Source organism: Caballeronia sp. SL1002 (assembly GCF_057814995.1).
This window is the reverse complement of the sequence record NZ_JBYMUW010000002.1, coordinates 2529443-2642397: the sequence shown is the minus strand read 5'-3', so window position 1 is coordinate 2642397 and position 112955 is coordinate 2529443. Positions and strand designations below refer to the sequence as shown.

Sequence of the window (112955 nt, the reverse complement as noted above, 5' to 3'; positions counted from 1 at the left end):
CATCAGCGTGCCGCGCCCGGCGAGCGTGGTGAGCGTGGCGAGGTTCGCCATGTAGCCGGTGCTGAAATAGAGCGCGCGCGGGGCATCGACGAAACCGCCCGAGAACGCCGCGAGGTCGTCTTCGAGTTGCGCGTGGGCGCGCGAATGGCCGCCCAGCAGATGCGAGCCGCCGCTGCCCGCGCCATAGAGCCGCGCGCCTTCGGCCATTGCCGCGCGGAGTTTTTCATGCGCGGCGAGGCCGAGATAGTCGTTGCTCGCGAAGCCCACCATCTCGCGGCCGTCGACAGTCATGTGCGCGGCGCACGCGGTGTCGGCGATACGTCGGCGGCGGCGCAGGCCGCGTGCGTCGATATCCGCGAGACCTTGTTTCAGCGCGTCGAAAAGTGCGTCCGATGTCGTGCTCATCGCGCCTCCGCAAGCGTCGCTTCGAAGGTCGCGCGCGTGCGCTCGGCGAGCAGCGCGAGTTCTTCGTCGGAGAGGATGTAGGGCGGCATGAGATACACCGCCGTGCCGATCGGGCGCAACAATAGCGCTTGTTTCAAGGCATTTTCGAAGAAACGCCGCGAGAACGTGCGCGCCTTTTCAGCATCTGCGATTACTGCGTCGAACGCGAAGATCGTGCCGCGCTCGCGCAAGTTGCGCACGTTCGGATGCGCCGCGAGCGGCTGCAGCGCAGCGCGCAATAGCGCCGATTTCCGACGGTTTTCGTTCAGCACGCCGGCGCGCTCGAACAGGTCAAGTGTGGCGAGCGCGGCGCGGCACGCAAGCGGGTTGCCGGTGTACGAATGCGAGTGGAGGAAACCGCGCGTCATGTCGTCGTCGTAGAAGGCGGCGTAGATTTCATCGCGCGTCATCACGATGGAAAGCGGCAGATAACCGCCGCTAATGCCCTTCGACAAACACACGAAATCCGGCCAGATTCCAGCCTGTTCGCATGCGAAGAACGTGCCGGTGCGGCCGCAGCCGACCGCGATTTCATCCGCAATCAGATGCACGCCGAACTCGTTGCAAAGCGCACGAAGTCCCTTCAAATACGAGGGATCGTGCATCGCCATGCCGGCTGCGCACTGCACGAGCGGCTCGACGATCACCGCCGCAAGATGTGCCGAACGCGCTTCGAACAGCGAGCGCATCGCGGCGAGCGCGGCGGCGGCGGCGTGGTCGCCCTGCCGCGAATCGGGCGAAGCGACGACATGCGCGTGGCGGATCAGCGGGTCGTAGGCGTCTTTGAACAAGGCGACGTCGGTGACGCCGAGCGCGCCGATCGTCTCGCCGTGATAGCTGTTCGCGAGGCAGACGAATTCGCTTTTCTGCGGCTGGCCGCTGTTGCGCCAGAAGTGAAAGCTCATCTTCAACGCGATTTCCACCGCCGATGCGCCGTCGGACGCGAAGAACGCGTGGCCGAGCGTGTGCTGCGTGAGCGCGGCGAGACGCTCCGCGAGCAGCACGGCCGGTTCGTGCGTGCAGCCCGCGAGCATCGCGTGTTCGAGCGTGTCGAGCTGGTCTTTCAGCGCGGCGTTGATGTCCGCGTTCGCGTGGCCGAACAGATTGACCCACCATGAACTGATGGCGTCGAGATAGCGACGGCCTTCATGGTCGTAGAGCCATGCGCCCTTGCCGCGCGCGATCGGTACGAGCGGCATGCGCTCGTGGTGTTTCATCTGGGTGCAGGGGTGCCACACGGCGGCGAGCGATCGCGCGACCCAGTTTTCGTTAGCTTCTGTATTCAAGACGACTCCATGGCATGCGCACGGGGCGCATGCCAGTTACTTCACGCAAGCCAGGACGGCTTGCGCTTTTCCAGAAAACTGCTCACGCCCTCGCGTCCCTGATCGGACGAGCGGATTCGCGCGATGCGTTCGGCGGTATCCGCGATCAGCGTTTCGTCGATGGCCTTGTCCGCGAGATCGAGCACCAGTTGCTTGCACTCGCCCACCGCGTTCGGGCTATTCGCGACGATCGCGGCGGTCAGCGCATCGACGCTCGCGTCCAGTTCGTCCGGGCCGCAAACGTGATGCACGAGGCCGATCCGCAAAGCCTCGGCGGCGTCGAAACGCTCGGCGGTCACGAAATAGCGATGCGCCGCGCGCGCGCCCATCGCGCGAATCACGTAGGGCGCGATGGTCGCGGGCATCAGGCCGATCTTGGCTTCCGAAAGACAGAAATGCGCGCCATCGACCGCCACCGCGATATCGCACGCGGCGACGAGTCCCATCCCGCCCGCGTACGCATCGCCCTGAATGCGCGCGACCACGGGCTTGCGGCACGTGTGGATCGTGCTCAGCATGGTGGCGAGCGAGAGGGCGTCGGCGCGGTTCTCGGCGTCCGAATAGCCCGCCATGCGCTTCATCCAGTTGAGGTCCGCGCCCGCGCAGAACGCGAGGCCGTTCGCCGCGAGCACGATGGCGCGCACCGAGGCGTCGTCGTCGAGCGCACGGAACGCGGCGGTCAGTTCCACGATCGTCGCTTCGTCGAATGCGTTGCGCACGTCCGGCCGGTCGAGCGTCACGCGCGCGACGTGGTTGTCGAGCGTGAGCGTGATGCGCTGGAGATTCATTGCGTCGGTCATGGAGGTTTTGCTCGAAGTAGGCGACGAGAAGCCGATTATCTCTAAATTCGAGGCGTTATTCGATTCCGGCGCGCCCTGAGCGCTTTCGCTGTCTTTCCAGCGGGAAGGGCGCAGCGTCGAACCGTGTCTAACTTCGTGCTATCGACGCGCTAAACACCCTTTCCGGACGACAAAAAGCAAAACGCCGGCATGGAAGCCGGCGTTCGAAGCGATGCTGAAAGGACTAGCGCGAGGCGGTTTGCGTCGTCGCGCTTCCGCCGTCGCGCCAGACCACGGCTTGATCGACTGCGTAGAGATGGCACGGGTCGTTGCTTTGTTTCTGGCAGCCTGCGATCGCGACCGACATCGGATCGTCGCCGCCTTCCGCCCACGACCACGCGCCGGAATCCGACACCGCGAACGCGCGGCTCGAATACTGGCTCAGGAAATTGCGATACCCGGCGCGCCCGTTTTCATCGACGAACGGCACGGCCTGCACAGCATCGAGGCTCGCGAAACCGCTCGGCTTCGGCGCTTGCGGGTCCGCGACCTGGTATTGCACGGCGGTGGGCATGCCCACGCGCGTGAGGAACGCCTTCACGCGCGGCCACCAGATCGGCACGCCGTCGCGATCGCCCACCAACCGGTGCGCGTCGTTCTTGTACGCGCCGAAATCGACCATTTGCGTTTGCGCGCCGTGGCTCTTGAAGGCGTCGAACATCTGCGTGGCGAGATCGCCTTCCCACACGGAATCGTTCGTGCCGTAGAGCCAGAGCGACGGCAGGCTCACGTGCTGGCCGTAATCGCCGAACGCATTCGTCAGGTTTTTCTGCCAGCCGGCGCACTCGTCCTGACGCAGGCCGCCAGAGAAATTGATGAGCCCGCGCACGCCCGGCTCGGTTCCCGCGTCACGCGCGCCATAGGCGATGGTCGTGAGGCCGCCGTGCGATGCGCCGCCGACGACGATATGCGTCTTGTCCACATACGACTGCTCGCGCGTCCACGCGACCGCCGCCGCGACGTCGTCCGCTTGCGCGAAGCCGTTCGCTTCGACATCGCAGCCGTGGCCCGCGTACTCGCCGCCCGATCCGGCGAAACCACGCCGGTTCGGCACGACGACCACATAACCGTGGCGCACGAATTCACGCGCAAGGGCGAGCGGCCGGTTGCGCGGTTGTTCGCGCGCGGGGCCGGGCAACTTGCCGTGATTGAAGACGATTGTCGGGAACGGACCCGCGCCATCGGGTTTGAACACCGTGGTTTCGAGCGTGATATCGCCAGCGGGAATTTGTACGACGGTTTCGTTCAGCGAATTGGCGACCGGCGGCAGCAAGTCATTCGATGAAGTGCGAACGGCGCCGAATGCCGGTGCGTCGAGGCTGGCGGAATGGTGTGCCCGATTCAGGGGATCCGCGTGCGCGACGGTTTGCAGCGTCGCGAGCGCGCACAGCAAATTAATTCCAACCAACCAGTGTTTAATCACCATCCCCGAACTCCACCTGCTCTCTGACTGAGTCGCTAAACGCGTTGGCCCGATCGGAAGTCACAAAAAGACACCCCTGCTCAACGTAAAAGCAGTATGACCGAGGCGTTCTTGGAGTCATGCCCTGAAAAGACATGACAAATGGCTTCATTACAGGCGTCTGAAATGTCATATTCCGACACTTCGCGTAGCCTGAGATTACCCGTTCAAAAAGAAGGTACGCAATTGGAAATCGCCCGGAAAATGACGTTTTTTAGCGTCGAAAGCTTTAGTTAAGGGAATTTGTACCGTTTCGAACGCATGACGGCGTTAATGATTATTCAGGGATTATTTACATCACCATCGAGATACTGCCAGCGGCCTTTTGCATCGCGCGAAAAGCGGCTGATTTCATGCAGGCGATGCGCGCGGCCGCCCACTTTATAACGTGCGACGAATTCCACTTCCGCACTGTTTTCGTCGATTAACGCATACCGTCTGATTTGAAGGCCGAGCCATTTCGTGGTGTCGGCGGAGACATCCAGATCTGGCGGACACGTCGATTCCGCCCAGGTCTCGCGCAGATAATCGGTCGCGCCGAGCACGTAGGCCGTGTAGCGCGAGCGCATCAGTTCCAGCGCGGTGTCGGGCGCCGCGCCGCTTTCGATAAAACGCCCGCAGCAGTCCGCGTAACGCGGTGCGCGCGGGTTCGCTCGTTGCTCGGGCGACGCGCCGCCGCAAGGGCAATCGAGCATCACCATTCCAGCTTCGTGCCGTCGTATTGCACGAAGGTGCCGTTGAACTGATCGCGCATCGCGCCCGCTTCCGCGATCACGGCGCGCATCCCCGCAACGCTTTTCGCCACGTCGATCGCCGCCGATGCGCCGCCCATGTCCGTCTGAACCCAGCCGGGATGCAACGCGACGCACGCCGAGCGCCGCGTCTCCAGCGACGCCGCCTTGAGCGCCGAGTTCAGCGCAGCCTTGCTCGCGCGATACAGCCAGCCCGTCGTGCCGCTCGCCCCGCCGATACTGCCCATCTTGCTCGACAGCACCGCGAGCACGCCGCCGGCTGCGTCGGTGAGCGGCAACAGCACGGGGATGAGCTGCATCGGGCCGCGCACGTTGGTCCGCATGACCGCGTCGAAATCTTCCGCGTCGACCGCTTCGATGCTCTCCGTGCGCGGACCGTACAGACCCGACACGATAATCGCGACATCGAGGTTTTCGCCTTCGAGTTGCCACGCGAGCGCGGCGATCTGCTCAGGCTGCGTGACGTCGAGCGAAAAGGTTTGTGCGCCCATGGCGTCGAGCGACGAGAGCGCGTCGCGATCGCGCGCGGTGGCGAGCACGCGCCAGCCGTCGCGACAATATTCGCGCGCGAACTCATGGCCGATACCGCGCGACGCCCCGACGATCAATGCCGTTTTCATGCGCTGCTCCTAGACTATTTCGATAGCCATCGCCGTCGCCTCGCCGCCGCCGATACACAAGCTCGCGATGCCGCGCCGAAGGCCGCGATGCCGCAGCGCGCCGATCAGCGTGACGAGAATGCGCGCGCCGGATGCGCCGATAGGATGGCCGAGCGCGCACGCGCCGCCGTTCACGTTGACCTTGTCGTGCGGCAGGTCGTGTTCGCGCATCGCGGCCATCGTCACGACGGCGAACGCCTCGTTGATCTCGTACAGATCGACTTCGTTCGCGCGCCAGCCGGTTTTGTCGAAGAGCTTGCGGATCGCGCCCACCGGCGCCGTCGTGAAGAGTGCGGGCTCCTGCGCGAACGTGCTGTGACCGGCGACGCGCGCAAGCGGCATGAGGCCGAGCCGCTTCGCCGTGGATTCGCGCATCATCACGAGCGCGGCGGCGCCGTCCGAAATCGACGATGCGTTCGCCGCCGTCACCGTGCCGTCCTTCGCGAAGGCGGGCTTGAGCGTCGAAATTTTTTCGATGTTCGCCTTGAACGGCTGCTCGTCGCGTTCGATCAGCGTGTCGCCCTTGCGGCCCGCCACCGTGACCGGCGCGATTTCCCACGCGAACGAACCGTCCTCGTTTGCGCGTTTCGCGCGGCGCAGCGATTCGATCGCGAAGGCGTCCTGCGACTCGCGCGAAAATTCATACGATGCCGCGCACTGCTCCGCGAACGTGCCCATCAGACGGCCCTTTTCGTAGGCATCTTCCAGTCCGTCGAGGAACATGTGGTCGAGCACCTGGCCGTGGCCCATGCGCATTCCGCCGCGCGCCTTCGGCAACAGGTACGGCGCGTTCGTCATGCTCTCCATGCCGCCCGCCACGACCACTTCCGCCGATCCCGCGAGCAGCATGTCGTGCGCGAACATCGCCGCGCGCATGCCCGAGCCGCACATCTTGTTGATCGTCGTGCTGCCGGTGGCGAGCGGCAGTCCCGCGCCGAGTGCCGCCTGCCGCGCGGGCGCTTGCCCGAGGCCGGCGGGCAGCACGCAGCCCATCACCACTTCGCCGATCTCTTCGGGCGCGACGCCCGAGCGTTCGCGCGCAGCCGCGATGGCGGCCGCGCCGAGTTGCGGCGCGGTGAGCGAGGCGAAGTCGCCCTGAAACGCGGCCATCGGCGTGCGCGCAGCCGAGACGATGACCACCGGGTCATGCGCTATTTCACTCATGTTTCAACTCCCTGATGACACCTTCGACCACCGCCGGCACATCGCCGAGGCGTGCGGCGTCCGACGCCAGCACGTCGTTCTCCGACGAATGCGCGCCGCTGCGTTCGAGCGCCGCGATGCCAGCGTGGTATCGCTCGTCCACTTCGTCCGGGCCACGGATGATCATGCCGAGATTGCGCACGCGGCCGTCGTGAACGCCGTAGGTCCAGCCGTGAACGGTCAGTTCCTGACCGCGCGCCCACGCGTCGTTGACGATGGTCGTGCGGCACACGTTGATGGTCTGTTCGATCGTGTTCAGTTCGACCAGGCGCCGGTGACGCGCTTCGCCCATCGGCCATTGATCGAGCAGCGTGCCGTGCTTTTCGCGCACGTCCTCGACGTGGCGCAGCCAGTTGTCCGCGAGTCCCACGCGGCGGCCGACCAGCGCCGCGCCGACGCCCGAGCAGCCGTAATGGCCGACCACCATGATGTGCTTGACCTTCAGCAGATCGACGGCGAACTGGATCACGGACAGACAGTTCAGGTCCGAGTGCACCACCACGTTGGCGATATTTCTGTGCACGAACACTTCGCCCGGCGGCAAGCCGATGATCTGGTTAGCCGGCACGCGCGAGTCCGAGCAGCCGATCCACAGATACTCCGGCGCCTGCTGATGCGCGAGGCGCGAGAAATACTCGGGGTCTTCGGAGAGCTTGCGCTCGACCCACGACAGGTTGTTCTCGAACAGATGCGAGAGCGGGTTTTGCTGGGCGTCGTGAGCGTTGTTGTCGATCGTGTTCATGGTCATATGTCAGTCAGTGCTGCCGCGTTCAAGCGGCGCGTGCGGCGGGTGAAACCGCCTCACTCGGCGCGGGTGCGAAGCGTTCTGGATACCGGACGCAAAAGCGCACGCTGCGGTCGTAGGGAAAGATGTCGGCGAGTTCGCCGCGCTGGATCTGGTCCTTGTGCCTTTGCCAGAGCGCCGGGTCGAAGAAGTCTGCGTGATGGCGCATGAAGGCTTCGCGAACGCGCGGGTCGCCGAGCAAAAAGGTGTCGTAGGTTTCCGGGAAGATATCGTGCGGTCCGACGGAATACCAGACTTCGCCCGACATCTCGTCTTCTTCGTTGCGCGCCGCGGGCACGCGGCGCACGATGCAATCGGTGAGATATTCGATCTCGTCGTAATCGTAGAACACCACGCGGCCGTGGCGGGTCACGCCGAAATTCTTGTACAGCATGTCGCCCGGAAAGATGTTCGCCTGAATCAGTTCCTTGATCGCGTCGCCGTACTCGCGGATGCCGTGATCGATATCCGATTCCGACCCGTTTTGCAGGAACAGATTGAGCGGCACCATGCGCCGCTCGATATACAGATGCTTGATGACGAGATTGTCGCCCTCGTATTCGAGCATCGACGGCACTTCCTTTTCGAGCTCACGGATCAGCGCGTCGTCGAGACGCGCGAGCGGCAGCGCGACGCTCGAATATTCGAGCGTATCGGCCATGCGCCCGAGCCGGTCGTGGCGCTTGACGAGCTGGTACTTGTCCTGAATCTTGCGCCGCGTGGTTTCCTTCGGCGGCGGAAAGTAATCCTTGATGAGCTTGAACACATACGGAAACGACGGCAGCGTGAACACGAGCATCACGAGACCCTTGATGCCGGGCGCGACGATGAACTGATCGCTCGAATGCGACAGATGGTGCAACAGGTCGCGATAGAACAGGTTCTTGCCCTGCTTCTGCAAACCGACCGACGTGTAGATTTCCGCCTTCGGCTTGCCGGGCATGATCGAGCGCAGGAACTGCACATACGCCGACGGCACTTCCATGTCCACGAGGAAGTACGAATGCGAGAAGCTGAAGATGATGAGCAATTGCTCGCGTTGTAGCAGCACGGTGTCGAGCGCGAGCAGGCCGTTTTGCGCGTGGCGCACGGGCACCGCGAAGGGCAGCACCATGTCGCCGTTGATGATCCGCCCGACGAGATACGCCGCCTTGTTGCGAAAGAACGGCGACGCGAGGACGTGAATCTGGAAGTTCGGCGCTTCCTTGAACTCGCCGAATGCTTCGGTGATCGCTTGCTTCAGGCACTGCACGTCGCGCGCGAGATCTTCGAAGGGCGGCTCGAACTGGAAGTTCGTCACGACGCGTTCGAGCGTCGCCTCGAGGCCGTCGCGGCCCGGGTAGTACGCGCGATACGTCGGTTTCGCGGCGGGCTCGTCGTTCTCGATGTATTCGGTCGAGATGGCGGGCCGCACGAAGATGAAGTCGTTGTTGAAGTACGAGCGGTGCAGGATTTTGCAGCAGACGGAGTTGAAGAAGGTTTCCGCGCATTCCGGTTGCCGGTGCGACGTGAGCAAGCCGATGTAGTGGAGCTTGATTTGTTGCCAGACGTCGTCGTCGATATTTTCGGCGTCGTATTCGTCTTCGAGCAGGGTCACGCATTCCTCGACGCGTTCGTCGTAGGACGTGATGCGTTCCCGCGCGAGTCGTTGCAGCGCGAGCCAGTCGGCGTTTTCGAACAGACGCTTCGCAGCGATCGCCGCGTCACGGAACACGCGATAGTGACGGTCGAACCCTTCGAGCATCGTCTGAGCGACGTCGAAGCCGATTTGCGACGAGAGCAATTTGGGGAAATGGTTCATGTCGACCCTGCACGTCCGTTGAGTGTCGCGTGATTTGTCCGCTCGGTATTGTATCGCTGGCGCTTGGTTTGGTGTCGTGGGGACCCTGGCGGGTTTGGTTTTGTTTGCGTGTGCTTCTTGTGAACTTGTACCGTTGGGGCTTGCTTGCGCTTTTGCTTTTGTTTGCCTGCGCTTCCTGGAAACTTGCTTTCGTGTGCGTTTATTAGCGATGCCCCTGTCCGGGGCGGGACTTACTTTCTTTGCTGCTGCAAAGAAAGTAAGCAAAGAAAGCAGCGTGACCGTCTAAGTGTCGCCCCCACATAACTACCCGGATAGGCGCGCAAGCTGATTCGGCCACCACGCGTTCATTCGGATTGGCACAGCGCCTGTCAGTTCCATCCTCGCTACGCGAGGACGACGGGTACATCAAAAACCGACTTTTTAACTACTGTCACTTGCATCTCGTGTCATGCATCTCGCGGTTCACGCTTGGCGGTCGGTTTGTTTCGTTCGGTTATGCCGTTCCGGCAGGCACTTCGTGCCTGTCGGGATGAATGAGCGGCTCCACTCTGGTTTGTGGTGCGATGGCCGAATCAGCTTGCGCACCACTCCGGGTTACGGTTCGAGGTGGACACTTAGACGGACTAGCTGCTTTCTTTGGTTACTTTCTTTGCAGCAGCAAAGAAAGTGACTGCTGCCGCGCACAGCGGCGTGCTAATGAACCTACACGAAAGCAAGTTTCCAGGAAGCGCGAGCCAACCAAGCGGTGTACCTAACCCACCCCCGCCCCCACCCCCGCCCCATCCCCAGCCGCCTACGCGGCCTTCCTCTTCCGCGTGCGCTTTTCAGCATTCGCCGACAACGCCGCGCGGCCCTGCCGCTCATAAACCTCAAGCTCCCCGAGCGTCGCGTCCAAGTCCTCCCGCTGCTGCAACAACACCGCACGATGCCTCGCGATCGTGTCGAGAAACGCGTGCAACTGCGCCTGCGTCCCGGTTGGGGAATCGTAGAGGTCAAGCAAATTGCCGATCTCCGACAGCGTGAAACCAAGCCGCTTTCCCCGCAGCGTCAGACGCAACCGCGTGCGGTCACGCGCCGAATACACGCGACGCAACCCGCTCGATCCCGCGCGCGTCGGGGCGAGCAGGCCCTGATCCTCGTAGAAACGGATCGCGCGCGGCGTCACTTCGAATTCCCGCGCCAGTTCGGTGATCGTGTACTGAGTCGGCTGATCCATCGTCTCGTGCGCGCGCAATGCGCTGACGTTAATATAGGTGGAATGTACGTTTACGTTATCGTCAACCTGGCGAATTTGCAACGGCCCCGCACGAGGCCGCCCACGGAGACCGCGCTTCATGAACGAACTGGAACATCAACTCGACTACGTATTCGGCGACACGCTGCCGCAACCCGGCGGCGTGATCGAAGCCGCGCCCGGCGTGTTCTGGGTGCGCATGCCGCTGCCGTTCGCGCTCGATCACATCAACCTCTGGCTGATGCGCGACGAAATCGACGGCGTCGCGGGCTGGACCGTCGTCGATTGCGGTATCGCGAGCGATACCGTGCGCGACAACTGGGAGCGCATTTTCGACACCGCGCTCGACGGCCTGCCGGTACTGCGCGTGATCGTTACGCACTGTCATCCGGATCATCTCGGGCTCGCGGGCTGGATCTGCGAAGGCGGGGCGCGTACTCGATGGAACGTTAGGCTCTGGATTTCGCACGGCGAGTACATGCTCGGCCGCGTGATGGCCGCGGGCGATGGATCGAATGCGGGCGGCGAGCGTGCCGCGAATCACTTCGCGCTGCACGGACTCAATGACGAAGCCTCGCTCGATGCGCTCAGGAAGCGCGACAGCTATTACCCGTCGCTCGTGCCGACCGTGCCGCCGCAGTTCCGCCGCATGCGCGAGGGCGATGTGCTGATTATCGGCGGAAGCGCGTGGAATGTCGTGACGGGTTTCGGTCATTCGCCGGAACATTGCGCGCTTTATTGCGCGGAATCGAAGGTGCTGATTTCCGGCGACATGGTGTTGCCGCGCATTTCCACGAACGTGTCCGTGTTCGATATCGAGCCGGAAGGCAATCCGCTCGCGCTGTATCTGGAGTCGCTCGGGCGCTATGAGCCGATGCCCGCCGATACGCTCGTGCTGCCGTCGCACGGAAAGCCGTTTCGCGGCATGCACGCGCGCATCGGCCAGTTACGTGACCACCACGCGGCGCGGCTCGCGGAAGTGCGCGAGGCGTGCGCGGAAAAGCCGCAAAGCGCCGCCGATATCGTGCCGATGATGTTCAAGCGCAAGCTCGACATTCATCAGATGACGTTTGCGCTCGGTGAAGCGCTCGCGCATCTGAACTTGCTGTGGCTCGACGGCGAACTGGTGCGCCATACGGGCGAGGACGGCGTGATCCGCTTCGAGACAAAGCGTTGAAATGGCCGCGCACGAAGGTGTCAGTGCGCGGCGTGAAGCATTACTGCACCGAGACGGTCGCGAAATTCTGGCGGCCGAACGGACTCACGCGATAGCCGCTCACGTTCGCGCGCGTGAGCGCGGCGGCGGTCGGATAGCCGAGCGGAATCCACAGCGCCTGATCGTGGATGATCTTTTGCGCATCAACGTAAGCTTTCGCGCGCTTGGCCTGATCGGGCGTGGATTTGCCATCGGCGATCAGCTTGTCGAGCGCCGGGTCGCAATAGCGCGCGAAATTGATGCCCGATTTCACCGCGTTGCAGCTAAAGAGCGGCGAAAGGTAGTTGTCCGGGTCGCCGTTGTCGCCCGCCCAGCCCATGAACAGCATGTCGTGCTGACCCTGCTTCGCTTCCTTGATCAACTCGCCCCATTCGATCACCTTGACCTGCGCCTTCACGCCGATCTTCGCCAGATCCGCCTGCAGCAATTCCGCGCCCGCCTTCGGATTCGGATTCAGCACGCTGCCGTTCGGACGCACCCAGATCGTGGTCTCGAAGCCGTCCGGGAAGCCCGCGTCGGCGAGCAGTTTCTTCGCCTTCTCCGGCGAGTACGCATAGGGCGTCACGGCCTTGTCGTAGCTCCAGGTGTTCGGCGGGAACGGATTCACCGCGGGCGTCGCCGTGTTCTCGAATACCGTTTTCAGGTAAGTCGTGCGGTCGAACGCCTCGTTGATGGCCTGACGCACCTTCGGGTTGTCGAGCGGCTTTTTCTGTGTGTTCAACGCGACGAACGCCGTCATGAACGCGGGCGTTTCGACCACTTTCAGTGCGTTGTCCTTCTTCGCGTCGATGACATCCTGCGGCTTCGGCGACAACGCGATCTGGCATTCGCCCGCCTTGATTTTCTGCGCGCGCACGGCGGCATCGGGCGTGATCGCGTAGATCAGCCGGTCGATCTTCGGCTTCGTGCCCCAGTAGGTCGGGTTCACTTCGTAGCGGATCACGGCGTCTTTCGTATAGCTCTTGAGCACGAACGGACCGGTGCCGATGGGCTTTGCATTGAGGTCGGTTTCCTTGCCGGCCCGGTGCAACTGATCGGCGTATTCGGCCGAATAGATCGACGCGAAACCCATGGTCAGGATCGGCGCGAAGGTCGCGTTCGGCTCGTTGAGTTCGAACTTGACGGTGTTGTCATCGACCTTGCTCACCGACTTGATGAGCTTCACGAGACCCATCGATTGCGCGTGCGGAAAGCCGCTCGCGCCCGCCACCTTGTGCCACGGATTGCTGTCCGAGAGCATGCGGTCGAACGAGAACACGACGTCGTCGGCGGTGAGCTTGCGGCTCGGCTTGAAGTAATCGGTGCTCTGGAACTGCACGTTCGGACGCAGATGGAACGTGTAGACGAGGCCGTCGCTCGAGACATCCCACTTCTCGGCGAGCGCGGGCGTGAGCTTCTTCGTGGCTTCGTCGTAGGTCACGAGCGTATTGAACACGACGTCGGCGGACGCGTTGGTCGTCACCAGCGAATTGAACTGAACGACGTCGAAGCCATCCGGGCTCGACTCCGTGCAAACGGTGAGCGGCTTCGCCATCGCGAGCGCCGGAGCGGCGAGCAGCACGGCGGCCGCGAACATGTTGAAACGCATAAGTTCTCCCATAACGATTACGGTCGTTCAGCTTCGGTTCTTGTTCTTGCCGATTCATTGTAAGGCGCGCGCCGCTACGTGCAAGGCGCGCCGGTGCGCCGATGCGCCGATGCGCCGATGCGCCGATGCGCCGATGCGCCGATGCGCCGATGCGCCGATGCGCCGATGCGCCGATGCGCCGATGCGCCGATGCGCCGATGCGCCGATGCGCCGATGCGCCGATGCGCCGATGCGCCGATGCGCCGATGCGCCGGTGCGCCGATGCGCCCGAAAGCTTATTCAACGCAAATTCACACGACAACGACGCAATCCGCATATTCATATGCGATGCGCGCCAATCTGCGCTTTCTTGCCGAATGGCCGTGCGCGCGCTAAAATCACGTCCGTCTTTGGGGAGTAGCCTTCCTTCCGCAATGGAAGGAGAACGCGTCAACATCCTCGGCCATCAGTTCGCTGATCCGCCGTGGCGCGTTCGACCAGTCCGGTTTGGCGAGACCATCGGTGCATCGTGTCGTTCCTGGTCGGACGTCGCCTGATCGCATCGTGGTTCGCTACGTCCGACCGTGGATTCATCGTGTTCCCCACTCAAATAAAAAAACGTATCGCTTGTCATGTCACGTCCGTTTCGACGCGAGGTGCCGCATGACCATGCTTTTCATCGAACTCGCGCTGATGCTGGCCGTCATATTGGCGGCGTCGGAACTCTTCACGAACGCGCTCGAACATCTCGGTGAAAGGCTCGGCATTTCCGAAGGCGTCACCGGCTCGCTGTTCGCCGCCATCGGCACGGCGTTGCCCGAAACCACCGTGCCGATCATCGCGCTGCTCGCCGGCACGTCGAGCCGCGCGGTCAACGAGGAAATCGGCGTCGGCGCGATTCTCGGTGCGCCGCTGATGCTCGCGACGCTATCGACCTGCCTGATGACGCTCGCCGTGATCAAATCGCGCGGCGTGAAGGGCTTCATGGCGCCTGAGCGGACCGGTTTCACGCGCGATCTCAACTTCTTCCTGTGCGCGTTCACGATCGCGGCCGGCGCGATGTTCGTGCCGCATCACGCGTGGGGCGTTCGCGCGATGTTCGCGGCGGGTTTGGTCTGCGTGTATATCGTGTACGTCATTTCGACGTTCCGGGCGTCGGCGGGACTGGTCGAGAGCGGCCACGGCACGGAAGCGCCCGAGCGGCTGATGGTCGCGCGGCTCGGGCTGCCCACCACGTTGCCGAGCATCGGACTTCAATTCGCGATCGGCATTGCGTTGCTGATCGGCGGCGCGAAAGGGTTCATCTACGGCGTCGAGGGCGTGTCTCATGTGCTCGGCGTGTCGGCGCTGTTGATTTCGCTGATCGTCATTCCAATCGCGACCGAACTACCAGAGAAGGTGAACAGCATTATCTGGGCGCGGCGCGGCAAGGACACGCTCGCGTTCGGCAACATCACGGGCGCGATGGTGTTTCAGGGCACGTTGCTGCCCGCGATCGGCATCATGCTGACGCCGTGGGAACCGCGTATCGAAGTGCTGACCGGCGTGCTGATTACGCTCGCGGCGGCCGCGTGGCTGCGGATCAACGCGCGGCCGAAAGGCGTGGTGTTGTGGGCGCTGCTCGGCAATGGCGTGCTTTACGGCGCGTATCTGGGGCTGACGCTGAGTCGCTGAGTTTTTATCGTGGACAAAAAAAGGCCGCTCGATGAGCGGCCTTTTTGCATGCGACGCGCGATGCGCAATGCTCTTAACGCGGCTGACGCGAGTTCGCGTCGAGCACCGACTGGATCTGCGCCGCCTGCTGATACTGACTCGCGGCGTTCGCCTGATCCATCGACTGGCGATGCCGCGACACCAGCGCATGCTGCGCGGCTTCGGCCTGCTGGCGCACGGCGTCCATGCTCGCCTGAATCTTGCGGATGGTCGCGAGCGCGTCCGCGGACTGCTCGCCGCCAAGCGCCATGAGCAACGGCGAGCGCGTTTCCGTGAGTTCCGCCGCGCGGGCCCAGTCGTTCGAGGCGGCGGCCGATTCGATGGCTTCCGTCAGATTCCACGCTTCGGAAATCAGGTCTTGCTGAGTCATCGCATTTTCGCTGGTTGGAGTGCGGGCGGTCTTGCGCGCATTGCTGACAAGACTATTACGGCGGCGGCCACACGCGTGAAAAATCGTAAGCCTCGATTATACGGCGCGTTCGGGCGGCGTCCGGCGAGCCGCGCGTATCGCGCGTATCCTTTTCTGTCCGTGATTTCATTCGATTCCACTCGACAGGAGCGCACATGCAACACCGGCAAATCGGCACATCGGAACTTCAGGTCGCGCCGCTCGTATTCGGCGGCAACGTGTTCGGCTGGACCGCCGACGAACGCACGTCGTTCTCGATCCTCGACGCATTCGTCGACCACGGCCTGAACTTCATCGATACTGCGGACGTCTACTCAGCCTGGGTCGACGGACATCAAGGCGGCGAATCGGAAAGCATCATCGGCAAGTGGTTCAAGGAGAGCGGCAAGCGCGACAAAATCGTACTCGCGACCAAGGTCGGCATGCTGAGCACGCGCCCCGGGCTGTCGGCGGCGAACATCGAAGCGGCCGTGAACGATTCGCTGCGCCGCCTGAAGACGGACTACATCGACGTGTATTTTTCGCACCTGGACGACGACAAAACCCCGTTCGACGAGACGCTCGGCGCGTATCAAAAGCTTGTCCAGGCGGGCAAGGTGCGGGTGATCGGCGCGTCGAACTACAGCGGCGAGCGGCTCGAAGCGGCGCTGAAAGTGTCCAAAGAAAGCGGTTTGCCCGCCTATCAGATTCTCCAACCGGAATACAACCTCTACGATCGCGAAGGCTACGAGTCCGACCAGGAACCGGTCGCGGCGGCCAACAAAATTGCGGTGGTCACGTATTTCAGCCTCGCGAGCGGGTTTTTGAGCGGCAAATACCGCTCGAAAGAAGATACGCAGCAGGGCGCGCGCGGCTCGCGGGTCGAGAAATACATGAACGAACGTGGAATGCGGATCGTCGATACGTTGGTCGAAGTGGCAAAGCGCCACGACACGGCGCCGGCGACCGTCGCGCTGGCGTGGCTGATCGCCCGGCCGAGCGTCACGGCGCCGATTGCGAGCGCGACATCGGTCGCGCAACTCGAAAGCCTGGCTGCCGCAACACGGCTTCGACTTGAGCCGGAAGACCTCCAGACACTCGACGAAGCCAGCGCCCCGGCGAAATAAGCGAGTTGCATCAGAGGGTTGGCGAGAAAGCTGCGATCTGGTAACATCGCGCCCGAATCGAGATTTTTGCCCGACGGCGTGGCGTTTCAGGCCGCGCCCGGCGGCCCAAAAGTGCGTCATTTCAGTTTTTGCTTGAGTGCGCATGCCGTTTTCGGCGGTGAATCCCAACTCTCTCTTTTCCGGCCTCCGTGGCCGCTTTGCTCGTGTCCGCCGTGTTGGGCGGACGATCGGAGTGCCGGCGTGAGGTGAAATGTTCTGCGTTTCGCCGCACAGTCAGAAAAACGTTTAGCGATTTAGGAATTCCATGACCACTATTGTTCTGAAAGAAAACGAGCCGTTCGACGTGGCGATTCGCCGTTTCCGTCGCACGATCGAAAAGAATGGCCTCATCGCCGAGTTGCGTGAGCGTCAGTCGTATGAAAAGCCGACCACCGCGCGCAAGCGGAAGAAGGCTGCAGCGGTGAGCCGTCTGCGCAAGCGTCTGCGTAGCCAGATGCTGCCGAAGAAGATGCACTAAATGTGTCTTCGGTCCGTTCTTAACGATCGGACATGACGGGCTGCAAAGCAAAACGGCGGTGCGACCTTTCGGGTCGCACCGCCGTTTTGCTTATGGCTAGTGACTTGAATTATCAGACAAAGGCGTAGCGTTTGCCGACTTGTTCCAGCAGATGCGGCCATTCGTCGACATTCGCGTCGTCGTGGACTTCTTCCAGATCCATCAGCAATTCGATGATGGTCGGGTCGTAGGCGTTCACATTCGATGCATACAGCGCGCGCAACAGCGTTCCATCTGCGGCGTGGCGGTAATACGAAATGCCGACGCCTTCGATTTCCGGCCGATACACGTCGTCGCTGACGAGTGAACCGATCGCGCATTTTCTGCCGTCGCCGCTACGCAGCCGGCAGGAGCCGTTTTCGTCTTCCGATACGGCTCGCTGGGTCAGCAAGTGAGTGCTGACCCGCTCGTAAATATCTCTGGCGCTCAACATCGCGACACTCACGCGGCAGATTTGAGTTGTTCGGCCGACAAGCCGAATTGACGCGCGATCGACGTGAAACGCTCGCGCCATTCCCATTTCCCAAACACATCGTGAACGTTCTGCAGGCAGCTCAGCAATTCGACGGTATTCGGATCGAACACGTTGATATGCGCTCGCAGCAGCGCGCGTTTGAGCGCCGCGACGCCGACATCCATATACGGCGGAATCGCTTCGGGCAGCTTGGCGAGGTAGCGGACCGGCACACCTTCCATCGCCGTCACGTAGTCACGTGGCTTGATGAAGCTCCCGACCGGGCAGCCGCCGCAATAACCGCGATACGCGCCGCCGCCGCGAGGCAGCAACGCCGCTTGTCCCTGGCCGAAAAGGTGGTGGACTGCGTTGTCGTAGATTTCCTGATGCGTCAGAAATTGGTGGCTTTTCATGTTGATCTCCCCTGCGTTTCGCCGCAGCGGCCATTCGTTGCAATCGTTGATTTTCGAGCGAAGCGCACTTGCAGTATCGGCCGGCATGGCTGTCGCGAAAGAGCGATCAGCAACACAAAAAGACGTCAATTCCCGGCGTTCGCTACTTTGAGCACTATCGTTTTCCCGACCCGTCGCGGTAACGCGTACGCCGCGTTCCGATACTCGCGCCGCACTTCACGCTCAATGAAGATTCGACGTTCATGAGAGTTATAACGGCTGAGCCCGGTAAAAACGTAGCAGGCACTACCCGAGTAGCCGCAATTTTGACACGCTCCGAACGATCGTGCAGCGCCGCAAAAGCGCCACCAAACGTGCTGCCACAAGCGATCGAGCATGACTCACTGCAAAAAAACCTTGGCGAGTCAGGATTTTCCCTAGGTGCGTCGAAAATGTGCCGAAATGTTGCGAAAAGACAATGCGCTCGGAAATTTCGGAAAAACTTTCTTGGATGTCAGGTCTGTCCCTTCGAGCCCTTGCGCGCCGCCGGTGCGTTTTTCCTGGCAGTGGTTTTTTTCAATGTGTTCGCGGAAAGAGTTGCTCGCGCCGGACAACTGGCCTCGTGGTCGTTGACCATGCCCGTCGCCTGCATGAACGCGTAACAAATGGTCGTACCAATGAATTTGCAGCCGTATTTCTTGAGCGCGCGGCTGAGCGCGTCGGATTGTTCGGTCGATGCGGGTGCGTTTTGATATTTCTCGCGCGGTGTGTCGACGGGCGCGTTGTCAACGAACGACCACACGAACGCCGCGAACGAGCCGTGTTCTAACTGGATTTGCTGCACGGCCCGGGCGTTCAGGATCGCCGACTGGATTTTGGCGCGATTGCGGACGATGCGCGCATCGCCCATCAGGCGTTCGACGTCCGCTTCGGTGAAGCGCGCGACCTTATCGACGTCGAAGCCCGCGAAAAGCTCCCGATAACCATCCCGCTTGTTAAGAATCGTCGACCACGACAACCCTGCCTGCGCGCCCTCCAGCACGAGGAACTCGAACAGGTGCTGGTCGTCGTGCGAGGGCACGCCCCATTCTGTGTCGTGATAGTGAATCATCGCTTCCGTGCTCGCCCAACTGCACCGTTTTGCCGCTGTTTCCATGGACCGCGTCCTCGCCTGATCGAATAGCCGCCAAGCTTAGCCGATGCGCGGCGCGCTGAGACCATCGTCCGTTCGGCTAGTTGGCGGCGCGCGGCGGGCCGGTTAAGCTCGCGGCATGACACTTCATTCCCCACATTCAGACGGCTATCTGCTCGGCGTAGATGGCGGCGGCACCGGCACCCGCGTCGTGCTGGCCGATTCAAACGGCGCGGAAATCGCGCGCGCGACGGGCGGCCCATCCGGCCTTGGATTAGGCGTCGAGCGCGCGTGGCGGGAGATCGAAGCGGCGTGCAGCCGCGCGTTCGAGGCGGCTCGCCTGCCGTTCGACTGGCAAACGTGTTCGCTCGGCTGCGGACTGGCGGGCGTGAACCACGCTGGCTGGCTCGCCGAATTCATCGCGCGCGCGCCGTCGGTGCGCGCGCTCGCGGTCGAAAGCGACGCTTACACGACCCTGCTCGGCGCGCACGGCGGCGCGGCCGGGGTGATCGTGGCGCTTGGCACGGGGAGCATCGCGGCCGTGCTGGACCCGGACGGCGGGAGCCGGATCGCGGGCGGCTACGGTTTTCCGAGCGGCGACGAAGCGGGCGGCGCTTGGCTCGGCCTGCGCGCCGCCGTCCATCTGCAGCAAGTGCTCGACGGCCGCGCGACGCCCGACGCGTGGTCGCACGCCTTGCTCGCGGCGACCGGCGCGACCGATCGCGACAGCTTGGTCGTGTGGCTTTGCGCGGCAAACCAGACCGGTTACGCGACGCTCGCGCCCACACTTTTCGCGCACGCCGATCACCCGGTCGCCGCCGCGCTGCTGGTCGCGGCGGGCCGCGAAATCGAAAAACTCGTGGCGGCGCTCGATCCGGCGAACGCGTTGCCGCTCGCGCTGTGCGGCGGTTTGGCCGGGCCGCTCGAACCGTTCGTGCCGGCGGCGTTGCGTCCGCGATTGCGCGCGCCGCTTGCCGATTCAGCGACGGGAGCGCTGCGTCTCGCGCGCACGGCGGGAGTGTCGTCGGCGCGGGCAGGCTAAAATGCCGGGCTGCCCGCCAACTTATCCGAAGCCCGCCATGTACTCAGTCATCGCCACCGATCTCGACGGCACGCTCCTCAACAGCAATCACCAGGTCGATCCGTTCACCATCGAAACGGTTCGCCGTCTGAACGCTCAAGGCGTGCAATTCGTGATTGCGACGGGACGGCATTATCGGGATGTCGCGGGAATTCGCGACGTGCTCGGCATCGACCCTTACCTGATTACGTCGAACGGCGCGCGGGTCCACGCGCCCGGCGATGAGCGCGTCTACGCGCGCAATCTCGATCCCGCCGCGGTCCGCCGGCTCGTCCAACCGGAACTGACGGGTGGCGAGGGGCGCGTGATCGTGAATTTGTTCGCCGACGACGCGTGGTTGATCGACCGTCACGCGCCCGAATTGCTCGTCTTCCACCAGGATTCGGGCTTCAAGTACGAAGTGATGGACTTGCGCGAGCACGACGGCCGGGACATCGCAAAGGTGCTCTATATCGGCGAACCGAAGGACCTCGCCGAAACCGCCGCGAACCTGGAGCGCGAATTCGGCGATGCGCTTTATGTGACGTATTCGCTGCCGGATTGCCTCGAAGTGATGACGTCGGATGTATCGAAGGGTCGTGCGCTGCGCTACGTGCTGGACCAGCTCGACGTCGATCCGTCGCATTGCGCCGCATTCGGCGACAACATGAACGATATCGACATGCTGGAAACCGCCGGCCATCCTTTCATGATGAACAACGCGAACCCGAATCTGATCACGCGGCTGCCGCAGGTGCCGCGTATCGGCAATAACTTCGAGGCAGGCGTCGCGCATCATCTGCGTAAGCTTTTCGGGATAGTCGACGAACTGGCTTCGCCCGGTCACGCGCCTTCCTGAACGGCGCAAAGATGTTGAAAAAGGCCGTTCCGCGATGCGCGGAACGGCCTTTTTCATGCAGCGGGCGCTTCGGATGTCGCGAACGAGCGCTTATCCGCGACGCCCCCAGTCGCGCCCGTGGTCCCAGCCTTGATGATAGCCACCGCGATCCCACGCGGCGCGGTCCCAGCGGGCGCGATCATGGTCGCCCCGGCGCGGCCCGTCGCGATGCCATTGCGGCGCGCGATACACCGGCGCGGGCTGCACGTAGACCGGCGCCGGGCGGTAAGCAGGCCCGTAGGCGGGCGCGCCGAGCGACACGCCGATATGCACATCCGCAGCCTGCGCCGCGCCTGCAGCGCCAAGTACGAGGCCGGTCGCAACGAGCAATTGGGTAACGATGCGCTTCATTTGTACTCTCCTTTAAAGCGACGACTGTCGCGTGAGTCCAGCGTATGAGTACCAATTTACGCAGCGTCCCTCTTACAAGCTTCGACGAGTTGTTACCGTATGCAAGTTCGAAGTAAGGGCCGGATTTGTCGGTCGCTCGGTCTCCGCGCCCGTCTGCCCGGGCTTTGCGCCTATCCAGCCTGGTCAGGCGCATCGCGGTTGTAAACACCCATTACATTTGTCGCGCATTTTTCATGATGGATCGCGCGCCCGACTGGCGCGCGGAAACGAAAAAGGGCGCTTTCGCGCCCGTTTTCCGGATGTTCGCCGGCGTTATCCACACCGGTGCTGCTTATTTTTCGCGCGACAGGCACGGATAAATCAACCCGGCCAAAATCGCCCCGACAATCGGCGCGGCCCAGAAAAGCCACAGTTGATCGATTGCCGCGCCGCCTGCGATTAGCGCCGGACCGGTCGAACGCGCCGGGTTCACCGACGTGTTCGTCACCGGAATCGAGATCAGATGGATGAGCGTCAGGCAAAGGCCGATCGCGATAGGCGCAAAACCGGACGGCGCGCGCTTGTCCGTGGCGCCGAGAATCACGAACACGAAGAAGAACGTCATTACGACTTCGCAGACGAACGCTGCGAGCATCGTGTAGTTGCCGGGCGAACGTGCGCCGAAACCGTTCGACGCGAAGCCGCTCGTCGCCAGATCGAAGTCGGGCGAGCCGCTCGCGATGCTCAGCAGCACGAGTGCGCCGAGCGACGCGCCGATCACCTGCGCGACGATGTACGGTCCGAGGTCGCGCGCCGGAAAGCGCCGCGCGACCGTCAGGCCGACGCTGACCGCCGGGTTCAGGTGGCAACCCGAAATATGGCCGATCGCATAAGCCATGGTGAGAACGGTCAATCCGAACGCGAGCGAAACGCCCACGAATCCGATGCCGAGTTCCGGGAATTTAGCCGCGAGCACCGCGCTGCCGCAGCCGCCCAGCACCAGCCAGAACGTTCCGAACGCTTCCGCGCCGAGGCGTTTTGCCAATTGCATGATTTGTAATCCTAAAAAAATTAATTAAAGCCAAACATCGAAGCCGACCAATATCGACACGAATCCCAAGCGCTTACTCGCGTCGAAGTTTAATCGCGCTCATGACGGTGGGTTGTCAAAAATGGTCGATCGGTTCGGATGTCAGAAGTCTTTTCAGTCGGCCTATCTCTTATCCGAATAGGCGTTCTTTTCGGATGAATCTATCTTGTGAAAGATCATCTGATGGACATTGCATCTTTTAATCGTGGCGACTACGCTTGGGTTTAATCGAGGAGTTCGCGCAATCCAATAAAAGGAGATAAATAAATTGTCACAGTACACAGACCTCAAGGCGCAAATTGCGCGTCTGCAGGCTCAGGCGGAGGAGGTGCGCCGCAATGAACTCGAAGCGGTCGTCGCGGATATCCGCAAAAAGATCGACGAGTACGGGCTGACCGCACAGGATCTCGGGCTTACGCTTGTCCGGCGCGGGCGACCGCCGAAGAAAGAACCGTTGCCGCCGATGTACCGCGACCCGAAAAGCGGCAATACATGGAGCGGCCGCGGTAAGCCGCCGAATTGGATCGCCGGAAAAAATCGCGAACGATTCCTAATTGCGCACGAATGATCCTTACTGTTTCCTATTTGTTCTTGATTTTGTCTTGGTTCTAGATCGTGCAATAAAAAAGCCGCCCCAAAAAGGGGCGGCTAATTCTTGTATGCGGGCTAAATAGTGCCGCCAAATTCGTATAGCATTGAGCGACACGCCGGTCCATCTGTCACCGTCCGGCGATTCGAACCTATTTCAAATCGCCGGCCAGCGCAATTAACCGACCGCGACCTGACGCAATACCGGACGCTTTTGCGCCTGCAGCAGCGCCGTATAGCTGTCGACGTAATTCTGCGCCATCGTCTTCGCGCTAAAGCGTCGTTCGAATTGCGCACGAATTTCCGTGCGCGACAGTTCGTCCAGGCGTTGCAGCGCGCCGACCGCGCCTTGCACGTCTTCGCAGATGAAACCCGTCACGCCGTGGTCGATCACTTCCGGCACCGAGCCGCGATTAAACGCGATCACCGGCGTGCCGCACGCCATCGCCTCGATCATCACGAGGCCAAACGGCTCCGACCAGTCGATCGGAAACAGCAGCGCCTTCGCGCCCGACAGGAACTCGGGCTTCTGCGCCTCGTTGATCTCGCCGACAAACTCGACGTGCGCCTGCGACAACAGCGGTTCGATGGTCGATTTGAAGTATTCCTGGTCGACCTTGTCCACCTTGGCGGCGATCTTCAACGGCAAACCGCTTTGAGCAGCGATCTTGATGGCGAGATCGGCGCGCTTTTCCGGACAGATACGACCGAGAAACGCGAGATATTCCGGCTTTTTGTGAGCTTGCGGCGTGAGCAACTGATCCGGCAAACCGTGGTAAATCGTGTTCAGCCAGTTTGCCTGCGGCAGCGGCAGGCGCTGCGAATCCGAGATCGAGACGACCGACGCCTTCGTGAACGTATCGAATACGGGTTGCAGTTCCGGCAGATCGAGACGGCCGTGCAGCGTCGTGACAAACGGCGTGTCGAGCGTCGAGAACAACGAAAACGGCATGTAGTCGAGGTGGAAGTGCAGCACGTCGAATTCATGCGCGCGACGGCGCACGTTTTCTAGCAGCAGCATGTGCGGCGCAAGCGCATCGCGAATCGACGGATCGAGGCGCAGCGCGCGCGGCCACGCCGCTTCGAGCGTTGCGCGAGTTTCCGAGTCGCCGCTCGCGAAGAGCGTCACGTCGTGTCCGAGATCGACGAGTGCGTCGGTCAGATAGGACACCACGCGCTCGGTGCCGCCGTAGAATTTCGGGGGGACGGCTTCGTGCAGCGGGGCAATTTGTGCGATACGCATAACGGTGACTCTCCTGTTCGTGAGGGCATCGCACAGTTGCGCTCCGGTCGAGCGCCAGCGAATGCCTGCGGGCGGACAGCGTTCTGATTGCCGCCCGAAGATGGACCCGGCGATATGGCCGGGTTATCCCTTACGTCTCATTATCGACATCGAGCCACGCATTTCGAGTGATTTTTCAAACGCTTAACCTTGTTACAGGCGGAAACACCGGCTGTAACCAAGGTCGTTTTATTCGCGAAACGCAATGCCCACGGCCGACTCCGGCTTTTCACCCGGATTAGGCGCGGCATCATTCAGCAGTTTTCGGGCCACGCCCGAAAGCGGGATTACGCGCCCTGAAACGGGGCGAATAAAAACAGCTAATCCGTACGGAAGGGTGCTTGCGTCAACACGCGGGCGGCGGCGCGCCAGACAAGGCGCTGCGGGAATTTGCATACAAATGCGCATTCAGCGTTCAGTTATCGGGATTCGTGCCGTTATTCACGGGACCGGCAAAAATAATTCAATATGACGTGTAGGAAATATTCCTACACGCTTTTACCTGCTCCTCCGGCGCGAGATCGGAACGTTTGTCCGATATTTGAGCACGCGCCATTCAGAGACAATCGCCTCGACGTTAATGCGGTAGTGAATTCGGATTTTGAACGCGCCGATTCCGGCAAACGTTTCCGCATGGCCTGACCAGCCAGATAATCGACTCGGGGCAAATGATGACTGACGGCAATACCACCACGCTCGCGGAGATCCGGGAAGTTAATCTGTCCTACCTCCTGCTCGCTCAGCGCCTTTTACAGGAAGACCGCGATTCCGCGATGTACCGGATGGGCGTTTCGTCCGAACTCGCCGACGTCCTCGTCACGCTGAGCCTGCCTCAGGTCGTGCGCGTGGCTTCGTCGAGCCATTTGCTGTGCCGGTTCCGCTTCGACGATCACGCGATCCTTTCGTCGCTCGCCGACAAAGGCAAGAGCGCTGCGCTCTCGCATACGCATTCGGCCATCCTGCTTGCCGGCCAGCCGGCCGAGCAGATCGGCTGAGAGGGTCTCGCCATGGCAACGAAAAGCGTCATCGCGGAAGTCCGCGAGATCACGCTGGCGATCGAGTTGATCGAACTCGGCGCCCGGCTTCAACTGCTGGAAGCCGAGACGAGCCTGTCGCGCGACCGCCTGATCAAGCTCTACAAGGAACTGAAGGGCGTTTCGCCGCCGAAGGGCATGCTGCCGTTTTCAACCGACTGGTTCATGACGTGGCAGCCGAATATTCACTCGTCGCTGTTCTACAACATCTACCGGTTCATGAACGAGCACAGCGGCGGCGTGCAGATCCAGTCGATCATCAAGAGCTATCGGCTCTATCTCGAACATGTCGAAATGCACGGCGACGAACCCACGCTGAGTCTCACGCGCGCGTGGACGCTGGTGCGTTTCTTCGATTCCGGCATGTTGCAGACCAATACCTGCACGCGCTGCAACGGCCATTTCGTGGCGCACGCCTACGATTTGCGCAACGGTTTCGTGTGCGGCCTGTGCCAGCCGCCGTCGCGCGCGGGCAAGACCCGAAAGGCGAGCGCCGCCGCCGCGCTGGACGAGGAACTCGCCGCTTAACGCCGGCTTCTTGCTGGCGTCCCGCGCCGGTCAGCGCGGCATTTGCGCGTCCTGTTCCAGCGCGTAAATCGCAATCTGCACGCGGCTCGTCATCTTCAGCTTGCGCAGCACGTTGCGCACGTGAATCTTCACGGTGCTTTCAGCGAGGTCGAGCGATCGTGCGATGTCCTTGTTGCTCGCGCCGCGCGACAGGCTGCGCACAATGTCGCGCTCGCGCGGCGTGAGCGCTGGCGTGTCGCCGGCGATGTCGGCATTGGCGCTGACGTCGTCGCTTCGTGCGGTGACTGCCCGCGATGGACCGCGCAGTTGCGCGACGAGCTTCGCCGTCATGTCGTCGGCGACTACGGCTTCGCCGTTCGTCGCGCGCCGGATTGCGGAGGAAAGCGTCTCCGCCTCGATATTTTTCAGCAGATACCCGCACGCGCCCTTGCCGAGCGCGGCCGTCAGTTCGTCCACGTCTTCGGAAACGGTCAGCATGATGACCGCCGCGTCGGGCACATCCTGTTGCAGCAATTCGAGCGTCTCGATCCCGGACAATCCCGGCATATTGAGATCGAGCAGCACGACATCCGGCCGATGCTGCTTCGCGCGCTTGATCCCCTCGATACCGTCAGCGGCGTCGTCCACCACTTCGAAATCGGGCTGACGCTGCAAGAGCGCGCGCACGCCGGAGCGGAACAGCGTGTGATCGTCGATTAGAAGAATGCGAATGGTCATGGCTTGAGATTTTCTCGATAACTCCGCGTCACGCTGGCGCTCGCTCGCTCGCGGGCAACAGCAGCACGACGCGCGCGCCGTGGCCCGCCTCGCCTTCGAGCCGAAGCTGCGCGTTGAGGCGCGCGGCGCGCTCGCGCATGATGTGAAAGCCGACGTGCGCCTCGCCGCGTTCGGCAATCCCGGCCGGATCGTAGCCTTGGCCGTCGTCTTCTATCCGCATGCGGAAATCGCGCGCATTTTCGATGACAACGGCGACCTTCGACGCCAGCGCGTGCTTGCGTATGTTCGAGAGCGCTTCCTGGAGAATGAACAGAACCTGCAGTTGTTGATCCGGCGGGAGCGGCGGACCGCCCGCCTCGTCGAAACGCCAATCGACGCTTGCGTCGGACTGGCGCTGGAAGCGCGTGATCGTGTCCTCGGCGGCGCGCTTCAGATCGCCGCGACCCAGCCGCGTACGGAAATTCACGAGCAACTCGCGGACGTCGTCGTAGCTTTCTTCCAGACCGCCGCGCAAGAGCGGCACGATTTCGCGAACGTCGGCGAGGTCGCCGGCGTTTGACGCTGTGTCGAGCATATGCACCTGAATTTTCAGAAAATTCAGACTTTGCGCGATGCTGTCGTGCAAGCCCTGCGCGACCAGATGCCGCTCTTCCGCCACTGCGAGCTGGCGCGCAGCCGTTGCGAGCCGATGATTTTGCAGCGCGGTTCCGAGATGCTTGCCGAGCGTTTCGAGCAATTGCACTTCAGACGCGGGGATTGCGCGTTCGCGCCGGAAGTGGAGCGAGAACGAGCCGAGCGAGATTTCCGGCGACACGATGCCGAACGCGGCGACGCCCGCGAAGCCGGCTCTTTCGCAGCGCGTGGCAAACGCGGCCTCGGAGACGCGTTCTTGAGCGTGGCCCGTAGTCCGCGTGTCGTGAATGACCGCCACGCGCTGGGCCGCCGCGCCGCCACAGAGACATTCGTGCGCGGACATGCAGCGCTCCGCATCGACCAGTTCTTCCGACAATCCTTCCGACGCGATCAGGTGCAGCGTGTCGTCGTTGTTGCCGAGCGCGCGAACGGAACCGGCGTCCGCGTCGAACTGACGGATCACGCGGGTGAGAAAGCCGCGGCATAGCGTCTCGACGTCGTGTGGTTCGTGCAGAAACGCCGTCATCTCGTAAAGCGCGGTCAACTCGCGATTTTGCGCTGCGAGTTGCGCGGTTTTGTCGATCACGCGTTGCTCGAGGTTGCGATAGATGTGCTGCAATTCGGCGGCCATTCGGTTGAAACCCTGCGCGAGATGGCCGAATTCGTCGCGCGTATCGACCGGCAGCCGCGCGCCGAAATCGCGCCGCTTGATGCGCGCGAGGCCGTCTTCCAGGCGGAGAACCGGAACGATGAACCACAGAAACATCAGATAGACGATAGCGACCGTCCCGACGCACGCCATCGCGGCGAGCGCCATTTGCGAGCGTCGCAGCCACGCGGTTTTGCTCGCGTTGTCCTGCTCGATCAAGCGCACGAGCGTATCGGCATCGTCGACGAAGCCAGGCAGATAATCGAGATAGATCGCGCGTTCGTTGGCGGGGCGTGACTGGTCGTAGGCGATTGTAGGTTCCAGCAGCGCGCGCCAGGTGAACGACACGAAATCGAATTGCGTGCGGATCGCGCTCGTATCGGGCAAAAAGAGCGGGCGGGCGGGGTCGCCGCGTTGCAGATTCGCAAGCGTCTGATCGAGCAGCGCGACTTGCGGCGCGATATCGGCCGGACGTCCCGCGCGCGCTTCGTCGAGCGCGATCGCGACATTGCTCGCGCGCATGCGCAGGCTGCCCGCGTCGTTGATGGCCGCCCCCGCGCCTTCGAGTTGCCACGATAGCCACAGCGTACCGACAATCATCGTCAGCACGAATGCCAGTGCAACGCCGGAGAGCGCGAGGATCCGCGTGGTCAGGCGTCGGTTGAAATAGTTGCCGCGCGCTTCGTGGGAGGACATGGACGGCTTGCGGCCGCTGGAATGCGGTCCGCCGATGAGTGAAACCACAATTATCCGGGGCGGCGTTCATCTTGAAATTAAACCCGACTGTTTAACGCTGAGACGCCGCACCGCACCGCACCGCACCGCACCGCACCGCACCGCACCTCGCCTCGCCGCACCGCGCCGCGCCGCGCCGACTGCCGATCAAGCACCGCCTCTTTTGAGGACTCGGACTTAGGCTCGGCTGACATCGCGCGCAGGTTGCTATTGCTTCGCCAGCCCGGAACGACGGCCCTCTCGCCGCGCTTCTTAGCGCGGCGAGTACGCCTGCGGACAGACCTGTTCGGGAATGCAGCGGGATGTCATGGCGGGCGGTGTCGATCGGGCGCGTTTATCCCGAGACTCACGCCAGCGCGGTCTCCTTCCACCCTTGAATATCCGATCGCGCAACGAGACCGATCAGATACTCTCGCCGGGCACGGTCGGCCGCTGCTCGCGACATGGCGCTCCGGATCTGCGCGTGCGCGCGTTCGAACGGCAAGATTTCGCCCGCGCTTTTTCCAAGAACGCGGATGACGTGAAACCCAAATCGCGTTTCGACGAGCGCCGGGCAGACGCTGTTCGCGGGCGCGGCGAACACGGCGTGCTCGAACTCGGGAACGGTATCGCCCCGGCCGACCTCGTCCAGATCGCCACCTTGCGCACCCGACGGACAGTTCGACAGCGTTCGTGCATCGAGCGCGAAGCGGGCGTCGGGATCGTCGGCGCGCAGGATTTCGTCGAGCGTCTTTTGTGCCTTCGCACGCAGGCGTTCGAGGTCGACGCGTTCGGTCACCTGAAACAGAATGTGGCGCACGCGGACCCGCTCGCCGATGCGCCAGCGCTCCGGATTCGCAAGATATTGACGCTCGCATTCCGCGTCGGTCGGCTCGGATGAAACGACCTCGCGCGCGAGCAACGCTTCGATCGCGGCGTCGGGTAGCGCTCCTGCGCCGATATCCAAACGCGCGGCTTCGTCGAGTAGCACGCGGCGCAGCACCGCTGCATCGAGCGCGAGTTGCGCGGTTTGTTCCGGCTCGTCCTGCCCGGACAATTCGCGCTCGACGTCGCCATCGGTCAGTTCTGTTCCGTTCACGATGACTGGCATGGGTTCGCTCCGTTGAGGGTTGATAGGCGTGCAATTCGCGAACGCTTGGTCAGCGCGGGCGCACGAGTTGCCAGGCGCGGCCGAGATAGGTCACCGAGGCGAAGCCGCTCCACACATGCACGAGACGTGTGAACGGGAAAATCACGAACAGGGTGAGACCCATGAAAAGGTGCAGCTTGAAGATCAGCGGCGCTTCGGCGATAAAGCCCGCCGCGTCGCCCTGGAACGTCACGATGTGCTGCGCCCACGTCATCAACTGCACCATCATGTGTCCGTCCAGATGTTCCGTGGATACGCCGATGGTCGTCAGGCCGAGCAGTAACGTGGTGAGAATCCAGACGAGCAGGAGCTTGTCGCCGCGACGGGTCACCGCGCTGATACGCGCGTTGGTCATGCGGCGATGGACCAGAATGAGCAGGCCTGCGAGGCAGACCGTACCCATCGCGCCGCCCGCGATCATCGCGGCCAGTTGCTTCGTGCGATGCGCGACCCCGAGGTAATCCCAAACGGCGACCGGCGTCAGCAAGCCGGCCAGATGCCCGAAGAAGAGCCCGAGAATGCCAATGTGAAACAGGATGTTGCCGACGCGCAATTCGCCCCGGTGGAGCATTTGCGAACTGTCGGTCTTCCAGGTGTACTGCTCGCGCTCGAAACGCGCGAGACTTCCGAACAGGAAGATCGCCGCCGCGATGTACGGGTAGATTCCGAAAACAAATTGATTGAGCATGACGACGCCTTTGTCCTTGTCAGTTGCCGGCCGACGACGCGGCGCGCGGATGGAAATGCACGGGTTGCACGAGCGGCTTCGCGACGGGTGTTGCAAGGAGCGGTTCGACACCATCCGAGCCCGGGCCGAACATTTCAAGCGCTTCGTCCATGTCGCGGATTGGCGCTTCGACAGGCGCTTGCGGCACCACGTCGGTCATCGTGCGCAGCACCGTGAATATCGACGCATAAGGGCTCTTGCCGCGAGCGAGCCGCTCGCCGAGCGCCGCAAGCACGTGAATCGCTTCGTCGAGCAGCGCGCGGGCATGCTCGGGATCGATCATGCCGAGTACTTCCAGAAAGAGCGGTACGTAATCCGGTAATTCGTTGGTCGCCATTTCGAGGCCGTGGCTGCGATATTCTTCGAGCAGATCGACCATTGCCTGCCCACGGTCACGGCTCTCGCCATGCACGTGCTCGAACAGATGCAGCGAGTGCGACGGATTACGGTCGAATGTCGCGACGTAACGCTCTTGCAACTCGATAAGCGAGAGGCAATTCAACGTGGCGACGAGCGGCTTCAGCGCCTTTTCGGCGTCGGGAAACGCATGCAGCGCGTCCTCGATTTCCGGCATCGCGTGGAGCAACTCGGCTTCCGGATAGTTGAGCAGCGCGGCGAGGATCGGATAAATCGTCATCGGAACGGTCTGGGTCATGATTGCGTGCCTGCTTTTTTGCGTGACTTCGGCATGTCGGCGAAGACCGCGCTGCCTTGTGGCTTCTTGCCGAACAACGAGCCTTCTGACGTGCCGCCCGAGCAGCCGTTGCCGAACGTGAACCCGCAACTGGCCTTGTCGTTGAAGCTGTCCTCCACCAGTTCCTTATGCGAGGAGGGCACTACGAAGCGGTCTTCGTAGTTGGCGATGGCGAGCGTCTGGTACATGTCCTCGATTTGCGCGGGGTCGAGGCCGGTGCCTTCGAGCACCTCCGGTTCGGCGCGCCCGTGAACGACTTCCGCGCGCTTGAACGCGCGCATCGCGAGCATGCGTTCGAGCGCCGACACGACCGGCTGTTCATCGCCCGCGGTCAGCAGGTTCGCGAGATAACGCACCGGAATGCGTAGACTCTTCACGTCCGGAATGATGCCGTCCATGCCGATATGTCCCGCGTCGGCGGCGGATTGAATCGGTGAAAGCGGCGGGATATACCAGACCATCGGCAGCGTCCGGTATTCCGGATGCAGCGGAAACGCGATCTTCCATTCAACCGCCATCCTGTAGACCGGAGACTTGCGCGCGGCGTCGAGCCAGCTTTGCGGGATGCCCTGTCGAAGCGCTTCGGCCTGAACGTTCGGGTCGTGCGGATCGAGGAAAACATCGAGTTGCGACTGGTACAGATCCTGTTCGCGTTCGACCGACGCTGCCTCGCCGATCCTGTCGGCGTCGTACAGCATCACGCCGAGATAGCGAATCCGGCCGACGCACGTTTCCGAGCACACGGTTGGCTGTCCGGCTTCGATGCGTGGATAGCAGAAGATGCACTTTTCGGCCTTGCCGCTTTTCCAGTTGATGTAGATTTTCTTGTACGGGCAGCCGGAAATGCACATGCGCCAGCCGCGGCATTTATCCTGATCGACGAGCACGACGCCGTCGTCCTCGCGTTTGTAGATCGAGCCGGAAGGGCACGATGCCACGCACGCCGGATTCAGGCAGTGCTCGCAAAGACGCGGCAAATACATCATGAAAGTGTTCTCGAACGTCGAGTACATCTCTTTTTGCACGTTGTCGAAAAGCTTGTCGCGGCCCCGCGATGAAAACTCGCCGCCGAGATCGTCTTCCCAGTTCGGGCCCCAGTGGATCTTCTCCATCTTCTTGCCCGTCAGTACGGAAACGGGCCGTGCGGTCGGCGGCGTCTGCGACAACGGCGCCTTCTGAAGATGCTCGTAATCGAATGTGAACGGTTCGTAGTATTCGTCGATACTCGGCAGGTTCGGGTTCGCGAACAGGTTCGCGAGCACCTTCAGCTTGCCGCCCTGACGCGGTTCGATCTTGCCGTTCGCGTTACGCTTCCAGCCGCCATTCCACTTGTCCTGGTTCTGCCATTCCTTCGGATAGCCGATGCCGGGCTTCGTTTCGACGTTGTTGAACCACGCGTACTCGACGCCGTCGCGCGATGTCCACACGTTCTTGCAAGTGACCGAGCACGTATGGCACCCGATGCACTTGTCGAGGTTCAGGACCATCGCAACCTGTGCGCGGATCTTCATGCTGTTGCTCCTTCTTTCAACGGGCCTTCCAGCCAGTCGATCTTCTTCATCTTGCGAACAATGACGTACTCGTCGCGATTCGATCCGACCGTGCCGTAGTAATTGAATCCGTACGCCTGCTGCGCATAGCCGCCGATCATGTGGGTCGGCTTGAGGACGGTGCGCGTAACGGAGTTATGGATGCCACCGCGCATGCCGCTCGTCTCCGCCCCCGGCACGTTCACGATCTTTTCCTGCGCGTGATACATCAGGCACATGCCGCGCGGCACGCGCTGACTGACGACGACGCGCGCCGTCAGCGTGCCATTCACGTTGAACACTTCCACCCAGTCGTTATCGACAAGGCCGGCTTCCTTGGCCTCCGCTTCCGACACCCACACGTGCGGCCCGCCGCGCGACAGCGTGAGCATGCGCAAGTTGTCCGTGTAGGTTGAGTGAATGCCCCATTTCTGGTGCGGCGTGATCCAGTTCAGTACGAGTTCGTGTTCGCCGTTGGGCATGGCGCCAAGCATCGGCGCGACGGTTTTCGTGTTGATCGCCGGGCGATAGACGCAGGAGCCTTCGCCGAAATCGAGCATCCAGCGGTGATCCTGATAGAACTGCTGGCGGCCGGTGAGCGTGCGCCATGGAATCAGTTCGTGCACGTTGGTATAACCGGCGTTGTAGCTGACCTCTTCCGATTCCAGCCCCGACCAGGTCGGTGCGGAAATGATCTTGCGCGGTTGCGCCTGCACATCGCGGAAGCGGATCTTGTCGTGTTCGCGGCCGATGGCGAGGTGCGTGTGCTCGCGCCCGGTGATCTTCGACAACGCGTCCCAAGCCTTGACCGCGACATGGCCGTTTGTTTCGGGCGCAAAGGTGAGGATCATTTCGGCGGCGTCGATGGCCGTATCCAGGCGCGGCCGTCCGTGGCTTACACCCGGCTCGGTCACCGTGCGCGTGAGTTGCGCCAGTTCGCCGACTTCATGCTCGGTATTCCAGTTGATGCCCTTTCCGCCGTTGCCGAGTTTGTCGAGTAGCGGTCCGACCGAGGTGAACTTCTTGTAGATATCGTTGTAGTTGCGCTCGACGACGGTCATCGACGGCGCGGTCTTGCCGGGAATCAGTTCGCATTCGCCCGCGCGCCAGTCTTTCGGTTCGAACGGCTGGCCGAGTTCGCCGGGGGTGTCGTGCATGAGCGGCGTGCAGACGATGTCCTGCCGCGTGCCGAGCGCCGGGCCGCCGATCTCGGTGAACTTCTTCGCGATCGCCTTGTAGATTTCCCAGTCGCTCTTGCTTTCCCATAAAGGCTGCACGGCTTCCGACAACGGATGGATGAACGGGTGCATGTCGGACGTGTTGAGGTCGTCCTTTTCGTACCACGTTGCCGTCGGCAACACGATATCGCCATACAGACATGTCGTGCTCATGCGGAAGTCGAGCACCGTCAGCAAGTCGAGCTTGCCTTCGGCCGCTTCTCGCACATTCACTTCGGCTGGCTTGATGGCATCGTTTTCGTCGGCGAAAAGTGCGTTCTGCGTGCCGAGCAGGTACTTCAGGAAATACTCGTGACCCTTGCCGGAACTGCCCAGGATATTCGAGCGCCAGACAAACATGTTGCGGGGGAAATTCACGGGGTTGTCGGGATCGTCGCAGGAGAAGTCGAGCTCGCCCGACTTCAACTGTTCGACCACGTAGTCCACCGGCTTCTTGCCCGCAAGCGTGGCGGCGTCGGCGAGATCGAGCGGATTGCGGCCCAGTTGAGGCGCGCTCGGCAGCCAGCCCATGCGTTCGGAGCGGGCGTTCAGGTCGAGCATGGACAGCTTGTCGTAGCTCGCCTTGTTGGCGGTAGGCGCGAGCACTTCGTCCAGGCCGACCTTCTCGTGGCGCCACTGGCTCGTGTGGTTGTAGAAGAACGAGGTGCCGTTCATCTGACGGGCCGGGCGGGTCCAGTCGGACGCGAACGCGAGCGGCGCCCAGCCGAACTGCGGCCTGAGCTTTTCCTGGCCGACATAGTGCGCCCAGCCGCCGCCGCTTTGTCCGACGCAGCCGCACATCATCAGCAGGTTGATGATGCCGCGATAGATCATGTCGTTGTGATACCAGTGGTTCAGCGCGGCGCCGACGATCACCATGCTCTTGCCGTGCGTCTTTTCCGCGTTGTCCGCGAATTCGCGCGCGACCTGAATCACGAGATGGCGCGGCACGGTCGTGTGCTTTTCCTGCCACGCGGGCGTGTAGGGCACGTCGTCGTCGTAGGAGGTCGCGACGTTCGGGCCGCCGAACCCCTGGTCCACGCCGTAGTTCGCCATCTGCAAGTCGAATACCGTAGCGACCAGCGCGCTCGTGCCGTCCGCCAGCGTGATGCGCCGGGCAGGAACGCGACGCCTGAGCAGATCGTCATGTTCGCCGCCGAAGTACGGGAAGCCGACTTCGACCACTTCATCGTGCGCGCCCGCCGGAACCAGCGACAGGCGCGGGTCGATCGCGGCGCCGTTGCCGCCGTCTTTCAGTTCGAGATTCCAGCGGCCGACTTTCTCGCCGTTGTTGTGCGCGGCCTCGTTCCAGCGAAAGCCGATAGTGCCGTTCGGCGCGACGATTGCGCCGCTGGCTTCGTCGATCTGAAGCGTTTTCCACTGCGGATTGTTCGCTTCGCCAAGGTTGTCGGCAAGATGCGAGGCGCGCAGGAAGTGATCGGGAACGAGCGTGCCTTCGTTGTCGCGCAGCAGCACGAGCATCGGCATGTCGGTGTATTGCTTGATGTAATCGCGGAAATATGAGGACGTGCGCGGCGCTTGAACCGCATGGAATTCCTTCAGCACCACGTGGCCCATCGCCATGGCGAGCGCGGCGTCGGTGCCTTGCTTCGGCGCGAGCCAGATATCCCCGAACTTCACCATCTCGCCGAAATCCGACGAGACCGCGACGGTTTTCGTGCCCTTGTAACGTACTTCCGTGTAGAAGTGCGCGTCGGGTGTGCGGGTTTGCGGAACGTTGGAGCCCCACACCATGAGGTAGGTGGAGTTGTACCAGTCGGCCGATTCGGGCACGTCGGTCTGTTCGCCCCACACTTGCGGCGAAGCGGGCGGCAGGTCGCAATACCAGTCGTAGAACGACAGACAAGCGCCGCCAATCAAACTCAGATAGCGCGCGCCCGCCGCGTAGGAGACCATCGACATGGCCGGGATGGGCGAAAAGCCCACCACGCGGTCCGGGCCGAACTTCTTGATGGTGAACGCGTTAGCCGCGGCGATCATTTCGGTTGCGGTGTCCCAGTCGGCGCGCACGAAGCCGCCGAGACCACGCACGCTCTTGTAGCGCGCCGCCTTCACCGGGTCCTGGCTGATGGATTCCCATGCGTCGATGGGCGCGAGCTTCTTGCGCGCCTCGCGCCACATTTCCATCAAGCGCCCGCGGATCAGCGGATATTTGACGCGCTGCGCCGAATATACGTACCAGCTATACGACGCGCCGCGCGGACATCCGCGCGGCTCATGGTTCGGCAAATCCGCGCGCGTGCGCGGGTAGTCGGTCTGCTGCGTTTCCCAGGTAATCAAGCCGTTCTTGACGTACACCTTCCACGAGCAAGAGCCCGTGCAGTTCACGCCGTGCGTGGACCGCACGATCTTGTCGTGCTGCCAGCGGTTGCGGTAGCCGTTCTCCCACTGCCGGTCTTCTTCGACCACGGCGCCGCGACCGTCCGAAAACGTTGACCGGGTCCGCGTGACGAACTTCAGCCGGTCCAGAAAGTGACTCATCTTTAAATCTCCGTGCGGGGTTCTCGCAGTTCGTCCCACGGCGCGAAGCGGCCATGTGGAGAGCGAAAACTAACCGGTCGAGAATAGGCGCGCGTGGCGCGCGCGCCTATTCATCATTGGGTGGAGGCGGGTTACGCCTTTGGACGTAATCCGTCGGTATCAGCAGGGCATGCCGGCGTTGCGGCGGGCATAGAAAAACCACGTAATGGCGACGCAACTCACGTAGAACGCGACGAACACGTACAGCGCCGGGACCGCCGATCCGGTCAGGTCGATTGCCGAGCCGAATGTTTTCGGGATGAAGAAGCCGCCATAGGCGCCGAGCGCGCCTGCGAAACCGAGGACGGCGGCGGACTCCTTGCCCGCTTCCTGTTGCGCGCGCAGTTGGGCCGCGCCGTCAAGACCCGCGACCTTGCGCTGGTGATCGGTCAGGAAAATCACCGGGATCATGCGGAACGTCGCGCCGTTGCCGATGCCGGTCAGGGCGAAGAGCACGATGAACATCGCGAGGAAGCCATCGAAGCTGCCGCCCGCGCCGGTGCCCACGCCGGTGCCCGGCAGGAAATGGATGACGGCGAACACGGCGGCGATCATCGCGACGAAGGTCCACAGCGTCACGCGCGCGCCACCCAGTTTGTCGGAGATCCAGCCGCCGACCGGGCGCAGCAGCGCGCCCGCCAGCGGGCCGAGGAACGCGTAGGCGGTTGGGTTGACGGCGGGAAACTGCGACTTCGTGAGCAGCGCGAAGCCGGCCGAAAAGCCAATGAACGAGCCGAACGTGCCGACATACAGCCAGCACATCAGCCAGTTGTGCTTGCGGCGGAAAATGACCGCTTGCTCGGCAAACGAGGCTTTTGCATCGGCGATGTCGTTCATGCCGAACCACGCGGCGAGCGTCGCGATCACGATGAACGGCACCCAGATGAAGCCCGCGTTCTGCAACCAGATGCCGTGCTCGACGCCGTCCTTGACGAAGGTCGTGCCCTCGCCAGCGAGCGCGCCGAACACGGCTGTCGTCACCACGAGCGGCGCGACGAACTGCACGAGCGACACGCCGAGATTGCCGATACCCGCGTTCAGTCCGGTCGCTAGGCCTTTTTTGGCCTTGGGGAAGAAGAAGCTGATATTCGCCATCGACGAACTGAAGTTCGCGCCGCCAAAGCCGCAGAGCAGGGCGAGCATGAGCAGGGTCGGATAGCCGGTGGACGGATCGCGGAGTGCGAAGCCAATGCCGAGCGCGGGAATCAGCAGCGTCGCCGTGGAGAGCGCCGTGAAGCGCCGGCCGCCGAAAATCGGTACGAGAAACGAATAAAAGATGCGCAGCGTCGCGCCGGACAGCGCGGGCAGGGCCGTCAGCCAGAACAACTGATTCTTGCTGAAGTGGAAGCCGCCTTTGTCGAGATTCACGACGACGACGCTCCACAGCGACCACACGGCGAACGCGAGCATCAGCGCTGGGATCGAGATCCAGAGATTGCGGCTGGCAACCGATGCGCCGGTGGACTTCCAGAAAGCCGGATCTTCCGGCTGCCAGTGAGTGAGGATCGAGTTGGACATGGATTTTTTCTTTTTGAAAAGCGGGCGATCAAACGGCGCGGCGGCCGGGCGTTGGGCCGGAACCGGCCGGGCGGAAGGAGAAATGCATCCAGACGAGACTGATGGCGGTCGCGCCGAACAGCAGCATGAAACAGGTGCTATGCACGCCGGTGAGGTCGACGAGCGCGCCGAACAGGATGGGCAGCGCGAAGCCGGCGAGGCCGCCCGCGAGGCCCACGACGCCTGAGACCGCGCCGATGTTGTCGGTGTAATCGTCGGAGATGAACTTGAAGACCGAGGCCTTGCCGATCGCCATCGCAATGCCGACGACGAACATCAGCACGGTGAAGACCGCTGGCGACAGCGCGATGCCGAAATCGAGCGGCCCGTTAGCCGATTCGACCACCAGGCGCGTTTCCGGATAGCTCAGCACGAAGAAGCACGCGAACACGATCCACATGACCGCCCAGGTCGTGCGGTAAGCGCCGTAACGGTCCGATAACCAGCCGCCGAAGGCGCGCAGCACGCCGCCGGGCAGCGAAAAACATGCGGCGAGCAGCGCGGCCTGCTCGATATGAAAGCCGTAATGGGTCACGTAGTAGTGCGGCATCCACAGCGCCAGTCCGACGTAGCCGCCGAACACCACCGAGTAATACTGCGAGTAGCGCCACGCGCGCCGGTCGGCCAGCACGCGCGCGTTGTTCGTGCTTTGCGCCGCTTTCGGGACGCGATGCCGCGGGTCGCTCGCGGAGGTCAGCCAGAACACCAGCGCGGTCAGGAGCATGGCAACGGCGTAGACCTTCGGCACGATCGTCCACGTTCCGGCCGCGATGATGAGCATGGGCGCCACGAACTTGGTCAGCGCCGCGCCGGAGTTGCCCGCGCCGAAAATCCCCATCGCGAATCCTTGGCGCGATTTGGGGAACCAGCGCGCCACATACGGCGTGCCGATCGAAAAGCAGGCCCCCGCGAGACCGACCAGCAGCCCGAGCGCGATGAACTGCCAGAACGCGCTCGCATAGGCGATGAGCCAGAGCGGGACGGCGGTGGACAGCATCGTGAGGAGAAAAACGATGCGGCCGCCGAAGCGGTCGGTGCAGATGCCGAGCGGCACCCGGGCGAGCGCGCCCGAGAGCACCGGCGCGGCCGCGATCATGCCGAACTGGGTGTCGGAGAGGCCGAGCTGCTGTTTGAGCGGGATGCCGAGAATCGCGAACATCATCCAGATGGCAAAGCACATGGTGAAGGCGAATGTGCTCGATCCGAGAACGCGCCAGGCGCGTGGATCGAGCGCAGGCTGGCCTGGAATCTGGAGGGACGACTTGCGCGGGGCGGTCATGGCGGCATTGCCCGTCAGCCGGGCCGGTGGAGTGAGATTGGCCTCCAGCTTGGCGCGCGCGCAACCGGTTGAATATCGCCCAGGCGGACGACGCGACCTTGTGTCGCTCGTTCCGACGAGCTAGTCCGAAAGAAGTAGCGCCGCCAAGGGCCGTCCGCGCAGCGAGTCCAAAAACACCTTCGGAAGCCCGTCCCACGAAGCCTCGACGCCTCTGCAGCACACGCCGCTCAGCCGTAAGCCAACCGTTTGCCCGGCAATTTTTTCCTCAAAGTTTTCGAACGACCTGCCGTAAACCAATAAACGGCGGTGTTACCGCAACAAACCTTGAGGATTCAAAAGTGCTGATTTTCGTGGGAACACTAGTGACTTTGCTGTCCGTTTTCGGCGGTTATGCGCTGGAAGGCGGTCATCTGGGGGCGCTCGTGCAACCGGTGGAAATCCTGATGATCGCGGGCGCCGGAGTCGGCGCGTTCATCCTCGGCAACGGGATGAAGACGATCAAGGCGACGTTGCGCGTGATCCCCACCCTCTTCAAAGGGTCCAAGTACGACAAGGCGGTCTACATGGAGCTGATGGGCCTGCTCTACGTCCTGCTCGCGAAGGCGCGCAAGGAAGGCACGCTCACGCTCGAAGCGGATATCGACGATCCCGAAAAAAGCCCGATCTTCACGCAGTACCCGATGATTCTCGCGGACAAGCATATCGTCGAGTTCACGACCGATTACCTGCGGCTGATGGTCGGCGGCAACATGAACGCGTTCGAGATCGAAAGCCTGATGGACGAGGAAATCGAGACGCATCACAGCGAAGGCGAAGCCCCTGCGCAGGCGCTCCACAAGGTCGGCGACGCAATGCCGGCGTTCGGTATCGTCGCGGCCGTGATGGGCGTGGTCCACACGATGGCGTCCGCCGATCAGCCGCCCGCCATTCTCGGCGAGATGATCGCGCAGGCGCTGGTCGGCACGTTCCTCGGCATTTTGATGTCCTACGGCCTGATCGGTCCGCTCGCGAGCGTCGCGGAACAGCGGCTCGCCGAATCCACCAAGATGTTCCAGTGCATCAAGGTCACCATTCTCGCGAGCCTGAACGGTTACGCGCCCGCCATCGCGGTGGAGTTCGGCCGCAAGGTGCTGTTCTCGACCGAGCGCCCGTCGTTCACCGAACTGGAAGAACACGTGCGCCGGGTCAAGGCCAAATAAGCGCGCCGCAAGGCCGCGCGTGACCTCACAGGCATCGAGATGAGCAACGACAAATCCCGCCCGATTTACATCAAGCGCATTATTTCGTCCAGGAAGGCGCATCACGGCGGCGCGTGGAAGCTCGCCTACGCCGACTTCATGACCGCGATGATGGCGTTCTTCCTGCTGATGTGGCTGCTCAGTTCGGTGTCGCAAGTGCAACGGCGCGGGATCGCGGAATATTTCAACATGCCGCTCAAGGCCGCGATTCTCGGCGGCGAAGGCAGCGGCATGGATTCGAGCATCCTGAATGGCGGCGGCAACGACATCTCGAACCCCGAGCACGGCACGGTGCGTCTTAACGACCCCGCGTCAACGCTCGATTCCAAGCTCGGCAAGCGCACGTCGGCCAAGCCCGACGAACAGGCGCTGAAAGACGCCACCGGCGAACTGGAGCGGCGCGAACAGGCGCGGCTGCACGACCTTCAGGTGAAGCTGATGGCCGCCATCGAAGCCAATCCGATGCTGCGCCAGTTCAAGCAGCAGATCCGTATCGACTCCACGCTGACCGGGCTGCGCATCGAAATTGTCGATACGCAGAAGCGGCCGATGTTCGCGCTCTCCAGCGACAACGTGCAGCCGTACATGCGCGACATCCTGCGCGAGATCGGCAAGACGCTCAACGACGTGCCGAACCGGATTGTCGTGCAGGGCCACACGGACGCCGTGCGCTACGCGGGCGGCGAAAAGGGCTACAGCAACTGGGAATTGTCGGCGGATCGCGCGAACGCGTCGCGGCGCGAACTCATTTCGGGCGGCATGGACGAGGCGAAGGTGTTGCGCGTGCTCGGCCTTGCATCGACGCAGAACCTGAACAAGAAAGATGCAATGGACCCGGAAAACCGGCGGATCAGCATCATCGTGCTGAACCGGAAGTCCGAGGAAGCCATGACGCGCGACGATTCGAGCGCGACCACGGTGTCGGACAACGCAGCCGGCGCGGGTATCGATACCAAACTGCCTAAATCCGGCAATAAACCGCTGTTCGACCGGCTGATTCCGGGCATTCCGGCTCATTCCGCAACGTCTGGAGCAATCCGTCCGGCCGCCGCGACGGTGCCTGCCGCGCTCGACCCGGCGCATCGCGCCCCGACGCCCGTGCAAATTTCGTCGATTTTGCCTATTTCGCAAGCAACTTCGACGCATTAACCCTCAAGTCCTGCGCTGCGGCGACGTTAAGACAGCTTAGTGACCGGCGCGACGCTGCCCGAGAAGACAGCGACCGACCGGCCATCACCAGCAGAGAATTCCATGATCAAGAACATTCTGGCAATCGACGACTCCGCCGCCATGCGGCAAATCCTCGCGGCGACGCTCACGGCGTCCGGCTACAGCGTCACCGTGGCCGCCGACGGCGTGGAAGGACTGGAGTCGGCGCTCGCCGAGCCGTTCGATCTCGTGCTGACCGATCACCACATGCCGGGTAAAAGCGGCCTCGACCTGATCGCGGAGCTGCGCGCGAACCACGCCTACAAGGCCACTCCGATCCTCGTCCTCACGACGGAGTCCGGCGAGCCCTTCAAGGATGCGGCGCGGGCGGCCGGCGCGACGGGCTGGATCGAAAAACCGCTGGACCCGGACCTGCTCACGGAAGTCGTGGCGGCGATCTCGGAAGCGGCGGAACAGGACTAGAACGGCGTCCTGGCGGCCAGGGCCGCAAGGAAGCCGGACCTACTTAAAACGCGAATAGCGGCGACGACTGACCCAGCCTTTTGGCGGTGAGAAAAGCATGACACTCGATATTACCCAGTTCTATCAAACCTTCTTCGACGAGGCCGACGAGCTGCTCGCGCAGATGGAGCAGTTGCTGCTCGTTCTCGATATCGCCAACCCGGATCCCGAGGATCTCGCGGCGATCTTCCGCGCGGCGCACTCGATCAAGGGCGGCGCGGCCACGTTCGGCTTTACCGCGCTGACCGAGACGACCCACATCCTGGAGTCGCTGCTCGACCGCGCCCGCAACAACGAACTCGTTCTGCGCCGCGACATGATCGACACGTTTCTTGCAACCAAGGACGTGCTCTCGGACCAGCTCGCCGCGTATCGCGCGAGCGCCGAGCCGGACGCGGCGGCGGCCGCCGCGATCTGCGCGAAGCTCGAACGTCTGAAGAGCGAAGACGGCGGAGCGCCGGCGGCGGTTGCTGCAACTTCAGCTCCCGCAGCGGCACCGGCAGCAACACCGGCCGCGCCGGTCGCGGCAGTCGTCCCCGACTACGTGCCGGACGGCCCGAACGCGCCGCCGCTGCACGTGCTCACGCAAGCCGAGCAGGCCATCGTCGACGACGGCAACTGGGACGGCGCATTCGAAATTACGGATTCAACGCATGCAGGGTCCGCAGCCAGCACGACGCCGGGACACACCGGCGCGGCAGGCGCGGAAGCAGGACCCCACCTGAAAATTACGCTACGGGGGGTGGGCGCGAAGGACCAGGAAACCTTGACTGAAGAGTTGGGCAACCTGGGCAGTATCGTCGGTGAAGCGAAATCGGGTAACGACCTCGTGTTGTGGCTCGATTCCGATGTTTCGTCCGACGACATCATTGCCGTGTGCTGCTTCGTGATCGATGAAGCGCAGATCACGGTCGGTCGCGGCAACGCGGCCGACGCAGCCGGTTCGGTGGAAGCGGCTCCGGCCGAACTTCCGCCGGCAGTGGCGGCACCGGTCGTGGCAGCAGCAGTCGTACCGGCAGAACCGGTCGCGGAAGCACCGGCCCCGGCGCAAGCCGTGGCCGCCGCGCCCAAGGCGGCGCCTGCCGCCGGCGAAGGCGACAAGAAGCGTCCGGCCGCGGCGGCATCGGCGGAAGGCAGCTCGATTCGCGTGGGCGTGGAAAAGGTCGATCAATTGATCAACCTGGTCGGCGAACTGGTGATTACGCAGGCGATGCTCGCGGAGACCACCAGCACGTTCGATCCGGCGCTGCACGACCGCCTGTTCAACGGCATGGGCCAGCTCGAACGCAATGCGCGCGATCTGCAGGAAGCGGTCATGTCCATCCGCATGATGCCGATGGATTACGTGTTCAGCCGCTTCCCGCGTCTCGTTCGCGATATCGCGGGCAAGCTCGGCAAGGAAGTGGAACTCGTCACGTTCGGTCAGGCGACCGAACTGGACAAGAGCCTGATCGAACGCATCATCGATCCGCTCACGCACCTCGTGCGCAACTCGCTCGACCACGGTATCGAAACCGTGGAAGCGCGCCGCGCGGCGGGCAAGCCTTCGACGGGTCAGCTGGTGCTGTCGGCGGCGCATCACGGCGGCAACATCGTGATCGAAGTGAGCGACGACGGTGCGGGCCTGCGCCGCGACAAGATTCTCGCGAAGGCGAAGAAGCAGGGCATGCAGATCAACGATTCGATGCCCGACGAAGAAGTCTGGCAACTGATCTTCATGGCCGGCTTCTCGACTGCCGAACAGGTCACGGATATCTCCGGGCGCGGCGTCGGCATGGACGTGGTGAAGCGGAACATCCAGGCGATGGGCGGCCATGTCGAAATTTCGTCGCGCGAAGGGCGCGGCACGACCACCAAGATCGTGCTGCCGCTCACGCTGGCGATTCTCGACGGCATGTCGGTGAAAGTGGGCGACGAGATTTTCATCCTGCCGCTGAACTTCGTGATGGAGTCGCTGCAGCCGGTCGCCGACGACATCTACACGGTCGCGAACGGCGAGCGCGTGGTGCGCGTGCGCGGTGAATATCTGCCGCTCGTGGCGCTCCACAACGTGTTCTCGGTGGAAGGCGCACGCACCGAGCCGACGCAGGGCATCGTCACGATCATGCAGACCGAGGGCCGCCGCTTCGCCATGCTGATCGACGAACTGGTCGGCCAGCAGCAAGTGGTCGTGAAGAACCTGGAAACGAACTACCGCAAGGTACACGGCATTTCCGCCGCGACCATCCTGGGCGACGGCCGTGTCGCGCTGATCGTCGACGTCGCAGCATTGAACCGCGAAAACCGTGCACAGCACGGCTCGCACACCCTTTCGTAACACCCGACCGATTTTGGGGGCTCCCGTGGCAGACATTCAATCCATCAACTCAGCAGCAACGCAACGTCGCGACGCACACGCCGAAGCGGCGGGACAGGAATTCCTGGTCTTCACGCTCGGCGCCGAGGAATACGGCATCGACATCCTGAAGGTTCAGGAAATTCGCGGCTACGACAACGTGACGCGCATTGCGAACGCACCGACGTTCATCAAGGGCGTGATCAATCTGCGCGGCATCATCGTGCCGATCGTGGACATGCGCATCAAGTTCAACCTGGGCCGCGTCGAGTACGACAACCAGACGGTCGTCATCATCCTGAACGTCGCGCATCGCGTGGTCGGCATGGTGGTGGACGGCGTCTCGGACGTGCTCACGCTCACGCAGGAACAAGTGATGCCCGCGCCGGAATTCGGCGCGACGCTCACGACCGAATACCTGACGGGTCTCGGCACGGTCGATGGCCGCATGCTGATCCTGATGGATATCGAAAAGCTGATGACGAGCAAGGAAATGGAGTTGATCGACTCCGTGGCAGTGTGATTTGAAATTGATGAGCGTAAGGAAACTGGCATGACGAAGAAGTGGTCGATTCGTACAACACTCACGCTGCTGGGTGTTTTGTTCGCGGGCTTTTCAGCCGTGGTCGGCGCGCTTGCGCTTATCGGACTCAACTCGGCGAGCACGTCGATTTCGACGCTCGCGCAGAACGACATGGTGTCGATCCGCGCGCTCGGCGAGGCGTCGTCGTATTTGCTGCGCTCGCGCGTGACGCTCGACCGCGTGCGTTCGCTGACGGAAGCGGGCAACGCCGACGACGCGAAGAAGGCACTCGATCGCGGCCAGTTCCTGCTCGACAAGTCGAACGAAAACTGGAAGCTGTATCTCGCGACGCCGAAGCCCGCGCTCGCACAATCCACGCTCGACGAAGTCACGGCGCAGCACGACGCGCTCCTGCATAACGGCGTAGAGCCGGAGTTCGCGGCCATCCGCGCGGGCGACATGACGGCGTATCACGCGATTGCCGACACCAGGATCAGCCCGATGTTCGTCTCCTTCGACACGGCGGCCTCGGCGGCGGTCGCGTCCCAGCAGACGCACGCGGAAACGTTGCGCGCCGATACCGCCGCGCAGATCTCGTTCCTCGAAACGGTGATCGGCAGCGTGCTCGTGCTGGCAGTCGCGGCGCTGGTGGTCACGCGCTTCGCGTTGCGCGGGTTGATCGTGCAGCCGCTCAACGAAGCGGTCGATCACTTCGAGCGCATCGCGCGCGGCGATCTGTCGAAGTCGGCTTACACCGACCGCACCAACGAGATCGGCCGTCTTTTCAGCGGCATCGAACTGATGCGCACGAACCTCACCGCGATGGTGAGCTCGGTGCATCGCAATGCGGAATCGATCGATGTCGGCGCGCGGGAAATCGCGAGCGGCAATACCGATCTCTCGCAGCGCACGGAAGAACAGGCGGCGTCGCTGCAGGAAACGGCGTCGAGCATGGAAGAGCTGACCGGCACGGTCAAGCAGAACGCGGAAAACGCCCGTCAGGCGAGCCAGTTGGCCGTGAACGCGTCGGATATCGCGTCGCGCGGCGGCAAGGTGGTCGAGCAGGTCGTGGACACCATGAACGCGATCGCGTCGAGTTCCGGCAAGGTCGTGGACATCATCGGCGTGATCGAGGGCATTGCGTTCCAGACCAACATTCTTGCGCTGAACGCAGCCGTGGAAGCGGCGCGCGCGGGTGAGGAAGGGCGCGGTTTCGCGGTGGTCGCGGGCGAGGTGCGAAGTCTCGCGCAGCGCAGCGCGGCGGCGGCGAAGGAAATCAAGGCCCTGATCGGCGACTCCGCCGACAAGGTGCAAAGCGGCAACGTGCTCGTCGTGCAGGCGGGCGAAACGATGGACGAGATCGTGCAGGCGGTGCGCCGCGTGACCGACATCATGGGCGAGATCAGCGCGGCGTCGGAGGAGCAATCCGACGGCATCGAGCAGGTGAATCGCGCCGTCACGCAGATGGACAGCGTCACGCAGCAGAACGCCGCGCTCGTCGAGCAGGCGGCGGCGGCCGCTGCCTCGCTCGAAGACCAGACGCGCCAGATGAAGGACGTCGTGGGCAAGTGGCATATCGAAGGCGGCGCGCAGGCGCGTCCGGCGAGCGCCACGGTCGCGGCGAAGCGTCTCGGCACGACCGCGCGCGTCGTGGCGCCGGCACGCCGCGAACCTGCGCCGCTCGCGAGCGCACCGGTTGCCGTCGTGCAGGATGAAATCGCCGCGCCGGCCACAAAAGTTTCGCCGGGGGCTAACGTCGCGGCCAATCGCGCCGTTAATAAGTTCAAGAGCCCGGTAGCGGGCGCGGCGGCAGCAAAGCCCCGCGCTGCCAGCCAGGCGCAGACCACCACCGCCGGCGACGGCGACTGGGAAACTTTCTAAAGCAGTGTGAACGACCATGCAGGTTTTCGGCATCTCGCCTCGTAACGGGCGATTCATCGGAGCGCGCAGACGCAGCGCGCATCGGGCCGCAGGGTCGTTTGAAATTGTCATCGCGATGCGCGTTCGCGATGCAGCGCCAGGCAGGCAAGAGGCATCATGATGGCAACGCGTCAAACCCGCATCGATACGAACGAGCGTCCCCGGACCTCGGATGTCGAACGCGATTTCGAATTTACCTCGGCGGATTTCGCCCGCATTCGTGAACTGATTCATCGTCGCGCGGGCATTTCGCTGTCGGACCACAAGCGCGACATGGCATACAGCCGTCTCGCGCGACGCCTGCGGGCCTGCGGTATCGACACGTTCAAGCAGTATCTCGACCGTCTGGAAACGCAGCAGGAAAGCGCCGAATGGGAAGCCTTCGTGAATGCGCTGACCACCAACCTGACGGCGTTTTTCCGCGAATCGCATCACTTTCCGATCCTCGCCGATTTCGTCAAGCATCGTCAGGCGCCGGTTTCGGTGTGGTGCTCGGCGGCATCGACGGGCGAAGAGCCGTACTCGATCGCGATGACGCTGATCGAAGCGCTCGGCGAGCACGGCGCGCGCCAGTGCGCCGTGCTCTCGACCGATATCGACAGCCAGGTGCTGGCGAAGGCAGACGCGGGCGTGTACTCGCTCGATCAGGTCAAGCAGCTGAGCCCGGAGCGCCTGAAGCGCTTCTTCCTGAAAGGAACCGGCGGGCACGCGGGCATGGTCAAGGTGCGCCCGGAAGTGCGTTCGCTCGTGAAATTCGAAAAGCTGAACCTGACCGACGCGAACTACAACCTGCGCACGCAGTTCGACGCGATCTTCTGCCGCAACGTGATGATCTACTTCGACAAGCCGACGCAGGCGCAAGTGCTCACGCGCTTCGAGCCGCTGATGAAGTCGGGCGGTCTGCTGTTCGCCGGTCACTCGGAGAACTTCACCTACGTCACGCAATCGTTCAAATTGCGCGGCCAGACGGTGTACGAGCTGACCCGCGATATCGCCGCGAACAAAGCGTCCGCGAAGGCAGGCGCTCGCGTGCTGGCAGGAGAACTCGCATGAGCGGACTGCCGATTGCATCGAACCTGTATTTCGACACGCATTTCCAGAAGCCGGGCGTGAAGCTGCTGCCAAACGAGTTCTACATGACGAGCGAAGACATGGTGCTCGTCACCGTGCTCGGTTCGTGCGTGGCGGCGTGCATCAACGACCGCACGGCGGGTATCGGTGGCATGAATCACTTCATGCTGCCGGACGACGGCTCGGACGCATCGCACGCGTCGTCCGACTCGATGCGCTACGGCGCGTATGCGATGGAAGTGCTGATCAACGAACTGATCAAGCGCGGCGGCAAACGCGAACGTTTCGAAGCGAAGGTCTTCGGCGGCGGCGCGGTGCTCGCCGGCATGACGACGATCAACATCGGCGACCGCAATTCCGAATTCGTGCGCCGTTATCTGGCGCTGGAAAAGATTCGCATCGTGGCCGAGGACTTGCAGGGCATGCATCCGCGCAAGGTCGCGTTCATGCCGCGCAACGGCCAGGTGATGGTGAAGAAGCTGAAGACGCAGCAGGATCCGAGCGTCGTCGAGCGTGAAACCGCGCTGGTGCGCCCGACGCCGGAACAGCGCGCCGAGCGGCTCGCGAAGGCGCGCGCTCGCGTGGAGTTGTTTAATCAGACGGGCACGGTAAGCCGTTCGCGCGTCGAGCTGTTCACGACGCCGGCAAGAACCGCCGTCACGTCGGCGGCCGCCTCGGCGACCACGGCGTCGAAGGCGCGCGTCGAACTGTTCGGCGCAAAAACAAGCCTGCGCACAACCGGCCTGGGCGGATCGCGCGCCAGAGCCGCGGAGGAAGTATGACAACGCCCCAGCAAGCAGGGCCGAAGATCAAGGTGCTGTGCGTCGACGATTCGGCGCTCGTGCGTAGCCTGATGACGGAAATCATCAATTCGCAGCCCGACATGCATGTCTGCGCCACCGCGCCGGACCCGCTCGTCGCCCGCGACTTGATCAAGCAGCACAATCCGGACGTGTTGACGCTGGATGTCGAAATGCCGCGCATGGATGGCCTCGATTTTCTCGAAAAGCTGATGCGTCTGCGGCCGATGCCGGTGGTGATGGTGTCGTCCCTGACCGAGCGCGGCAACGAAATCACGCTGCGCGCGCTGGAACTCGGCGCAGTCGATTTCGTGACGAAGCCGAAAGTGGGCATTCGCGACGGCATGCTGGACTACGCCGAAAAGCTTGCCGACAAGATTCGCGCGGCGTCGCGCGCCCGCGTGCGGCAGATGCCTCACGCGGCGCATGCCGCAAACGGTGCGCCGGGCGCGCACGGCACGGCGAATGCTGCCGCGAAGCCTGCGCCGATGTTCAATAATCCGCTCGTCAGTACGGAGAAGCTGATTATCGTCGGGGCATCGACGGGTGGCACGGAAGCGATCCGCGAAGTGCTCGTGCCGCTGCCGCCGGACGCGCCCGCCGTAATGATCGCGCAGCATATGCCGCCGGGTTTCACGAAGTCGTTCGCGCAACGGTTGAACGGTTTGTGCCGGATCGCGGTGAAGGAAGCGGAGCACGGCGAGCGCGTCTTGCCGGGTCACGCGTACATCGCGCCCGGCCACGCTCACCTCGTGCTCGCACGGAGCGGGGCGAACTACGTCGCGCATCTGTCGGACGCGCCGCCGGTCAACCGGCACCGTCCTTCCGTGGACGTGCTGTTCCGCTCGGCCGCGCAGCACGCGGGCAAGAATGCGCTCGGCGTGATCCTGACCGGCATGGGCCGCGACGGCGCCGCCGGATTGCTGGAAATGCAGCAGGCGGGTGCCTACACTTTTGCGCAGGACGAAGCGAGTTGCGTGGTGTTCGGCATGCCGCGCGAAGCGATTGCAGCAGGCGGCGCGAGCGAGATCGCGCCGTTGTCGGAAATGAGCCGCCGCGTGATGGCGCGGCTGGCCTCGATGGGCGAACGTGCGCAGCGCGTCTGACCCGCGTCGTGACGATTTTGAATTGAACACGCGGCGTGATGCGCCGCACTGAGAACACACTGGAGTGAGTGAAGATGGACAAGAACATGAAGATCCTCGTCGTCGATGACTTTCCGACGATGCGCCGTATCGTGCGTAACCTGCTGAAAGAGCTGGGCTACGGCAACGTCGACGAAGCGGAAGACGGCGCAGCCGGTCTCGCGCGCCTGCGCGGCGGCGGTTTCGATTTCGTGATTTCTGACTGGAACATGCCGAACCTCGACGGTCTCGCGATGCTCCAGCAGATCCGCGCCGACGCCACCCTGTCGCACCTGCCGGTGCTGATGGTGACGGCTGAATCGAAGAAGGAAAACATCATCGCGGCGGCGCAGGCCGGCGCGAACGGTTATGTCGTGAAGCCGTTCACGGCCGCCACGCTGGACGAGAAACTCAGCAAGATTCTCGAAAAGATGGCAAAAACCGGGAGCTGAACTTGAACGATTCCACCAAACAAAGCGATGTCGCCCTGGCGGACAGCGAGACGGATGCGTCGAGCGACCGCATTCTGGCGAGGATCGGTCAACTGACGCGAACCCTGCGCGACTCGATGCGCGAACTCGGCCTGGACAAACAGGTCGAGGCCGCCGCCGAAATGGTGCCGGATGCGCGCGACCGCCTGAAGTACGTCGCGACCATGACGGAACAGGCCGCCGACCGCGCGCTCAACGCCATCGAACTCGCGAAGCCGATGCAGGAGGCCATGCAGGCCGAGGCGCAATCGCTTGATGCGCGCTGGGAACAGTGGTACGGCGCGCCGCTCGAACGCGCGGAAGTCGCGACCTTGCTGGCTGAAACGCGCGGCTTTCTCCAGCAAGTGCCGGCCAAGACGCAGGCGACCAACGCGCAATTGCTCGAAATCATGCTCGCGCAGGATTTCCAGGATCTGACCGGCCAGGTGATCAAGAAGATCACCGACGTCGTGGCGCTGATCGAGCAGCAGTTGCTCGGCGTGCTGCTGGAGAACATCGCACCCGAGCGGCGCGAGCAGTTCGCGGCGTCGGCGGCGCTCCTGGTTTCGACGAGCGGCAGCCCGGAAGCACTCCTCAACGGCCCGCAGATCAACCCGGAAGGCCGCACGGACGTGGTTCAGGATCAGTCGCAAGTGGACGATCTGCTGGCCAGCCTCGGGTTCTGAGCGTTAGCACATTTCCGCTGACCGAAACAGGTATCCAGACGGGGCGCACGACAGTGCGCCCCGTTTTTACTTTCACACACAATTTTTCGATTCCTCTCACGCTTCGCTTTACTTATTGTTCTTTCGAATCCTCACGGTTTTCGGAACCGTCACCGTCGGCTGGCATACTAAGGGTCTCCCGCGTGCCCGCCGGACGCCCCGAAATGGGGCAAACCGGAAGAAATCCGGCCGGATGCATCGGTCCCCGAATTTTTCGACCGACGAATCAACGATAACGAAGGAGGCGATGTGATGCCCATGAATACATTTCGCGGCGGCCAGAAGCTGGCCCTGCTTGGCTGCCTGCTGGCGGCATTTGGCGCGGCGCCCGCCTACGCCGCGTTGGGCGGCGCGCCCATGACCACGCCGTCCGGCGCGAGCCTCAATCGCTCGGATGCGGTCGCAAACGTTGCCACGTCGAGCGCCTCCGGCGCGGCGGCGACGACCTCATCGGTCGCGTACACGGTACGCAGCACGACGCTGTCGAACGGCACCGTGGTCAACGAATACGTGACGACCGCGGGTGTCGTGTTCGGCGTCGCGTGGAAAGGTCCGCGCATTCCCAACCTGCCGAACCTGCTCGGCAGCTACTTCCCCCAATATGTAGACGAATTGAAGACCGCGCGCGCGCAAGGCGGCGCAACGGGTCCGGCCAATATCGTCACGTCCGGTCTGGTCGTGCATTCGGGCGGCCACATGGGATCGTTCGCGGGGCAGGCGTATTTGCCGCAAGCGCTGCCGGCCGGCGTCAATAGCACCGACATTCAATGACGGACGGGAGAACAAACATGCGTCCGAACGCTTTCAGCCTTTTTTCCGGCATCCGCCGTCTGCCGACCCTGTGCGCCCTCGCGCTGGTATCCGTCGCGCTTGCTGCGTGCAGCGGCGACGACTCTAACGGCGGCAGCGGCAATTCGTCGTCGAACGGTCCGAACATGCAGCCGATCGCCGCGACCGCGGCCAATACCGTGCCGATCACCGTGAATGCGGGCGTGGCGCAAGTGCGCAACATTCCGAACGTTTCCGTCACCGTCTGCCAGCCGGGCACGAGCAATTGCCAGACTATCGACAACATTCAGCTCGATACTGCGTCGGTCGGCTTGAGGCTTGCCAGTTCGGCCGCGAGTCAGGTGCTCGGCAGCTTGCCGAACGCCACGGCCTCCGACGGCAATCCGCTCGCCGAATGCACGCAGTTCGCCATCGGCAATACGCTTGGCACCGTGCGCACCGCCGATATCAAGATGGGCGGCGAGCAGGCGAGCAGCGTGCCGATCCAGATCATCGGCGACCTGACGGCGTCGAACGTGCTGAACGTCGCGAGTGACGACTGCGCGGGCGGCAGCCTTCAGAGCACGCCGCAGGACCTCGGCGCAAACGGCATTCTGGGCGTAGGAACGGCGCAGTTCGACTGCGGCACGGGCTGTCTCCTGCCGGCCGACAGCCTGTATTACTCGTGTACGGCCGGGACGAGCTGCAGCCCGACCGGCTTGTCGACGGCGAAACAGGTCGTCAATCCGGTCACGCGTTTCGCGGCCGACAACAATGGCGTGATCGTCCAGATGCCGCCTGTCGGCGACGGCGGCGCGGCGTCGGCGACAGGCACGCTCGTGTTCGGCATCGGCACGCAGAGCAACAACGCGCTGACCGGCGCGACGAAGTATTCGAGCGATGCGAACGCAAATGTCGATGCAACTTTCCTCGGTTCGACGCAAACCGCGTTCTTCGACACGGGATCGAACGGCATCTTTTTCGAGGATAGTTCGCTGACGCAATGCCCGAGCGGTTCGAGCTTCTTCTGCCCGAGTTCGACGCAGCAACGCACGGCCACGATCCGCGGTACAGATGGCGCGACGTCGGGCAATGTCACGTTCAACGTCGCGAACGCGCAGACGCTCACGCGCAGCGGCAACTACGCGTTCAACAATCTGGCGGGCAATATCAACTTCGCGGGCAACGTCGATTTCGGTCTGCCGTTCTTCTATGGCCGGCACATCTATTTCGGCTACGACCTGACCGGCAGCACGCCTTACGTCGCGTTCTAGTCGTCTCAGGCGTTTGCTTAGCCAAAAGAAAAACCCGGCTCGCAAAACGAGCCGGGTTTTTTTATTCCGTGGTTTTATTCCGCGCCGCGCGGTTTGCGTGGCGCTTTCTCGAACAGCCGGTCGTATAGCCAGCGCGGCATGACGTGCAGGACCGCCCCGGCGACGCGCATCTGCCACGGAAACGTCGCGAAACGCACGCGGCGCGCGATGGCATCGGCGGATTTCGCGGCGAACTTGTCGGCGTCCATGATGAACGGCATCGGGTAGGGATTGTGTTCGGTCATCGCGGTGCGGACGTAGCCGGGCGCGATGGTCACGACCGAGACGCCGAACGGGCGCATTTCCACGCGCAGCGCTTCGAGATACTTCAGCGCGGCGGATTTCGACGCGCTATACGCCGCCGATCCCGGCAATCCGCGCACGCCCGCGACGCTCGCAATGCCGACGAGCGTGCCGCATCGCGCGGCGGTCATCGCGCGGACGAACGGCTCGAAGGTCGCGGCCATGCCGTAATAGTTGACCGCCATGACGTCGCGGAATGTTTCCAGATCGCCGTGGCCGGTCAGCACGCCGCGGCTCACGCCCGCATTGGCGATCACGATATCCGCCGGACCGTGCGCTTCGACGAACCGGGACGCCGCGCGCGCGAGCGCGTCGGCGTCGCGGACATCGGCGGGATAGATCGAGATAGAGGCGGAGGGAAAGCGGGCAGCGAATGCCGCGAGCGCGTCGCCGCGCCGGGCGACGAGGCCGAGCACGGCCCCGCGGCGGATGTATTCCTCGGCGAGCGCGAGGCCGAGGCCACTCGACGCGCCGGTAATGAAGACTTTCTGCGGTGCTGCGTTCATTCCGGCGCGTGCGCTCACAGGATCACATCTTCTTCGCGCGAACCTGGGCGATCAGGAAGTCGAGCACCTGAATCGTGCCCGCCAGGTCGTTGGTCTGCGACGGGCTGGTTTCGTACTTGCCCTGCACGGCGAGCGTCGGCACGCCCTTCAGGTCGTAAGCGGTCGCGAGCTTGGTGTCGCGCTGGATCGCGCTCTGGGTCGAGAACGAGTTGTACGCGTCCATGAACTTCTTCTTGTCGACGCCTTGCGTGGCGAGGAACGTAGCCTGCGCTTCCGGCGTCATCAGATAGTTCTTCTTCACGTGGATCTCGTTGAACACGGCGGGCGTGAGTTTCTGCGCGAGACCGAGCGCGTCGAGTGCGTGGTAGAGCTTCGAGTGCGGAATGAACTCGTCGCGGAACGCAACCGGCACGCGCTTGAACACCACGTCCGGACCTTGCTTCTTGATCCACGCTTCCAGGTACGGGTCGAATTCGTTGCAATGCGGGCAGCCGTACCAGAAGAACTCGGTCACTTCGATCTTGCCGGCGGGGGCATCGACGGGCTGCGCTGTCGGCAGCACGTTGTAATCGGTGCCTGAGACCGGTGCGGCCGGCGTCGCGTGCGCCACGTTCATCGCGCCGAAGGCGAAACCCAGAGAGACGAGAAGCGTGCTAAGCAGTTTTTTCATAGTGACCGAAAAGAGTCGAAAGAGAAATCTGGATGAGCCGGAAGGTGAGCGATACGTCGAGCTGCACGTGAGCTGCACGTTAGGCAATTAGATCGGCGATAAGTTGGGCCAACACACTTAAGCCACACTTAAGTCACACTTCTGCCTAAGGTCAAGCTAGCAGCCGGACCCGCGGCGCGGGTCGGCGCATAGGCATTATTGCTTCGAGAAACGGATCACGGCGGTATCGACGCCGGCATCGGAAAGACGTTGACGCACGTTGTTCATGTCCTCGAACTTCGTGAACGGACCGATCCGCACGCGGTAGTACGTGACGCCGCCTGCATCGCGCTGCGTCACCTTCGACTCGAAGCCTTGGAAGCCGAGGCGCGCGCGCTGCTGCTCGGCGTCGCCTTGCGTCTTGTACGCGCCCACTTGCAGGAAATAGCCCGTGTTGGCGTCGCCCGGCGCGGGCGGCGTGGCCTTGGCGCTGCTCGTGGCAGGCGAGCCGCTGGTCGCCTTCGGCGTGGACGCCGTCGCGGTGGTGTCAGTCGGCTTCTTCGCGGCGGCCGCGCTATTCGCTTGCGACGGCGCGGCGGACTTCGGCGCGACGGCCGTCCCCGGCACTTCGACAATCTGCGGTTCGTCGAGGATGCCGGACGACTGCGTCTGGTTGTTCGTCTGACCGGGCGCGGTGTTCGGCGGCGCGGGCTGCGCGGCTTGCGGCACGGCCTGGCCCGGCGCCTTGCCTTGGAGCGGACGGTTCGGGTCGTAGGGCTGCGTGCTGGCGGGCGCGGAGCCGACATCCGGCGCGCTTGGCGCAACCTTCGCGACGAACGGCGTGGGCGCGCGCGTGATGTACAGCGCCACGATCACCGCGATGGCGAGGCCGACTATCAAGCCCAGCACGATACCGAGGAAGGTGCCACCGGTTTGCTTCGACTGCTTCGACGTGCGACGGGGTTTTGCCATCGTATGAATCACCTGCAAAAAGACTTCTGAACGGCCGACGATTATAACGGCGGCCCGAAGCGTGGCTTGACGCACGGCCGCGCGTGCCGCCCGCGCCGGAAGGTTCCGGCGTCGCGGGCGGCACGCGGCCGCGGCGAATTACATCTTGACGGGAGCGGAAACGCCGATGGTCGCGAGGCCGTTTTCCAGCACCTGGCGCGTCGCGGCAAGCAAGGCAATACGTGCATTGCGCGGCGCGTCTTCATCGACGAGAACGCGCTCCGCATTGTAGAACGAGTGGAATTCACCGGCGAGGTCGCGCAGATAGAACGCGACCGCGTGCGGCGCGAGTTCGTCGGCGGCGTGCGAGAGCATGTCCGGATATTCCGCGAGCTTGTTCAGGAGCGCCATCGCGCGTTCGCTTGCGAGCGGCGCGAGATCGGCGTTCGGCACGGCCTTCAGATCGCCCGCATAACGCGTCTGCCAGTCGCCGAGAATCGTGCAGATGCGCGCGTGCGCGTACTGCACGTAATACACCGGGTTCTCGTCGCTTTGCTTCAACGCCAGATCGATATCGAACACGAATTCCGTGTCCGCCTTGCGCGAGATCAGGAAGAAGCGCACGGCATCGCGGCCGCGGCGGACGGTGGCTTCGTCGAGTTGCTCCGGGGAAATCTCGCTGCCCGGCGTCATGCCGCCCGACCATTCGATCAAGTCGCGCACCGTCACGTAACTGCCCGCGCGCTTGGAGATTTTCACTTCCTGGCCGTCGCGCATCACCGTGACCATCTTGTGCAGCACGTAGTCGGGATAGCCCTTCGGAATGCCGACGCCGAGACCCTGCAAACCGGCGCGCACCCGCGCGATCGTGCCGTGGTGATCCGAACCCTGCACGTTGATGACCTTCGTAAAGCCGCGCTCCCACTTCGCGATGTGGTACGCCACGTCCGGCACGAAATACGTGTACGTGCCGTCGGTCTTGCGCATCACGCGGTCTTTGTCGTCGCCGTCGTCGGTCGTGCGCAGCCACAGCGCGCCGTCCTGTTCGTAGGTCTTGCCCGCGGCCACCAGCGCGTTCACCGTCGATTCGACGCGGCCTTCCTTGTACAGCGACGACTCCAGATAGAACTGGTCGAACTTCACGCCGAACGCGGTCAGGTCCATGTCCTGTTCGTGACGCAGATACGCGACGGCGAACGTGCGGATCGCGTCGAGATTTTCCACATCGCCCGCGCCCTTGACCGGCGCGCCGTCCTTCGCGGCGACCGTCGCGCCCGCGAGATAGTCGCGCGCGATATCGGCGATGTATTCGCCGTTGTAGGCCGACTCCGGCCAGAGCGCATCGCCCGGCTTGAGGCCGCGCGCGCGCGCTTGCGTCGAAATGGCGAGGTTGCCGATCTGCACGCCCGCGTCGTTGTAATAGAACTCGCGATGGACCGCGTAGCCTTGCGTGGCGAGCAGGTTCGAGAGCGCGTCGCCGAGCGCCGCCTGACGGCCGTGGCCGACGTGCAGCGGTCCGGTCGGGTTCGCCGAGACGAATTCGATCAGCACCTGCTTGCCGTGCTCGCGGGTCGAATTGCCATAAGTCGCGCCCTCGGCCAGCACGGCCGGGACCACGGCTTGCTTCGCCGTTGCCGCGAGACGCAGGTTGATGAAACCCGGACCGGCCACTTCGGCGGCTTCGACGAGCCCTTTGGCTGCGGGATTGCCGAGCAGCGCATCGACGATCTGCTGCGCCAGTTGCCGCGGATTCGCGCGCAAGGGTTTGGCAAGCTGCATCGCGACGTTCGAGGCGATATCGCCATGCGCCGCAACCTTCGGGCGTTCGAGGACGATGGCCGGCGCGACGAAGGCGGCTTCCGACGCGCCCTGAGTCGCGACCGCGACCTGGCTGACCGCGTCGGTAAGCAACGTTTCTAGAGTGTGTTTTTGTGCGGGCAGCATGCTGAGTGTGATCCAGTAGAGCGGGTCCGTGGCGGCGTGACTGGCCGTGCCGAACGCACGCGGAGCGTTAAGCCGCGCGCCGTCCGGCGGCGCTTCTTTCGCGACGTACTTTCGATAAAACAGGATTTTAGCAGGTGCTAATATGTCGAATCAGGGTCGTTGTCAGGGAGATCGTTGCGCGCCGGCGTTTTCAGCCGGAGCGTTTTGCTGACAACGCAACATAACGAAAAGGACCGTGCCATGCTGATCACATTTAAAACCAGCGCTGCACCCGACGTGCAGATGCTCCAGAACCTCGCCGATTATTTGCTCGGCATCATCGGCAAGCGGGTGGGTGAACGCGGTGTCATCACGCACGAGGAACTGCCTGTCGCGATTCAAAAGCTGGAATCGGCGGTCGCCGTCGACAAGCAGGAACGCGCCGAACACGACGGCCATTTCCACGAAGGCGAGGAAGGCCACGAACATCACGAAATCCCGATCGGTCTCGCGCAGCGCGCGTTTCCGTTCCTCGACATGTTGCGGCTCGCGCAGAAAGCGAACACGGACATCATCTGGGGCGTGTGAAGGGGCGTCTGAACGCCGATCGTTTTTCAGCGGTCATTTCAAAATCATAAAAGAACCCGCATCGTCGCCGATGCGGGTTTTTTTCTTCCGATGAAACGACGGCCCGCGCTTACTGACCTTGGCCGTTCAAAGTCGATTCGGCTGCCGGCGGGACCGACGGCTTCTTCTTCGATGCTTTCGGCGCCTTCGGCTTCTTCGGCTTCTTCTGGTGCTCCGTCACCGGCGGCGAGTACGACGACGCGCTGCTGGCCGTCGTTCCCGGCGCTGCGGGCTGCGCGAACGCAACCGGACTGGCAGAGGTGAACAGCACAGCGGCGGCAATGGCTACAGCGGGCATCAGTTTCTTCATTCGACTTTCTCCGGGACGATAATTGGATGCGTGACCGTCGTTTTGACGGTCATTCGCATCCTTGAGTCTACGGAATCAAAAAATATCCTGACATGGCGTTTGATGCTTTTACGCATCACGCCCGCCGTATATCGGCTATAACAACGGCGCGAGGGCACGTTCGGCGTCGTTCTGCGAGAGCGACATGCGCGACGCGAAACTCTCCACCTGATCCGCGCCGATCTTGCCGACCGAGAAGTACGTGCTGTCCGGATGCGCGATATAGAAGCCCGAAACGCTCGCGGCGGGCAGCATCGCGAGCGATTCGGTCACGCTCATGCCGATATCGCCAGCCTGAAGCACCTCGAACATGTCCTTTTTCACGAGGTGATCCGGGCACGCCGGATAACCCGGCGCGGGACGAATGCCGCGATATTTCTCCGCGATCAGCGATTCGTTGTTGAGCGTTTCGTCCGCCGCGTAACCCCACAGTTCGCGACGCACCCGCGCGTGCAGCGCTTCGGCGAAGGCTTCGGCGAAGCGGTCCGCGAGCGCCTTCAGCATGATCGCGCTGTAGTCGTCGTGATCGGCTTCGAACCGCTTTTCCTTCTTGTCCACGCCGAGGCCCGCCGTCACCGCGAACATGCCGATGTAGTCGGCCACGCCTGAATCCTTCGGCGCGATGAAGTCGGCAAGCGAGCGGTTCGGCCGCTTCACGCCGTCCACGATAGGACGCACGCTCTGCTGGCGCAGATTGCGCCAGGTCATCGCAACCTGGCTGCGCGTTTCGTCCGTGTAGATTTCGACGTCGTCGTCGTTCACGGTGTTCGCGGGCAGCAGCATCAGCACGCCGTTCGCCTGCAGCCAGCGGCCCTGGATGATGCGCGACAGCATCGCACGGCCGTCCGAAAACACGCGGCGCGCCGACTCGCCGACGATCTCGTCGTTGAGAATCGCCGGATACGGACCCGCGAGATCCCACGTCTGGAAGAACGGCGCCCAGTCGATATAGTTCGCGAGATCGGCGAGATCGTAGTTCTTGAACACGCGCCGCCCGATGAACGTGGGCTTTTTCGGCTGATACGAAGACCAGTCGATCTTGGCGCGGTTCGCGCGCGCCTCGGCGTAGGTCACCATCGGCTGCGCCTTCTTGTTCGCGTGCTGCTTGCGGATTCGGTCGTAGTCGGTCTTGAGATCGTCGAGATACTTCGCCGCGCCTTCATCGGACAGCAGGCTCGACGCCACCGACACCGAGCGCGAGGCGTCCGGCACATACACCACCGGGCCGTCATAATGCGGCGCGATTTTCACGGCCGTGTGAACGCGCGAAGTGGTTGCGCCGCCGATCAGCAACGGCGTCTGCTTGCCGCGGAAATAGTCGTCGCGCTGCATTTCGGACGCTACGTAGGCCATTTCTTCGAGGCTCGGCGTAATCAGCCCCGACAGTCCGATGATGTCCGCGCCTTCGTCCTTGGCCTTTTGCAGGATGGTCGCGCACGGCACCATGACGCCCATGTTGACCACTTCGAAGTTGTTGCACTGGAGCACGACGGAGACGATGTTCTTGCCGATATCGTGCACGTCGCCCTTCACGGTCGCGATCACGATCTTGCCCTTCGGCCGCACGTCTTCGCCGGCATCGGCCATGCGCTTCTTTTCTTCCTCGATGAACGGGATCAGATGCGCGACCGCCTGCTTCATCACGCGCGCCGACTTCACCACTTGCGGCAGGAACATCTTGCCCGCGCCAAACAGATCGCCGACCACGTTCATGCCGTCCATCAGCGGACCTTCGATCACGTTGATCGGCCGGCCGCCCGCTTGCTCGATCTTCGCGCGCACTTCCTCGGTGTCTTCCACGATGAAGTTCGTGATGCCGTGGACGAGCGCATGCGACAGACGCGCCTCGACCGGCTGGTTGCGCCATTCGAGGTTTTCTTCCTTTTTCGCCGCGCCGGTCTTGAACTTGTCGGCGATCTCGAGCAGCCGGTCGGTGCCGTCGTCGCGACGGTTCAGCACGACGTCTTCCACGCGCTCGCGCAATTCGGGATCGAGATCCTGATAGACGCCCAGTTGCCCCGCATTCACGATGCCCAAGTCCATGCCCGCCTGAATCGCGTGATAGAGGAACACGGTGTGAATGGCCTCGCGCACGGGATCGTTGCCGCGAAACGAGAACGACACGTTCGACACGCCGCCGCTGATCTTGGCGTAAGGCAGGTTCTGCTTGATCCAGCGCGTCGCGTTGATGAAATCGACGGCGTAGTTGTTGTGCTCCTCGATCCCGGTCGCGATGGCGAAGATGTTCGGGTCGAAGATGATGTCTTCGGGCGGGAAGCCCACTTCGTTCACAAGGAAGTCGTAGGAGCGCTTGCAGATCTGCGTCTTGCGCTCGTAGGTGTCCGCCTGGCCTTGTTCGTCGAAGGCCATCACGACGGCCGCCGCGCCGTATCGGCGGATCAGCGTGGCGTGATGGCGGAACGCGTCCTCGCCTTCCTTCAGCGAGATCGAGTTCACGATGGCCTTGCCCTGCACGCACTTCAGCCCCGCCTCGATCACCTCCCACTTCGACGAGTCGATCATCACCGGCACGCGCGCGATATCCGGCTCCGAGGCGATCAGATTCATGAAGCGGACCATGGCCGCTTTCGAATCGAGCATGGCCTCGTCCATGTTCACGTCGATCACCTGCGCGCCGTTTTCAACCTGCTGGCGCGCGACCGCGAGCGCTTCGTCGAACTGATTGTTCAGGATCATGCGCGCGAAGGCTTTCGAGCCTGTCACGTTGGTGCGCTCGCCGACGTTGATAAAAAGCGAACCTTCGCTGACGTTGAAGGGTTCAAGGCCGGAGAGGCGCATCGAGTGATCGGTCATGGTGTGCGGTGGTAAGCGTTGAAGGGCGTTCAGGCGGCGTGGCGGTCGTCACCGTCGCGGTCGTCGCCGTCGCGACCGTGGTCTCGATAGGCCGCGGGCCATGCGCGCGGCTTCACGTCCGCCAGCGCCTTCGCGATTTCCGCGATGTGTTCGGGCGTCGTGCCGCAGCATCCGCCCGCGAGGTTCACGAGACCCGCCTGCGCGAATTCGAGCAGCAGGCGCGATGTGACGTCCGGCGTTTCGTCGAAGCCGGTGTCGCTCATCGGATTCGGCAGGCCGGCGTTCGGATAGCAGGACACGTAGGTATCGCAGAGCTTGGCGAGTTCCGCGATGTACGGGCGCATCAGCGCTGCGCCCAGCGCGCAGTTCAGGCCGAAGGTCAGCGGACGCGCGTGGCGCAGCGAGTTCCAGAACGCCTCGACGGTCTGGCCCGACAGAATGCGGCCCGACGCGTCGGTCACGGTGCCGGAAATCATCACCGGCAGCAGTTCGCCGGTGTCCTCGAAAAGCTCGTCGAGTGCGAACAGCGCGGCCTTCGCGTTCAGCGTGTCGAAGATGGTTTCGACGAGAAAAAGATCGCAGCCCGCGTCGAGCAGCGCTTTGGCCTGCTCGTAGTACGCGTCGCGCAGTTCGTCGAAGGTCACGTTGCGCGCGCCCGGATCGTTCACATCGGGCGAAATGCTCGCGGTTTTTGGCGTCGGACCGATCGCGCCCGCGACGAAGCGCGGCTTGTCCGGCGTCGAGTATTTATCGCAGGCTTCGCGCGCGAGTCTCACCGATTCGCGGTTCATTTCCGCCGCGAGCGCTTCCATGCCGTAATCGGCTTGCGCCACGCTGGTCGCGCCGAACGTGTTCGTTTCGAGAATATCCGCGCCGGCCGCGAGGTACTGGTCGTGAATTTCTCGGATCACATGCGGCTGTGTAATGGACAGCAGTTCGTTGTTGCCCTTGATGTCCCGGTCGAGATCCTTGAAACGCTCGCCACGATACGCGGCTTCATCGAGCTTGTAGCGCTGGATCATCGTGCCCATCGCGCCGTCGAGAATCAGAATGCGCTCGCGCAGGAGCGCGGGCAGCGCGGCGCCGCGCGTATACACGCGCTCGGGCGGGCGGCCGGCCGGAGCCGGAGTGTTCGGAGTGGCGGTCTGGTTCATGTCGGGCAAGGCTCGCACCAGGTTGGAATAACCCGTCATTGTAATCGTTGCCGAATCGCGTCGCTTTGGCTTGAGCGCGATTGCGGCCCGCTGGGGCGAAACGCGCGGAGACCGGCAACGGGTAAGCATCAAATAAAAAACCCCGCCGGAGCGCGGCGGGGTTTTCGGATGTGTCACCGTTTTACGCGGAAGGCGCTTTATCAGTGAAGAATGACCGGTTGGTTCATCAAGATATCGAACTGGCCTAGAAATTCATCGACGTCTTCAAGCGATTGCTCTTCTTCCATCAACTTCTGCACATGCTCTCGGAACCGCGCCGCTAGCGCGCCTTCGATAAATATTTCACGCTGCATGTTTTTGTCGACGATCTCGTAGCCGCCCGCCTTCATGGCGAGATGGTTGTCCTGCGGCGGAAATTCGACAACGCAATAGTTGGGGCTGTTGTAGATCATTTGCATGGCGACACTCCTTATTCCTGTTTGCTCTGAGGCAGTCATGCACCTTATGTGAGAGCGTTTAGGTTGGAATTCAAGGGGTGGCCTCGACGTGAAGCCGAGAAGCCCATCGAGGCTTTTGATTAGACAGCTTGACGCAAAAACGTTTCCAGCACAGCGGTGAAACGTTGCGATTGTTCTACCGGGGACAGATGCGCCGCATCGAGTATTTCGAATTGCGCACCTGCAACCGACTCGGCAATCACCCGAACAGCAGCAGTTGGCGTGCCCGTATCGCGCTCACCGGCGACAACCAGCGTCGGACAGCGGATGGACCCGAGCTTCCCGCGCGCGTCGAAGTCCCGCACCGCCTCGGCCGCGCGAGCGAAACTCTCCGGTTGCGTACGTGCAATTGTTTCCCCGACTTGCTCGACGACTTCGGGATGCGCCTTTCTGAAATCTGCGGAAAGCCACCGTTCGAGCGTCGCATCCACAATACTCTGTGCACCGTTTTTGCGCACGGACGCCGCGCGCTCGTCGAAAGCGGTGCGCGCGCTTTCGGGGGTGAACGCGGGCGCGCTGACCACCGTGAGCGAATCCGCGCGGTCGGGGAAGTCCGCCGCGAAATGCTGCGCGACCATTCCGCCAATCGATAACCCCACGACATGCGTGCTCGGCGCGCCGAGCTGATCGAGGAGCGACGCGAGATCGGCTGCGAGATCTTCGATCGCGAACGCGCCCGGCGATTCCTTCGTTTCGCCGTGGCCGCGCAGGTCGTACCGCAGCACGGTGAAATCCTTGCTGAAATAGCCGGCCATCTGGTCCCACACGGACAAATCGCCGCCGAGTTGATGGATGAACGTGAGCCATGGGCCGCCGCTCTCGTTGCTCAGGACATAACGCGTTTCGATACCGTTGTTCGTCACCTGCATATCGGCTCCGGAAATAGGACGGGTTCGAAAAATGCCTGCCTTGCGCCGGAAAGCTTGGGCGTCAGGGCTTTTCGGGTTGCGGCGAGGCGCTTGCGCTTTCTTCTGACGCATCGCGCGTGCCCGGCTCCGACGGGTTGTCGGCTGCGGGCGGCTGGAGCTTGCCGCGCCAAAGTAACTCGATCTGCATGCCGTTCGGCTCGGTCTGGAGAATGCGGACCGGCAACCAGCCGAGCGCGGGCGCGAGCCAGATATCGAGCCGTCGCCGGTCGCCGTTGCGGCGCGGGAGACGGGTGAAATGGCGCGCCTGGGTGGAACCATCACGTGTCTGCACGGATTCGTCGCCGACCGTTTCGATCGGCCAGATTTCGCTGCTGTCGTTATCGGCGACGCTGAACTGGCGCGTCACGCCGGGCCGGTAAGCGTCGGGCGAGCCGCGCACGAGGCTTGCGAGTTGCATCACGACGCTGAACCGGTCCTGCCCGCCGTCGGCGAGTGGCTTGCTGTCGGGCGTGCGCGTGTAGACGAGTTGTTTCGTTTCGCGATTGAACACGGTCACGTCGGCGGCGTGGCGTCCGCGCTGCTCGGAATATTGCTCGGGCGCGATGCCGAAGCGGTCGATATGACCCTTGCTCGAATACACGTATGGCCCGACGAACGGCAGCGGGATCGAGACGACCATCTCGTAGTGCTGGCCGTCGTTGATCCAGTGGATCGTGCCGATCTGGTTGGTGACACCGTTTACAAGCGTGTCGTAGCGCAGTTCGCCGCTGGGCGGGACGCTGAATTTGTCGCCCGGGGCGGGCTGGGCGGCTTGGGCGGCTTGGGCAGCCGCAGCCGCAGCCGCCTGAGCCGCCTGAGCCGCCGAAGCTGCGCTGGCGGCGGCTTGTGCTGCGGCCTGTGCTGCGGCGGGATCGACTTGGGCGATGGTCGGCGCGGGCGCGGGCGCGCGGCTCGGTGGCGTTGGTGATTTCAGCGGCGCGGCGTTTCTCTGTGGCTCGACCGGTTTGGACGCGGGCGGCGGCGCTTGCTCCACCGGCTTGGGCGTGAGCAGCGCGACCTGAACAGGCGGCCGCTCGGGCGGCGTCGTGATCGACTTGCCGTCGTTCCCGCCGACCCAGCGCGCCGCGCTCCAGTGCAGCGCGAGCACGGCGGCGAGCACCGCCATCCAGCGCCACAAGCGCCGCGGCGGCGGCGTCAGGTCGTCGGCGGAAATTTCGTCGCGACTGGAACGGCGTGAGGGAAAAAACGGCATGAAGAAGCTCGGCGCGCGCACGCGGTTAAGAGTAAAAAATCAGATAAGCCAAGCGCGTAGGACCGTCCGCCGTTCGTTGATGTTCCGCGCATGCTTACGCCGCACGCGCGAAAGGCGCTAGCGAACGCCCGCTTTATACCCGAGCTGGTAGGAAAGTTCGCTCGCGCAAGCGCGCAAAGCAGCGCCGATCGCGCCATCCCAGCGGATATCGAAAGACTGCTCGTGACCCAGCGCGATCAGGCCGAGCGCGAGATCGCCGGTCGAATCGAAGACGGGCATGCAGAACGCTTGAATGCCCGGCAGCAAGAGCCCCTCGACGCGCGCTGCGCCGTTTCGCCGGACCTCGGCGAGAAGCGGTTCTATTTCGTCCAGCGAGCGCCCCGTCTGTTCGAGTTCGCGCGCGAGAATCGCCCGCGTCTTGCTGCGCGGCAGATACGCGGCGAAGAGCAATCCAGTCGCCGACGAGAGCAGCGGCATCACATCGCCGAGCCTGAGCGACGCCTTTGCCGGATGGCTCGATTCCATCCAGTGGACGACCGTTGGCCCCTGATTGCCCCATACCGCGATACCAACCGTCTGGTCTAGCCGGTCGCGCAAATCGGCGAGCGCGATCCGCGCGAGGCTCACGCCGTCCACGCGCGCGAGTCGCGCGAGACCCATCTGGAGCGCGAAGCCGCCGAGTTCGTAGCGCCCCGACACCGGGTCCTGCGACGCCAGCCCGAGCCGCTGAAAACTCACGAGATAGCGATGCGCCTTCGCCGGGCTCATGCCTGCGAGCCGCGCGAGATCGCGCAGCATCATCGCGTGCGGCTCGTTTGTCAGCACGTCGAGCAGCCGGAAACCGACTTCGATCGACTGGATGCCGGAGCGCGCCTTTTCCTCGACGGCGTCGTCGGAATCCGTGCCGGCGTGAGCGGCGTCGAGGCTGGAAGGCGTGGACATAGGCGAAAAATGCGTTGAAGGGCGCGCGAAACCAGCCGGCCTGGGATTCACCATCGTAAAATAGATTTCTTCCATCGTCACTAAACGCCAAACGCTTTATGAAACTTGCCACGCTGAAGGACGGGACGCGCGACGGTCAGCTCGTCGTCGTGTCGCGCGATCTGCGCACCGCCGCGATCGCGGACACGATCGTGGGCACGCTGCAACGCGCGCTCGACGACTGGGCCTTCTACGCGCCGCAATTGCAGGAGCTCTCCGACGCGCTTAACCAGGGCCGCGCGCGCAACACGTTCTCCTTCGATCAAAAAGCCTGCATGGCGCCGCTGCCGCGCGCATTCCAGTGGGCCGACGGCTCGGCCTACGTGAATCACGTCGAACTCGTGCGGCGCGCGCGCGGCGCCGAAATGCCGCCCGAATTCTGGACCGACCCGCTGATGTACCAGGGCGGCAGCGACGACTTCATCGGACCGGCCGACGACATCGTGTGCGCGTCGGAAGCATTCGGTATCGACTTCGAGGCGGAAGTCGCGGCGATCACGAGCGACGTCCCGATGACCGCGATGCCCGACGAAGCGCTCCGCCACGTGCGCCTTTTGATGCTCGTGAACGACGTTTCGCTGCGCAACCTGATACCAGCCGAACTCGCGAAAGGTTTCGGCTTTTTCCAGAGCAAACCCGCAAGTTCGTTCTCGCCGGTCGCCGTCACGCCCGACGAACTAGGCGAAGCGTGGCGCGAAGGCCGCGTCCACCGTCCGATGATCGTGCACTGGAACGGCAAGAAAGTCGGCCAGCCGGATTGCGGCACGGACATGGTGTTCCACTTCGGCCAGTTGATCGCGCACGCCGCGAAGACGCGCAATCTGCGCGCGGGCGCGATTGTCGGATCGGGCACGATCTCGAACAAGGACGCGCGGCGCGGCTACTGCTGTATCGCCGAAAAGCGCTGTCTGGAGACGATCGAGCACGGCGCGCCGCAGACCGAATTCATGAAGTTCGGCGACAGCGTGAAGATCGAGATGTTCGACGAAGCAGGCCGGTCGATCTTCGGCGCAATCGATCAGGCGGTCGTCGCCCCGGAACACTGACGCAGGCCGCGCCCGCCCGCGCCCGCCGGCTATGCAACGGGTTTTGCCCGATGCGCCGTGCGGGCGGCGCGCTCTACACTTGGGCGCCGGACGCCGCACATCCGGACCACGACCGGACCCTTGCTTTCCTCCGCCAAACCGACATCGACCGACATGAGCGATCTCTCTTTCTACGCGCACTATTCGTCGCTGAAATTGCGGCGTCATCCGCATGGCGTGCTCGAAATCGTGATGAGCGGCGCGGGCGCGAACAAGAGCGGACTCGCGACCGCCGACGCCGGCATGCACCGCGAACTCGCCGAAATCTGGCGCGACGTGGACCGCGATCCGGACACGCGCGTCGCGTTGATCCGTGGCGAGGGCAAGGGCTTCTCGGCGGGCGGCGATCTCGAACTGGTCGAGCAGATGGCGTCGGATTTCGATGTACGCACGCGCGTCTGGCGCGAGGCGCGCGATCTCGTCTACAACGTTATCAATTGCAGCAAGCCGATCGTCTCCGCGATGCACGGCCCGGCGGTCGGCGCGGGGCTCGTCGCGGGCTTGCTCGCGGACATTTCGATCGCATCGAAGACGGCGCGGATTATCGATGGTCATACGCGTCTCGGCGTGGCCGCCGGCGATCACGCGGCGATCGTGTGGCCGCTTTTGTGCGGCATGGCGAAGGCGAAGTATTACCTGCTGCTTTGCGAGCCGGTGAGCGGCGAGGAGGCGGAGCGGATCGGCCTCGTGTCGCTTGCCGTCGACGAAACCGAACTCATGCCGAAGGCGATCGAAGTGGCGAACCGGTTAGCGCTCGGCTCGCAGACGGCGATCCGCTGGACCAAATACGCGTTGAACAACTGGTTGCGCTCGGCGGGTCCCACTTTCGATGCATCGCTCGCGCTCGAATTTATGGGGTTTTCCGGGCCGGACGTGCAGGAAGGTGTGCGCTCGTTGAGGGAGCGGCGTGCGCCGGATTTTTCTGGCGGGGCGCCGGTCTGAGCGCTTGCGCGCGGAGGGGTGTTTGGCGGGCCGTTGATTTGGGAGTTTTGGGCTAAAGTTCGCAGGAGTGGCCGGGGTTGGCCGGGGTTGGGTTGGGTTCAGTTGGGTTGGGTTGGGTACGCCGCGTGGCTGTGTTGCGCTTTCTGGGAGCTTGCCTTCGTGTAGGTTTATTAGCACGCCGCTATGCGCGGCAGCAGTCACTTTCTTTGCTGCTGCAAAGAAAGTAACCAAAGAAAGCAGCTTATCCACCTAAGTGTCCACCACGAATAACCGTGCGGATAGGCGCGCAAGCTGATTCGGCCATCGCACCACACAACAGAGTGGAGCCGCTCATCCATCCCGTCAGGCACAAAGTGCCTGCCGGCAAGGCATAACCGAACGAACAACCAAACAACCGACCGAACAACCGAACCGAACCGAACCGAACGAACGAACGAACGAACGAACGAACGAACGAACGAACGAACGAACGAACGAACGAACGAACGAACGAACGCCGCCCGCCGCCCGCTGGTTTTTGATGTGCCTGTCGTCCTCGCGTAGCGAGGATGGAACTGACAGGCGCTGTGCCAATCCGAACGAACGCGCGATGGCCGAATCAGCTTGCGGGCCTATCCGGGTGGATATGAGAAGTGGACACTTAGACGGTCACGCTGCTTTCTTTGCTTACTTTCTTTGCAGCAGCAAAGAAAGTGAGTCCCGCCCCGGACAGGGGCAGAGCTAATAGACGTACACGAAAGCAAGTTTCCAGGAAGCACGGGCAAACAAAAGCAAGGGCGCCAGCAAACCAAAACCGTCCGCCCCGGACAGGGGCAGAGCTAATAGACGTACACGAAAGCAAGTTTCCAGGAAGCACGGGCAAACAAAAGCAAGGGCGCCAGCAAACCAAAACCGTCCGCCCCGGACAGGGGCAGAGCTGATAGACGAACACGAAAGCAAGTTTCCAGGAAGCACGGGAAAACAAAAGCAAGGGCGCCAGCAAACCAAAACCGTCCGCCCCGGACAGGGGCAGAGCTAATAGACGTACACGAAAGCAAGTTTCCAGGAAGCGCAGGCAAACAAAAGCGACGCGCCAGCAACCCAAAACCTCGGCAAGGAGAATCGCATGACCGACACCCCCGGCGGCAACTCGCCCTTCGGCAACTTCGCCGGCTTCCCCGGCTTCAACCAGTCCGACATGATGGAAAAAATGTGGGAGATGATGCGCATGAACCCGTTCGCTGCCGCGATGCCCGGCGGCAGTTCCAGCATGGGTCCGTCGCTTTCGATGATGTCCGACATGCTCGCGCCGCTCACCAACGTCGAGGAACTCGACAAGCGGATCAAGGACATGCGCGCAGTCGAGCAGTGGCTTAAGCTGAACCTCAACATGCTGCAATCGGCGATTCAGGCGCTCGAAGTGCAGCGCGCCACGCTCGCGACGTTGCGCGCATTCGGCGCTTACGCGCAGTCGTCGATGGAAAAGGCGCCGAGCACGCCAGGCTGGCCTTCGAGCAGCGCGCCGGAGACGCCGAAAGCGTCGGACACTGCCCGCGACGATCGCGCCGATACGAATGCGCCGGAGGCGGGCGCGAACGACGCTGCATTCGATCCTTCGGGATGGTGGAACATGTTGCAGTCGCAATTCAACCAGTTGGCGAGTCTCGCGATGACTCAGACCGGCGCTGCAGCAGCACCTCAGGACAGTAGCGAAGAAGACCAACAAGCGTCGCCGAGTGCGGAGGACGCTTCCGCAACGAAGAAAACATCGTCGGCCGCGAAGAAAGCACCGGCGAAGAAGAAGCCCGCTTGAGCCCGTAAGCGCAATTTTCAACGACGGCTTCGGGTCCGTGCGCCAGTCGCGTGGACCCGATACCGGCTGCGATTTACTGCTTCATCTGCGTGTCGCTGTGCTGCATGCCCATCGAGTCGTGCTTCGGCTTGGCCGATTTCTTCATCGTGTCCTTGGACATCGAATCCTTCGACATCCCGTCCTTCGACATCGAATCCTTGGACATCGAATCCTTCGACATCGAATCCTTCGCCATCGAATCCTTCGCCATCGAATCTTGCGCGAAAGCCATCGAACCCGACAGGGCCAGCGTGGCGGCGAGTGCTGCGGTCACAAAGAATTTCATATCAACCTCATGGTCTGTTTTTAATGCTGTCCGGTCCAGCCGGGGTGAATCGAAAGTCTGCCGCGGCGCTTGAAGTCTCGCCGCGTCAGGATCCTCCGAACCAGTTGTATCCCTGATCGACCCAGTAGCCGCCAGGGAATGCATTCGTGACGAAAATCTCCATGACGTGCTTCGGATTCTTGTAGCCGAGCTTGGTCGGCATCCGGAGCTTCATCGGGTATCCGTATTTGGGCGGCAAGGTCTTGCCGTCATAAGTGAAGGTGAGCAGCGTCTGCGGATGCAGCGCGGTCGCCATGTCGATACTCTCGAAATAGTCATCGGCGCATTTGAAGCCAACGTACTTCGCGGTCGTGTCCGCGCCCACGTGTTTCAGGAAGGTCGAAAACGGCGTGCCGCCCCAGCGCCCGATCGCGCTCCAGCCTTCGACGCAAATATGCCGCGTGATCTGCTCGGCCTGCGGCAGCGCATAAAGTTCGGGCAGCGTCATTGCGCGCTTGTTCGCGACCAGCCCGCTCACCTGCAGGCGGTAATCCGAGCCGTCCACAACCGGCACATCGTCGATGCCGTAGAACGCGTTGAACGGAAACGGCCGCGTTATTTCAGCTTCCGTGTAGGTCGGCGCGAGCCGGTTTGGATCGAACAGCCAGCCTTGCACGCCGTCGTTCAGGCGCGACACGCGAGTCAGGAACGTTTCGACGGACTGGTTGCTGGACAAGCCGCAGCCGGTCAGCATCGCGAGTCCGCCAAGCGAGATGAGTTGCTTGCCGAACAGCCGGCGCGCGGGCATTTTCAGTTCGCGCCGCGCGTCGATGAGCAACGACTCGCGATCCAACTCCGGCGCGATCAGCAGATTCTTTTTCGGTTTCATGGTGGCGTTCCTCGGGTTTCAGCGGCCGCGAATCATCGTGAGGAATGAGCGCGGCACGAGCGCGACCATCGCCACGTGAACGACCGTGTACGCCACCAGCAGCGACATCGCGACGAAATGCACGATGCGCGCGTTGTCGTAGCCGCCGAGAAGTCCGCGCAGCGTCGGGAATTGCACGGATTTCCAGATCACGAGCCCGGACAGCACGAGCACAATCAGATCGACCATCGCGAACAGGTACGCGAACTTTTGCACCGCGTTGTAGCGGCTGAGATCGTCGTGCGAGAGATGGCCGGTGAGCGCGAGCTTCAGGTCGCGGAAAATCGCAATGGGCGACAGCGGGAAAAACTTGCGCGCGATGCGGCCGGTGACGAGATTCATCGCGAGATAGAACAGGCCGTTGAAAAACAGCAGCCACATTGCGGCGAAATGCCATTGCAGCGCACCGCCGAGCCAGCCGCCCAACGTGATGCCCGGCGGGATCACAAAGCCTTTAAAAACCGGCGACGCGTCATAGATTCGCCATCCCGACAACACCATCAACACGACCGCCAGCGCGTTGAGCCAGTGCGATATGCGAACCCATACCGGCTGGAACGCGCGGATGCGTGCGGGAGCGCCGCCGGGCACGGCGGCCTGAGTAGGTTGCGCGGTCATCTGATGTTCCTCTAAGCTGATGGAGCTGTTTTCGTGCGTTGTTGTCGATTTAGTCGCACGGCGGGGTGCGGCATTACACCGGCCGCGAAAAAAAGTTGAGCGAGCGATTTGTCGGCGGCGCGTAAGGCTTAAGAAAGTCGCGTCGTTTTAATATGAGTTATGCGTTTTTCTAACTGATTGAGCCAGCGTCCCCGTCCATGAGCGATGTCACCTCCCCGCGATTTCAGCCCAACCTCGGCCGCCTGCGTGAAATGCTGTTGCGTTTCGCGTTGCTGCAGTTACGCGACCGAACCGAGGCGGAAGACGCAGTGCAGGAAGCGATGCTTGCGTCGATGGCGCGGATCGAGGAATTTCGCGGGCAAGCGCAATTCAGTACGTGGGTATTCGCGATCCTTAAGAACAAGATAGTCGATACGTTTCGCTCTCGCGCGCGAAACGCGCCGGTGCGCGTGTACGAAGATGAGATTCCCGCCGACGCATTCGACGCGCTCTTCAACGAGCACGATCACTGGAAGAAGGAAGAGCGGCCGTCGGCGTGGGGCGACCCCGAGGCCACGTTCGCGCAGACGCAGTTCTGGACGGTTTTCCAGCTTTGCCTGGATAACCTGCCGCCCGCGACGGCTCGCGTTTTCATGATGCGCGAATTCCTCGACGTCGCCGTGGACGACGTGTGCATCGAACTGTCGATCACGAAAACCAACTGCGGCGTGATCCTTCATCGCGCGAAGATGGCGCTGCGCGTGTGCCTTGAAGACAAATGGTTCGACGGGAAGGACAAGCCATGCTGACGTGCAAGGAAGCGACGCTTTTGATGTCGAATGAAATGAACGAGCGTCTGGCGCTCGGCGAGCGCATCCGGTTGCGCCTGCATCTGTTCGCCTGCACCGGATGCACGAATTATCGTCACGACATGACGGTGTTGAGAAACGCGTGCCGCGATGTCGTCACGCAAACACTCGACGACACCGCCGATTGATCAGTTCGCCGAGCCGCCCGAGAGCAGCGCTTGCCGCAAGCCGGGCGCGCCGGTGCGGGGATCGAACCAGATCGAGAAGAACGCGCGCGCGAATGCTTCGCCGGGAATGCTGCCGAGCTTCTTTTCGTTGGAATAGAACGTCGTGCCGCTCTCAGGCATGAACACGCCGACGATATGGTCGCCCGCCTGCACGTCCGGGAACATGCCTTCCATGTCCTTTTGCCATTGTGCCGTCTGCGCGCGGCTCGCGAGCGCGAGATCGTCCATTTGCTCGCGGCCCTTCTTGGCGATCGACGCGCCCTTGAACGCGCGCGCATATTCGATATCGAGCGCGAACGGCCGCACCGTCATTTCATTGCTCGCAAGATTCGTCGGCCCGACATAAAGGCGGGCATCGTAGATACGCAAGCCGTAAAGACGCAGCGTGCCTTCGCCCTGCACATGCGCTTGTGGAATGACTTCGCGCACGAGCGGCGCGGCATCGAAGGCGAACGCGGCTTGCGCGGCGAGCGTCAGGAACGCGGCGAACGCGAGCCGTACCGCGCGCATCACGCGTGTTCCAGCGTGAACTGGATGACGTCGGTGTTCGCGTGCGCGAACGCGGCCTCGCAATAACATAGATAAAAATCCCAGAGACGAATGAAGCGCGCGTCGAAATCCTGCGCGCGTACCTCGTCCAGATTTGCAAGAAACGCGCCGCGCCACAGGCGCAGCGTGCGCGCGTAATCTTTCCCGAACGCAAGCTGGTTGACGACTTTCAGTCCGTGGCGCTGCGCGCTGCGCGCGAATGCGCTCGCCGAGGGCAGCATACCGCCAGGGAAAATATATTGCTGAATGAAGTCGCTGCTTTTGCGGTACCGCTCGAACAGCGCATCGTCGATGGTGATGGTCTGCACGCAAGCCCGCCCGCCGCGCTTCAGGTTACGTTTGATGCACTCGAAATATCCCGGCCAGTAAGCCTCGCCCACCGCCTCGAACATTTCGACGGAAACGATCGCGTCGTACTGGCCGTGCGCATCGCGATAATCCTGCAGGCGCAAATCGGCGTGGTCCGTGAGGCCGGCGTCGTCCATGCGCTGCTGCGCGTAGGCGAGTTGCTCGGTCGAAAGCGTGAGTCCCGTCACGTGCGCCGCCGTTTCGCGCGCGGCCAGTTCCGCGAAACCGCCCCAGCCGCAGCCGATTTCCAGTATCCGCGCCGACTCTGCGCAACCGACTTCGCCAAGCAATCGCCGATACTTCGCGCGTTGCGCATCGGCGAGCGTCTGGTCCGGCGTGCCGTCGAAAAGCGCGGCGGAATACGTCATGGTTTCATCGAGCCACAGCCGATAAAACGCGTTGCCGAGATCGTAATGCGCCTGGATATTCCGGCGGCTGCCTTCGCGCGTGTTCGCGTGGCGCAGATGCCGCACGCGATGCACGAGCCGGCCGATCCGCGAACCGTATACCGCCGCCTCGATGGCCGCGCGATTGCGCACCACGATGTCGAGGAGCGCGGCGAGATCGTCGGTATGCCAGTCGCCCGCGAGGTACGTTTCGGCGAATCCGATATCGCCGCTTTTCAGCGACGCAGCGAACACGTTCCAGTTATGCAGGATCACGCGCGCGTGCGGTGCGCCATCGGCGGCGTGGCCGATACAGCGCGTCGTGCCGTCGGGCAACTGCACGTCGAGCATGCCGTAGTTCAGCTTGCCGAGCAGTTTCAGCAGCATCCGGGCGGCGGCAGGCGGCCGTGCGCCGCGCCGCGTGCGCAGCCACGGCTCAAGCCATGCGAGCGGATTGAGGAACGAGGTCGAAGAAGACGGCTGTGCTGGCATTGCGCCTCACCGGGTCGGAAACTCGCCGCGCGCGCGCGAGCGTTTCGCGCTCGACGGCGTGGGTTTGTGCAGGAACGGCACGCGCTTCGCGAACAGCTTGAGCGCCTGCCAGTGAATTCTCGCGACGACGCCGAACGTCATCAGCGGATAGCCGAAAAATGCGCGAAGGACGTGCGCGGTATCGGCGGGACGCGCCTCGCCCGCGATACTCGTGATGAGGAGCGGCCCCGCGCCGTCGTCGTAGTCGATGCGCGCGACCGAGCGCATCGGCTTGCCGTGTTTGGGCGGCGCGAACAGAAAGCGGAACGTATAGCTGCCGGTCACCGCGCAAAACGGCGATACCTCGAACACCTTGCGCGCGGTGAGCGGCACGCCGTTCGGGATGACGTCGCCGGTGTCGAGCAGATAGCAATGGCGCTCGCCGAACGTGTTGTTCACCTCGCACAGCACGGCGCGCAACGCGCCGTCCGCGCGTTCGCAAAACCAGAAGCTCACCGGATTGAACACGTAGCCGAGCACGCGCGGGAAGGTGTGCAGGAAGATCTCGCCGTCGGCGTCTTCGATCCCGTTCGTCCGCAGCAATTGCTCGATCCACGCGAGCGGAGTTTGCGTGCTGTCGCCGTGATCGCGGTCGTAGAAACTCAGCAAGCCGAAGCGGTTGTTCGCAAACAGCCGCGATCCGCCGGACGCTGCTCGCGCGGCGCGGGCGCGCAGTGGCAGCCGCAGCGCGTACACGCCGTAGGAAAACGCATTGCGCGCCGGACGCAGCCGCCGATGCCGCACCGGGCCGATCATCAACAGATCGGGCGAATCGAAGGTTCGGGGCGTCATCATGCGGCGAGCACCAGATTGTCGCGACGGTCTTTACTCGCAGCGATCAGCGCCGATGCCGCCGCCAGTCCGGATTTCAGGCCGTCCTCGTGAAAGCCGTAGCCGGTCCACGCACCGCAAAACCAGGTGTTTCGCACGCCTTGCAGCGCGGGCAGACGCTGCTGCGCGGCGACGGCGGCTTGATCGAAGATGGGATGGCTGTACGCGAATTCGCGGATCACGCAGTCCGCGCGCGGCTCGCGCACCGGATTCAGCGAGACGATCACGGGCGTCTTGAACGGCAACGGCTGCAGACGGTTGATGAGGTAATGCACGCAAAGCGCCGGATCGCGGCCGAGCTCGCCGCTGCGGCTCTCGTAATTCCACGCCGACCACGCGCGCGGCGACGGCAGCAGCGACGCATCCGTGTGAAGCACTGCGCGATTCGGCGCGTAGCCGATCGCGCCGAGCGTCGCGCGTTCGTCGGGCGATGCGTCGTCGAGGAGGCGCAGCGTCTGGTCGCTATGGCAGGCGAGCACGGCGTGATCGAAATGTTCGACGCCACGCGCGCTCCGAATTTCGACCTGACCCGCCACGCGCCGCACCGCGTGAACCGGCTGACCGACGCGCGCATCGGCGATATGCGGCAGCATCCGCCGCACGTATTCGCGCGCGCCGCCGTCGACGGTGCGCCACTGCGGCCGGTCGTTGATCTGCAGCAAGCCGTGATTGTGGCAAAAGCGGATCAGCGTGCCGACCGGAAACGCCATCATCCGATCGAGCGGACACGACCAGATCGCGCCGATCATCGGCAGCAGATACCAGTCGCGAAACGCCGTGGAAAAGCGCTCGCGTTCGAGAAAGCGGCTCACCGGTTCGGCCAGCGTTTCCGGCGCCGAGGTTTCGCCCGCGAGCGCCAGCGCGGTTGCCGTGCGGTTAAAGCGCAGGATATCCGCGAGCATCCGCAGGAAAGCCGGGCGCAGCACGTTGCGCCGCTGGGCGAACACCGTGTTGAGATCGCTGCCCGCCCACTCGAACTTGCGGTCGGTGAGCGCCACGGAAAACGACATGTCGGTCGCGGTAGTCGCCACGCCGAGATCGTCGAATAGCCGGACCAGATTCGGGTACGTGCGATGGTTGAACACGAGAAAGCCGGTATCCACGCCGTGCGTCATGCCGTCGAGCGTGACGTCGACCGTATTGGTGTGGCCGCCGACGTAGCCGTTTGCCTCGAACAACGTGACCTCGACCGCCGCGCCGCTTCGCGCGAGCGTGTAGGCGCAAGCCAGCCCCGATATCCCCCCGCCGATAACCGCAACCTTCATGGCGTTGCTCCGCGTGTCGTGTGCAACTTGTTTTCGATGGCCGCCGGTCCCGGGCCGCCTTGTCTTTTGAGCCTTGTCTTTCGAATTACGCAGCGCGCGGCGCGCTGGATGCAGTTTGTCTACGGTTTAAGCACTTACTGATGACCATTTTTTGTCTATGCACGATTACAAATTCGTCTATGATGATCGCGTTGGCAAAGCGGCTAATGGCATGAATATAAGCCGATTATCCTTATTAGGCTCTGTTTGAATATCCATTTTGTCCATGACAAATTCAACTGATTTAGGTTCCAAGTCCGGCACCGGTGTCGATTCGCCCGTAGACACGCCGGCGGCCTTCGTGACGGATCCGGGCGCGGGAGGGATCGGGATCGGCGCGATTGCGCATGAGATCGGCCTGACGAAGGACACGCTGCGGGTTTGGGAGCGGCGCTACGGTTTTCCGCAGCCGCTGCGTTCCTCGGGTGGCGAGCGGCTTTATCCGCAGGAGCAGGTGACCAAGCTGCGGCTGGTCAAACGCTTGCTGGACGCGGGACACCGGCCGAGCAAGGTGCTCGCGCAGTCGATCGACATGCTGCAGGAACTGGCATCAGCCTCGGGCGTCGGACAAGATGCGCCGGACGTGGAACTGGATCACTACGTCGAGTTGCTGCGCCGCGGCGCTTTCGACGATTTCCGCTTCGACCTGTTGCGGCGGGCGACGCGCGATGGCCTCGAACGCTTCGTACTGGATGTGGCCGCGCCGCTGGCGGCACGCGTGGGCAACGCGTGGGCGGCGGGCACGCTGCAGGTTTATCACGAGCATCTGTTCAGCGAAGCGATGCAGGTGACCTTGCGCGCATTGCTGCGCCCGCTTTCCGACGCACTGCGCGGCCGTGGCGGCCATCCGCGAATCCTGCTGACGACCTTGCCGGGCGAGGCGCACGGGCTCGGCATTCTGATGGCCGAGGCGCTCTTTTCCCTGTGCGATTGCGAGTGCCTGGCCCTGGGCACGCAAACGCCGCTGCACGATATTGCGCATGCGGTGAACGCGCAGGGCGTGGAGATCGTGGCGCTGTCGTTCTCGGCGGCGATGCCCACCCAAGTCGTGACGAACGGGCTGGCGGAGTTGCGCGGCATGTTGCCGCTGAACGTGCCGATCTGGGTTGGCGGCAGCAGTCCCGCGTTGCGCCGCAAGCTGCATGAGGGCGTCGTGCAGGTGCCGGGACTTGCGCAGATCGAAGAAGTTATCGCAGAGTGGCGGCAGGGCGCCATGCTATGATCAGCACGCCTTCCGCGTGATTTTGCGGCGTGGTTTTGCGGTGTTGTCTTGCGGCATTATTCATTAAGCGCTGCGGCACATGGCAAACGCATCAGAATGTCACGTGCGGCATGCATGCTGCGCATCGTCGGCGCAAACAGGCCTCGGACTTTGGGCTTCGCGCCGATTCAGGCCTCGTTATACCCCAGGCACAGGTTTCGCTCCTCACCCACGGTAGACAGACGCATCGCTCGCTTGATAACGCGACGTGCTCGGAACGGGCAGATACACGTCGCATGAAACGGACGGGCGGGCCGCGGCAGACGCCTCTTTGCGGTTTATCGCATCTGAGCGTCCGATCCCGCGTAAAATTGAAAGCTTGGTTGTCCGGCGCGCGTTCCACTCGCGGCGGGCCGAGAGTAACTACAGACAGAATGTCGCACTACGTGGCAGATCAGGGGTGGACTATGAACACGATGCTTTATCCGGAACTTTATAAATCGCTGGAATCGGTTCGTTGGGACATGGAGAAAGACATTCCCTGGGACACATTTGATGCCTCGCTGCTCACCGACGAGCAAGCGAAAACCATCAAGATGAACGCGATCACCGAATGGTCCGCGCTTCCCGCAACGGAAATGTTCCTGCGCGACAACCATCACGACAGCGACTTTTCCGCGTTCATGAGCGTGTGGTTCTTCGAAGAACAGAAGCATTCGCTCGTGCTGATGGAGTATCTGCGCCGCTTCAAGCCGGAAATGGTCCCGACCGAAGAAGAACTGCACGCGGTGCGTTTCGAATTCGATCCGGCGCCGCCGCTCGAAACGCTGATGCTCCACTTCTGCGGCGAAATCCGCTTGAACCACTGGTATCGCCGTGCGGCCGAGTGGCATACCGAGCCGGTCATCAAGCATATCTACGAAACCATTTCGCGCGACGAAGCGCGTCATGGCGGCGCGTATCTGCGCTACATGAAGAAAGCGATGTCGCAGGCGGGCGATACGGCGCGCGCGGCGTTCGCGAAGATCGGCGTGCTGATGGCGTCGGCGCGACGCACGGAAAAGCCGCTGCATCCGACCAACCTGCACGTCAATCAGGCGCTGTTCCCGCGCGACACCATCCAGTCGCGTCTGCCGGACCCGGAATGGCTCGAACACTGGCTCGACGAACAAATCCGTTTCGACGACAGCTGGGAAAAGAAGGTGGTCGAGCGAATTCTGCATAACCTGTCCATTCTCTTCGAGCGTTCGTTCGCGACCGCGCAGGAATTGAACCGTTATCGCAAGGAAGTCGTGCTGCGTCTTCAAGCCGCGCAAGGAACGACGCAACAGCCTGCCTGACGCGTTCTTTCCTCAACGTCGTAAAAGCATAGAAACAGCCCGCCGGGTGCGCCCGGCGGGCTGTTTCGTTTTATCGGCGCGGCGCGGGAACGCGTGCGCGGCGCAGCGTGGCAAAATGCGCGCTAATCAAATTTCCTAGCGAGCACCGCAATGCCAGCCATTTTCGAACGCAAGATCGTCACGCGCGATGCGCTCGCCGCCCGTCGCGCGACGCTCGACGGCCCGGTCGTCTTCACGAACGGCGTGTTCGATATCCTGCATCGCGGGCATGTGAGCTATCTCGCGGACGCGAAGGCGCTCGGCGCGACGCTGATTGTCGGTGTGAATAGCGACGCGTCGGTGCGCACGCTCGGCAAGGGCGACGACCGCCCGATCAATCGCGAGGACGATCGCATGGCGCTGCTCGCCGCGCTCGAAAGCGTGGACTGGGTGGTGAGATTCGAGGAGACGACGCCGCTCGAACTGATCGGCGCGGTGCATCCGGACGTGCTCGTGAAGGGCGGCGATTACGACATGGACACGCTGGCGGAATCGGCGCTCGTGCGCGGCTGGGGCGGCACGGCGCTCGCGATTGCCTTCGAGCACGACCGCTCGACCACCGCGCTACTCAAAAAAGTCCGCGCACAGCAGGACTGACGCCGGCGATCACTGCGCGAGCGGCGCGGCCTTTACCGGCGCGGCGGGCGCGGGACCGCCGACCACGGCTTGATCGGCGGCGTCCTCGGCGCGCATCGCACGCGTGCGGAGGGCTTCGGGGCGCACTTGCTGATCGAGGTGATACGCCTCGCGCGCGCCCGCCGACGGCAACGGTCCGAACACGCCTTTCGCGACGACGAACATCAGCAGGTTGGCGAGGAAGAGTCCAGCGAGTAGCCAGCGCAGCATGAGCGCTCCGTCAGGAAAGGTTGCGGGTCGAGGCGTCGCGCGCGATCAGCGACAACCCCGAAAGGACGAGTGAATCGTGGCGAGCGTGCGGCACCGTCAGCACGCTCGCGATCTCATTGGCTGCGCCGCCGCCGAGCACGAGGCGCACATCCGTCTTGCGTTCATCTTTGAGTTCGCGCCACGCACGTTCGATCAACCCCGCTTGCGCGAGCAGGCATCCCGATGAAAGCGCGGCGCGCGTGCCGGTCGCGAACACGCTCGGCTTGGCGTCCGAGGCGAGCGAGGCGTCCGAGGCGTCCGAGGCGAGCGCGCGGCGGGCCGAGTCGGCGTCGAGGGTCGGCAAGTTCGCGGTGCTCGTGCCGAGCGACTGCATCATCAGCGACCAGCCCGGCGCGATCAGTCCGCCCGTGAACACGCCGTCGGCGCGCAGGGCTTCGAGCGTCGTCGCCGTGCCGAACGTGGCGATCAGCAAATGTTCGCCCGGAAACGCGGCCCGCGCGCCGATCAATCCCGACCAGCGGTCGCTGCCCAGTTTCGCCGGTTCGTCGTAACCGTTGATCACGCCGCATTGCCGCGCCTGAGCGCGCACGTTCGCACGCGCGAGTCCCGGCCAGTGCGCGTCGATCAGCGCGTCGATCCGTGCGCCGACCGCATCGCCCGCCACATTCGATACCCACGCGCCCGACGGACGCGGCAAGCCGGTCCAGTCGGGGTCGGAGGTGTCGTCGGCGTGCGTGTGGCCGTGCGTGTGCCCGTGCGTGTGGCCGTGCGTGTGGCCGAATACGCCGCCGCCGAGCATCGCCCCGTCCGGCGCGGCCAGCGACCACTTGATCCGGCTGTTTCCCGCGTCGATCAAGAGGAACGGCGCGGTGCTCATGGACGCTGCTCCGCGAGACGCAACGAAACGTCGCCGGTCGCCGCGGTGCGCAGGCCATCGGGCGTGTCGATCTGCAACTGACCGCGATCGTCGACGCCCGCCGCCGTGCCGCGCGCCACTTCCACGCCCTGTTCGAGCAGCACGACTTCGCGGCCCGCATACGCATGCGCCGCGAGCCACGGCTGGCGGAACGGCCGGAAGCCATCGGCGGCAAAGCGCGTCAGCGCGTTTTCCAGCGCGCCGAGCATCGCGGCAAGCGTTTCGGTGAGATTCGCGTTCGGCCACGCCCGCGCGAGCGCCGCCGGCACGTTGCCGGGCGCGGGCGTTTCGCCGCGCCGCGCGGCTTCGTCGACATCGGCGGCCAGTTGCGCCGCGCCGTGCAGATTGATGCCGATCCCGATCACCACCGCTGTCGAGTGCGGCGTATTCCACGCCGTCTCGATCAAAATGCCCGCGAGCTTGCCATCGTCGATCAACACGTCGTTCGGCCATTTCAGCGCGAGCCGCGCGGATGCCGACAGCGGCAGGCTGTTAAGCGCATCGAGCACGGCCGTGCCGACCGCGAGACTCAGGCCCGCCAGCCCTTCGATGGAACGCGGCAGCACGCACGCCGTGGAAAAGAGCAGCGCGTTGCCCGGCTGCGCGACCCACGCGCGGCCGCGCCGCCCGCGTCCGGCGGTCTGCGAATAGGCCACACGCACCAGCGGCGCGAGCGCGGCGGAAGCGGCGGAAGGCGAGCCGTCGCGCGGCATCGACTTCATCTGGGCCATCAGGTCCGCGTTGGTCGAGCCGGTTTCGTCGACGATCTCGACTGGCCAGTCGCGCGCCGGGCCAGCGGTGAGCGCGGCGAGGCGGTCGCGGTCGATGCGCCAGGCGGCGTCGAGCGGGAAGGACGAGTTAGAGGAGTTCATGCGCTTATTGTAGCGGCCCAAAGCTGCAGCGGCCCGAAGCCGGCGCGAACCGTGGGGCGGCGTTCCGGCGCCCCTTGACCGTAATTCCCGCGATCCTTCGTTACAATGAGTGCTCCCATTTTCTCGCGCGACCTCGATCCTTGAACTTCGACACTCCGCCACGCCTGCAAGTGGAAGCCGGGCAGCAGGGCAAGGTCGTCCGGCTCTCAGGCCAGTGGACGGCGCTTGCGCTCGCACGCGACCGGGCGAAAAGCGGCGTGACGCGGCGCTTGCGCGCGATCGGCCGGGAGACGTACGGCAACTGGGATCTGCTCGGTATCGAACGGCTGGATCACGTCGGCGGGCAGGCGCTCTGGCGCGTGTGGGGCCGCAAGATGCCGGTGGATATCGCGCTGTCGGACACGCAGCGCGAGATTTTCGAACGGATCGCGCTGCTCGATTCCGAGCGCGAGGAGCCGGAAGAAGTCGATCGCTACAATTTCGTCACGCGCTTCGGCCTGATGCTATTCGCGTTCTTCGAGCATCTGTACGGCGGTCTCGCGATGTTCGGCCGTTTCGTGCTCGATCTGCTGTTGATCGTCCGGCAGCCGAAGCGCACGCCGTGGACCGAGATATCCGCGAATATCTATAGCGCGGGCACGCAGGCGCTGGCGATCACGGCGCTCGTCGCGTTTTTGATCGGGATCGTGCTGAGTTACCTGTCCGCGCAGCAGTTGCGCATGTTCGGCGCGAACCAGTACATCGTGAACATTCTCGGGCTTTCCGTGATTCGCGAACTCGGACCGGTGCTGTCGGCCATTCTGGTCGCGGGGCGTTCGGGGTCGGCGATCACCGCGCAGATCGGCGTGATGCGCGTGACCGAGGAACTCGACGCCATGCGCGTGATGGGCATTCCGCACGGCTTGCGGCTCGTCTTGCCGCGCGTGCTGGCGCTCGGTGTCGCGATGCCGCTGCTCGTCATGTGGACCAACGTGATCGCGCTGCTCGGCGGCGCGCTGGCGGCGAAACTGGTGCTTGCCATCGACGTGTCGTATTTCATGCGCTCGCTGCCAAGCGTCGTGCCGATCGCGAACCTGTGGATCGGCCTCGGCAAGGGCGTCGTGTTCGGCATGCTGATCGCGCTGGCCGCGTGCCACTTCGGCTTTCGGATCAAGGCGAATTCGCAGAGTCTAGGCGAAGGCACGACGACCTCGGTCGTCACGTCGATCACCATCGTGATTCTCGCGGACGCCGTGTTCGCGATCCTTTTCCAGAACGTGGGGCTTTGATGTCGACGACGCTCGCCACTTCCGTGCGCGACCAGCCGCCGCCCGTGATCGCGGAGCCGGTGATCGAGGTGCGCGACGTCACGAAGCGTTATGGCCGCACCGTGATCCACGAGCATCTGAATCTCGACGTGCGGCGCGGCGAGATCGTCGCGCTGCTCGGCGGTTCGGGTTCCGGCAAGACGACGCTCGTGCGGCAGATTCTCGGGCTGGAGTCGCCCACTTCCGGGACGATTCGCGTGCTGGGCGAGGAATGGGCCAACATGGACGACGAAACCGCGCGGATGCTGCGCACGCGCTCCGGCATGATGTTCCAGCAGGGCGCGCTCTTTTCGTCGCTGTCGGTGTACGACAACATCGCGCAGCCGTTTCGCGAACTCGGCAAGATTCCCGAGGATCTGATCAGCGAGTTCGTCATGCTGAAGCTCGAAATGGTCGGGCTGTCGTGCAAGCACGCGAGCAAGATGCCGTCGGCGCTGTCGGGCGGGATGGTGAAACGCGTGGGGATCGCGCGGGCGATCGCGCTGGAGCCGGAACTGCTGTTCCTCGACGAACCCACGGCCGGGCTCGATCCGAAGGCGTCGGACGAGTTCGTCGATCTGATCGCGACGCTGCATCGCGCGCTCGGGCTGACGGTGATCATGGTCACGCACGATCTCGACACGATGGTCGCGCTGTCCACGCGCGTGGCCGTGCTCGCCGATCGCCGCGTGCTGGTGGCCGCGCCCGTGGAAGAAGCGGTCGCCGTCGATCACCCGTTTATCCGCGAATACTTTCTGGGGCGGCGCGGCAGGCGCGCGTTGCAGGCGCTGCCGCCCGAGCGGCGCGCGAAATTGCCGGCCGTAGCGCTCGAAGACGCGCCGCTCGGCCCGAAGCTGTGATCTCACGCGTAGAACCTGAGGAACCTGTCGATGGAAAATAAATCCCACGCGTTCTGGGCCGGGTTGTTCACGATCGGCCTGGTTGCCGCGATCGCGGTGACCGCGTTCTTTTTCAACGTCGACCGCACGGTGCGCGTGCCGTACGACCTGCTCGCCCGCACCAACGTGACCGGACTGTTCACCGATGCCGCCGTGCGGTATCGCGGGCTGGGCGTCGGCAAGGTGGAGTCGATCCGCTTCGACCACGATCATCCGGGGCAGATCCGCATCCGCATCATGGTCGACAAGAACGCGCCGATGACGCATTCCACCTTCGCCACGCTCGGCTTTCAGGGCGTGACGGGCATCGCGTTCGTGCAACTGGACGACACGGGCAAGGACACGGAGGCGCTGGTTTCATCGACGACCAGCGTGGCGGAAGTGCCGATGCGCCCCGGTCTTTTCGATCAGTTGCAGCAGCGCGGCGACGTCATTCTGAAAAGATTCGAACGTCTTTCGGACGACGCGGACAAATTCCTGTCCGACGACGTGCGCACGCAACTCCTCGACACCACGAAAAGCCTGCAAAACGCGGCGGACAGCATCTCGTCGCTCGCCAATCAGGTCGGACCGGTCGCCGGGAAACTGCCGAACACGCTCAACCAACTGGACAAGACGCTCATCTCGACCAACGCGCTGATCCAGAACCTGAACCGCGAGGACGGCCCTTTCGTCGCGAATCTGAACAAGGCGGGCGACGCGGCGCAGCAGGCGGGCACGGCGCTGACCGATATCAACGATTCGTTGCGCGAACTGACGGCGCGCGTGAACTACGAAACGCTGCCGCGCGTGAACAATTTCGCCGACGATGTCAGCAGCGCCGCGCGCTCGGTCGATCGCGCCGCCGACATGTTCAGCAACAATCCGCGCGCGGTGCTGTTCGGCGTGACGCCGCCTGCACCGGGGCCGGGCGAGCCGGGTTTTAGCTGGCCTGCTGCGCCTGCGCGTTGAGATGCAGTGCTGAAACCCGACTGAAATTTGCCTGAAAATTTGGCGGATTAGAGTCTGGAGTTTCGATGGTTCGATTGAAGTTTTGAAGTTTGAAGTTTTAAGCAAAAGGAACAGTGATGCCACACACGATCTTGCAGGCGCGCGCCGCAGTGCGCGACACGCGCCCGCTCGCGCGAGCGCGCTCCGCTGTCTTTGCGACGGCGCTTGCCGCTTCGGCGCGTGCCGCATCGGCGCTTGCCGCATCGGCGCTTATTCTCGCCGGATGCGCTTCCGGGCCGCCGGCGGCGGTATCGAATATCCGTTACGACCTCGGCGCGCCCCTCGGCGCGGCCGATGCCATGAACATGCCGGCGGTCAAGGTGCTGTCGGTCAGCGCGTCGCGCGATCTGGATTCCGACGCGTTCGTCTACCGTCTGCAATACGCCGATGCGCAACGCACCGGCAATTACTCGAACGCTCACTGGACCATGCCGCCCGCGCAGTTGCTCACGCGGCGTCTGCGCGACGCGATGTCGGCGCACGGCACCGTGCTGACCGGCGCGGAAGCGGTCAAGGCGCCCGTGCTGCAAGTCGAACTGAACGATTTCGAGCAGATCTTCGACGCCCCGGGCGAAAGCCACGGCGTGGTCGCCGTGCGCGCAACGCTCACGCAGCAGGGCAAGATCATCGGACAGCGCACGTTCGTGTCGCGCGCGCCGTCGAGCACGGCGGACGCGGCGGGCGGCGCGCGGGCGCTGTCGGCGGCATCCGACGAACTGATCGCGCAAATGACCGCCTGGCTCGGCGTGCAGCCGCTCGTCGCGTCGCAATGACGCGCGCGAAGGGCGCGGCACTTGAGCGCGCTTCACGGCGGCGAGGTGTGAGTCTGTGAAGCGCGCGCCGGTCAAGCAGTGGCAGCGCCGGCCATCCACGCTGTCGCGGCAGGCGCTCGCGGCGTATGCGGCGCTGGTCGTGTACGGCTCGCTGTATCCGTTTTCGGGCTGGCGCTCGCTCGGGCTCGGTCCTTTCGCGTTTCTCGCCGATCCCCTTCCGCAATACCTCACGGCCTTCGATGTCGTGACGAACGTGCTCGGCTATATCCCGCTCGGCGCGCTGTTCGTGCTCGCGCTCTATCCGCGCTGGCGCGGCGCGGCGGCGGTGGGCGCGGCGTTTATCGGCGGCGCGCTGCTGTCGGGCGCGATGGAGTCGATCCAGACCTATCTGCCGACGCGCGTCGCCTCGAATCTCGATCTCGCCGCGAACGCGCTCGGCGCGCTGATCGGCGGCGTGCTGACCGCGCCCGCCACGAGCGCCGTGCTGGATCGCGGTTTGCTGCGTCGCATGCGTTTTATCTGGTTCGAGCGCGACGCGGCGTTCATGCTCGGCCTGACCGCGCTCTGGCCGTTCGCGATCATGTTTCCCGCGCCGTTCCTGTTCGCGGTGGGCGATCTGCCGCGCATGCTCTGGGACGCGCTCGATTCCGGCATGCAGGACGCGTTGCTCGCGTGGACCCCGGCGGCGTGGGATGTCGCGAGCTGGCCGGATCGGTTCGACGATCTGTTGCCCGACGATGCCTGGGAGGCGCTGATCACCGCGCTCAACCTGTTCGCCGCGCTCGGCCTGGCCGCGCTGCCGATGCGCGAGCGCGCGCCGCGCGTGCGGCTTCTGCTGTGGCTCGTCGCGGCGACGCTCGGCGCGAAGGCGGGCGCGTCGTTTCTGCAATCGCGCGCGGGCCTCACCTTCGACTGGGCGACCGACGGCGCGCTGGAAGGCATCGTGGCGGGCGCGGCGGCGGGGCTGATGGCGCTCGCGCTGCCGCGCGTCTGGCGGGCGGCGCTCGCGGGCGGCGCGCTGATCGTCGCGCTCGTGCTCGTCAATTTGCTGCCTGTGAACCCGTATTTCGATATCGTGCTCGCCGACTGGCGGCAGGGCCGCTATCTGCATTTCAACGGTCTCGCGCACTGGCTCGCGTGGGTCTGGCCGTACGCCGCGCTCGGCTGGCTCGCGTCCACTGCGGAGCGCGCATGGCTCGCCCGGCGGCGCGGCGGCGATGGGCGGCGCTCGTTATAATCGGGCGCACAGCTCGACCGCATACCTCGGTTGCACCTCTCAACCTACGGGAACGCAATGGACTCCTTTTACAAATATCACGTCTTCTTCTGCCTGAATCAGCGCGAGCCGGACGCGTCGCGCCCGAGCTGCGCAAACTGCAATGCCCAGGCGATGCAGGAATACGCGAAAAAGCGCGTGAAGAAACTCGGGCTCGCGGGCGACGGCCAGGTGCGGATCAACAAGGCGGGGTGTCTCGACCGCTGCGAACTCGGGCCGGTGCTGGTGGTGTATCCGGAAGGCATCTGGTACACCTACGTGGACGAAGCCGATATCGACGAGATCGTCGAGTCGCATCTCGGGCAGGGAAAAATCGTCGAGCGTTTGCTGATCGACCAGCCTGCCGTCTGAAACCACGTCTGGATCCCCCTCATACGCGATGAACGCTCAGACCGAAAAATTCCTGATCGACGGCCCGGTGGGCAAGATCGAAGTCGCGCTCGACCGTCCCGACGGCGAGACGCGCGGCATTGCGCTCGTTGCGCACCCGCATCCGCTCTTCGGCGGCACGATGGACAACAAGGTCGCGCAGACGCTCGCGCGCACGATGGTGCAGCTTGGCTACGTGACGTATCGCTCGAATTTTCGCGGTGTCGGCGAGACGCAAGGCGAGCACGATAACGGCACCGGCGAATGCGAAGACCTGCTGGCCGTGCTCGATCACATGCGCGCCGAGCCGGGTCAGGCCGATGTGCCGCTCGTGCTCGCCGGGTTCTCGTTCGGCACGTTCGTCCTCTCGCACGCCGCGAAACGGCTACGCGACGCGGGCGCGCAAATCGAGCGGATGGTGTTCGTCGGCACGGCGGCGAGCCGCTGGGAAGTGGCCGAGGTGCCGGAAAACACGCTCGTGATTCACGGCGAAGTGGACGACACCGTGCCGATCCAGTCCGTCTACGACTGGGCGCGGCCGCAGGAATTGCCGGTGGTCGTGATTCCGGGCGGCGAGCACTTCTTTCACCGCAAGCTGCATATTCTGAAGCGCGTGATCGTCGATGCGTGGCGTTGAAGCGCGACGCCGTATAAGACGTTCGTAGGGTTCGAAGGCTTGAGCGGGGCGAGGGTTTTCATCGCACCGTTTGCTTACTCGTTTCTCCCGCGCATTCACATTCCGTTACGCAAAAGAGCCGCTTTTCAAGCCGGTTCCGAGATAAATCGCGTTCGGCTGACGCGTATAATGGCGCAGACTTTTTGCGCTGAAACTGGCGTTCAGCCGCCGTTTTTGCCCGGCAGGAATGTAAGGCCGAACGCGAGCACGAACGCAAGCACGAACGCATGAACGCAGCAGCGCAAAACGCAAGATCGCACCACTGCAAGATTGCCCGACCGGTCCGACGGTCACCCTGTTCAACCCGCGCTTCGCCGCCCGCAAGGGCAAGCCGCGAAGCGCCGATGCTTTTTCTGCCGACCCGATCCTATGCGCTTTTCCCCTTCCGGCCTGTCCCGTCCCGCTCATTCCGCTTCTTCTGCGTTTCATCGCGTAGTCACCGCCGCTGTCGTCATGCCCGCCGCGCTCGTGGCCGCCAGCGCGTTCGCGCAAGTGCCGCCGCCGGATGTGACGGCGCGCTCGTGGGTGCTCGTCGATGCCACCAGCAATCAGGTGCTCGCGTCCGGCAATCCCGATGAACGCTCGGAACCGGCGTCGCTCACCAAGCTGATGACCGCGTACCTCGTCTTCGACGCGCTGAAGACGAAGAAGATCAACATGGACCAGACCGTGATGCCGAGCGAAGCCGTGCGCCGCGTGGGCACGGACGAGTCGCGCATGTTCATCGAGGCGAACAAGCCGGTGACCGTGCATGACCTCGTGTACGGCATGATCATCCAGTCGGGTAACGACGCGGCCATCGCGCTCGCGGAACTGGTCGGCGGCAGCGAGTCGAACTTCGTCACGCTGATGAACGGCGCGGCGCAGAAGCTCGGCATGAAGAACACCCATTTCGCCGATGTGAACGGCATGCCGGATCCGCAGCACTACACCACGGCGGGCGATCTGGCCGTGCTGTCGGCGCGGCTGATCCGCGATTTCCCCGAGTACTACAGCATTTTCTCGGTGAAGGATTTCACCTACAACAAGATCAAGCAGCCGAACCGCAACCGGTTGTTGTGGCTCGATCCGACTGTCGATGGCCTGAAGACCGGCCACACGAAGGCGGCCGGTTACTGCCTGATCGCTACGTCGAAGCGACCGCTTCCCGGCGTGCCGGACGCGAGCCGCCGTTTGGTCGCCGTGATGATGGGCGAGCCGAAAGAGCACAACCGCGTGCAGGACAGCCTGAAGATGCTGAACTACGGCTACACCGCCTATGACGCGGTGCGCCTGTTCAAGGCGGGCCAGACCGTCGCCACGCCGCGCGTCTACAAGGGCGCGGAAAACAACGTGAAGGCGGGCGTCGATACCGATCAGTACATCACCGTGCCGAAGGGTCTCGGCGACAAGGTGAAGCCGGCTATTGTCGAAAACGCCACCATCGTCGCGCCGCTGAAAAAGGGCCAGGCGATCGGCACCGTCAAGATGATGGCCGACGGCAAGGAAGTCGCGCAGTTCCCGCTGGTGGCGCTGCAGGATGTGCCGGAGGCGGGCATCGTCGGGCGCTTGTGGGATTCCGCGCTGATGATGTGGCAAAAGCGCAAGTGAAGGTGACGCCGGACTGCGGTTCGGTGTGTGGTCTATGCTGGACTGCATGGGGCCTGGTAGCAGGCCCAAGGCGCGTGAGTTGGGCGGGATCGTTTGGCGAATCGTCCGGTGAAGCGCGCTGCGAGGCGTGGTGTGGAGCGTGCTGCAAAAGCGTGATGTGAAGCGTGATGTGAAGCGCCGCGTGCCTGAACGAAGGAGATGATCATGAGCACACCCAGCAATCCCGATATCGACGCATTATTCAATTTTCCCTGCGATTTTCCGATCAAGGTGATGGGTAAGTCGCATCCTGAATTTCAGGACGCCATCGTCACGGTGATCCGCGAGTTCGATAACGAATTCGATATCGCCAGGATTGAGACGCGGCCTTCGTCGGGCGGCACGTACACGGGGCTTACGCTCACGGTGCGGGCCCAGAGCCGCGCGCATCTCGATGATATTTATCGGGCGCTTACGGGGCATCCGATGGTGAAGGTCGTGCTTTAGGTTTTGCTGGCGCCCGTTGGTTTTGTTTGCTCGGGTCGCGCTTGCTGGGAGCTTGCTTTCGTGTAGGTTTATTAGCACTCCGCTATGCGCGGCAGCAGTCACTTTCTTTTGGGTAGCTGCGGAGAAAGTAACCAGAAAGCATCACGGGATTCGGCGCCGTGGGGCGGCTTGGTGTGGGTGGGTTACACCGTTTGATGTTCGGCCGCTTTTCCGGGAACTTGCTTTCGTGTAGGTCTATTAGCACGCCGCTATGCGCGGCAGCAGTCACTTTCTTTGCTGCTGCAAAGAAAGTAACCAAAGAAAGCAGCTTATCCGTCTAAGTGTCCACCACGACCCGTAACCGGGAGTGGCGCGCAAGCTGATTCGGCCATCGCACCACACAACAAAGTGGAGCCGCTCATCCATCCCGACAGGCACGAAGTGCCTGCCGGTTGGGCATAACCGAACAACCAAACCAAACCGACCGCCGGTTGCGAGATATGCCCGTCGTCCGAGCGTAGCGAGGATGGAACTGACAGGCGCTGTGCCAAAAGGAATAACTGCGCGCTAACCGGGTCAGCTTGCGGGCCTATCCGCGAAATTATGTGTGGTGGACACTTAGGCGGACTAGCTGCTTTCTTTGGTTACTTTCTTTGCAGCAGCAAAGAAAGTGACTGCTGCCGCGCATAGCGGCGTGCTAATAAACCTACGCGAAAGCAAGTTCCCAGAAGCGTGTGGTTAAGCCGCTACGTTTCCCGTCCGACGCGAAAGCAAGTTCCCAGAATCGTGTGGTTAAGCCCGCTACGTCTACCGTCCGACGCGAAAGCAAGTTCCCAGAAAGCGTGTGGTTAAGCCCGCTACGTTTCCCGTCCGACGCGAAAGCAAGTTCCCCGAAGCGTGTGGTTAAGCCCGCTACGTTTCCCGTCCGACGCGAAAGCAAGTTCCCAGAAGCTGCAGACCTTCAAACCCCGTCGTCCGTGGGCCCTCGTCCAAACCCCAGTCGCACCTCACGTGCGACCACACGGCATATCGCACATCGCCGGCGTCTGCGCGAACCACTCGCGAAACGTCTCGACCTCATCGAACAGCCAGTCGCGAAATTCCCGTACGCGCTTCGCTTTCATCGATTCCGGCGTGCAAACGAAGTAGTAAGTCCACGGACTCGGGCCGTCGATATTGAACAGCCGCACGATCCGCCCCGCCAGAAGGTCGTGCATCGCGAGCGAGCGGCGCACGAGTGCGATGCCCTGCCCATCGGCGGCGGCTTGCAGCAAATTCGACGAATCCTCATACAAGACGCCGCGTTTCGGCTCGGGCAACTCGGTCAGTCCGGCGGCGTCGAAGAACGGCCGCCAAAGTTCGTCGTTCGAGCGCAGAAGCGGCAGGTTCGCCAACTCGGCGGGCGTGCGCGGCAACTTGCCGCCATTGAAACTCGGCGAACATGCCGGGAAAAACACTTCTTCCAGCAGCATCTCGACGTGAAGTCCCGGATACTTACCGCGTCCGAAGCGAATCGCGACATCGACATCATCGCGCGCGAAGTCGGTGAGCGCGTTCGTCGACAGCATTTCCAGATCGATTTCCGGATGCTTTTCGATAAACCCGCCGATCCGCGGCGTGACGAAGCGCGCCGAGAACGACGACAGCATCGACACCACGAGCCGCCGGTCGCGATCGCCCGAACGCGCGCGCTTCGTGGCCTCGGCAAGCGCAAGCAGCGCGGAGCGGACATCGGCGGCGTACTGGCGGCCGAGTTCGGTCAGCCGCACGCGTTTGCCGTCGCGTGCGAAGAGCGTCACGCCGAGTTCGGCTTCGAGCGCGCGGATCTGATGGCTCACCGCGCCGTGCGTGACGAACAGTTCGTCGGCGGCGCGCGAGAAGCTTTCGTGGCGCGCCGCGGCCTCGAAGGCTTTCAGTGCGTTGAGCGCGGGAAGTTGTCGAAGATCCATGATTTCCGTGATGTCGTGCCCGTTGTCGAGGCGTCGTTGCTAATCCGGCTCACATAGCCGCGAAAATTGCTCGTTTTGCCCAAAGCCATACGCCGCCTACGATTGTAGCCATCAAGACGAATTTTGGCGGAGGCAATCATGCGAGAAATTTCCACAAGCGTCACGTTCGAAATCAATCCCGGCGAGACGGTTCCGATGCGCATCGCCCGAGGCACCCGGCTAACCGTGCACGGCGGGCCGGTCTGGGCGACCCGCAGCAACGACATCGAAGACTACTGGATTTCGCCCGGCGGCCATCTGCGCTTGAAGGAGCGCGAGCGGCTCTGGCTGAGCGTGGAAGGCGCGCGCCCTGCGAAAGTCGTGTTCACGATCGTGCCGCGCTGCGATCAACGCGCGGTCGGCTGGCTCGCGCGGCGGCTGGAATCGGCGATCAACCGTTTTCGTTCGGGCTGGAGAACGGTCTGAGCGCACGTTTCTCGCTGCCTGAGCGCTGTCTGGGCGCCGCCTAAGCGCGCACTTCCGACTATTCAGAAAAGCGCGCAAATTCAGCCCCGTCCTACGGCGTTCGCAAGATTTCGGTAAACTAGCGCAATCATGTGCGCCACGCCGGTTTCTTCTCTCCCCCACGCCACGGACGCAGGCGCGCCCGCCACCACGCTGACTGGCCCCGCCGGTCATGCCGTCGTGCTGCGCTGGCGCGGTCTCGAACCCTATTCCGTCAGTTTCGACGCGATGCGCGCGTTCACCGACGCGCGCACGCCCGACACGCTCGACGAAATCTGGCTCGTCGAGCATCCCCAGGTGTTCACGCTCGGCCTCGCGGGCGATCCGTCGCATCTGCTCAACGCCGATAGCGGGATTCCGCTCGTCAAGGTGGATCGCGGCGGGCAGATCACGTTTCACGGGCCGGGGCAGGTGGTCGCGTATCTGCTGCTCGATCTGCGGCGCCGGAAACTGATGGTCCGCGAGCTGGTGCGGCGGATCGAGGAGGGCGTGCTGGATACGCTCGCAGCGTATAATCTGGCGTCCGATCGCCGCGCCGGCGCGCCGGGAATCTACGTGACGAAACCGTCTGAAACCCAGCGCGCGCAAGGCTTCGACGTCGATGCCCACGCCTTGCACGAGGGCGCGAAAATCGCGGCGCTCGGCCTGAAAATCCGTAACGGCTGCAGTTATCACGGTGTGAGCCTGAACGTGAAAATGGATCTGCGGCCGTTTCTGGCGATCAATCCATGCGGCTACGCCGGGCTCGAAACAACCGACATGGCGACGCTCGGCGTCGCGGCAAGCTGGCAGGACGTGGCGCGCTCGCTTGCGACACGCCTTACTTACCACCTCGACGGCTCCCCCGCGGCCGCCGCCCAACCGCAGGACGGCCTGACCGTCTGAATGGATCGACCGAATGACTGACGTAACCGGAAATCTGGCTGGCGAAAGCGCTTCGAACGCACCGGCCACTCCGCCCGCCGCCTACGACGCGACGGCGAAACAGAAGGCGCAGGCCAAGACGGCGCGCATTCCGATCAAGATCATCCCGATCGAAAAATTGAAGAAGCCGGACTGGATCCGCGTGAAGGCCGCGACCGGCAGTTCGCGTTTCTACGAAATCAAGCAGATTCTTCGCGAGCACAACCTGCACACGGTGTGCGAGGAAGCGAGCTGCCCGAATATCGGTGAATGTTTCGGCAAGGGCACAGCCACGTTCATGATCATGGGCGACAAATGCACGCGCCGCTGCCCGTTCTGCGACGTCGGCCACGGACGCCCGGACCCGCTCGACGCGGACGAGCCGCTCAATCTCGCCCGCACGATCGGCGCGCTGAAGCTGAAATACGTGGTGATTACGAGCGTCGATCGCGACGATTTGCGCGACGGCGGGGCGGCGCATTTCGTCGAATGTATCCGGCAAGTGCGCGAACATTCGCCGCAAACGCGGATCGAAATTTTGACGCCGGACTTCCGCGGGCGTCTCGACCGCGCGATCGGCATTCTGACCGCCGCGCCGCCCGACGTGATGAACCACAATCTCGAAACGGTGCCGCGGCTGTACAAGGAAGCGCGTCCGGGCTCGGATTATCACCATTCGCTGAAGCTGCTGAAGGACTTCAAGGCGCTGCATCCGGAAGTCGCGACGAAGTCGGGGCTGATGGTCGGACTGGGCGAAACCGAGGAAGAAATTCTGCAGGTGATGCGGGATCTGCGCGCGCACGACGTGGACATGCTGACGATCGGCCAGTATTTGCAGCCGTCCGAGCATCACTTGCCGGTGCGCTCCTACGTGCATCCCGACACGTTCAAGATGTACGAGGAAGAAGCGTACAAAATGGGCTTCACGCACGCGGCCGTTGGCGCGATGGTGCGGTCGAGCTATCACGCGGATCAGCAGGCGCACGACGCGGGAGTGGTTTAAAACTCACCGTTTTGTGACCGCTGACAGAACCCACGCCTTTCGCGTGGGTTTTTTTTCGCCTGTCTCGTTGCCCGGACATCACGCCACGGAAAACGCACGGAAAACCTCGCGTAAACCCTCGTGAACCCCCGTAAACAAAGGCTCCTAGGGAAAACCCGAATCTCGTCCGGTTCGTCAGACGCGTGAATTCCGGAATTCCGGAAAGCCGGATTCGGCACGCATCGGCAGGCCAAAAAAGCCTTATAAATCAACCTTCTGACCGCGATAAAAACTGGCATCGACCTTGCAATACTAGAAGCGTGGCCGAGAGGCCGCCATAAAAAGCAAGGAGACAAGCCGATGCCCACATTTCACCCTAGGTGTACCTGAACGCGTCGTCGTTTTGCGGCCTCTGCTGCTCGCGGCGCGTTCCCGCGCGTTTCCAAACGCGCATGACGCACCTCGCGCTCGATCGCTCTGGCTCCTTATTTGCCCACTGCTGAAAAACTGTCCGGAACCATCGTGAAGAAACCTATCCATAAAGTCCTGTACGTCCAGGTGCTGGTGGCGATCGCCATCGGCATTGCGCTGGGGCATTTCTATCCCTCGCTTGCCGTGGATATGAAGCCGCTCGGCGACGGCTTCATCAAGCTCATCAAGATGGTGATCGGGCCGATCATTTTCTGTACGGTCGTGACCGGGATCGCGGGCATGGAGGACATGAAGAAGGTCGGGCGCGTGGGCGGCAAGGCGCTGCTCTATTTCGAGGTGGTATCGAGTTTCGCGCTGGTGCTCGGCCTGATCGCGACGCACGTGCTGAAGCCGGGCGTCGGCTTCAACATCGACCCGGCGACGCTCGACGGCAAGGCGGTCGCGTCGTACGCGGCAAAGGCGCACGGCCAGTCCACGGTCGATTTCCTGCTGCACATCATTCCGGACACGCTTTCGTCGGCGTTCGCGCAGGGTGAAATACTCCAGATCCTGCTGATCGCGCTGCTGTTCGGCGCGGTGCTCGCCACCGCGGGCGAGAAGGGCCGGGCGGTGACGAGCTTCATCGAAAGCCTGTCGCACATCCTGTTCGGCGTCGTGCGCATCATCACGAAGCTGGCCCCGATCGGCGCGTTCGGCGCGATGGCGTTCACCATCGGCAAGTACGGCATCGGCTCGCTCGTGCCGATGCTCAAGCTGATCGGCACGTTCTATCTCACGTCGATCGTGTTCGTGGTCGTGGTGCTCGGCATCATCGCGAAGATCGTGGGCTTCAACATCCTGCGTTTCGTCGCCTATATCAAGGAAGAAATGCTGATCGTGCTCGGCACGAGTTCGTCGGAAGCGGCGCTCCCGCAACTCATGCTCAAGCTCGAAAAGCTCGGCTGCTCGCGCTCGGTCGTGGGTCTCGTCGTGCCGACCGGCTATTCGTTCAACCTCGACGGCACCAACATCTACATGACGATGGCCGTGCTGTTCATCGCGCAGGCCACCAACACGGACCTCACGTGGATGCAGCAATTGACCCTGCTCGGCGTCACGATGCTGACCTCGAAGGGCGCGAGCGGCGTGACCGGCGCGGGCTTCATCACGCTGGCGGCAACGCTTGCCGTCGTGCCGACCATTCCGCTGTCGGGCATGGTGCTGATTCTCGGCATCGACCGTTTCATGAGCGAATGCCGCGCGCTGACGAACATCGTCGGCAACGGCGTGGCGACGGTCGTGGTGTCGGCGTGGGAAAACGAACTGGACCGCGACAAGCTGCGCGATCAACTGCGTCACGGCTCGGTCGATACCGAAGCCGAAACCGTCTGAACGTCTGAACGCCAGGACGGGCGGCGCACCATGAAAGCGGCGGAGCATCGGGCGACGGATGCGCCGCCGCAGTCGTCTGGCGCGCGGCCATTCGCTGCGGCCTATGCCACAATCGTGGATTCCCATCGGCTGGAATCTGCCCACGTGACGCGCCGCCTGCTTGTCTTCATCGCGCTCGCCGCCGCCCTCGCGGCCGCGTGCGCGCTGACGTGGACCGTGACGTGGCAGCGCGGTATCGACGAATTGCGGCACAACGCCGCCGCGCGCGTCGACCGCACGACGAGCACGCTGAAAAGCACGCTCGAACGCTACGAATATCTGCCGTATCTGCTGTCGCGCCATCCGTTCGTGCAGGACGTGCTGGCCGCGCCCAATCCGCAGTTCGCCGACCGCGCGAACCGCTATCTAGAAGACCTCAACAAGCACGCCCGCGCGAGCGCGACCTACATCATCCGGTCGAACGGACTGTGCGTCGCGGCGAGCAACTGGCGCGCGCCGGATAGTTTCGTCGGCGCGGAATACCTGTTCCGCCCGTATTTCGTCGATGCGGCGAAAGGCGGTGTCGGGCGCTTTTTCGGCGTCGGCACGATTTCGCGCGAACCGGGCTATTTCATCTCGCAGCCGGTGTTTCGCGAAGGCTCGCGTGACATTGTCGGCGTGGCGGTGGTGAAGCTGAATCTGGAATGGCTGCAGGGCGCGGATGCGTCCGAGCCGCTTCTCGTCACCGACGATCACGGCGTGATCTTCCTGTCGTCCGTGCCCGCGTGGAAATACCACACCGTGCGGCCGTTGCCGCAGAACATCGAGGCGTCGGTGTTCGCCACGCGCCAGTACGCGCAGCAGGCGATCGCGCCGCTGCCGATGACCGTCGTGAAGACGCTGCCGGGCGACGCGCAGATCGTGCGCGTCGGCGGCGGGCGCAACGCGCCGAGTTATCTGGCGACGCGCCGCTCGCTCGGCGAGCCGGACTGGCAACTCATCACGATGGCGCCGCTCGATCCCGTCGAGGAAGCCGCGGCCACCGCGACGATCGTGACCGCGCTCGTGTTCGTCTCGCTATGTCTGCTCGCGTTCTACTGGCGCATGCGCCGCGTGCGTATGCGTGAACTGATGCGTGGCCGAGCGCTGCTGCAGACGGCGTATGCCGAACTGAACCAGCGCGTCGCCGAGCGCACGGCCGATCTCTCGGAAGCGAACGCGCTGCTGACAAAGGAAGTCAGCGAGCGCACGCGCGCCGAGCAGGACTTGCGCGCCGCGCACGACGAGCTGATCCAGGCGAGCAAGCTCGCCGCGCTCGGCCAGATGGCGGCCGGCATCACGCACGAACTCAATCAGCCGCTCGCCGCGCTGCGAAGCTTTTCGGACAACACGCGCGTGCTGATCGAACGCGGCGATCAGGCGGCGGCGCGGGAAAATCTCGAAGCCATCGCGTCGCTGACCGAGCGCATGGGCAAGATCACGAATCAGTTGAAGCTGTTCGTGGCGAAGGCGCGGCCGCGCAACGCCCGGACCGACGTGGCGCGCGCCTGGCGCAACGTGCTCGCGATGCTGCGCCCGCGCATGCAGAACGTAGCGCTCGAATTGCCGCCGTGTCTCGACGAAGGGCGCGAGCCGGTTTACGCGCGATGCGAGGATCTGCGGCTGGAGCAGGTGCTGATCAACCTGCTCGGCAACGCGCTCGACGCGGTGAGCGCGTGCGACGCGCCGCGTATCGTCGTGACGATTACCGAACTCGACGGCGCGCTGGAAATGATCGTGCGCGACAATGGGCCGGGCATTCCGGAAGACGTGTTGCCGCGCCTGTTCGAGCCGTTTTTTACAACCAAGGAAATGGGACACGGCCTCGGGCTGGGTCTCGCGATTTCGTCGGCGATCGCGCGCGATTACGGCGGCACGCTGATCGCGCGGAATCTGCCGGCGCTGGTCGTGGTGGATGGTCCGGAAGGCGGCACGCAAGCCGACGCCGACCGCTCGCACGGCGCAGAATTCGTGCTGACGCTGCGGCGCGCGTGATATCCCCGAGAATTTTGAGAATGCCGACATGACGACTGGCCTGCAGGTCATTTTTATCGAAGACGACGAACTCGTGCGGCGCGCGAGCGTCCAGAGTCTGCAACTCGCGGGCTTCGACGTGACCGGCCACGGCAGCGTGGAAACGGCGGCGCGGTTCATCGACGCGAGTTTTCCGGGCGTGATCGTGAGCGATATCCGGCTGCCGGGCGCGAGCGGGCTGGATTTGCTCGCGCAGTGCCGCGAACGCGCGCCCGAGGTTCCGGTGATTCTCGTCACCGGTCACGGCGATATTTCGATGGCCGTGCAGGCGATGCGCGACGGCGCGTATGACTTTATCGAGAAGCCGTTCGCAACCGAGCGGTTGATCGACACCGTGCGGCGCGCGCTCGACCGCCGCAAGCTCGTGCTCGAAAACCAGGCGCTGCGGCGCGAACTCGCGGGCCAGAACAGCGTCGCGCCGCGCATCATCGGGCGTAGTCCGGCGATCGAGCAGGTGCGCAGATTGATCGCGAATGTCGCGCCGACCGACGCGTCCGTGCTCATCAACGGCGACACCGGCGCGGGCAAGGAACTGATCGCGCGCAGTCTCCACGACCTTTCGCCGCGCCGCGACAAGCCGTTTATCGCGGTGAATTGCGGCGCGTTGCCCGAGCAGATGTTCGAATCGGAGATGTTCGGATACGAGGCTGGCGCGTTCACCGGCGCGCAGAAGCGGCGAATCGGCAAGCTCGAACATGCGTCGGGCGGCACGCTTTTCCTCGATGAAATCGAGAGCATGCCGCTCTCGCTCCAGGTCAAATTGCTGCGCGTGCTGCAGGACGGCGTGCTGGAACGGCTCGGCTCGAACCAGCCGATCCGCGCGAATTGCCGCGTGGTCGCCGCCGCGAAAGGTGAAATGGCGGATCACGTCGCGGCGGGCACGTTCCGGCGCGATTTGCTGTACCGCCTGAACGTCGTAACCATCACGTTGCCGCCGCTGTCGGAGCGGCGCGAAGATATCGTGCCGCTCTTCGAGCATTTTCTGCTGGACGCTGCCGTGCGTTACGCGCGGCCCGCGCCGCTTCTCACCGACCGGCAGCGCGCCGAACTGATGCAGCGCGACTGGCCGGGCAACGTGCGCGAATTGCGCAACGCGGCGGACCGGATGGTGCTCGGCGTGATCGACGATGGCGCGGTGCCGCTCGATGCCGCGCTGCAGTCGCTCAAGGAACGCACCGAGCAGTTCGAGCGCGCGGTGATTGCGGAGGCGCTCGAACAGTGCGGCGGCGTGGTGGCGGCGGCTGCGGACCGGCTGCAACTCGGCAAGGCGACGCTTTACGAGAAGATCAAACGTTATGGGCTCGCGGCGAAGGGCGAAGCGGAGCGGTGAACGGCCTTCTATGTTGAGGGACGGCTGGAAATAAAAAAACGCCCTCGCGGGCGTTTTTTTGGGGGGGCTGGCGGGATCAGGCCGCGTTCAGCGCCTTGTCGAGCAGCGCGTCGAGTTCGGCAAACGTCGGCTCGCCGACATAGCGCTTGAGAATCTTCCCGTTCTTATCGACGACAAACGTGGTCGGCGTGAGCTGCACATTGCCGAATTGCTTGGCCGCGCTGCCGTCGTCCATCGCCACCTTGAACGGCAGATTGCGCGTTTGCGCGTAGTTGTTCACGTACATGGGCGCGTCGTAGTTCATCGCGACCGCCACGAATTCCAGGCCGCGGCCCTTGAAGCGGTTGTACGTGTTGATCATTTCCGGCATTTCCTTCATGCAGGTTTCGCAGCTCGTCGCCCAGAAGTTGATCAGGTAGACCTTGCCCTTGAGATCGGTCGAGGTCGAAACCTTCTGGCCCGACAGCAGCGTAAACGTAGCGTCGGGGACGCGTTGCTGGCCGCCGAACGCGAAATAGCCGGTGCAGGCGATCACGCCCGCGACGATCGCCATCGCGATATAGCGCAGCGGGCTTTTACCGCGCGCGGCTGAATTCTGGCTGGTTTCGGACATGTTGCACCTTTGGGTCACGCGTTGGATCGTGTGGCGAAGCGGTTCTGGACTGGCGATTCGGAAGTGCGTGACATTTTAGCGCTAATCGGAAATCACCGTTGCCGGGGCGCACGTCCGATTTGCTCGGCAGGCGATAATGACGCTTTCGATGCCGAATAGAGCCATGAACCGCGCGTTTTCGCTTGTTTTTAACTGTCTCCCGTCTGGAACGGCTCGACGTTTATCGTTTCGCGCGACGTTGTGCGCATTTGTCGCAGGCGGCGCGCTCCTCGCCTGCACGCCGGCTTACGACTGGCGCACGATCATGAACAACGACGACGCGTACGAAGTCACGCTGCCCGCCAAGCCGCGTCACGACGAACGCGAAGTGCGGATCGACGGGCAGCCGATGAAAATGAAAATGGAAATGGCGGAAGCCGGCGACGCTGTATTCGCGGTTGGCACGGTACTTCTGCCGAGCGCCGATCCCGCGCTCCAGCAGGCCGCGCTTCAGTTTCTCCAGCAAGGACTGGCGAAAAACGTCAGCGCCGCGGCCGCCGCAAGCGACGTTTCGATTGACCTGGCGGCGGGCGGCAAGGTCGCGGGTTCCGAGATCGAGGTAAAGGGCGATAGCGGCGGGAAGTCGGAAAGCCGGACGATCCATGCACGTTTCGTAGCGCGCGGACAGCACGTTTATCAAGTGGCGATCGTCGCTGGCAAGACGCCGCCCGCCGAGCAAATCGACCAGTTTTTCTCGTCGTTCAAACTTTATTAGTGGGTCAGCTCTAGAATTTATGGGGCTACTTAAGGAACCTCAGGACGCTTCCAAAATTGATCGATCACGCAAGCTTTGTGCGCTAATCCACGGATTTACAAAGGCTTTTTCATCTATCCACAGAGGTTGTGGATAACTTTGTGGAAAACAGTGTGCGGTACCGCTCAAAAGCCCGGCCGACGCGGCTTCTCTTAGATTGCCCGCAAACTTGGCATTCGGAAAAACCTCATGAAATCAACGCGGTGCGGTGCATTGTAAAAACGCGAGTTTGATATGAGGAAAACGGGGTCAAGTTTGGCTTCGTGTGCATAAGTCAAGTCTTGACAAGAATCTTTCGACGCTTACCTCAGGCCGCCGGAAGCGCGCGGCGGTACTGAATGGCTTCCGCGATGTGGCCGACGCCCGGCGCGTCTTCGCCCGAGAGATCGGCGATCGTGCGCGCCACTTTCAGCACGCGGTAGTACGCCCGCGCCGACCACCCGAAACGCTCGCTGGCTTCGCTCAGCAATCCTTCACCCGCCGCATCCGTGCGGCACACGGCATCGACTTCCCGGCCATCGAGTTCGCGATTGGTCTTGCCTTGCCGACGCAACTGCGCGTCACGGGCGCGTGCCACCCGAGCGGCGACGATCGCGGTCGTCTCGCCCGGCCGCGCCCCACGCGCCGACAATTCAGCCGCCGACAGCGCCGGCAGTTCGATCTGGATATCGATCCGGTCGAGGAGCGGTCCAGACAACTTTCGCAGATACCGCGCCGCCACATCCGGCGAGCATCGGCAGCGGCCGTTCGGATCGCCGCGCCAGCCGCACGGACAAGGATTCATCGCGGCGACCAGTTGGCAGGCCGCCGGGAAATCTGCTTGCTGAGCTGCGCGCGAAATGGTGATCCGGCCGGCTTCCAGCGGCTCGCGCAGCGTTTCGAGCACTTTGCGGTCGAATTCGGGCAATTCGTCGAGGAACAGGACGCCCAGATGCGCGAGCGTGATTTCACCTGGCTGCGGCGGATTGCGCCCGCCGACCAGCGCGACCGAACTCGACGAATGATGCGGCGCGCGAAACGGCCGCTGCCGCCACTGTGCAGGGGTAAAACCCAGCGAACTGGCCGACAGGATCGCGGCGGAGGTGAGCGCTTCGTCGTCGGTCATGGGCGGAAGAAGGCCCGCCAGGCGCGCGGCCAGCATGGATTTGCCCGCGCCCGGCGGCCCCACCATCAACAGATGATGACCGCCCGCCGCCGCCACTTCGAGCGCGCGGCGCGCCCCCGGATGACCGATCACATCCGCGAGATCGGGACGCGGCGGCCCTTGCGGTTCGACGGCGGAAAGCGTCGCGGCGCGCACCGGCCAGAGCCGTCCATCGACGGAACCGGCGAGATGCGCGCACAGCGCGGGAAGATCGGCCGCGCCGAATACCTCGACGCCCGGCACGAGCGCCGCCTCGGCTGCGCTCGCGAGCGGCAGGTAGATTTCCGGCATCGTTTCGGCTGAATCGGCGGCTTCCAGTTCAGCACCTTTAAGCGCCGCCGCATATTGCCGCGCTGCGCCGCAGACCATCGCGAAAGCGCCGCGCATCGGGCGGAGCGCCCCGGTCAGCGAGAGTTCGCCGGCGAATTCTCGCCGGGCAAGCGATTCGGCCGGAATCTGGCCGCTCGCGGCGAGAATGCCGAGCGCAATGGGGAGATCGAAGCGGCCCGATTCCTTCGGGAGATCGGCGGGCGCGAGATTGACGGTAATCCGCCGGACCGGAAAGTCGAAGCCGCAATTCTGAAGCGCGGCGCGCACGCGCTCGCGGCTCTCGCGCACTTCGACGTCCGGCAATCCGACGATGGAAAACGACGGCAGCCCATTGGCGAGATGCACCTCGACCACCACCTCCGGCGCGCGCCCAGGCGCGGGCGCGCGGCTGCGAACCACGGCAAGCGACATGATTTCCCCTGTTGCCCGTGCCGGATCAAAGCCCGGCGTGGGCGCAATGCATTAAGACGTCACGGCTCGCTCGAGTCCGGGTTCGCGTGAGGCGGGTTTCAGTCCTGCGGCGCTGTGCCGCCCGCGATCCGCTGTTCCAGTTCCGCGACGCGCTGCTCCAGTTCCTCCAGGCGCGCGCGCGTACGCACGAGCACCTGCGTCTGGGTATCGAATTCTTCGCGCGTGACGAGATCGAGCTTTGAGAAGCCCTGAGTCAGCATGGCCTTCACATTGCGTTCGACGTCCTTTGCCGGCGAATTGCGCAGCAGTTCGCTCATGCGATTCTGGAAATCGTTGAATACGTCGTTGGGCTGCTTCATGGTTTTTTCCTTGATGCACAAAAATAGTGCATTCGTTGTTAGGTCAGTGCTCCAGCATGTCGAATGATCGAACTTGGTGCGCGAGTTCTGCGCGCGCGGAACGGGTCTTTTACCGCTCGCGCCGCGCGATGGTGCGCCCCTTTTTGCCGGACCTTGGGCGAACTCTAGCAACGAACTTCGGTCCGCGCCAGCGCATCGCAGCAGCGTTAGCCATTCGGACAAGTCACGCTTTGCGGTATCGGAAAACGGACCCGGCGAACCCGCCCGGAGCGGCGTGCCGACTGGGTGGACGCGCGCATGGCATACGAGTTGCATAAGAGGCGCGGGCCTGTCCTGAACGCGGATTTTCGCGGCGCGGCAGGGCGGGGCGGCGCGGCGCGGTCGAAAAGACGCCGCCCGCGATGGCAACGAGGGATCGGGCAACCACAGCGAGGGATACATGAAGCTCATTACCGCAATCATCAAGCCGTTCAAGCTCGACGAAGCGCGCGAAGCGCTGTCGGCTATCGGCGTCTCGGGCATTACCGTGACCGAGGTAAAAGGCTTCGGCCGTCAGAAGGGACACACGGAGTTGTACCGCGGGGCGGAATACGTGGTCGATTTTCTGCCCAAGGTGAAGATCGAAGCCGCCGTGTCCGACGACATCGTCGACCAGGCGATCGAAGCCGTGGAACGCGCGGCCCGCACGGGCAAGATCGGTGACGGCAAGATTTTCGTCACCCCCATTGAACAAGTCATTCGCATTCGTACCGGCGAAACCGGCGCGGACGCTCTCTAAGAAGAAGTTGGCGATAAGAGGAAATAGAAGAATGCGCAAATTATTGATGTCCTTGTTGATGGCGGGGTCGCTGATCGGAGTCAGTGTCGGCGCCGCGATGGCCCAGGATGCATCGGCCCCGGCCGCAGCGTCGGCACCCGCATCCGATGCCGCCGCAGCACCCGCAAGCGCACCGGAGACCGCATCGCCCGTAAGCGCGAATACGGCAATGGCTTCGTCGGCTGAAGCTGCATCGGGCGCGGCTGCCGCATCCGACGCCGCGCCGGCCGCACCGACCGAGCCGTTCTCGGTCGATTCGTCGAAGATCAGCTCGGGCGACACCGCCTGGATGCTCACCTCGACGGCACTCGTGCTGTTCATGACGGTTCCTGGCCTCGCGCTGTTCTACGCGGGCATGGTCCGCAAGAAGAACGTGCTCGCGACCGTGATGCAGAGCTTCGCGATCTGCTGTCTCGTCACGATCATCTGGACCGTGGTGGGCTACAGCATCGCGTTCACGCCGGGCAACTCGTTCATGGGCGGGTTCTCGCGTGTGTTCCTGCACGGCATGAACTACATCAAGGGCGACAAGGCGACGACGCTGACGGTGAGCCACCTGGCATCGACGATTCCGGAATCGGTCTACTTCGTCTACCAGATGACGTTCGCGATCATCACCCCGGCGCTCATCACCGGCGCGTTCGCCGACCGGATGAAGTTCTCCGCGATGCTCGTGTTCATGACGCTGTGGTCGATCATCGTCTACTCGCCGATCGCGCACATGGTCTGGGAACCGACCGGCTGGCTGGCTGGCGCGGGCGTGCTTGACTTCGCGGGCGGCACGGTGGTTCACATCAACGCCGGTATTGCCGGTCTGGTGTGCTGTCTCGTGCTCGGCAAGCGTGTCGGTTACGGCCGCGAAGTGATGGCGCCGCACAACCTGGTGCTCTCGCTGATCGGTGCATCGATGCTGTGGGTGGGCTGGTTCGGCTTCAACGCGGGTTCGGCAGTGGCGGCTGACGGCCGTGCCGGTTTCGCGATGTTGACGACGCAGATCGCCACCGCATTCGCCGCTTTTGGCTGGATGTTCGCGGAATGGATCACGAAGGGTAAGCCTTCGGTGCTCGGCATCATCTCCGGCGCGGTTGCCGGCTTGGTGGCGGTGACGCCGGCTTCGGGCTTCGTCGGTGTGACGGGCGCGATCGTGATCGGCATCGTGGCGGGCGTGGTCTGCTTCTGGTCGGCAACGTGGCTCAAGCACAAGTTCGGCTACGACGATTCGCTCGACGCGTTCGGCGTTCACGGTATCGGCGGGATTATCGGTGCGCTTCTGACTGGCGTGTTCGCGGTCAAGGACATCGGCGGCTTCGACGGCAGCGTGCTGGTTCAGGCAAAGGGCGTGCTCGTGACGCTGGTGTACAGCGGCGTGGTGAGCTTCATCCTGCTGAAGGTGATCGATATGGTGATGGGCTTGCGTGTTACCGAAGAAGAGGAACGCGAGGGTCTCGACGTCACGTTGCATGGGGAACACGTCGAATAACGGTTCTGGGTATTTTTTGGTGGTTTGGCTGGGCTTGGGGTTTCTCGGCTCAGCGCCGCTTGCGGTTGCGATTTTTCGCATACGTGGGATTAACTGCCGTTCAGCTATAGCAGCAGCTCCGATACGAGCGCAGCGACTTGGCCCGCCTTCATGGCGGGCCTTTTTTTTCGCTGGCGCTTGGGGTGGGGTTGGGGTTGGGGTTGGGGTTGGGGTTGGGGTTGAGAGTTGTTTACCCCGTCTGATCTTGTTCCGCTTTTCTGGGAACTTGCTTTCATGTAGGTCCATTAGCACGCCGCTATGCGCGGCAGCAGTCACTTTCTTTGCTGCTGCAAAGAAAGTAACCAAAGAAAGCAGCTAGTCCGCATAAGTGTCCACCACGAACCGTTACCGGGAGTGGTCCGATAGAACAGCCGTGGCATCGCGCCGCTAAACAGAGTGGAGCCGCTCATTCATCCCGGCAGGCACAAAGTGCCTTCCGGTAAGGCATAACCGAACAACCAAACCAACCGCCAACCGCCAACCGCCAACGGCCAACGGCCAACGGCCAACGGCCAACGGCCAACGGCCAACGGCCAACGGCCAACGGCCAACGGCCAACGGCCAACCGCAACGGCCAACCGCCAACCGCCAACCGCAACGGCCAACCGCAACGGCCGACCGCCAACCGCCAACCGCCAACCGCCAACCGCCAACCGCCAACCGCCGACTGCCGACTGCCGACTGCCGACTGCCGGTTGTGAGATATGCCCGTCGTCCTTGCGTAGCGAGGATGGAACTGACAGGCGCTGTGCCAATCCGAATGAATGCGCGGTGGCCGAGTTAGCTTGCGCGCCTATCCGTCTGGTTATGTGTGGTGGACACTTAGGCGGACAAGCTGCTTTCTTTGGTTACTTTCTTTGCAGCAGCAAAGAAAGTGACTGCTGCCGCGCATAGCGGCGTGCTAATAAACCGACACGAAAGCAAGTTCCCAGAAAAGCGGAACAAGATCAGACGGCGTGAACAACACCAGCGCGCGCCCGCGCATTAAATTCCGAGAGAAGCGCGAGCGCCATCAGAAGGCATAAACAACGCTTACCCGCGCCCAATTCTGAACAAAACCCGAACAACGCCGCCAGGCCCGCCAGAGGCATTGCTTATCGGTAGTTCATCCCCAAATACGTCGTGCATTTGCTCTACAATCTTTTTTCTAAAGTCAGCGAGTCATCAATGGTTCCGCACCTAGTCACGGCGTTAAACGGCCCGTTGCTCGATCTCGAGCGGAAGATCCTCGACGCCACGCCGGCCATCGAACGCTGGTTCCGCCTCGAATGGCAAGAACACACGCCGCCGTTCTATTGCTCGGTCGATCTGCGCAACGCGGGCTTCAAACTCGCGCCCGTCGATACCAATCTCTTCCCCGGCGGCTTCAACAACCTGCCGCAGGAAGTGCTGCCGCTCGCCGTTCAGGCCGCGATGGCGTCGATCGAAAAGATCTGCCCCGACGCGAAAAACCTGCTCGTCATTCCCGAGCGCCACACGCGCAACGCGTTCTATCTGGAAAACGTTGCGCGCCTCGCCACGATCATGCGTCAAGCCGGGCTCAATATCCGCTTCGGCACACTGGATGAAAACATCCACGGTCCCGTGACGATCGCGCTCGCCGACGGCCAGAAAATCGTGCTCGAACCGCTCGAACGCACGCCGCGTCGTCTCGGCCTGAAGAATTTCGATCCCTGCTCGATCCTGCTCAACAACGATCTTTCGGCCGGCATTCCGCCCGTGCTGGAAAATCTGCACGAGCAATATCTGCTGCCGCCGCTGCACGCGGGCTGGGCCGTGCGCCGGAAATCGACGCATTTTTCCTGCTACGACGACGTCGCGAAAAAGTTCTCGAAAATGGTCGAAATCGACCCGTGGATGATCAATCCGTACTTCGCGCACGTTGCAGGCGTGGACTACGAGGCGCGCACGGGCGAGGAAGCGCTCGCGGACGCCATCGACGGCGTGCTGAAGAAAACCGCCAAGAAGTATCGCGAGTACGGGATCAGCGAGAAGCCGTATGTCGTCATCAAGGCGGACGCCGGCACCTACGGCAAGGGCGTGATGACCGTGCACGACGCGGCGGAAGTGGCGGCGCTCACGAAGCGCGAGCGTGTGAAAATGAACGACGCGAAAGACGGGCTCGAAGTCCACGACGTGATCGTGCAGGAAGGCGTGCCCACGTTCGAGCGCGTGGACAACGCGGTCGCGGAACCGGTCGTGTACATGATCGATCGTTACGTGGTGGGCGGTTTTTATCGCGTACACGATTCGCGTCAGCGCGACCAGAACCTGAACGCGCCCGGCATGCACTTCAAGCCGCTCGGTTTCGAGCATTCGGCGCTGCCGGATAGCCACGCGAAACCGGGCGCCGCGCCGCCGAACCGTTTCTACATGTACGGCGTGGTCGCGCGGCTCGGGCTGCTGGCGGCGTCGGTGGAACTGGAAAAGACCGATCCCGAAGCGATTCAGGTCTGACACTCTCTGCATCGGCGCGCCTCCGACAAGCGCGCCTTCGCACTGATCAACGAAGGCCGCACGGCCACTCTGGACCCTTATGGACATCCTTTTTATCGCCGATCCGCTGGACCAGTTCAAGATCTACAAGGACACGACCTACGCGATGATGGCCGAGGCCGCGCGGCGCGGCCACGTGCTTTATCACTGCGAGCCGCAGCATCTCGCGTGGATCGGCGGCACGGTCGAGGCGACGGCGCGGCGCGTGGCGATCGTCGGCGACGAAGCGAACAGCGACCGCTCGCCGTGGTACGCGGCCGAACAGGCCGAGCATCTGTCGCTCACGCATTTCGACGCCGTTCTGATGCGCAAAGATCCGCCGTTCGACATGGAATACGTGACGTCGACGTGGCTCCTGGAAATGGCGGAGCGCGCGGGCGCACGCATTTTCAACAAGCCGCAGGCAATCCGCGATCACTCCGAAAAGCTCGCGATCGGCGAATGGCCGGAATATGTCGTGCCGACGCTCGTCACGCGCGATCCGGCGCGTCTGCGGTCCTTCCACGCCGAGCATGGCGACGTGATCCTGAAGCCGCTCGACGGCATGGGCGGCATGGGCGTGTTTCGCGTGAAGGCGGATGGCATGAATCTCGGCACGATCGTCGAGATGCTGAGCGACAACGGCGCGCGCTCGGTGATGGCGCAGAAGTTCATCCCGCAAATCTCGGACGGCGACAAACGTATTCTGCTGATCGGCGGGCAGCCCGTGCCGTATTCGCTCGCGCGCATCCCGCAAGGCAACGAGGTACGCGGCAATCTGGCGGCGGGCGGACTTGGCCGCGCGCAGCCGCTGTCGGCGCGCGATCGCGAAATTGCGGAAAAGCTCGGCCCGGTGCTGGCCGCGCGCGGGCTGCTGCTCGTCGGGCTGGACGCCATCGGCGAATACCTGACCGAGGTGAACGTGACGAGCCCGACGTGCTTCCGCGAAATCATGGATCAGACCGGCTTCGATGTCGCCGGCATGTTCATCGACGCGCTGGAGCGTGCGGCTTCCTGAGCGAGTCCTCCGGACGGTTGAAATGAACCGAACTGTTACAATCTTCCTGTTTTGGGATGCCGTTTTCCTGTCGCGAATCGCCCGGAATTATTCGATTCGTCTGCGGAAACGGTGAAGTGGCGGTGAGCGCTTGCGACGGCACGAGGCTTGCAAGCACTTCATCAGAATCGCGACTAAGCTAGGTACAGGGCGTTTTTCGCATTCTAGACGCCACTTTTTGGCGCATTTCGACGTTCATCGGCGGTTTTCGCCGTTTTGGGGCAGTAACTCTGACATGGCTGGCATTCTGATCATCGCGCACGCTCCGTTCGCTTCCGCGTTGCGGGAGTGTATTTCGCACATTTACGGCGGCTTGCCCGCGCGCATCGGCGTAATCGACGTCATGCCGGATTGCGATCCCGTAGAAGTCCGCGCGTTCGCACGGTCCGAGATCGACCGTCTGCGCGAGGACAACGGCGCCATCGTGCTGACCGATGTGTTCGGCGCGACGCCCGCGAATATCGCGGGCAGTCTCGCGAGCGACTCCGTGCGCGTCCTGGCGGGCGTCAATTTGCCGATGCTCGTGCGCGCCGTCTGCTACCGCACCACGCCGCTCGACACGCTGACGGAAAAAACCTTGCAGGGTGGATCGAAGGGCATTCAGGAACTCGACGCCTCGACGCCCGCGAATCATTGCGCACTGGGCGGCGCGCCCGTCGCGAGCGATGCCGCGAAAGCCGTTGCCGCGTGTCTGCCCGCGAAGGCCGTCAGTCATTAGATTAAAGCCGTACCGACCTTTCCTTCACCGCGCTTCGGAGCATCATGCTGCAACAAGAAACAACTATCGTGAACAAGCTTGGGCTCCACGCACGCGCATCCGCGAAGCTCACGCAACTGGCGGGCAGTTTTCAGTGCGAAATCTGGATGAGCCGCAACGGCCGCCGGATCAACGCGAAAAGCATCATGGGCGTGATGATGCTGGCAGCCGGTATCGGCAGCACGGTCGTGATCGAGACGGAAGGCGCCGACGAAGCCGAGGCGATGACCGCCATTCTCGCGCTGATCGCCGATAAATTCGGTGAAGGGCAGTAACAGCCGGAACAGCTCACTGTTGGACCCATGAAAAGCCGCGTACGACGCGGCTTTTTTTCGTCTTGCGACGGCATCCGTGTAAACGCTTGAAAAGCTTGCGTGTTGCGCTGCGTCGGGCTTCTGACACCATTCGAATTTATAATGGCGGCGGTCGTATCGCCTGCCGCGGGCCCAGAGAGACCGCGAGTCATCACAACTAGAGGAGGTGCGCGTGTCCTTCACGCTGCATGGAATTCCCGTCTCACGCGGTATCGCCATCGGGCGCGCCTATCTGATCGCGCCCGCCGCGCTCGACGTCGATCATTACCTGATCGAACCGGACCAGATCGACGCGGAAATCGCGCGCTTTCGCACGGCGCAAGAAGCGGTTCACGTAGAACTCGACGCACTGCGCGAAGACCTCGCCGCCGACGCGCCGAGCGAAATGGGCGCGTTCATCAGCGTCCATACGATGATCCTGAACGACGCCATGCTCGTGCAGGAAACCATCGACCTGATCCGCACGCGCCGTTACAACGCGGAATGGGCGCTGACCGAGCAGCTCGAAATCCTCTCGCGCCATTTCGACGATATCGAGGACGAATACCTGCGCGAGCGCAAGGCCGACATCCAGCAAGTCGTTGAACGGATTCTGAAGGCGCTCGCGGGCGCGCCGTCGGCGGCATCGCTCGTGGTTCACGTCGCTGCCACGAACGGCCATAACGACATGATCGTGGTCGCGCATGACATCGCGCCCGCCGACATGCTCCAGTTCAAGACGCAGGCGTTCAAGGGTTTCGTCACGGATCTCGGCGGGCGCACGTCGCACACGGCCATCGTCGCGCGCAGCCTGGGCATCCCGGCGTCGGTCGGCGTGCAGCAGGCGAGCGTGCTGATCCGCCAGAACGATCTGATCATCGTGGATGGCGATCACGGCATCGTAATCGTCGATCCCGCGCCGATCGTGCTCGAAGAATATTCGTACCGGCAAAGCGAGAAGGTGCTCGAACAGCGCAAGTTGCAGCGCCTCAAATTCTCGCCGACGCAAACGCTCGACGGCACGAAGATCGACCTGTGCGCGAACATTGAACTGCCGGACGACGCGCAAACGGCGATGGACGCGGGCGCGATGGGCGTCGGCCTGTTCCGCACCGAGTTCCTCTTCATGAATCACAAGCATCAGCTGCCCGAGGAAGAGGAGCAATTCGCCGCGTACCGGCGCGCGCTCGAACTGATGAACGGGCGGCCGGTGACGATCCGCACGATCGACGTCGGCGCGGACAAGCCGCTCGAATCGATGAGTGGCGGCGACGGATACGAAACCGCGCCGAATCCGGCGCTGGGTTTGCGCGCAATCCGCTGGAGCTTGTCCGAGCCGCAAATGTTCATGACGCAATTGCGCGCGATTTTGCGCGCATCGGCGTTTGGGCGCGCGAAAATCCTGATCCCGATGCTCGCGCACGCGCAGGAAATCGACCAGACGCTCGACCTGATCCAGGAAGCGAAGCGTCAACTCGACGACGCGGGAATCGCGTATGACCCGAACATTCAGGTCGGCGCGATGATCGAGATTCCGGCGGCGGCGATCGCCGTGCGGCTGTTCCTGAAGCGTCTGGATTTTCTGTCGATCGGCACGAACGATCTGATTCAGTACACGCTCGCGATCGACCGCGCGGACAACGCCGTCGCGCATCTCTATGATCCGCTGCATCCCGCCGTGCTGAATTTGATCGCGTTCACATTGCGCGAAGCGACGAAAGCGGGCGTGCCGGTGTCGGTCTGCGGTGAAATGGCGGGCGACCCGGCCATCACGCGTTTGCTGCTGGGCCTCGGACTCACCGAATTTTCGATGCATCCGAGCCAGTTGCTGGTGGTCAAGCAGGAAATTCTGCGCTCGAACTTGAAGGCGTTCGAGAAACCTGTCGCCGATATTCTGGCCGCTTACGAGCCCGCGGAACTGCTCGCGGCGCTCGCGCATTTGCAGAAGGTTTAACGCGCGGCGCGGGGTTGTTCCGCGAGCCCGTGCTCGTCGATCAGCCGCGCGACCGTCGCGATCACGTGTTCCGGCGTGATCGCGAACGTGCACTGAAACGGCTGAGGTTTGTCGTGGCGGCGCGGGCACCAGAGGAAATCGGTGGCATCGAAATGCGACGTGGTGTCGTTGAAGCAGCTATTGCACGCGTGAAAGTTGATCACGCGATACGGCGTCACGAATTCGGTCTGCGGGTGCGAAAACCCGCTGATCATCACGACCGGCGTGCCGGTTGCCCACGCGAGCCACGACAGTCCGCTGCCCAGCCCGATGAAGAAATCGGCGTGCAACAGCAGGTTCGCGCGCGCCTGCAGTGGATGATCGCCGGTGAAATCCTCCGCGCCGTCCGGCATCGAATTGATGTAATCGCCGAGGCCGTATTCGCGCTCCCGGTCGATACAAATCACGCGATATCCCAGCGCCTTCAGATACGCGATCAACGTCGGCCAGCCGCGGGGATTGTTCCAGTACTTGCACTGCGCGGTCGCCTGCGTCGCGATGCACACATAGCGTTCGGCAATCCGTCGCGCCGTGTCCTGCACGATCAGATTCGGCCGGCGTTCGGCGCACGGCACGCCGAGCAGATACCCAATCGCGTCCTG

At 63.1% G+C, this 112955-nt stretch carries 107 protein-coding genes and 1 riboswitch (2 of these 108 running past the window's edge); of the genes, 54 read left to right on the top strand and 53 right to left on the bottom strand.

From position 1 onward, the window contains the following. The 10 genes from bioF to AC3D25_RS14635 all read right to left on the bottom strand — a co-directional run. Positions 1-405, bottom strand: partial view of an 8-amino-7-oxononanoate synthase gene (gene bioF, locus AC3D25_RS14680; RefSeq protein WP_488889092.1) — the 5' end (the start) only. Its footprint begins 801 nt before the window's first position; 405 of the gene's 1206 nt are visible here — the first part of the coding sequence; it begins with the start codon at positions 403-405; its stop codon lies beyond the left edge, outside the window. Continuing rightward, complete coding sequence (gene bioA / locus AC3D25_RS14675) at positions 402-1730, bottom strand: adenosylmethionine--8-amino-7-oxononanoate transaminase (RefSeq protein ID WP_488889091.1); 1329 nt, start codon at positions 1728-1730, stop codon at positions 402-404. Before bioA ends, bioF begins: the two co-directional genes overlap by 4 nt. A gap of 41 nt (positions 1731-1771) precedes the next feature. Beyond that, the gene (locus tag AC3D25_RS14670; RefSeq protein ID WP_488889090.1) at positions 1772-2569 is read right to left on the bottom strand and encodes an enoyl-CoA hydratase/isomerase family protein; all 798 of its coding nucleotides are present in this window, start codon (positions 2567-2569) and stop codon (positions 1772-1774) included. 223 nt (positions 2570-2792) lie between these two features. Then, positions 2793-4034 (bottom strand): alpha/beta hydrolase family protein, encoded by a 1242-nt coding sequence (locus AC3D25_RS14665; RefSeq protein WP_488889089.1) that lies wholly within the window; start codon positions 4032-4034, stop codon positions 2793-2795. A gap of 317 nt (positions 4035-4351) precedes the next feature. After that, the gene (locus tag AC3D25_RS14660; protein WP_488889088.1) at positions 4352-4771 is read right to left on the bottom strand and encodes a YchJ family protein; all 420 of its coding nucleotides are present in this window, start codon (positions 4769-4771) and stop codon (positions 4352-4354) included. Next, positions 4765-5442, bottom strand: a complete 678-nt coding sequence (locus AC3D25_RS14655; protein ID WP_488889087.1) for an SDR family oxidoreductase — start codon at positions 5440-5442, stop codon at positions 4765-4767. The genes AC3D25_RS14660 and AC3D25_RS14655 overlap by 7 nt, the downstream gene beginning before the upstream one ends. A 9-nt stretch (positions 5443-5451) precedes the next feature. Further along, on the bottom strand, positions 5452-6645 hold the full coding sequence (locus AC3D25_RS14650; protein ID WP_488889086.1) for an acetyl-CoA C-acetyltransferase: 1194 nt from the start codon (positions 6643-6645) through the stop codon (positions 5452-5454). Beyond that, entirely contained in the window at positions 6638-7426 is a 789-nt protein-coding gene (gene can / locus AC3D25_RS14645; protein WP_488889085.1) for a carbonate dehydratase, read from the bottom strand. Before can ends, AC3D25_RS14650 begins: the two co-directional genes overlap by 8 nt. A 28-nt stretch (positions 7427-7454) precedes the next feature. Beyond that, positions 7455-9269, bottom strand: a complete 1815-nt coding sequence (gene aceK / locus AC3D25_RS14640) for a bifunctional isocitrate dehydrogenase kinase/phosphatase (RefSeq protein WP_488889084.1) — start codon at positions 9267-9269, stop codon at positions 7455-7457. A 793-nt stretch (positions 9270-10062) separates the two neighbouring features. Next, positions 10063-10485: a MerR family transcriptional regulator gene (locus AC3D25_RS14635; protein WP_488889083.1), complete on the bottom strand. Its 423-nt coding sequence runs from the start codon at positions 10483-10485 to the stop codon at positions 10063-10065. Positions 10486-10603: 118 nt separating this feature from the next. Between AC3D25_RS14635 and AC3D25_RS14630 the strand changes: the two genes are divergently transcribed. Further along, positions 10604-11680, top strand: coding sequence for an MBL fold metallo-hydrolase (locus AC3D25_RS14630; RefSeq protein ID WP_488889082.1), 1077 nt, complete (start codon positions 10604-10606; stop codon positions 11678-11680). 40 nt (positions 11681-11720) lie between these two features. On the opposite strand, the gene AC3D25_RS14625 is transcribed toward AC3D25_RS14630, so the two are convergent. Then, positions 11721-13307: an ABC transporter substrate-binding protein gene (locus tag AC3D25_RS14625; protein ID WP_488889081.1), complete on the bottom strand. Its 1587-nt coding sequence runs from the start codon at positions 13305-13307 to the stop codon at positions 11721-11723. 379 nt (positions 13308-13686) lie between these two features. After that, a riboswitch (yybP-ykoY riboswitch) is annotated at positions 13687-13830 on the top strand. Between the two features lie 119 nt (positions 13831-13949). Here AC3D25_RS14625 and AC3D25_RS14620 point away from each other — a divergent pair. Continuing rightward, the gene (locus AC3D25_RS14620) at positions 13950-14960 is read left to right on the top strand and encodes a sodium:calcium antiporter (protein WP_488889080.1); all 1011 of its coding nucleotides are present in this window, start codon (positions 13950-13952) and stop codon (positions 14958-14960) included. 73 nt (positions 14961-15033) lie between these two features. Here AC3D25_RS14620 and fliT read toward each other — a convergent pair whose 3' ends face one another. Then, on the bottom strand, positions 15034-15369 hold the full coding sequence (gene fliT / locus AC3D25_RS14615; RefSeq protein WP_488889079.1) for a flagellar protein FliT: 336 nt from the start codon (positions 15367-15369) through the stop codon (positions 15034-15036). 194 nt (positions 15370-15563) lie between these two features. Between fliT and AC3D25_RS14610 the strand changes: the two genes are divergently transcribed. Then, positions 15564-16514: an aldo/keto reductase gene (locus AC3D25_RS14610; RefSeq protein ID WP_488889078.1), complete on the top strand. Its 951-nt coding sequence runs from the start codon at positions 15564-15566 to the stop codon at positions 16512-16514. A gap of 304 nt (positions 16515-16818) precedes the next feature. Next, positions 16819-17031, top strand: coding sequence for a 30S ribosomal protein S21 (gene rpsU / locus AC3D25_RS14605; RefSeq protein ID WP_035942296.1), 213 nt, complete (start codon positions 16819-16821; stop codon positions 17029-17031). A 112-nt stretch (positions 17032-17143) separates the two neighbouring features. Here rpsU and AC3D25_RS14600 read toward each other — a convergent pair whose 3' ends face one another. The 3 genes from AC3D25_RS14600 to AC3D25_RS14590 all read right to left on the bottom strand — a co-directional run bounded on the left by AC3D25_RS14600 (position 17144) and on the right by AC3D25_RS14590 (position 19072). Further along, on the bottom strand, positions 17144-17503 hold the full coding sequence (locus tag AC3D25_RS14600) for a phospholipase D-like domain-containing protein (protein WP_488889077.1): 360 nt from the start codon (positions 17501-17503) through the stop codon (positions 17144-17146). A gap of 8 nt (positions 17504-17511) precedes the next feature. Continuing rightward, positions 17512-17937 carry a hypothetical protein gene (locus tag AC3D25_RS14595; RefSeq protein WP_488889076.1) on the bottom strand — a complete coding sequence of 142 codons (426 nt, stop codon included), beginning with the start codon at positions 17935-17937 and terminating at the stop codon, positions 17512-17514. Between the two features lie 493 nt (positions 17938-18430). Further along, the gene (locus AC3D25_RS14590; RefSeq protein ID WP_488889075.1) at positions 18431-19072 is read right to left on the bottom strand and encodes a DNA-3-methyladenine glycosylase I; all 642 of its coding nucleotides are present in this window, start codon (positions 19070-19072) and stop codon (positions 18431-18433) included. 115 nt (positions 19073-19187) lie between these two features. Here AC3D25_RS14590 and AC3D25_RS14585 point away from each other — a divergent pair, with 115 nt between their 5' ends. Beyond that, complete coding sequence (locus tag AC3D25_RS14585; RefSeq protein WP_488889074.1) at positions 19188-20090, top strand: glucosamine kinase nucleotide-binding domain-containing protein; 903 nt, start codon at positions 19188-19190, stop codon at positions 20088-20090. Between the two features lie 37 nt (positions 20091-20127). After that, the gene (locus AC3D25_RS14580; protein WP_488889073.1) at positions 20128-20967 is read left to right on the top strand and encodes a Cof-type HAD-IIB family hydrolase; all 840 of its coding nucleotides are present in this window, start codon (positions 20128-20130) and stop codon (positions 20965-20967) included. A 90-nt stretch (positions 20968-21057) separates the two neighbouring features. Here the strand turns inward: AC3D25_RS14580 and AC3D25_RS14575 are convergent, their stop codons facing one another. Both AC3D25_RS14575 and aqpZ read right to left on the bottom strand, forming a co-directional pair. Next, positions 21058-21357, bottom strand: coding sequence for a hypothetical protein (locus AC3D25_RS14575; protein ID WP_488889072.1), 300 nt, complete (start codon positions 21355-21357; stop codon positions 21058-21060). A gap of 331 nt (positions 21358-21688) precedes the next feature. Continuing rightward, the gene (aqpZ, locus tag AC3D25_RS14570; protein ID WP_488889071.1) at positions 21689-22387 is read right to left on the bottom strand and encodes an aquaporin Z; all 699 of its coding nucleotides are present in this window, start codon (positions 22385-22387) and stop codon (positions 21689-21691) included. Positions 22388-22694: 307 nt separating this feature from the next. Here aqpZ and AC3D25_RS14565 point away from each other — a divergent pair, with 307 nt between their 5' ends. Further along, positions 22695-22994 (top strand): H-NS histone family protein, encoded by a 300-nt coding sequence (locus AC3D25_RS14565; protein WP_488889070.1) that lies wholly within the window; start codon positions 22695-22697, stop codon positions 22992-22994. A 198-nt stretch (positions 22995-23192) separates the two neighbouring features. Here the strand turns inward: AC3D25_RS14565 and AC3D25_RS14560 are convergent, their stop codons facing one another. Continuing rightward, on the bottom strand, positions 23193-24257 hold the full coding sequence (locus AC3D25_RS14560; protein ID WP_488889069.1) for a glycosyltransferase family 4 protein: 1065 nt from the start codon (positions 24255-24257) through the stop codon (positions 23193-23195). A 710-nt stretch (positions 24258-24967) separates the two neighbouring features. Between AC3D25_RS14560 and flhD the strand changes: the two genes are divergently transcribed. Both flhD and flhC read left to right on the top strand, forming a co-directional pair. Further along, positions 24968-25291: a flagellar transcriptional regulator FlhD gene (flhD, locus tag AC3D25_RS14555; RefSeq protein WP_488889705.1), complete on the top strand. Its 324-nt coding sequence runs from the start codon at positions 24968-24970 to the stop codon at positions 25289-25291. A 12-nt stretch (positions 25292-25303) separates the two neighbouring features. Further along, complete coding sequence (flhC, locus tag AC3D25_RS14550) at positions 25304-25858, top strand: flagellar transcriptional regulator FlhC (protein ID WP_488889068.1); 555 nt, start codon at positions 25304-25306, stop codon at positions 25856-25858. Between the two features lie 30 nt (positions 25859-25888). Here flhC and AC3D25_RS14545 read toward each other — a convergent pair whose 3' ends face one another. The 9 genes from AC3D25_RS14545 to AC3D25_RS14505 form a co-directional block, all read right to left on the bottom strand. Beyond that, complete coding sequence (locus AC3D25_RS14545) at positions 25889-26575, bottom strand: response regulator (RefSeq protein ID WP_488889067.1); 687 nt, start codon at positions 26573-26575, stop codon at positions 25889-25891. Positions 26576-26603: 28 nt separating this feature from the next. Next, a complete protein-coding gene (locus tag AC3D25_RS14540; RefSeq protein ID WP_488889066.1) occupies positions 26604-28553 on the bottom strand; it encodes a type IV pili methyl-accepting chemotaxis transducer N-terminal domain-containing protein in 1950 nt (649 codons plus the stop codon). Positions 28554-28938: 385 nt separating this feature from the next. Beyond that, positions 28939-29682 carry a peptidylprolyl isomerase gene (locus tag AC3D25_RS14535; protein ID WP_488889065.1) on the bottom strand — a complete coding sequence of 248 codons (744 nt, stop codon included), beginning with the start codon at positions 29680-29682 and terminating at the stop codon, positions 28939-28941. A gap of 49 nt (positions 29683-29731) precedes the next feature. Beyond that, positions 29732-30409: a respiratory nitrate reductase subunit gamma gene (gene narI / locus AC3D25_RS14530; RefSeq protein ID WP_488889064.1), complete on the bottom strand. Its 678-nt coding sequence runs from the start codon at positions 30407-30409 to the stop codon at positions 29732-29734. A 19-nt stretch (positions 30410-30428) separates the two neighbouring features. Continuing rightward, a complete protein-coding gene (gene narJ, locus AC3D25_RS14525) occupies positions 30429-31085 on the bottom strand; it encodes a nitrate reductase molybdenum cofactor assembly chaperone (protein ID WP_488889704.1) in 657 nt (218 codons plus the stop codon). A 14-nt stretch (positions 31086-31099) separates the two neighbouring features. Further along, positions 31100-32653 (bottom strand): nitrate reductase subunit beta, encoded by a 1554-nt coding sequence (gene narH, locus AC3D25_RS14520; protein WP_488889063.1) that lies wholly within the window; start codon positions 32651-32653, stop codon positions 31100-31102. Then, complete coding sequence (locus tag AC3D25_RS14515; RefSeq protein ID WP_488889062.1) at positions 32650-36390, bottom strand: nitrate reductase subunit alpha; 3741 nt, start codon at positions 36388-36390, stop codon at positions 32650-32652. Before AC3D25_RS14515 ends, narH begins: the two co-directional genes overlap by 4 nt. 159 nt (positions 36391-36549) lie before the next feature. Continuing rightward, positions 36550-37947, bottom strand: a complete 1398-nt coding sequence (locus tag AC3D25_RS14510; protein ID WP_488889061.1) for a NarK family nitrate/nitrite MFS transporter — start codon at positions 37945-37947, stop codon at positions 36550-36552. A 28-nt stretch (positions 37948-37975) separates the two neighbouring features. Beyond that, positions 37976-39265, bottom strand: a complete 1290-nt coding sequence (locus AC3D25_RS14505) for an MFS transporter (protein WP_488889060.1) — start codon at positions 39263-39265, stop codon at positions 37976-37978. A 338-nt stretch (positions 39266-39603) separates the two neighbouring features. Between AC3D25_RS14505 and motA the strand changes: the two genes are divergently transcribed. From motA to AC3D25_RS14440, 13 genes are all read left to right on the top strand, one after another. Further along, a complete protein-coding gene (motA, locus tag AC3D25_RS14500) occupies positions 39604-40464 on the top strand; it encodes a flagellar motor stator protein MotA (protein WP_488889059.1) in 861 nt (286 codons plus the stop codon). Positions 40465-40503: 39 nt separating this feature from the next. Beyond that, positions 40504-41652 (top strand): flagellar motor protein MotB, encoded by a 1149-nt coding sequence (gene motB / locus AC3D25_RS14495; protein WP_488889058.1) that lies wholly within the window; start codon positions 40504-40506, stop codon positions 41650-41652. A gap of 102 nt (positions 41653-41754) precedes the next feature. Then, positions 41755-42135 (top strand): response regulator, encoded by a 381-nt coding sequence (locus tag AC3D25_RS14490; RefSeq protein ID WP_488889057.1) that lies wholly within the window; start codon positions 41755-41757, stop codon positions 42133-42135. A 97-nt stretch (positions 42136-42232) separates the two neighbouring features. Then, positions 42233-44491: a chemotaxis protein CheA gene (gene cheA, locus AC3D25_RS14485; RefSeq protein WP_488889056.1), complete on the top strand. Its 2259-nt coding sequence runs from the start codon at positions 42233-42235 to the stop codon at positions 44489-44491. A gap of 25 nt (positions 44492-44516) precedes the next feature. Next, positions 44517-45032 carry a chemotaxis protein CheW gene (gene cheW, locus AC3D25_RS14480; protein WP_488889055.1) on the top strand — a complete coding sequence of 172 codons (516 nt, stop codon included), beginning with the start codon at positions 44517-44519 and terminating at the stop codon, positions 45030-45032. Between the two features lie 30 nt (positions 45033-45062). Continuing rightward, positions 45063-46913, top strand: a complete 1851-nt coding sequence (locus AC3D25_RS14475) for a methyl-accepting chemotaxis protein (RefSeq protein WP_488889054.1) — start codon at positions 45063-45065, stop codon at positions 46911-46913. A gap of 156 nt (positions 46914-47069) precedes the next feature. After that, positions 47070-48005 (top strand): CheR family methyltransferase, encoded by a 936-nt coding sequence (locus AC3D25_RS14470; protein WP_488889053.1) that lies wholly within the window; start codon positions 47070-47072, stop codon positions 48003-48005. Further along, entirely contained in the window at positions 48002-48805 is an 804-nt protein-coding gene (cheD, locus tag AC3D25_RS14465; protein ID WP_488889052.1) for a chemoreceptor glutamine deamidase CheD, read from the top strand. Before AC3D25_RS14470 ends, cheD begins: the two co-directional genes overlap by 4 nt. Further along, the gene (locus AC3D25_RS14460; RefSeq protein WP_488889051.1) at positions 48802-49929 is read left to right on the top strand and encodes a protein-glutamate methylesterase/protein-glutamine glutaminase; all 1128 of its coding nucleotides are present in this window, start codon (positions 48802-48804) and stop codon (positions 49927-49929) included. Before cheD ends, AC3D25_RS14460 begins: the two co-directional genes overlap by 4 nt. 74 nt (positions 49930-50003) lie before the next feature. Further along, positions 50004-50399, top strand: coding sequence for a chemotaxis response regulator CheY (gene cheY, locus AC3D25_RS14455; RefSeq protein ID WP_488889050.1), 396 nt, complete (start codon positions 50004-50006; stop codon positions 50397-50399). 2 nt (positions 50400-50401) lie between these two features. Then, on the top strand, positions 50402-51103 hold the full coding sequence (gene cheZ / locus AC3D25_RS14450; RefSeq protein WP_488889049.1) for a protein phosphatase CheZ: 702 nt from the start codon (positions 50402-50404) through the stop codon (positions 51101-51103). Positions 51104-51400: 297 nt separating this feature from the next. Then, positions 51401-51913: a DUF2844 domain-containing protein gene (locus tag AC3D25_RS14445; RefSeq protein ID WP_488889703.1), complete on the top strand. Its 513-nt coding sequence runs from the start codon at positions 51401-51403 to the stop codon at positions 51911-51913. Positions 51914-51930: 17 nt separating this feature from the next. Then, complete coding sequence (locus AC3D25_RS14440) at positions 51931-53184, top strand: DUF3443 domain-containing protein (RefSeq protein ID WP_488889048.1); 1254 nt, start codon at positions 51931-51933, stop codon at positions 53182-53184. Positions 53185-53258: 74 nt separating this feature from the next. Here AC3D25_RS14440 and AC3D25_RS14435 read toward each other — a convergent pair whose 3' ends face one another. The 4 genes from AC3D25_RS14435 to argS all read right to left on the bottom strand — a co-directional run bounded on the left by AC3D25_RS14435 (position 53259) and on the right by argS (position 57576). Beyond that, positions 53259-54032: an SDR family oxidoreductase gene (locus tag AC3D25_RS14435; protein WP_488889047.1), complete on the bottom strand. Its 774-nt coding sequence runs from the start codon at positions 54030-54032 to the stop codon at positions 53259-53261. A 22-nt stretch (positions 54033-54054) separates the two neighbouring features. Then, positions 54055-54702 (bottom strand): thiol:disulfide interchange protein DsbA/DsbL, encoded by a 648-nt coding sequence (locus AC3D25_RS14430; RefSeq protein ID WP_488889046.1) that lies wholly within the window; start codon positions 54700-54702, stop codon positions 54055-54057. Positions 54703-54897: 195 nt separating this feature from the next. Further along, a complete protein-coding gene (locus AC3D25_RS14425) occupies positions 54898-55653 on the bottom strand; it encodes an SPOR domain-containing protein (RefSeq protein WP_488889045.1) in 756 nt (251 codons plus the stop codon). A 138-nt stretch (positions 55654-55791) separates the two neighbouring features. Continuing rightward, positions 55792-57576, bottom strand: coding sequence for an arginine--tRNA ligase (gene argS, locus AC3D25_RS14420; protein WP_488889044.1), 1785 nt, complete (start codon positions 57574-57576; stop codon positions 55792-55794). Positions 57577-57816: 240 nt separating this feature from the next. Between argS and AC3D25_RS14415 the strand changes: the two genes are divergently transcribed. Further along, complete coding sequence (locus tag AC3D25_RS14415) at positions 57817-58143, top strand: DUF1840 domain-containing protein (RefSeq protein ID WP_488889043.1); 327 nt, start codon at positions 57817-57819, stop codon at positions 58141-58143. A gap of 109 nt (positions 58144-58252) precedes the next feature. On the opposite strand, the gene AC3D25_RS14410 is transcribed toward AC3D25_RS14415, so the two are convergent. From AC3D25_RS14410 to AC3D25_RS14380, 7 genes are all read right to left on the bottom strand, one after another. Further along, on the bottom strand, positions 58253-58492 hold the full coding sequence (locus AC3D25_RS14410; RefSeq protein ID WP_488889042.1) for a hypothetical protein: 240 nt from the start codon (positions 58490-58492) through the stop codon (positions 58253-58255). A gap of 135 nt (positions 58493-58627) precedes the next feature. Next, positions 58628-61378 carry a methionine synthase gene (gene metH, locus AC3D25_RS14405; RefSeq protein ID WP_488889702.1) on the bottom strand — a complete coding sequence of 917 codons (2751 nt, stop codon included), beginning with the start codon at positions 61376-61378 and terminating at the stop codon, positions 58628-58630. Beyond that, positions 61375-62499 carry a homocysteine S-methyltransferase family protein gene (locus AC3D25_RS14400; RefSeq protein ID WP_488889701.1) on the bottom strand — a complete coding sequence of 375 codons (1125 nt, stop codon included), beginning with the start codon at positions 62497-62499 and terminating at the stop codon, positions 61375-61377. Before AC3D25_RS14400 ends, metH begins: the two co-directional genes overlap by 4 nt. A 200-nt stretch (positions 62500-62699) precedes the next feature. After that, positions 62700-62957 carry a BTH_I0359 family protein gene (locus tag AC3D25_RS14395; protein ID WP_488889041.1) on the bottom strand — a complete coding sequence of 86 codons (258 nt, stop codon included), beginning with the start codon at positions 62955-62957 and terminating at the stop codon, positions 62700-62702. A 119-nt stretch (positions 62958-63076) separates the two neighbouring features. After that, positions 63077-63865: an alpha/beta fold hydrolase gene (locus AC3D25_RS14390; protein WP_488889040.1), complete on the bottom strand. Its 789-nt coding sequence runs from the start codon at positions 63863-63865 to the stop codon at positions 63077-63079. A gap of 61 nt (positions 63866-63926) precedes the next feature. Continuing rightward, positions 63927-65117 carry a DUF3108 domain-containing protein gene (locus tag AC3D25_RS14385; RefSeq protein ID WP_488889039.1) on the bottom strand — a complete coding sequence of 397 codons (1191 nt, stop codon included), beginning with the start codon at positions 65115-65117 and terminating at the stop codon, positions 63927-63929. Positions 65118-65234: 117 nt separating this feature from the next. Beyond that, a complete protein-coding gene (locus tag AC3D25_RS14380; RefSeq protein ID WP_488889038.1) occupies positions 65235-66059 on the bottom strand; it encodes an IclR family transcriptional regulator in 825 nt (274 codons plus the stop codon). 98 nt (positions 66060-66157) lie between these two features. On the opposite strand from AC3D25_RS14380, the gene AC3D25_RS14375 reads away from it, so the two are divergent. From AC3D25_RS14375 to AC3D25_RS14365, 3 genes are all read left to right on the top strand, one after another. Then, positions 66158-67144 (top strand): fumarylacetoacetate hydrolase family protein, encoded by a 987-nt coding sequence (locus AC3D25_RS14375; RefSeq protein ID WP_488889037.1) that lies wholly within the window; start codon positions 66158-66160, stop codon positions 67142-67144. A 153-nt stretch (positions 67145-67297) separates the two neighbouring features. Beyond that, the gene (locus tag AC3D25_RS14370) at positions 67298-68125 is read left to right on the top strand and encodes an enoyl-CoA hydratase/isomerase family protein (protein ID WP_488889036.1); all 828 of its coding nucleotides are present in this window, start codon (positions 67298-67300) and stop codon (positions 68123-68125) included. 1105 nt (positions 68126-69230) lie between these two features. Next, positions 69231-69917: a PhaM family polyhydroxyalkanoate granule multifunctional regulatory protein gene (locus AC3D25_RS14365; protein WP_488889035.1), complete on the top strand. Its 687-nt coding sequence runs from the start codon at positions 69231-69233 to the stop codon at positions 69915-69917. Between the two features lie 73 nt (positions 69918-69990). On the opposite strand, the gene AC3D25_RS14360 is transcribed toward AC3D25_RS14365, so the two are convergent. The 3 genes from AC3D25_RS14360 to AC3D25_RS14350 form a co-directional block, all read right to left on the bottom strand. Then, complete coding sequence (locus AC3D25_RS14360) at positions 69991-70242, bottom strand: pentapeptide MXKDX repeat protein (RefSeq protein ID WP_488889034.1); 252 nt, start codon at positions 70240-70242, stop codon at positions 69991-69993. Between the two features lie 85 nt (positions 70243-70327). After that, positions 70328-71110, bottom strand: coding sequence for a molybdopterin-dependent oxidoreductase (locus AC3D25_RS14355; protein WP_488889033.1), 783 nt, complete (start codon positions 71108-71110; stop codon positions 70328-70330). Between the two features lie 18 nt (positions 71111-71128). Further along, positions 71129-71767: a cytochrome b/b6 domain-containing protein gene (locus AC3D25_RS14350; RefSeq protein WP_488889032.1), complete on the bottom strand. Its 639-nt coding sequence runs from the start codon at positions 71765-71767 to the stop codon at positions 71129-71131. Between the two features lie 197 nt (positions 71768-71964). Between AC3D25_RS14350 and AC3D25_RS14345 the strand changes: the two genes are divergently transcribed. Both AC3D25_RS14345 and AC3D25_RS14340 read left to right on the top strand, forming a co-directional pair. After that, positions 71965-72555 carry a sigma-70 family RNA polymerase sigma factor gene (locus tag AC3D25_RS14345; protein ID WP_488889031.1) on the top strand — a complete coding sequence of 197 codons (591 nt, stop codon included), beginning with the start codon at positions 71965-71967 and terminating at the stop codon, positions 72553-72555. Beyond that, complete coding sequence (locus AC3D25_RS14340) at positions 72549-72743, top strand: anti-sigma factor family protein (protein WP_488889030.1); 195 nt, start codon at positions 72549-72551, stop codon at positions 72741-72743. Before AC3D25_RS14345 ends, AC3D25_RS14340 begins: the two co-directional genes overlap by 7 nt. Here AC3D25_RS14340 and AC3D25_RS14335 read toward each other — a convergent pair whose 3' ends face one another. Genes AC3D25_RS14335 through AC3D25_RS14320 form a run of 4 tightly spaced genes read right to left on the bottom strand, consistent with a single transcriptional unit; the run spans position 72744 to position 76692 of the window. Further along, positions 72744-73292 carry a chalcone isomerase family protein gene (locus AC3D25_RS14335; RefSeq protein WP_488889029.1) on the bottom strand — a complete coding sequence of 183 codons (549 nt, stop codon included), beginning with the start codon at positions 73290-73292 and terminating at the stop codon, positions 72744-72746. Beyond that, complete coding sequence (locus AC3D25_RS14330; protein ID WP_488889028.1) at positions 73292-74557, bottom strand: class I SAM-dependent methyltransferase; 1266 nt, start codon at positions 74555-74557, stop codon at positions 73292-73294. Before AC3D25_RS14330 ends, AC3D25_RS14335 begins: the two co-directional genes overlap by 1 nt. A 6-nt stretch (positions 74558-74563) precedes the next feature. Then, positions 74564-75391: a DUF1365 domain-containing protein gene (locus AC3D25_RS14325; protein WP_488889027.1), complete on the bottom strand. Its 828-nt coding sequence runs from the start codon at positions 75389-75391 to the stop codon at positions 74564-74566. Continuing rightward, a complete protein-coding gene (locus AC3D25_RS14320) occupies positions 75388-76692 on the bottom strand; it encodes an NAD(P)/FAD-dependent oxidoreductase (protein ID WP_488889026.1) in 1305 nt (434 codons plus the stop codon). The genes AC3D25_RS14325 and AC3D25_RS14320 overlap by 4 nt, the downstream gene beginning before the upstream one ends. Before the next feature lie 265 nt (positions 76693-76957). Here AC3D25_RS14320 and AC3D25_RS14315 point away from each other — a divergent pair, with 265 nt between their 5' ends. The 3 genes from AC3D25_RS14315 (at position 76958) to rfaE2 (ending at position 79908) form a co-directional block, all read left to right on the top strand. Further along, the gene (locus AC3D25_RS14315) at positions 76958-77953 is read left to right on the top strand and encodes a MerR family transcriptional regulator (protein WP_488889025.1); all 996 of its coding nucleotides are present in this window, start codon (positions 76958-76960) and stop codon (positions 77951-77953) included. 446 nt (positions 77954-78399) lie between these two features. Further along, a complete protein-coding gene (locus tag AC3D25_RS14310) occupies positions 78400-79272 on the top strand; it encodes a ferritin family protein (protein ID WP_488889024.1) in 873 nt (290 codons plus the stop codon). A gap of 150 nt (positions 79273-79422) precedes the next feature. After that, positions 79423-79908, top strand: a complete 486-nt coding sequence (gene rfaE2, locus AC3D25_RS14305) for a D-glycero-beta-D-manno-heptose 1-phosphate adenylyltransferase (RefSeq protein WP_488889023.1) — start codon at positions 79423-79425, stop codon at positions 79906-79908. Between the two features lie 9 nt (positions 79909-79917). On the opposite strand, the gene AC3D25_RS14300 is transcribed toward rfaE2, so the two are convergent. Genes AC3D25_RS14300 through AC3D25_RS14290 form a run of 3 tightly spaced genes read right to left on the bottom strand, consistent with a single transcriptional unit; the run spans position 79918 to position 81945 of the window. Beyond that, positions 79918-80157, bottom strand: a complete 240-nt coding sequence (locus AC3D25_RS14300) for a hypothetical protein (RefSeq protein ID WP_488889022.1) — start codon at positions 80155-80157, stop codon at positions 79918-79920. A 10-nt stretch (positions 80158-80167) separates the two neighbouring features. Continuing rightward, complete coding sequence (locus AC3D25_RS14295; RefSeq protein WP_488889021.1) at positions 80168-81034, bottom strand: type III pantothenate kinase; 867 nt, start codon at positions 81032-81034, stop codon at positions 80168-80170. Beyond that, complete coding sequence (locus tag AC3D25_RS14290) at positions 81031-81945, bottom strand: biotin--[acetyl-CoA-carboxylase] ligase (RefSeq protein ID WP_488889020.1); 915 nt, start codon at positions 81943-81945, stop codon at positions 81031-81033. The genes AC3D25_RS14295 and AC3D25_RS14290 overlap by 4 nt, the downstream gene beginning before the upstream one ends. A 140-nt stretch (positions 81946-82085) precedes the next feature. On the opposite strand from AC3D25_RS14290, the gene AC3D25_RS14285 reads away from it, so the two are divergent. The 9 genes from AC3D25_RS14285 (at position 82086) to AC3D25_RS14245 (ending at position 90290) form a co-directional block, all read left to right on the top strand. After that, positions 82086-83213 (top strand): MlaE family ABC transporter permease, encoded by a 1128-nt coding sequence (locus AC3D25_RS14285; RefSeq protein ID WP_488889019.1) that lies wholly within the window; start codon positions 82086-82088, stop codon positions 83211-83213. Next, entirely contained in the window at positions 83213-84091 is an 879-nt protein-coding gene (locus tag AC3D25_RS14280; protein WP_488889018.1) for an ABC transporter ATP-binding protein, read from the top strand. Before AC3D25_RS14285 ends, AC3D25_RS14280 begins: the two co-directional genes overlap by 1 nt. 30 nt (positions 84092-84121) lie before the next feature. Beyond that, on the top strand, positions 84122-85081 hold the full coding sequence (locus tag AC3D25_RS14275) for an MlaD family protein (protein ID WP_488889017.1): 960 nt from the start codon (positions 84122-84124) through the stop codon (positions 85079-85081). Positions 85082-85197: 116 nt separating this feature from the next. Next, positions 85198-85893, top strand: a complete 696-nt coding sequence (locus AC3D25_RS14270; RefSeq protein ID WP_488889016.1) for an ABC-type transport auxiliary lipoprotein family protein — start codon at positions 85198-85200, stop codon at positions 85891-85893. 55 nt (positions 85894-85948) lie between these two features. After that, positions 85949-87130, top strand: a complete 1182-nt coding sequence (locus AC3D25_RS14265) for a VanZ family protein (protein WP_488889015.1) — start codon at positions 85949-85951, stop codon at positions 87128-87130. Positions 87131-87187: 57 nt separating this feature from the next. Next, positions 87188-87520 carry a (2Fe-2S) ferredoxin domain-containing protein gene (locus AC3D25_RS14260; protein ID WP_488889014.1) on the top strand — a complete coding sequence of 111 codons (333 nt, stop codon included), beginning with the start codon at positions 87188-87190 and terminating at the stop codon, positions 87518-87520. A 28-nt stretch (positions 87521-87548) separates the two neighbouring features. Further along, a complete protein-coding gene (locus tag AC3D25_RS14255; protein ID WP_488889013.1) occupies positions 87549-88175 on the top strand; it encodes an alpha/beta hydrolase in 627 nt (208 codons plus the stop codon). Positions 88176-88583: 408 nt separating this feature from the next. Further along, a complete protein-coding gene (locus AC3D25_RS14250) occupies positions 88584-89804 on the top strand; it encodes a D-alanyl-D-alanine carboxypeptidase family protein (RefSeq protein ID WP_488889012.1) in 1221 nt (406 codons plus the stop codon). Positions 89805-90008: 204 nt separating this feature from the next. Beyond that, positions 90009-90290, top strand: coding sequence for a DUF493 family protein (locus tag AC3D25_RS14245; protein ID WP_488889011.1), 282 nt, complete (start codon positions 90009-90011; stop codon positions 90288-90290). A gap of 986 nt (positions 90291-91276) precedes the next feature. Here AC3D25_RS14245 and AC3D25_RS14240 read toward each other — a convergent pair. Continuing rightward, the gene (locus AC3D25_RS14240) at positions 91277-92218 is read right to left on the bottom strand and encodes a transcriptional regulator GcvA (RefSeq protein ID WP_488889010.1); all 942 of its coding nucleotides are present in this window, start codon (positions 92216-92218) and stop codon (positions 91277-91279) included. 138 nt (positions 92219-92356) lie between these two features. Here AC3D25_RS14240 and AC3D25_RS14235 point away from each other — a divergent pair, with 138 nt between their 5' ends. The 6 genes from AC3D25_RS14235 to AC3D25_RS14210 all read left to right on the top strand — a co-directional run bounded on the left by AC3D25_RS14235 (position 92357) and on the right by AC3D25_RS14210 (position 99792). Beyond that, positions 92357-92683 carry a DUF2917 domain-containing protein gene (locus AC3D25_RS14235; protein WP_488889009.1) on the top strand — a complete coding sequence of 109 codons (327 nt, stop codon included), beginning with the start codon at positions 92357-92359 and terminating at the stop codon, positions 92681-92683. Positions 92684-92812: 129 nt separating this feature from the next. Further along, positions 92813-93607 carry a lipoyl(octanoyl) transferase LipB gene (lipB, locus tag AC3D25_RS14230; RefSeq protein ID WP_488889008.1) on the top strand — a complete coding sequence of 265 codons (795 nt, stop codon included), beginning with the start codon at positions 92813-92815 and terminating at the stop codon, positions 93605-93607. Between the two features lie 13 nt (positions 93608-93620). Further along, positions 93621-94628 (top strand): lipoyl synthase, encoded by a 1008-nt coding sequence (gene lipA / locus AC3D25_RS14225; RefSeq protein ID WP_488889007.1) that lies wholly within the window; start codon positions 93621-93623, stop codon positions 94626-94628. 501 nt (positions 94629-95129) lie between these two features. Further along, on the top strand, positions 95130-96410 hold the full coding sequence (locus tag AC3D25_RS14220) for a dicarboxylate/amino acid:cation symporter (RefSeq protein ID WP_488889006.1): 1281 nt from the start codon (positions 95130-95132) through the stop codon (positions 96408-96410). 30 nt (positions 96411-96440) lie between these two features. Next, complete coding sequence (locus tag AC3D25_RS14215) at positions 96441-98423, top strand: sensor histidine kinase (RefSeq protein WP_488889005.1); 1983 nt, start codon at positions 96441-96443, stop codon at positions 98421-98423. A 28-nt stretch (positions 98424-98451) separates the two neighbouring features. Then, entirely contained in the window at positions 98452-99792 is a 1341-nt protein-coding gene (locus tag AC3D25_RS14210; RefSeq protein ID WP_488889004.1) for a sigma-54-dependent transcriptional regulator, read from the top strand. Positions 99793-99868: 76 nt separating this feature from the next. On the opposite strand, the gene AC3D25_RS14205 is transcribed toward AC3D25_RS14210, so the two are convergent. Beyond that, positions 99869-100405 carry a TlpA disulfide reductase family protein gene (locus AC3D25_RS14205; protein WP_488889003.1) on the bottom strand — a complete coding sequence of 179 codons (537 nt, stop codon included), beginning with the start codon at positions 100403-100405 and terminating at the stop codon, positions 99869-99871. Positions 100406-100643: 238 nt separating this feature from the next. Between AC3D25_RS14205 and AC3D25_RS14200 the strand changes: the two genes are divergently transcribed. Further along, positions 100644-101159, top strand: a complete 516-nt coding sequence (locus AC3D25_RS14200) for a hypothetical protein (protein ID WP_488889002.1) — start codon at positions 100644-100646, stop codon at positions 101157-101159. A gap of 346 nt (positions 101160-101505) precedes the next feature. Here the strand turns inward: AC3D25_RS14200 and AC3D25_RS14195 are convergent, their stop codons facing one another. Together AC3D25_RS14195 and AC3D25_RS14190 are read right to left on the bottom strand one after the other, a co-directional pair. After that, on the bottom strand, positions 101506-103083 hold the full coding sequence (locus AC3D25_RS14195; RefSeq protein ID WP_488889001.1) for a YifB family Mg chelatase-like AAA ATPase: 1578 nt from the start codon (positions 103081-103083) through the stop codon (positions 101506-101508). 98 nt (positions 103084-103181) lie between these two features. After that, positions 103182-103442: an accessory factor UbiK family protein gene (locus AC3D25_RS14190; RefSeq protein WP_488889000.1), complete on the bottom strand. Its 261-nt coding sequence runs from the start codon at positions 103440-103442 to the stop codon at positions 103182-103184. Between the two features lie 439 nt (positions 103443-103881). On the opposite strand from AC3D25_RS14190, the gene AC3D25_RS14185 reads away from it, so the two are divergent. From AC3D25_RS14185 to ptsP, 7 genes are all read left to right on the top strand, one after another. After that, positions 103882-104220 carry a P-II family nitrogen regulator gene (locus AC3D25_RS14185; RefSeq protein WP_031364354.1) on the top strand — a complete coding sequence of 113 codons (339 nt, stop codon included), beginning with the start codon at positions 103882-103884 and terminating at the stop codon, positions 104218-104220. 31 nt (positions 104221-104251) lie between these two features. Continuing rightward, a complete protein-coding gene (locus AC3D25_RS14180; protein WP_488888999.1) occupies positions 104252-105739 on the top strand; it encodes an ammonium transporter in 1488 nt (495 codons plus the stop codon). 1206 nt (positions 105740-106945) lie between these two features. Beyond that, entirely contained in the window at positions 106946-108235 is a 1290-nt protein-coding gene (gshA, locus tag AC3D25_RS14175) for a glutamate--cysteine ligase (RefSeq protein WP_488888998.1), read from the top strand. 79 nt (positions 108236-108314) lie between these two features. Then, the gene (gshB, locus tag AC3D25_RS14170; RefSeq protein WP_488888997.1) at positions 108315-109271 is read left to right on the top strand and encodes a glutathione synthase; all 957 of its coding nucleotides are present in this window, start codon (positions 108315-108317) and stop codon (positions 109269-109271) included. A 274-nt stretch (positions 109272-109545) separates the two neighbouring features. Further along, positions 109546-110028: a PTS sugar transporter subunit IIA gene (locus AC3D25_RS14165; protein WP_488888996.1), complete on the top strand. Its 483-nt coding sequence runs from the start codon at positions 109546-109548 to the stop codon at positions 110026-110028. A 44-nt stretch (positions 110029-110072) separates the two neighbouring features. Beyond that, complete coding sequence (locus AC3D25_RS14160; RefSeq protein WP_488888995.1) at positions 110073-110342, top strand: HPr family phosphocarrier protein; 270 nt, start codon at positions 110073-110075, stop codon at positions 110340-110342. A 211-nt stretch (positions 110343-110553) separates the two neighbouring features. Beyond that, entirely contained in the window at positions 110554-112314 is a 1761-nt protein-coding gene (ptsP, locus tag AC3D25_RS14155; RefSeq protein WP_488888994.1) for a phosphoenolpyruvate--protein phosphotransferase, read from the top strand. Here the strand turns inward: ptsP and AC3D25_RS14150 are convergent. Further along, a protein-coding gene (locus AC3D25_RS14150) for an autotransporter strand-loop-strand O-heptosyltransferase (protein ID WP_488888993.1) crosses the window boundary here: on the bottom strand, positions 112311-112955 show its 3' portion. Its footprint extends 600 nt past the window's final position; the window shows 645 of its 1245 coding nt (coding positions 601-1245); its start codon lies off the right edge, out of view — the gene reads right to left on this strand; it ends in the stop codon at positions 112311-112313. The genes ptsP and AC3D25_RS14150 overlap by 4 nt on opposite strands.

Bases quoted from the DNA above. Each gene is read 5' to 3' on its own strand.
- AC3D25_RS14460 (WP_488889051.1), top strand. From the start codon at position 48,802: ATGACAACGCCCCAGCAAGCAGGGCCGAAGATCAAGGTGCTGTGCGTC.
- AC3D25_RS14195 (WP_488889001.1), bottom strand. From the start codon at position 103,083: ATGTCGCTTGCCGTGGTTCGCAGCCGCGCGCCCGCGCCTGGGCGCGCG.
- AC3D25_RS14660 (WP_488889088.1), bottom strand. From the start codon at position 4,771: ATGGTGATGCTCGATTGCCCTTGCGGCGGCGCGTCGCCCGAGCAACGA.
- AC3D25_RS14400 (WP_488889701.1), bottom strand. From the start codon at position 62,499: ATGAACCAGACCGCCACTCCGAACACTCCGGCTCCGGCCGGCCGCCCG.
- AC3D25_RS14580 (WP_488889073.1), top strand. From the start codon at position 20,128: ATGTACTCAGTCATCGCCACCGATCTCGACGGCACGCTCCTCAACAGC.
- AC3D25_RS14535 (WP_488889065.1), bottom strand. From the start codon at position 29,682: ATGCCAGTCATCGTGAACGGAACAGAACTGACCGATGGCGACGTCGAG.
- AC3D25_RS14275 (WP_488889017.1), top strand. From the start codon at position 84,122: ATGGAAAATAAATCCCACGCGTTCTGGGCCGGGTTGTTCACGATCGGC.
- AC3D25_RS14210 (WP_488889004.1), top strand. From the start codon at position 98,452: ATGACGACTGGCCTGCAGGTCATTTTTATCGAAGACGACGAACTCGTG.
- aqpZ (WP_488889071.1), bottom strand. From the start codon at position 22,387: ATGCAATTGGCAAAACGCCTCGGCGCGGAAGCGTTCGGAACGTTCTGG.
- flhC (WP_488889068.1), top strand. From the start codon at position 25,304: ATGGCAACGAAAAGCGTCATCGCGGAAGTCCGCGAGATCACGCTGGCG.
- can (WP_488889085.1), bottom strand. From the start codon at position 7,426: ATGAACACGATCGACAACAACGCTCACGACGCCCAGCAAAACCCGCTC.
- AC3D25_RS14345 (WP_488889031.1), top strand. From the start codon at position 71,965: ATGAGCGATGTCACCTCCCCGCGATTTCAGCCCAACCTCGGCCGCCTG.
- aceK (WP_488889084.1), bottom strand. From the start codon at position 9,269: ATGAACCATTTCCCCAAATTGCTCTCGTCGCAAATCGGCTTCGACGTC.
- AC3D25_RS14560 (WP_488889069.1), bottom strand. From the start codon at position 24,257: ATGCGTATCGCACAAATTGCCCCGCTGCACGAAGCCGTCCCCCCGAAA.
- AC3D25_RS14205 (WP_488889003.1), bottom strand. From the start codon at position 100,405: ATGTCCGAAACCAGCCAGAATTCAGCCGCGCGCGGTAAAAGCCCGCTG.
- AC3D25_RS14375 (WP_488889037.1), top strand. From the start codon at position 66,158: ATGAAACTTGCCACGCTGAAGGACGGGACGCGCGACGGTCAGCTCGTC.
- AC3D25_RS14235 (WP_488889009.1), top strand. From the start codon at position 92,357: ATGCGAGAAATTTCCACAAGCGTCACGTTCGAAATCAATCCCGGCGAG.
- AC3D25_RS14630 (WP_488889082.1), top strand. From the start codon at position 10,604: ATGAACGAACTGGAACATCAACTCGACTACGTATTCGGCGACACGCTG.
- AC3D25_RS14190 (WP_488889000.1), bottom strand. From the start codon at position 103,442: ATGAAGCAGCCCAACGACGTATTCAACGATTTCCAGAATCGCATGAGC.
- AC3D25_RS14510 (WP_488889061.1), bottom strand. From the start codon at position 37,947: ATGTCCAACTCGATCCTCACTCACTGGCAGCCGGAAGATCCGGCTTTC.
- AC3D25_RS14385 (WP_488889039.1), bottom strand. From the start codon at position 65,117: ATGCCGTTTTTTCCCTCACGCCGTTCCAGTCGCGACGAAATTTCCGCC.
- AC3D25_RS14595 (WP_488889076.1), bottom strand. From the start codon at position 17,937: ATGAAAAGCCACCAATTTCTGACGCATCAGGAAATCTACGACAACGCA.
- AC3D25_RS14310 (WP_488889024.1), top strand. From the start codon at position 78,400: ATGAACACGATGCTTTATCCGGAACTTTATAAATCGCTGGAATCGGTT.
- AC3D25_RS14335 (WP_488889029.1), bottom strand. From the start codon at position 73,292: ATGCGCGCGGTACGGCTCGCGTTCGCCGCGTTCCTGACGCTCGCCGCG.
- AC3D25_RS14320 (WP_488889026.1), bottom strand. From the start codon at position 76,692: ATGAAGGTTGCGGTTATCGGCGGGGGGATATCGGGGCTGGCTTGCGCC.
- AC3D25_RS14545 (WP_488889067.1), bottom strand. From the start codon at position 26,575: ATGACCATTCGCATTCTTCTAATCGACGATCACACGCTGTTCCGCTCC.
- AC3D25_RS14240 (WP_488889010.1), bottom strand. From the start codon at position 92,218: ATGGATCTTCGACAACTTCCCGCGCTCAACGCACTGAAAGCCTTCGAG.
- narJ (WP_488889704.1), bottom strand. From the start codon at position 31,085: ATGACGATTTATCCGATCCTCGCCGCGCTGCTCAACTATCCGGAAGCC.
- AC3D25_RS14590 (WP_488889075.1), bottom strand. From the start codon at position 19,072: ATGGAAACAGCGGCAAAACGGTGCAGTTGGGCGAGCACGGAAGCGATG.
- AC3D25_RS14655 (WP_488889087.1), bottom strand. From the start codon at position 5,442: ATGAAAACGGCATTGATCGTCGGGGCGTCGCGCGGTATCGGCCATGAG.
- AC3D25_RS14410 (WP_488889042.1), bottom strand. From the start codon at position 58,492: ATGAAGAAACTGATGCCCGCTGTAGCCATTGCCGCCGCTGTGCTGTTC.
- AC3D25_RS14280 (WP_488889018.1), top strand. From the start codon at position 83,213: ATGTCGACGACGCTCGCCACTTCCGTGCGCGACCAGCCGCCGCCCGTG.
- AC3D25_RS14360 (WP_488889034.1), bottom strand. From the start codon at position 70,242: ATGAAATTCTTTGTGACCGCAGCACTCGCCGCCACGCTGGCCCTGTCG.
- AC3D25_RS14625 (WP_488889081.1), bottom strand. From the start codon at position 13,307: ATGCGTTTCAACATGTTCGCGGCCGCCGTGCTGCTCGCCGCTCCGGCG.
- AC3D25_RS14160 (WP_488888995.1), top strand. From the start codon at position 110,073: ATGCTGCAACAAGAAACAACTATCGTGAACAAGCTTGGGCTCCACGCA.
- AC3D25_RS14165 (WP_488888996.1), top strand. From the start codon at position 109,546: ATGGCTGGCATTCTGATCATCGCGCACGCTCCGTTCGCTTCCGCGTTG.
- AC3D25_RS14585 (WP_488889074.1), top strand. From the start codon at position 19,188: ATGACACTTCATTCCCCACATTCAGACGGCTATCTGCTCGGCGTAGAT.
- narI (WP_488889064.1), bottom strand. From the start codon at position 30,409: ATGCTCAATCAATTTGTTTTCGGAATCTACCCGTACATCGCGGCGGCG.
- AC3D25_RS14325 (WP_488889027.1), bottom strand. From the start codon at position 75,391: ATGATGACGCCCCGAACCTTCGATTCGCCCGATCTGTTGATGATCGGC.
- AC3D25_RS14490 (WP_488889057.1), top strand. From the start codon at position 41,755: ATGATCAAGAACATTCTGGCAATCGACGACTCCGCCGCCATGCGGCAA.
- AC3D25_RS14250 (WP_488889012.1), top strand. From the start codon at position 88,584: ATGCGCTTTTCCCCTTCCGGCCTGTCCCGTCCCGCTCATTCCGCTTCT.
- cheY (WP_488889050.1), top strand. From the start codon at position 50,004: ATGGACAAGAACATGAAGATCCTCGTCGTCGATGACTTTCCGACGATG.
- motB (WP_488889058.1), top strand. From the start codon at position 40,504: ATGAGCAACGACAAATCCCGCCCGATTTACATCAAGCGCATTATTTCG.
- AC3D25_RS14300 (WP_488889022.1), bottom strand. From the start codon at position 80,157: ATGCTGCGCTGGCTACTCGCTGGACTCTTCCTCGCCAACCTGCTGATG.
- AC3D25_RS14620 (WP_488889080.1), top strand. From the start codon at position 13,950: ATGACCATGCTTTTCATCGAACTCGCGCTGATGCTGGCCGTCATATTG.
- AC3D25_RS14370 (WP_488889036.1), top strand. From the start codon at position 67,298: ATGAGCGATCTCTCTTTCTACGCGCACTATTCGTCGCTGAAATTGCGG.
- AC3D25_RS14270 (WP_488889016.1), top strand. From the start codon at position 85,198: ATGCCACACACGATCTTGCAGGCGCGCGCCGCAGTGCGCGACACGCGC.
- AC3D25_RS14650 (WP_488889086.1), bottom strand. From the start codon at position 6,645: ATGAGTGAAATAGCGCATGACCCGGTGGTCATCGTCTCGGCTGCGCGC.
- AC3D25_RS14445 (WP_488889703.1), top strand. From the start codon at position 51,401: ATGAATACATTTCGCGGCGGCCAGAAGCTGGCCCTGCTTGGCTGCCTG.
- AC3D25_RS14540 (WP_488889066.1), bottom strand. From the start codon at position 28,553: ATGTCCTCCCACGAAGCGCGCGGCAACTATTTCAACCGACGCCTGACC.
- lipA (WP_488889007.1), top strand. From the start codon at position 93,621: ATGACTGACGTAACCGGAAATCTGGCTGGCGAAAGCGCTTCGAACGCA.
- AC3D25_RS14390 (WP_488889040.1), bottom strand. From the start codon at position 63,865: ATGCAGGTGACGAACAACGGTATCGAAACGCGTTATGTCCTGAGCAAC.
- AC3D25_RS14665 (WP_488889089.1), bottom strand. From the start codon at position 4,034: ATGGTGATTAAACACTGGTTGGTTGGAATTAATTTGCTGTGCGCGCTC.
- AC3D25_RS14395 (WP_488889041.1), bottom strand. From the start codon at position 62,957: ATGCAAATGATCTACAACAGCCCCAACTATTGCGTTGTCGAATTTCCG.
- AC3D25_RS14435 (WP_488889047.1), bottom strand. From the start codon at position 54,032: ATGAACGCAGCACCGCAGAAAGTCTTCATTACCGGCGCGTCGAGTGGC.
- rpsU (WP_035942296.1), top strand. From the start codon at position 16,819: ATGACCACTATTGTTCTGAAAGAAAACGAGCCGTTCGACGTGGCGATT.
- AC3D25_RS14610 (WP_488889078.1), top strand. From the start codon at position 15,564: ATGCAACACCGGCAAATCGGCACATCGGAACTTCAGGTCGCGCCGCTC.
- fliT (WP_488889079.1), bottom strand. From the start codon at position 15,369: ATGACTCAGCAAGACCTGATTTCCGAAGCGTGGAATCTGACGGAAGCC.
- AC3D25_RS14470 (WP_488889053.1), top strand. From the start codon at position 47,070: ATGATGGCAACGCGTCAAACCCGCATCGATACGAACGAGCGTCCCCGG.
- AC3D25_RS14475 (WP_488889054.1), top strand. From the start codon at position 45,063: ATGACGAAGAAGTGGTCGATTCGTACAACACTCACGCTGCTGGGTGTT.
- AC3D25_RS14330 (WP_488889028.1), bottom strand. From the start codon at position 74,557: ATGCCAGCACAGCCGTCTTCTTCGACCTCGTTCCTCAATCCGCTCGCA.
- AC3D25_RS14180 (WP_488888999.1), top strand. From the start codon at position 104,252: ATGCGCAAATTATTGATGTCCTTGTTGATGGCGGGGTCGCTGATCGGA.
- AC3D25_RS14185 (WP_031364354.1), top strand. From the start codon at position 103,882: ATGAAGCTCATTACCGCAATCATCAAGCCGTTCAAGCTCGACGAAGCG.
- AC3D25_RS14260 (WP_488889014.1), top strand. From the start codon at position 87,188: ATGGACTCCTTTTACAAATATCACGTCTTCTTCTGCCTGAATCAGCGC.
- AC3D25_RS14425 (WP_488889045.1), bottom strand. From the start codon at position 55,653: ATGGCAAAACCCCGTCGCACGTCGAAGCAGTCGAAGCAAACCGGTGGC.
- AC3D25_RS14315 (WP_488889025.1), top strand. From the start codon at position 76,958: ATGACAAATTCAACTGATTTAGGTTCCAAGTCCGGCACCGGTGTCGAT.
- argS (WP_488889044.1), bottom strand. From the start codon at position 57,576: ATGCTGCCCGCACAAAAACACACTCTAGAAACGTTGCTTACCGACGCG.
- AC3D25_RS14255 (WP_488889013.1), top strand. From the start codon at position 87,549: ATGAACGCTCAGACCGAAAAATTCCTGATCGACGGCCCGGTGGGCAAG.
- AC3D25_RS14515 (WP_488889062.1), bottom strand. From the start codon at position 36,390: ATGAGTCACTTTCTGGACCGGCTGAAGTTCGTCACGCGGACCCGGTCA.
- AC3D25_RS14440 (WP_488889048.1), top strand. From the start codon at position 51,931: ATGCGTCCGAACGCTTTCAGCCTTTTTTCCGGCATCCGCCGTCTGCCG.
- flhD (WP_488889705.1), top strand. From the start codon at position 24,968: ATGACTGACGGCAATACCACCACGCTCGCGGAGATCCGGGAAGTTAAT.
- AC3D25_RS14365 (WP_488889035.1), top strand. From the start codon at position 69,231: ATGACCGACACCCCCGGCGGCAACTCGCCCTTCGGCAACTTCGCCGGC.
- AC3D25_RS14295 (WP_488889021.1), bottom strand. From the start codon at position 81,034: ATGAGCACCGCGCCGTTCCTCTTGATCGACGCGGGAAACAGCCGGATC.
- narH (WP_488889063.1), bottom strand. From the start codon at position 32,653: ATGAAGATCCGCGCACAGGTTGCGATGGTCCTGAACCTCGACAAGTGC.
- AC3D25_RS14505 (WP_488889060.1), bottom strand. From the start codon at position 39,265: ATGACCGCCCCGCGCAAGTCGTCCCTCCAGATTCCAGGCCAGCCTGCG.
- AC3D25_RS14635 (WP_488889083.1), bottom strand. From the start codon at position 10,485: ATGGATCAGCCGACTCAGTACACGATCACCGAACTGGCGCGGGAATTC.
- cheD (WP_488889052.1), top strand. From the start codon at position 48,002: ATGAGCGGACTGCCGATTGCATCGAACCTGTATTTCGACACGCATTTC.
- cheA (WP_488889056.1), top strand. From the start codon at position 42,233: ATGACACTCGATATTACCCAGTTCTATCAAACCTTCTTCGACGAGGCC.
- AC3D25_RS14245 (WP_488889011.1), top strand. From the start codon at position 90,009: ATGAGCACACCCAGCAATCCCGATATCGACGCATTATTCAATTTTCCC.
- lipB (WP_488889008.1), top strand. From the start codon at position 92,813: ATGTGCGCCACGCCGGTTTCTTCTCTCCCCCACGCCACGGACGCAGGC.
- AC3D25_RS14290 (WP_488889020.1), bottom strand. From the start codon at position 81,945: ATGAACTCCTCTAACTCGTCCTTCCCGCTCGACGCCGCCTGGCGCATC.
- AC3D25_RS14575 (WP_488889072.1), bottom strand. From the start codon at position 21,357: ATGAAGCGCATCGTTACCCAATTGCTCGTTGCGACCGGCCTCGTACTT.
- AC3D25_RS14670 (WP_488889090.1), bottom strand. From the start codon at position 2,569: ATGACCGACGCAATGAATCTCCAGCGCATCACGCTCACGCTCGACAAC.
- AC3D25_RS14340 (WP_488889030.1), top strand. From the start codon at position 72,549: ATGCTGACGTGCAAGGAAGCGACGCTTTTGATGTCGAATGAAATGAAC.
- AC3D25_RS14350 (WP_488889032.1), bottom strand. From the start codon at position 71,767: ATGACCGCGCAACCTACTCAGGCCGCCGTGCCCGGCGGCGCTCCCGCA.
- gshB (WP_488888997.1), top strand. From the start codon at position 108,315: ATGGACATCCTTTTTATCGCCGATCCGCTGGACCAGTTCAAGATCTAC.
- gshA (WP_488888998.1), top strand. From the start codon at position 106,946: ATGGTTCCGCACCTAGTCACGGCGTTAAACGGCCCGTTGCTCGATCTC.
- AC3D25_RS14415 (WP_488889043.1), top strand. From the start codon at position 57,817: ATGCTGATCACATTTAAAACCAGCGCTGCACCCGACGTGCAGATGCTC.
- AC3D25_RS14600 (WP_488889077.1), bottom strand. From the start codon at position 17,503: ATGTTGAGCGCCAGAGATATTTACGAGCGGGTCAGCACTCACTTGCTG.
- AC3D25_RS14380 (WP_488889038.1), bottom strand. From the start codon at position 66,059: ATGTCCACGCCTTCCAGCCTCGACGCCGCTCACGCCGGCACGGATTCC.
- AC3D25_RS14215 (WP_488889005.1), top strand. From the start codon at position 96,441: ATGAAAGCGGCGGAGCATCGGGCGACGGATGCGCCGCCGCAGTCGTCT.
- AC3D25_RS14355 (WP_488889033.1), bottom strand. From the start codon at position 71,110: ATGAAACCGAAAAAGAATCTGCTGATCGCGCCGGAGTTGGATCGCGAG.
- rfaE2 (WP_488889023.1), top strand. From the start codon at position 79,423: ATGCCAGCCATTTTCGAACGCAAGATCGTCACGCGCGATGCGCTCGCC.
- AC3D25_RS14430 (WP_488889046.1), bottom strand. From the start codon at position 54,702: ATGAAAAAACTGCTTAGCACGCTTCTCGTCTCTCTGGGTTTCGCCTTC.